The organism is Xylophilus rhododendri (assembly GCF_009906855.1).
In the GTDB taxonomy this organism is placed as follows: Bacteria; Pseudomonadota; Gammaproteobacteria; order Burkholderiales; family Burkholderiaceae_C; genus Xylophilus; species Xylophilus rhododendri.
Map to the genome: position 1 here is coordinate 5337917 of NZ_CP047650.1, position 111165 is coordinate 5449081.

Consider the following 111165-nt stretch of genomic DNA (forward strand, 5'->3'; position numbering starts at 1 on the left):
ACGAGACGGTGAAGGTGACCGGGCCGCTGTCCGCCAACAACGGCGAGATGGTGGTGCAGTGGGCGGTGGACGGGCGCGGCATCGCCCTGCGTTCGCTGTGGGACGTGGGGCCGCTGCTGCAGTCCGGCGCGCTGGTGCAGATCCTGCCGGAGTGGCGGCAGGAGGCCAATGTATGGGCCGTCTATCCCTCGCGCCTGCATGCCTCGGCCAAGGTGCGGGTGTGCGTGGATTTCCTGCAGGAGCACTTCGCGCAGCATCAGCTGAAGGACATCGCGCGGCCCCTGGGCGGCTAGTTTTTCGAGGGGTCTTCGGGTAAGTCCCGTAGCTGTTTTGGAGGTGGTTAGCGCTCATACTGCGGCCGCTTCGAACGACTACACAGAGACAAGACCATGAAACCCACCCCGATCGCCCGGTTCGCCCTGGGCCTGTGCGCCGGCCTGCTTTCCCTGGCCGCGCTGGCGCAGAACGGCGCGCCGCTGCGCATCATCGTGCCCTTCAATCCGGGCGGCGGCTCCGACCTGTTCGCGCGGCTGATCCAGCCAGGGCTGCAGCAGAACCTCAAGCGCACCGTCATCGTCGAGAACCGCCCGGGCGCGGGCGGCATCATCGGCGCGGACTACGTGGCCAAGGCGCCGGCCGACGGCAACGTGCTGCTGCTGGCGGATTCCGCCGCCTACACCATCAGCCCGGCGCTCTATCCCGCGCTGCCCTATGCCGCCAAGGACCTGGCGCCGGTGGTGGAGGCCGGCCGTTTCGCCAATGTGCTGCTGGTGCCGGCGCAGTCGCCATACCGCACGCTGCAGGACGTGATCGCGGCGGCGCGCAAGGATCCGGGCAAGGTGACGATCGCGTCTTCCGGCAACGGTGCCAGCCCGCACCTGACGGCCGAGAAGCTGATGCGCGAGGCGCGCATCCAGCTCACCCATGTGCCCTACAAGGGCAGCGGCCCGGCGCTGTCGGATGTGCTGGCCGGCCATGTGGACATGCTCTTCAGCGGCCTGCCCAGCGTCTCCGAATACCTCAAGGGCGGCAAGCTGCGGGCGATCGCCATCGCCTCGGCCGAGCGTTCGAGTTTCGTGCCGGAAGTGCCAACCATGGCCGAGTCCGGCCTGCCGGGCTTCGAGTCGCTGATCTCGCAAGGCCTGTTCGCGCCGGCCGGCACGCCGGAGGCGCTCGTCTCGCAGGTGAATGCCGCCGTGAACCAGTTCCTCAACAGCGCCGAGATGGCGCCGCGCCTGCAGCAGCTGAAGGTGGAGCCGCACCACGACAGCGCCGCCCAGTACAAGGCCTGGCTGGACAAGGATGCCCAGGGCTGGGCCAGGCTGATCAAGGACGCCGCGATCAAGGTCGACTGAGCGCCGCAGCCACCTGCACGAACACGGCCGAGAACTCCTGCGCCAGCAGGCTGGCCGGCGCGCCGGGCTGGTGCACCAGGTAGGTCGGGAACAGGATCTCCGGCTCGAAGGCCCGCTGCACGATGGGCAGGTGGCCGAAGCTGCGCGCCACCGAGGGGTTGGCGATGCTGATGCCCATGCCGAGCGCCACCATCTGGCAGATGGCCGCCGAGAAATGCGACTGGTGCACCAGCCTTCGCTTGTCGCCGCCGGCGGCGAAGACGGCGTCGATCTTCTGGGTGATCGACTCCTGCGGCGAGAGGGACACGAAGGGCTCGCCCGCCAGGTCGTCCGGCCGCAGCGGCTTGCGGCCGCGGGCCAGGCGGTGGCCGGCGGGCACGATGCAGACGGCGCGCGCCAGGTCCGCCACCTGGTAGCCGATACCCGGGCTGCTCACCACGTCCGAAGCCACGCCCAGATCGGTCTGCCCAGCCGCGACCGACTGGCAGACCGACACCGAATCGGTTACGTGCAGCGAGATCGTCACGTCGGGAAACTTCAGCGAGAAGGCCTGCATCGCCTCCGGCACCAGGGCCAGCGAGAAGGAGGGCACGGCCGACAGCCGCAGATGGCCCGCGCCGCGCCGGCCCAGGGTGGCGGCCGACTGCTCCAGGCCGCGCAGGCCGGTGAAGGCCCGCTCCACGTCGCGAAAGAAGATTTCGCCCTCGCGCGTCGGCGCCAGCTTGCCGGCGGCCCGTTCGAAGAGCCGCAGGCCGACACGTTTTTCCAGTTGGGCGATGACCCGGCTGATGCTGGGCTGGGTGGTGTGCAGCTCGCGGGCGGCCTGGGTCATGGAACCGGAAAGCATCACGGCACGGAAGGCTTCGATCTGGCGGAAGTTCAGCATTGGCGCGGCAAGCCCATATCAAAGATGCATGGGGTCTGGTTATAAAACAATTGGTCACCTCCTCGTCATATTCCTAGGATCGAGCGCAACAGATAGCCCCTTATCGAATTGCGCTGCATGAACCACCAGTTCCTCGAAATCGACACCACGCCCGGCTCGCCGCCCGCCGAGGTGGACGTGGCCATCGTGGGTGGCGGCGCCGCCGGCATCGCGACGGCGCTGGCGCTGTCGCGGCACGGTGTGTCGGTGGCGGTGTTCGAGAAGGGCCGGGTCGCGGCCGAGCAGAGCAGCCGCAACTGGGGCTGGTGCCGCACCCTGGGCCGCGACGCGCGCGAGCTGCCGCTGGCCCGGCTCAGCGTGGACCTGTGGCGCAATCTGCAGGCATCGACCGGGGTGGACGTGGGTTTCCGCCAGACCGGCGTGGTCTTCGTGACCGACCAGCCGCGGGAGATGCAGACCTGGCAGGCCTGGCTGGACTCGACGGCGCACCTGGGCCTGTCGGCCCGCATGCTCTCGGCCAGCGAGGCCAATGCCAGCCACGCCTGGCAGGGCCGGCCCTGGATCGGCGGCATCCGCGCCGATACCGACGGTTATGCCGAACCGGCCCGGGCCATCCCCTCCCTGGCCCGCTACCTGCTGACCCAGGGCGTGAAGATCTACCAGGACTGCGCCGTCAACGAACTGCTGCTCGAAGGCCGCACGGTGGCCGGCGTGCGCACCGAAAAAGGCGAGGTGCGGGCCCGGCAGGTGGTGCTGGCCGGCGGCGCCTGGTCCTCGATCTTCTGCCGCAAGCATGGGATCGTGCTGCCGATCCTGCGGGTGCATTCCTCGGCCTCGGCCCGCTCGGGCATGGCGATCGGCGGCGCCGCCCCGGTGCGTGCGCCGGACTTCTCGATGCGGCCGCGCGGCGACGGCCAGGTGGTGCTGGCCAAGAGCGGCCGGGGCACCATGCACATCGTGCCGGACACGCTGCGCTACGGCCTGAAGTTCCGCAGCCTCTACCGGGCGCGCAAGGCCAAGGTCGGACTCCAGCTGGGGCGAGAGTTCTTCGCGCAGGCCTGGTCAGAATTCCGCTATTTCCACCTGGGCGATGCGCCCTTCGCACGCCAGCGCATCCTGGATCCGGCGCCCGACATGGGCCTGGTGCAATCCGCCTGGCAAACCGCCAGCCAGGCCCTGGCCCCCGGCGCGGCCGGCACCGGCCCGGCCGCCTCGGCCTGGGGCGGGGTGATCGACAACACGCCCGACGGCGTGCCCGTGATTTCCGGCGTGCAAGGCACACCGGGCCTTTTCCTGTGCACCGGTTTCAGCGGGCACGGATTCAGCTCATCGATGGGCGCCGGCCACAGCCTGGCGCAGCAGATGGTGGAGGGGACATCCAGCCTGGACCTGAGGCCGTTCGCCTACGAGCGCCTGGTCGCAAAAGACGGGCTCAAGCCCAGCATTCTGTATTGATCAACCACACCGCAGGAAAGCCCACCATGTTCCCTCGTTCGGCCTTGAAGATTCTCGGTTCATTGCTTGCCGGCCTGGCTTTGGCCGCCCACGCGGAGGATTATCCGAAGCGCCAGATCGAATTCGTCGTGCCGTATGCGCCCGGCGGTTCCACCGATGCCTTTGTGCGGGTGCTGGCGCCCAAACTCGCCGAGCAGCTGAAAACCCCGGTGGTCATCGTCAACCGCCCGGGCGCCGCCGCCGTCATCGGCAGCAGTTATGCGCTGGCCACCACCGACGGCTACCGCATATTCGCCGCCGGTCCGTCCAATATGGGCACGGCGCTGATCGTGGGGCCCAAGCCGCCTTATAGCGTGGAAGACGTGGCGCCGATCGCCCAGGTGCTGATGAACCAGATGGTGCTGGTCAGCAAAAATGGCCGTTTCGCCAGTTTCGATGCCTTTTTGAAAGAGGCCCGGGAAAAGCCGGACACCGTCACCATCGGCAGCTGGGGTTTGCGTTCGCTGAGCCATTTCTATGTGGAGCAGCTGCAGCAGGCGCTCAACATCAAGGTCCGGCATATTCCCTACGACAGCGGTTCCAAGGAAATGGTCGCGGCCATGGGCGGGGAAGTCGATGCCGCGGTGGTGACGGCGGCCGCGGCCCGCACCAATATCAATGGCGGCACCGTGTCCGGCCTGTTCGTGAGCACCGAGCAGAAGCTGGCCGACCTGCCCGGCGTCGAGTCGATCAAGACCCTGGGTTACCCGGGCGCCGTGGCCTTTTCCTTCGAGGGCATCGCCACCAGCGCCAAGGTGCCGGCCGAACGCATCGCCATCCTGCGCCAGGCTTTCGACAAAATCCTGAGCGATCCGCAGACGGTCGCGGCGATTCGCGCCACCGGGTCCGAGCCGGCTTATCTGCCGGGTCCGCAATATGGGCAGCAGATTCGCAGCAACCTGGCCACGCTTCAGCAGATCGCCAGCCGCGTCAAAATGGACGATTGAGGCATGAGTTTTCTCTACAAGGCCGATCCGGTGCGTGGTGCGCGCTGGGCGGAGCGGTTTGCCGAACAGGCGCCGGATATCGATTTCCGCATCTGGCCCGATATCGGCGATGCCTCCCGTGTCGAATATCTCGCCACCTGGGTGCCGCCACAAGACATGGCGCGGCAGTTCCCGAATCTCAAGGCCGTGTTTTCGACCGGCGCGGGTGTGGATCAGATCGATTTTTCGCAAGTCCCGGCGCATGTTCCCATCGTGCGTATGCTGGAGCCGGCGATTGCCGACCACATGGTCGAATATGTGGTGCATGCGGTTCTGACGGTGCACCGCGAATTTGGAGAATACGGTGTCGATCAGCGCGAAGGCCGATGGCAGGTCCGGCCCAACCGATTGGCGCGGGATATCCGGGTGGGCGTGCTGGGATTGGGGCAATTGGCCCGGGCGGTCTTATCGCGGCTGCGCCTCTTCGATTATTCCTGTGCGGGCTGGAGCCGTTCCGCGCATCACATCGAGGGCGTGGCGTGTTTTTCCGGCGAGGCCGGTCTGGAGGCACTGCTCGCGCGCAGCGACATCCTCGTCTGCCTGCTGCCGCTGACACCGCAGACCCGCGGCATCCTCGGCGCCGAATTGCTCGGCAGGCTGCCGGCGGGCGCCTCCCTGGTGCAGACGGGCCGCGGCGCGCATCTGGACCAGCAGGCCTTGCTGGATCTGCTCGATACCGGGCACCTGCGATGGGCCTTCCTGGATGTGACCGAGCCGGAACCGCTGCCGCCGGATCACCCGCTGTGGCGCCATCCCCGGGTGCGTATCACGCCCCACATCGCCAGCTCGACGAATCCCGACACGGCGGTGACGGCGGTGCTGGAAAACCTGGCCCGGCTGCGGCGAGGCGAGCGGCTGGATGGCGAAGTCGATCGCGAGCGGGGATATTGAATTCTGGAAGACTGGTATTCCGTCGGAAGATTATTGTGCGTATTTGTTTTTAATTGTTAATTTCTCGGGTTTTAATCGTTTGATGCTAGCTACTTCTGCTTATTGCTACAGAATTTCGTGAATGTATTCTTCGGCCTCCATTGGAGGTTGTATGTGTAAATTTCTTGAGATTCCCCTGGTTCTGGCCGCGCTTCTTTCTATGCCTTCGGGTGTGGCGCTGGCCGCTGTTTCAGATCGCGCTTCCACCGTGTGTCCCAACGGGCAACTCGATTCCCATTGCTCATCCATCGATTATCAAGATTTATCGCCCCTGAATCTGAGATTGTCCGAATATCACGCTTCGGTGACTCCTGCTGTTTTCTCGGGTTCCTCGATTCCGTTGGGGATGGCAATGGCGGGGTGTTGGAAGGCATAGGCCCGACCGGCACGGTGACCACCATCGTGGTGGGCGCGGTTCCGGAGCCGGAAACCGGCGCCATGCTGCTCGCGGGCCTGGGCGCGATGGCCATGGTGATGCGCCGGCGGCGCCGTCGTTGAGGAATCTCCTTACAGCGCCGGCCCCGGATTGCGGCGAGCATCGAGGGGTGTGCCGCCCGAGCCTTGCCGGAGATTCGAGATGGAGCTGGACGATTTCAATTCCAGGCTGTTCGCAGCCCGGGCCGACGCCCAGGAAGCCATGCAGCGTGCCGCCTTCCAGCGCGCCCAGTGCAACCTGACACGGCTGAAGCTGGAACGGGCTCGCCGGGCCCTGCGGGACTCGGTGCCGGGGCTGGCGTCGGACCTGCCAAGCTTCGAGCCGAGAACCGTGTTTTCTTTACCCAAAACGGGTTGAGGTTCACATTGTTGCCAACTGTATGTAGACTTTGCCGGTCTACACCCCATTCCGGCTAGCCGGGCATCCCATGAGTCTCGTCAGCTCGGTCATCGGTCAGAACTCCCAGGCGGTCTGGAACACGGTGCGCGATACCGTGCGCGGCGCCGCCAATGGCGATGTGGGCGATATCGCCAAGGTGGCGGTGGGCGTGGCGATCGCCACCGGCGCGGTGCCGGTCAGCAACGGCGTGGCCGCGCTGGCCGGTGGCGCGGTGGCGGGCCGGCTGCTCGACGTCTTCGTCTGAGGGGGCTTTCGGCGGCCTCGGCGAAAATCGCCGTCGCATGACCCACGCTTCCGACGCTTCCGACGCTTTCCCGCTTCCTTATCTCACCGGCTATGCGCCCGACCTGCTGGCCCAGGTGCGCGGCCTGATCGCCGACGGCCGCCTGAGCGGCATCCTGGCACAGCGTTATCCCGACACCCATGAGGTGCGCACCGAGCGCGCCCTCTACGACTATGTGAGCGATCTCAAGGCGCGCCACATGAAGAGCGCGCCGCCGCTGGCCAAAGTTGCCTACGACCCGCGGCTGCAGACGGTGCGCAACGCGCTGGGCACCCACAGCAGCGTCTCGCGGGTGCAGGGCGGCAAGCTGAAGGCCAAACGCGAGATCCGCATCGCCGCGCTGTTCAAGGAGGCGCCGGCCGACTTCCTGCGCATGATCGTCGTGCACGAGCTGGCCCACCTGAAGGAGCGCGAGCACGACAAGGCCTTCTACGCCTTGTGCCGCCACATGGCGCCGGACTACCACCAGCTCGAATTCGACCTGCGCCTGTGGCTGACCGCGCGCGAGCTGCCGGCCTCCTGATCAACAGCCCGGCGCGGTTCAGGCGGTGGTGGCGATCAGCGTGTCGATATGCGCGTCGTTGGTCGCCTCCGGCCGGATGCGGGTGCGGCTGCGCTGGCCGTCGATGGACACGGCCGAGTCGCCATGCACCGTCACCCGGCGCACCACCCGAGGCTGGTTGCCGTAGTCGTTGATCGCGAAATGCTGGGTGGCGCGGTTGTCCCAGATCACCACGTCGTTCTGCCGCCAGGACCAGCGCACCGTGTTTTCCAGCCGCACCACGCGGTTCTGCAGCAGCTCGAAGATGCGGGCGGATTCGTTGCTCGACAGGCCGGCGATCTTCTTGACGAAATGGCCCAGCAGCAGGGCGCGTTCGCCGCTGACGGGGTGTACGTGCACCACCGGATGCTCGGCCTCGAACAGGGCCGAGACGAAGACCTTGGCGTGGTGCTCCAGGCGCTTGTCTTCCAGCTGCACCCGGTCGGCGCCGTAGTCGTAGTCGTTGCTGTGCACTGCCCACAGGCTGTCGGCCAGCGCTTTCAGGTGCGCCGGCAGGCGTTCGTAGGCGGCGGCGGTGTTCGCCCAGACGGTGTCGCCGCCGAAGGCCGGGATGGTCACGCCGCGCAGGATGGAGATCTTGGGAAAGGCATCGACGAAGGTCACGTCGGTATGCCAGGAGTCTGCCCGGCCGCCGCCCTTGGAGGCATCGAGTTCGAAGAGCTTGGTGCCGTCGGGCGCCGGCACGGTGGGGTGCGCCACGGTGCGGCCGAAGAGGGCGCCGAAGGCCTGGTGGGCGGCGTCGTCGAGATGGTCCTGGCCGCGGAAGAACAGCACCTTGTGTTGGACCAGCGCGGTGTTCAGGTCGGCGATGGCTTGGGCGGGCAGGTCGGCGCCGAGACGGTAATCGAGCACCTCGCCGCCGAGGCTGCCGGCGACGCGGCGGATGCGCAGGTCGGCGATGCTGGTGTCGATCGCGTCGGGGTGGGGGGCGGCGGTGCTCATCTCTGGTTCTCCTGATCCGAAAGGCGACCAGTGTCGATTTGCCTGCGCAGCCGCGCTGGAACGATTCCGCATAAGGTCCTGCGGGATCGGTCTAAACGGAGGACCCGCGCGCGGGGATGCTCGCCGCCATGCTTTTCGAACCCGATCTCTCCACTCCCTATCTGCGCGAGGCCGCCCGGCTGCGCGATGCCTTCGCCGTCGATGCCGTCGCGCACGACCAAGCCGGCGGCCGGCCGCTGGACCAGTTGCGCCTGCTGAAGGACAGCGGCCTGCTGCGCCTGACCCTGCCGCGCGCCTTCGGCGGCGAGGGCCAGCCCTGGTCCACCGCCCTGCGGGTGGGCCGCGAATTCGCCAAGGCCGATGGCTCGCTCGGCCATCTCTTCGGCTACCACTGCTCGTCCCAGCATGCGGCCCATGTGCGGGGCAGCCCACGGCAGGCCGAGGCGCTCTACCGGGCGTCGGCCGAAGGCAACTGGTTCTGGGCCAACAACGCCAACTCGGCCGCGCGCAGCCTGCTGGGCAAATGGCAGGGGGACCACTGGCTGCTCAACGGCAGCAAACCCTTCACCTCGGGCAGCCATATCGCCGACCGGGTACACATCACCTGGATCGACGAGGACTCGGGCCGCACCCTGGACGCCACCATCCCGGCCGACCGCGCCGGCTGGCGGGCACTCGATGACTGGGATGCCTTCGGCCAGCGCCAGACCGGCAGCGGCGCCTGCCGCTACGAAAACGTCCGCGTGGAGGCCGAAGAGGTCTTCGAGCGTACCGGCCCTGCGGATGCGGCCTATCGCACGCTTACCCCTTTCATCCAGCAGAGCGTGCTGCTCAACGTCTTCCTCGGCACGGCCCAGGGCGCACTGCTGGCGGCGCGCGACTACACCGTGAACGAAAGCCGGCCCTGGGTGCATTCGGGCGTGGAGCGGCATGTGGACGACCCTTGGGTCAAGCGTGTTTACGGCGACCTCTACACCCGCACCCTGGCCGCGACCGCGCTGGCCGATCAGGCGCTGGAGGTGCTGGACCGCGTCTGGGAGAAGGGCGATGCCCTGACCGCCGCCGAACGCGGCGAAGCCTCGATCACGCTGGCGGCCGCCAATGCCTTCGCCGGCAACACGGCGCTGGATGTGACCAGCAAGATCTTCGAAGTGACCGGCGCCCGCTCCACTGCCCGCGGCCTGGGCCTGGACCGCTTCTGGCGCAATGTGCGCACGCATACCCTGCACAACCCGGAGGAGTACAAGACCCGCAACGTGGGCTACTGGTTCCTGACCGGCGAGCCGCCGGTGCCCAGCGGCATCCAGTGATCAGGCGGCCCGCGCCAGTGCGGGCACGGCGGCGATCAGCTGCCGGGTGTAGGGGTCGCGCGGACGGCCCAGCACCTCGGCCGCATCGCCGTATTCGCGCAGCTCGCCGTGGCGCAGCACCGCCACCTGGTGGCTCACCTGGCGGATCACACCCAGGTCGTGGGAGATGAAGAGACAGGCCACGCCGGTCTCGCGCTGCAGTGCGGCGATCAGGGCCAGGATCTGCTTTTGCACCGAGACGTCGAGGGCGGAGACGGGTTCGTCCAGAACCACCACCTGCGGTTCCACCGCCAGGGCGCGGGCGATGGCCACACGCTGGCGTTGGCCGCCGGACAGGGTCAGCGGGCGGCGGGCGGCCAGGGCCGGGTCCAGCCCGACCTTGCCCAGCCACACGGCGATGCGTTCTTCATGGCGCGCAGCCGGCTCGCGGCCGAAACGCAGCCACAGCGCCTCGCCGATGACCCGACCCACGGTGTAGCGCGGATCGAAGGCCGAGAGCGGATCCTGGTGCACGAACTGGATGGTCCGCGCCCGGCTGGGCGCCGGCGCCAGGGCCTCGGTGCGGATGCGGCCCTCGCTGGCCGTCTCCAGCCCGGCGACGATGCGGGCCAGCGTGGTCTTGCCCGAGCCCGATTCGCCGACCAGGCCGAGGGTGCGGCCGCGCCGCAGTTCGATGCTCACCCCGCGCAGGGCCTCGCGCCCGGCGAAGCGTTTGGAGATGTCGTCGGCATGCAGGATCACCGGCGCGCTGCCGGCATCGGCCGCCAGCCCAGGGCCATCGAAATGCGGGATCGCATCGATCAGGCTGCGGGTGTACTCGTGCGTGGGATGGTGCAGCACCCGCGCCATGTCGCCGCTCTCCACCACCTGGCCCTGGCGCAGCACCAGCACCCGGTCGGCCAGGCGCGATACCACGCCCAGGTCGTGGCTGATGAGGATCAGGGCGATGCCCTGGCGCTTCAACTCGGCGAAGAGGGCGAGGATCTCCTGCTGTACCGATACGTCGAGGGCGGTGGTGGGCTCGTCGGCGATCAGCACCGGCGGCCGGCCGGCGATGGCGGTGGCGATCAGCGCGCGCTGGCGCAGGCCGCCCGAGAGCTGGGCGGGGTATTCGCCGTAGCGGGTGGCCGGCTCTGGCATCTGCGCCTGGGCCAGCAGCTCCAGTCCACGGGCGCGCAGGGCGCCGCGCGGGGCGGAGCCGGTGGCGCGAATGGCTTCCTCCAGCTCCTGGCCGATGGTGCGCAGCGGGTCCAGCGAGACCAGCGCGTCCTGCAGGATGTAGCCGACGCCCTGGCCGCGGATGCCGCGCCAGGCGCGTTCGCCCAGGCCGAGCAGGTTCTGTCCGTCCAGCTCCAGCGCATCGGCCTCGATGCGGGCATTGGGGCTGTTCAGGCCGATCAGGCACCGCGCGCTGACACTCTTGCCCGAGCCCGATTCGCCGACCAGGGCCACGCATTCGCCGGGCCGCACGTCGAAGCTCACACCGGATACGGCACGGCGCAGCTGGCCATGGGCCTCGAAGCTCACCCGCAGGTTGCGTACATGGACCAGGGGCGCATTCACAGCCGGCCCTCCGAGCGCTGCTGCAGCCAGCGGCCGAGCAGGGTGGTGCTCATCACGAACAGGGTGATCGCCACGCCGGGAAACACCGCGGCCCACCAGCCCATCACCAGGAAGTTGCGGGCATTGGTCAGCATGGCGCCCCATTCCGGCGAGGGCGGCGGGTTGCCCAGGCCCAGGAAACTCAGGGCCGCGCCCGCCAGCGTGGCGCTGCCCAGGCCCATGGTGGCCACCACCACCAGCGGCCGCAGCGCGTTGGGCACGATGTGGCGCAGGATCACTTCCGGGCCGCTCAGGCCCAGGGCCCGCGACGCCTCCACATAGCTGGCCGAACGCACCCGCAGGGTCTCGGCCCGCACGATGCGGGTGTAGTAGGGAATGCCGGCGATGCCGATGGCGATGGCCGCGTTGAACACGCCGCTGCCGAACAGCGAGACGATGAAGACGGCCAGCAGCAGCTCCGGAAAGGCCGCGCCGATGTCGGTGATACGCAGCACCACGGTCGGCACCACACGCCTTGTCAGTCCGGCCAGCAGGCCGAGCACCGTGCCCACCGCCAGCGAGATCGCCACCGCCCCGATGCCCAGCAGGATCGACGGCCGCGCGCCGTGCACCACCCGGGTGTAGACATCGCGCCCGATCTGGTCCGTGCCCAGCAGGTGCTGTGTCGAGGGCGCTTCCAGGATGTGCCGGCGGTCGGCGCCCAGCGGGTCGCTCGGCGCCAGCAGGTCCGGCCACAGCGCGGCGCAGAGCAGCAGCAAAAAGACCGCCAGGCTCAGGCCCGCGGCCACGGTGGAGGCGCGCGGCAGGCGCCAGCGGCGCACCGCCGGGCCGTGCCAAGGCGGTGTCGTCAGGAGGGTGGTGTTCATGGGGCGGGCGCCGTCTTCAGGCGGTGGTCGATGAGGATGTAGGCGAAGTCGATCAGGGTGTTGACCAGCACGAAGGCGATGGTGCTCACGCTGACCAGCCCGAGCACCAGCGGCATGTCCTGCCGCGTCACGGCATTGACCAGCAGGCGGCCCAGGCCGGGCCGGCCGAACAGGGTCTCGGTGATGGCCGCGCCGCCCAGCAGCGCGCCGAAACCGAAGCCCAGCATGGTGAGGTAAGGGATGAGCGCATAGCGCAGCGCATGGCGCAGCTTCACGCCCAGCACCGAGAGGCCGCGGGCGCGGGCGGTGGTGATGAAGGGCTGCTCCAGCACGTCCTCCATCGCCCGCCGCAGCACCTGCGCCAGCGGCGCGGCGGTGGGCAGGGCGATGGTCAGCGCCGGCAGGATCAGGGTGCGCAGGTCGCCCGCGTCCAGCATCGGGAACACCCGCCACCAGACCGAGAACAGCAGCATCAGGAGGAAGCCGATCCAGAACACCGGCGTGGAGGCCAGCACCAGTTCGACCGCACCGGCGATCGCGCTGGCGCGGCGGCGGCCGGCGCTCAGCACCCCGGCCGCCAGCGACAGCAGCACCGCGAAGCCGCTGGCCAGCCCCGCCAGCGCCAGGGTGGGCCGGGCCTGCTCGGCGATCAGCGCGGCCACCGGCTGCTCCTGCACATAGGACATGCCCAGGTCGCCGTGCAGCAGGCGGCCGAGATAGAACAGGTACTGCAGCGGCAGCGGCTGGTCGAGGTGGTATTCGCGGCGGATCGCGGCCAGCACCTCGGCGGTGATCGCCACCGCGTCGCCGCCCGCGCCGGCGATCACGAAGGCCGGGTCCACCGGAACCAGGCGCAGCGCGAAGAAGGCCGCGGTGAGGGCGCCCAGCACGGTGAGCGCGGCCAGGCCCAGTCGCCGGGCGATGCGGAACAACCGGGAATCCGCCATGGCGCTTACTTGCCGATCCAGGCGTCGAAGAGATAGGGCTGCGGCCAGGCCTTGTCCCAGGCCACGCCGTGCACGTTCTTCTGGATGGCGACCAGCCGGGCGCGCGAGTACAGCGGCACCGAGGGCGCGAAGTCGGGCAGGATCTCCTGCGCCTCGGCGTAGTAGCGCGCACGGTCGGGCGACTTGCCGGAGGAGCGTGCCTGGGCCAGCACCGCGTCGAGTGCCGGGATGCGCAGGAAGGACGCGTTCGATCCCACCGTGCTGCCGTCGCTGATGTTGTCGCTGCCGTAGAGCCGCCACAGCTGCATGCCGGTGGCCTCCGACTGGAAGGTGCCGAGCAGGCCGTAGTTGCCGTTGTAGAGGCGCTCGGGCAGGTCGGTCACCGGCTGCAGCTGGATGTCGAAGCCGAGTTTCCTGGCGTCGATCTGCACCTGCTCCAGCGTGCGCTGGGCCAGCTGGTCGTTGTCGGCATAGGGGATGAAGGAGGCCAGGCGCTTGCCGTCCTTGCTGCGGAAGCCCTGGGCGTCGCGCTGCTTCCAGCCGGCCTCGTCGAGCAGGCGGGCGGCCTGTTCGGGGTCGTACTGGATCCGGTTCTTCAGGTCCTTGGCGAAGTCGGGGGTGGTGCTGGCCAGGTACTCCTGCACGGGATAGGCGCCGAAGGTGGCGCTGGCGACGATCTCCTCGCGGTTCAGGCCATGCAGCAGGGCCTTGCGCACTTCGACCTGGTCGAAGGGCGGGCGGCGGGTGTTGAGGTGCAGGCTGTAGCCGACGCCGGGCAGCAGGAACTCCTGGGTCTGGAAGTCGGCATTGGCCTTGACCTGCTTGGCGTACTCGGGCGCGATGAAGTCGACCACATGGGCTTCCTTGGTGGCCAGGGCGTTGAAGCGGGTCTGGTCCTCGGGCAGGAAGACGTACTTGATGCTGTCCAGGTAGGCCGCGCCCTGGTGGAAGGGGGCGGGAGCCCAGTGGTAGTCGTCGTTGCGCACATAGGTCAGGCTCTGGCCCTTGACCCAGTTGTCGAACTTGAAGGGGCCGGTGCCTATGAGTTTGGTGGCCAGCGACTTGGGGTCCTGCTCGATCTGCTGCCTGGACAGGATGCCGAAGTAGGGCGCCGCGATCAGCGTGAGGAAGCTCGATTCCGGCGTGCCCAGCTTCACCGAGACGGTGTACTCATCGACGACGGTGGCCACCGGCTTGAGTTTGGCCGTGGAGCCGGTGGACTTGTTGGCCGGGTTGTTCACGTAATCGAAATTGGCCTTGACCGCCTCGGCGTTGAAGGGCGTGCCGTCGTGGAACTTCACGTCCTTCCTCAGGTGGAAGACATAGGTGCTGGCGTCGTCCGACACCTCCCAGCTGCTGGCCAGCCAGGGCTCGTAGCTGCCGTCGCCCTTGTCCCAGACCAGCGAGTCCAGGGCGGGACGCACCGAATGCGCGCCCGAGCCCTGGTCCACCAGCGGATTGAGCTGCGCCGGCTCGGCGCGGATGGCCACCACCAACTGGCCGCCGCGCACCGGTTCGGTCTGCGCGGTGGGGGTCGTGTCCGGCGCGGCTTCGGGCGCAGCCTCCTTCTTGGAGCAGGCCGCCAGCGCCAGTCCGACCAGGCTGACGCCCACGGTCAAGGCCAGTCTGCGGGTGAAAAAAGAGCCGAGGCGCTTAGACGGAATCTGCCGGGTCATAGAAGAAATTCATTCGTTTGGGTGCTTAAGAGTCAAAAGTATGATCCATAAGAAATGTGTTTGTTATTAGGTTTGTGTATATGAATTCACGTTTCCGGATGGACGGCCTGTCCCTTGGTTTCGAAGGCGCGCAGGCCCAGGCGCTGGATGCGGTGTTGACGACGCTGGCGGACAAAGCGGCCGAGCGCGACCGGCTGGGCGGCTCGCTGGCGGCCGAGCTGCGGCAGCTGGCCGAGGCCGGCGCCACATCGGCCCGGCTGCCGGTGGCCCAGGGGGGGCGCGGTTTCTCGTATTCGCAGAACGTCGATCTGCTCATCGCCCTGGCCCGCGCGGACTCCAGCGCGGCGCAGAGCCTGCGTTCGCACTTCCTCTACGTGGAGCACCTGGTCAGCGCGCCCGAACTCCCGGGCAGCGACTTCGGCGCGGCCGAGGTGGCGCGCGGCCGGCTCTTCGCCAGCGCCACGACGGAAATCGGCAACGTGGCCGTGGGGGCCGTCGGCACCACCGTGCTGCCGGACCTGCAGGGCCGGTTGCGGCTGGACGGCTCCAAGTTCTATACGACCGGGGCGGGCTACGCGGACTGGGTCAATGTCTTCGCGGGCGATGCCGAAGGGCAGCATGTGATCGCCACCGTGGAGCGCGAAACCCCCGGCGTGACCGTGGTGGACGACTGGGACGGCGTGGGCCAGCGACTCACCATGAGCGGCACCATGCAGTTCGACCAGGTGGCCGTCGATCCGGCCCGGGTGCGGCGGCGTTCGCAGTCGGAGGACCGGCCCTCCGGCCGCCACGACGCCATGGCCCAGCTCACCCACCTGGCCACACTCACCGGCATCGCCATCCGCGCCTTCGAAGATGCGGCTGGCTGGCTGCAGGGCCGCAAGCGCCATTTCAGCCATGCGGCGGCGCCGGTGCCTGCGTTGGATCCGCTGGTGCAGGAATTGATCGGCCGCCTTTCGGCTGTGGCCGGCACTGCGCTGCTGGCCGTGCGCTCGGCCGCGCGCCAGCTTGAAACCCCGCGTGCCGATGCCTCGGGCGACCCCTTCGCCGATGCCCACCGCAGCGTGACCCAGCTGCAGGTGGTGCTGCCGGCGCTGGTGCTCGATGCCACGCAGGCCCTGTTCGACATCGGCGGCGGCTCCATGGTGGTGGCCGGCCGGGGCTTCGACCGCCACTGGCGCAACGCCCGCACGCTGGCATCGCACAACCCTTCGCCGCAGAAGGCGCGGGTGCTGGGCAACGAGGCCCTGAACGGCGTGGCGCTGCCGGACATCTGGTATGCCGGCACGGCGGCGCCGGCGGCCTCGCCGGGCGTGGTCCGCAGCGGAGTGGCGGGATGAGCGGTTTCATCCTCAACGCCAATGTCTACGACTTCGGCGCCGACGCCGGTGCCTGGCGCGCGCCGGGCACCCAGGCGCTGGACAACCTGGACGAAGCCTTCTGGCGCCGGATCGCCCGCACGGCGGAAGACGGCGGGCTCGACGGCATCTTCCTGGCCGACGGCCCGGGCCTGTCGTCCAACCCCGCGATCCGGCCCAACCGCATGGTGGAGCCGCTGGCCACGCTGGCGGTGGTGCTGTCGGAGACCACACGCCTGGGCGTGATCGCCACCGTCTCGACCGGCGCCAACGATCCGCTGGAGCTGGCCGGCCGTCTGCTGGACTACAACCTGCTGTCCCAAGGCCGCTTCGGCTGGAACGTGGTGACCGGCTTGCCGGTGCTGTCCGCGCAGGATTTCCAGGTGCCGCAGGCGCCGGAGCGCGAGGACCGGTATGCCCGGGCGACCGAGTTCCTGGCGGTGTACCGGGGCTATCTGGCGGCAGTGCAGCAGGGCTCGGGCTTCGAGCATGCGGGCGAGCGTTTCCGTTATTCCGTGAGCGCTGAAGAGTTGCCCACGCAAGGCCCGGCCGCGCGTTTCGCTGCCGCGGTCAGCCCGCTGATCGTGCAGGCCGGCGGCTCCGAGCAGGGCCGGCGCCTGGCCGCCGGCAGCGCCGATGCGGTGTTCTCGGCCGAGACCGTCTTCGAGGTCGCGCGCCGCAATCGGCAGGAGCTGCACACCATGGCACGTGAACTCGGCCGCCGTCCGCCGGTGGTGCTGCCGGGTGTGCATCTGGTGATCGGCTCGACCGAGGCGGAAGCCGAGGCGCGTTTCCAATTGGTGCACCAGCGCGGCCCCGAGGGCTATGTGCTGAAGCGCTTCGCCAGCCTGCTGGATGTGGATGCGGCGCTGCTCGATTTGGAAGCCCCCGCCTCCGCGCTGGACCAACTGGCCGGCTCCACCGAACGCGGCTCGGCGGGTTTCCGCAAGGCGATCACCGCCTACGGCAAGGCCAATGGCCTGAGCATCGCCCAACTGGTGCGCCACTTCTCCGGCTTCGGCCACCAGTTCTTCGTCGGCACGCCCGAGCAGTTCGCTGATGTGGCCGAACGCTGGTGGCGCGGCGATGCGGCCGACGGCTTCAATCTGCTGTTCGACGCCAATCCGCTGGGCATGCAGGAATTCGTGGACCAGGTGGTGCCGGTGCTGCGCCAACGCGGCCTGGTGGCGCCGGAGCCGCCGTCGCGCCATGTGCCCTTCGCGCAAAGACTCAAGGAGCTGTCGGCATGAGTGTCATCCTCGATATCTCAGGTTTGGCGCTGGCCGAACTCACCGCCGCGCTGGCCGTGGGCGGACCGCAGGCCGCATCGCTCGGCAAGGCGCTGGACCGGCTACCCGTGGCCGCCTTCTCGCTGGGCTTGAACGAGGCCGGCGGACGGCCACGCGATGCCTTGGTGCTGGCCTCCTTCCTGCTGGCCCATACCCGCAGCAGCCGTTTCGTGGCCGGGGCCGATCCGGCCCGCCAGCATCCGATCAACCTGGCGCGCAATCTCTCCACGCTGAGTGCGCTGCACGGCCAGCGCATCGCCGTGGGGCTGTGGGCCGATGCGCCGACCGTGGCCTGGTTCCGGCCCGACGCGGCTTCGCCCGCCACGCCCGCGGATTACCTGCGCCTGCTGTCCTCGCTGTGGGACAGCTGGCCGCTGCAGGCCATGGTGGGCGACAGCGAGGCCGGCGTCTTCGTGGATGCGGGCCAGCTGGTGCGGATCGCCGATCCGGCCTATGCCTCGATCGGCGGGCCGCTGACCCTGCCGACGGACCAGTCCGCCAAGCCGCCGCTGGTGTTGCTAGGCGCTGGTGCGGCCGACCCGGCCATCGACCTGCACCTGCTGCCTTCGGGCGCGGCCCGCTTCGAAGGCCGGGGCGCCGTGTTGCTGACCGGCCTGCAGACACTGGATGCACTGCTGGCCTGGAGCCCGCCCGAAGGCATCGAGGCGAAGACAGTCCCCGGCCCGATCCGCCAGGCCCTGGGCCTGGGCCCCAGCCGCAAGACCGCCACCGCCGGGGAAGCCGTGTTCCGCGACCCGCTCAAGGCCGCGCAGGTCTGAAGCAAAAGGCGCGGCTCCAGCCTACTCCGGCTGGATGCCCGCCTCCTTCACCACCTTGCCCCACTTCACCAGATCGGACTTGATCAGCGCCGCGTACTCCTCCGGCGTGCCGCCCTGGATCTCGATGCCGGCGGCTTCGAGCTTGGTGCGCACGTCGGGCATCTTCAGGGCCGCGTTGATCTCGGCATTGAGCTTCTGCACGATGGCCTTGGGCGTGCCGGCCGGCGCCAGGAAGCCGCCATTGGTGTTGGCGTCGTAGCCCTTCAGGCCTTGCTCCTCGGCGGTCGGCACGTCCGGCAGGCTGGCCGCGCGTTTGCGGGTGGACACGGCCACCGCCCGCACATTGCCGCCCTTGACCTGCGACTGGATGGCGCTGACGGTGTCGATATAGAGCGAGGTGCGGCCGGCCAGCAGGTCGGGCGCGGCGGCGGACGATCCCTTGTAGGGCACCAGCAGCATCGGCACGCCGCTGGCCATGCGGAACATCTCGGCCGCCATCTCCTGCGCGCTGCCGCGGCCCGAGGTGGCGACCTTGGCGGCGTCCGGATGGGCCTTCATCCAGGCGATGAACTCCGGCAGTGTCTTGGCGGGGATCTGCGGATAGATCGCGAACACCAGCGGCACCTCATGGGTGTAGACGATGGGCTCGAAGCTCTTCTCCGGATCCCAGCCCAGGTTCTTGAACAGGAACTTGTTGATGTTGTGGCTGCCGCCCACGATGCCGATGGTGTAGCCGTCCGGCGGCGACTTGGCCAGCACGTCGGTGCCCAGGTTGTTGGAGGCGCCGGGGCGGTTCTCCACGATCACGGCCTGGCCGAGCGAGGTGGTGAGTTTGTCGCCGACCACCCGGGCGATGATGTCGATCGCGCCGCCGGGCGGGGCCGGCACGATGATCTTGATGGGCCGCGTAGGATAGGCGGCGTCGGCCGCCCAGGTGGGCAGGCTGGCCAGGCAGGCCGTGGCGGCCAGCAGGCGGATGAGGGTCTTGCGTTGCATGTCTTTGTCTCCTTGGATTTGCTTTTCTTCAGCCGCGCCCGACGAAGGGCATGGCGCTGGCCATCACCGTCAGGTTGAGGATGTTGGCGCTCAGCGGCAGGCCAGCGATATGGCGCACCGCGTCTGCCACGTGCCTGGCGTCCATCATGGGTTCGGGCGCCGTCGTGCCGTTGGCCTGCAGCACGCCGCGGGTCATGCGTTCGGAGAGTTCCGTCAGCGCATTGCCGATGTCCACTTGGCTGGCCACGATGTTGTAGGCCCGGCCGTCCAGCGCCAGCGCCTTGGTGATGCCAGTCACCGCGTGTTTGCTGGCGGTGTACGGCGCGGTGAAGGGCCGCGGCGTGTGCGCCGAGATCGAGCCGTTGTTGATGATGCGGCCGCCCTGCGGCGACTGCCGCCGCATCAGCCCGAAGGCGGCGCGGGCGCAGAGGTAGACGCCGGTCACGTTGGTGTTGATGACGTTGAACCACTTCTCCAGCGGCAGCTCGTCCATGGGCAGCGCGGGGGCGTTCACGCCGGCGTTGTTGAAGAGCACGTCGAGGCGGCCGAAGCGGCTTTCGATGGCGGCGAAGAGTGCTTCGACGCTGAGCGGATCGGTCACGTCGGTGGGCACGGCCAGGGCGGTCTGGCCGCGCGCGGCGGCTTCGTCGGCGATGGCCTGCAGGGGCTCGGCGCGGCGGCCGGCGAGCACGACGGTCCAGCCGTCTTCGAGCATGCCGAGCGCCACGCAGCGGCCGATGCCGCTGCCGGCGCCGGTCACCAGGGCGATCTTGGGGGTGGGGGTGGTGGTCAAAGATGTGTCTCCTGTCATCGGATCTGCATGGAAATTTCGGCGATGCCTTCGATGCCGGCGCGCAGCGTGTCGCCGCGCAGCAGCGGGCCGACGCCGGCCGGCGTGCCGGTGAAGACCAGGTCGCCGGGCAGCAGGCGCACCGAGCGCGAGAGCATGGCGACCAGTTCGGGCACGCTCCAGAGCAGCTCGGCGAGGTCGGAGCGCTGGCGGTCCGTGTCGTTCACCGACAGCCAGATCGCGCCCGCTTCGGGGTGGCCGATGTCGGCGGCCGCCCGCAGCGGCGAGCAGGGCGCGGAATGGTCGAAGGCCTTGGCGGGCTCCCAGGAGCCGCCCTCGCGTTTGGCCTGCTGCTGCAGGTCGCGGCGGGTCATGTCCAGTCCGAGCGCGTAGCCCCAGATGTGGTGCTGCCCATCGGCGGGCGCGATGTCCTGGCCGGCCCGGCCTATTGCCGCGACCAGTTCCACTTCATGGCAGAAATCCGCGGTCTGCGGCGGGTAGGGCAGGGCGCCCTCGGCGGGCACCACGGCGGTGGCGGGTTTCATGAACCAGCCCGGCATCTGCCGGGGCCGGGGCTCGCCGGCGGTCCAGGGATAGTTGCGGCCGATGCAGAACACCCGGTGGATGGGAAAACGCGCGGCCTGGCCGTGCACCGCCAGGCTGGCCTGCGCGGGCGGGGGGATGACGTAGTCCGTCATGGCGCCGTCCCTCAGGTGGTCAGGCTCATGGCCGGGCGCTGGCCGGCCAGGGCCTGGGCCACGCTGTCGAGCACCATGCGGGCCATGGCGGCGCGGGTCTCCCAGGTGGCGCTGGCGCGGTGGGCCTGCAGGGTGACGCGGTCGGACCGGCGCAGGGCGTCGGGCACGCGGGGTTCGTCCACGAACACGTCGAGCCCGGCGCCGGCGATGCGGCCGGCGACGATGGCGGCGGCGAGGTCGTCCTCGTTGACCAGCCGGCCGCGCGCCACGTTCACCAGGAAGCCGCGGGGGCCCAGGGCATCAAGCACGGCGGCATCGACGATGCCCTCGGCCTTGTCGGCGGCGGCGCAGAGCACCAGGGCGTCCGAATCGCGGGCCAGTTCGACCAGATCGGGCACGAAGCGGTGGGGCACGTCGTCCATCGCACGCAGGTCGGTATAGGCGATGGGACAGCCGAAGGCGGCGGCGCGCTGGGCGACGGCCCGGCCGACACGGCCCAGGCCGACGATGCCGACCCGCATGCCGCTGAAGCGCCGCGCCAGCGGAACGGCGCTGGGCTGGGGATGCTGCTCCCATTGGCCGTCGCGCACGAAGCGGTCCACCGCGCAGAGGTTGCGGCAGGCGGCGATCAGCAGGCCGATGGCCAGGTCGGCCACGTCCTCGGTCAGCGCGCCCAGGGTGGCGGTCACCGGCAGGCCGCGTGCCCGGCAATAGGCCAGGTCGACCGCATCGGTGCCCACGCCGTTCACGGCCACCACCTTCAGCGCCGGCAGCCGCTCCAGCATGGGCACGGCGATGCCGGTGTGGCCGCCGGTGATCACGGCCTGGATGCTCGCGCCGTGCTCTTGCAGCCAGGCTTCGGGATCGGCCATCTCGAAATGGCGGTGCATCTGGTAGAGCGAGGCCAGCTCGTCGTTGACCTCGGGAATCAGGATGGGGTTGAGCTGCAGGACCTGGGGTTTCGTCATCGTTTGTCTCCGTGCCGGCATCCTAGTGAGGCATTGATCGAAAAGGCAATGTTGACGGGTAAGATCAACATATTGCTTTCCCTGATGTACCAAAGACATGGCTACCTGGATCACGATGGACGAGGTGTGCACCCAGCTCGGCGTGCAGCCGCAGACGGTGTATGCCTACGTCAGCCGTCACAAGCTGGAGGCCACGCCCGACCCTGCCGACCCGCGCCGCAGCCTCTACCGGGCCGAGGACGTCGCCGTGCTGGCACAGCGCAAGCAGGCCGGCCGCAAGCCGGAGACGCTGGCGGCCAACACGCTGTTCGGCTCGCAGCCGAGCATTCCGACGGCGCTGTCCACCTTCCATCGCGGCCGGCTGTACTACCGCGGCCGGGATGCCGTCGAACTCGCCCGCGGCGCCACGCTGGAAGAGGTGGCGCGCCTGCTGTGGGGCGCGCAGCAGCCGGTGGTGTTCGCCTGCCCGGCGGCGGCGCGGGTGGCGCGGCCGGGCCGGGTGGCGGCCTTCACCGGCCTGGCCGGCCTGGCGGCGACCGGCCATTCCACCCAGGGCCGGCTGACGGCGGTGCTGCACGAGGAGGCCCAGTCGCTCGTCGGCCCCCTGGCCGCGGCCTTCGGTGCCGGCACCGGCAAGGCGCCGCTGCACCTGCGTTTCGCCCAGGGCTGGCGGCAGCCGGCCGATGCGGCCGAGCTGCTGCGTTCGGCCATGGTGCTGCTGGTGGACCATGAGCTGACCAGCTCGGCCTTCACCGCCCGCATCGCCGCCTCCGCCGGCGCCAGCCTGCCGGCCTGCCTGCTGGCGGGCATGACGACCCTGTCCGGCCCGCTGCATGGCGATGCCTCCGGCCGGGTGCAGGCCTTGTTCGGCGAGGTGGAGCGTTCGGGCGAGGAGCAGGTGCTGACGCATTACCTCTCCACCGGCCTGCCGCTGGCCGGCTTCGGCCACCATCTCTATCCCGACGGCGATCCGCGTGCGGCGGCCTTGCTGGCGCTGTTCGAGCCGCCGCCGGTGATCGCGCGTTTCATCGCCAAGGTGCAGAAGCTGACCGGGCTGCGGCCCAATATCGATGCGGCGCTGGCCGCGCTGGTGGCCCATTGCCGGCTGCCGGCGGATGCGGCCTTCGGCCTCTTCACCACCGCGCGCAGCATCGGCCTGCTGGCGCACAGCCTGGAGCAGCTGTCGGTGGCGCAGGTGATCCGCCCGCGCGGCCGCTACGTCGGGCCGCCGCCGGGCTAGGAGCCTGGGCCGGCTTACTGGAGCACCAGTTCCACCCGCCGGTTCTTCGCACGGCCTTCTTCGGCGGCATTGCTGGCCAGCGGCGCCAGGCTGGCGACGCCGCGGCCGACCATGCGCGCAGCCTCGATCTTGTAGCTGGCGGCCAGCGCGCCGGCCACCGCCTGCGCGCGCTGCTGGGACAGCGCCATGTTGGATTCCAGCGAGCCCTGGTTGTCGGTATGCCCGACGATGTAAACCCGCAGCGCCGGCTGCGCCTTCAGCAGCTTGGCCATCTCGGCGAGCTGGGCCGTCGATTCGGGCTTGATCTGGGCCTTGCCGGTATCGAAGAACAGGCCGTAGAGGGCGATCCTGCCCTCGGCCTTCAGGCCCTTGTCCAGCGCCTCGGTATCCACCGTGACCTGCCCGGTCGGCATGGCCTTGGGTTCGGCCACCTGCACGAAGGTGGCGGCCTGGTTGGTGCTGATATCGCTGGCCACCGAGCTGTAGATGAGCACATGCACCAGCTGCCCGTTGCGTGGCAGGGTGCCGTACCAGAAGCGGCCCTGCTCGGTGGTCGCCGTGCCGGCGTTCAGGCTGTAGCGGCTTCCGGTGGGGGTGATCACGCTGCCCGCGGCCCAGGTCATGCCCGAGGTATAGGCATCGTTGCGGCGCATGGCGCGGTAGAGCGGCGCGCACTGGCTCTCGCAGGAAAAGCGGCGCTGGAAGCCGGCGCCGGTCAGCGCCTGCTCGTAATTGCGGAAGACTTCCAGCGGCGACTTGCCGGGCGGGGAGACATAGATCGCCTTGGTCACACGGCCTTCGACCGTGACCGGATCGACCCAGCTCTCGTCCTTGACGGCCATGCCGCTCGGAAAGCTCGCCTGCTCCCATTCGTTGAACTTGTAGCCCGCCATCCAGGAGCCGCTGAAGCGCTGGATCAGCGGATGGTCGCGCCCGCCCTTGACATCGGCCTGAACCGCGTCGGCGGCGGCCATGCCGGCGGAGCCTGCCAGCAGCAGAGCGCCTGCCAGGAACCAGTTGCGTATCCGTCCCCTGTCGATCATGTGTCGTTCCTTTGTAAAGGAACGCATGATAGGGGGCGGTGGACGCCGCTACATCATCCAGCCGGCCGTCTGTCGGATGTCGAGGGCGCCGATGATTTCGCGGAAGGCCCGACTGCGCGCCAGGCAGTAATCCGGATCGCGCGGGTCTTCCACCCGGGTATGGGTGGGCGGGTTGCGGCTGAGATCCATGGCCGCTCCGCGCAGTGTTTCACGCTGCTCCATGGTCAGGCGGCTGATGGCCGAGCCCAGGCGGCGATGCACCGCGTAGAGTGCGGATTCCCAGTCCTGCGGGCTCTTGTCGTGCAGGTCGAGTTCGCCGAAGCGGGGCTGGCCCGGCGCCACCAGGTCGAGCACCGCGTGGAAGGCCTCGATGCGGCCGACGTAATATCCACGGGGATTGGGCCGCGTCACGGCCTCTCGTCGGCTTGTCGCGGCATGGGTGCTGTGCATGGTCCGGCCTTCCGTCTCGTCGGTGCAACTGAACGCCTGCTATTTACACAGGCAACAGCTTCATCGCGGCGGAAATCAGCTTTTCGGATGCGATGAACGCGAGTCCATTATGCCCATTTGCCGGGGCTTATGGTCATGAATGCCCTACGGGGAGAACGGAGTAACGATCTTGCCTGGTGCGCACCCCGCCGATTCCTTCAACCGCCAGCGACGCAACCTGCTGACCGCGAGCACCGCGCTGGCCTTGATCGGCGGCGCCGAGCTGCGCATAGAGCAGTTGCCGATCTGGGACAACGCATTCAATGCGGACAAGGTGTGGGTGCTGTACCTGGTGATCTGGGCAGTGTGTTTCTACTGCCTCTTGGGCTTCGTGGTGCACCTGCTGTCGGAGCGCTCCACGCGGCTGGGCGGCATCCTGGAGGACGCCAAACGCTCAGGTGTGCGGCAGTACCTGCACCGGCTCGGCCAGAAGCGGGGCGGGCGCGCCGAGCACACCGAGACGCCGGATCCGGTCTCGGTCTGGCCGATGGATATCGAGGTGGAGATCCACAAGCATTTCGAGGCCGAACGCCTGCGCGGCACACAGGGCGAAGGCGGGCCGGCCGTCCTGGTGGAGCGCGACATCGTCCAGATCAACCGTCCGCTGTGGGCCGCGCTGGTGCTGCGTGGCGTGCTGCTGCGCCTGGGTTCGGGCACGGTGTTCCTGGAATACGTGCTGCCGCTGCTGTGGTTCCTGCTGGCGCTCTGCATCGCCAACGGCACCGACTGGCCGGGCGCGTTCCATCAGATCTGGCAGCAGGCCTTCAGCGATTCCGAGGTGGTGCGGCAAGCCGATGCGCTGTCGGGCCTGTCGCAGACCTTATGTGTCTGGCCGCGCCGCAACCTGCTGCACTAGGAGCCTGGGGGTCGTTTTCCGACAGCGGGCATCCGGGTTCGACCGACACGGACCGCCGCGCGGCGATCGCAATCTGACTCACATCGAGACAGGCCTGCACGGCCCAGGAGACCTCCATGCCCCAAGGCGACAAATCCAGCTACACGGACAAGCAGAAGCGCGAAGCCCGCCACATCGAGCAAGGCTACGAGCAGCGCGGCGTCGGCAAGAACGAGGCCGAACGCCGGGCCTGGGCCACCGTCAACAAGGAAAGCGGCGGCGGCCGCAAGAGCGGCTCCGGGCGCAAAGCGGCCGGGCGGTCTTCCTGAGGCCTGTCAGGCGGCTGTGGTCGTGTTGGGCAAAGGCGTGGTCTGACCGTCGATCCCGACGATGGCGCCCGGGCTGCCGTCGTCGATCTCCAGCGCCACGCCCAGGAAGCTGTCCTTCTCCGGCGGGGGGACGTCGCCGAGGGCGGTGCGGCCGGTCTGCCGCAGTTCCATCAGCTCGCGGTACTGCGTGCTGCCGATGATCAGCTTCCGGGGATTCTGGTTGCCATGCGCCGTCCAGTGGGCGCGCAGGGCGCCGACGAGGCTTTCGTAGATATTGCTGCTCATGCCGCCATTGTCCCAGCGTGGCGGCACGGGCCGACCTAGCTTCAGTCGATCAGCTTGTTCTTCAGCGCGTAGTAGGTCAGGTCGCTGTTGGAGGCGAGGTTCATCTTCTCCATCAGCCGGGTGCGGTAGGTGCTGACCGTCTTCACGCTCAGCGACAGCGACTTGGCGATATCGCCGGCCGTCTCGCCCTTGGCCAGCTTCAGGAAGACCTGGAACTCGCGCTCCGACAGCAGCTCGTGCGCCGGCACGTCGTCCTTGCGGTTGAGTTGCTGGGCCAGCAGTTCCGCCACGCTGGGCGTGATGTAGCGCCGGCCCAGGGAGATGGTGCGCACCGCGTTGACGATCTCCATCGGATCGCAGTCCTTATTGAGATAACCGCTGGCACCCTGGCGGATGAGATTCATCGCGTAGTGCTCTTCGGGGTATCCGCTGAGGATCAGGATGCCCAGGTCGGGTGCCTTGGCGCGGATCATGCCCAGCGCGTCGATGCCGGTCTGGCCGGGCATGGAGAGGTCCATCACCAGCACATCGAGCTCGGTGTTGCGCACCAGGTCGATGGCTTCGCGACCATTGGAGGCTTCGCCGGCGACTCGCAGATCCACATGGTCCGCGAAGAATTGCTTGAGTCCCGAACGTACGACGGAGTGGTCGTCGACGATGCCGATCTTGATCATGTGTTTTTATTTGCCGAAAGACTGATGGTTTGACCCGTCGAGGGTAACCGGCCCGACGGTGCGATATGCATCACGGCGTTTCAAACTTCTATGTCTTTCCACATGATCGGCGCAAAAAACCGATCAGTTGATGGGCCGCAGGTGCACATGCGCGCCCGGCGTGCCATGGGAATGGCGATGGGCATGGCCGCTGGCGTTGAGCGGCACGAAATGCGCATGGCCATGGCGCACGCCACGCAATGCCACCAGCTGGTCGGCGAAGGCGCGCACCGAGTCGGTGGGGCCGCGCAGCACCACGGTCTCCAGGCAGTTGTCGTGGTCGAGGTAGGTATGCACGCTGGTCACGACGAGGTCGTGGTGGTCGTGCTGCAGGTCGAGCACCCGGGTGGTGATGGTGGGCTCGCGGTGGTCGTACACGAAGCTCACATTGGCCACGCACCATTCGGCATGGTGGCCATCCTGCGGGGCGTCGAGGGAGACGCTGCCGATGCGCGAACGGATCAGGTCGCGGACGGCTTCGGAGCGGTTGACATAGCCCTTGGCGGCGATGAATTCATCGAACTGCCGGGCCAGGCTGTCGTCGAGCGAGAAGGTGAGGCGCTGCATGAACGGATGCTGGGCTGAGGGAGCCGGCCATCATAGGTGTCCTATGTGACCGGCCCGCCTCAGCCTCAGATCCGGCCCATCAGCAGCAGCACGATGACGATGACCAGGACCAGGCCGATGCCGCCGCTCGGGCCATAACCCCAGGAGCGGCTGTGGCCCCAGGTGGGCAGCACGCCGAGCAGCAGCAGGACCAGGACGATAAGCAGGACGGTGGAAATCATGATGAGGCTCCTCGGGGTGTTGTCGTTGACGGGCGGCTTCTGCTGCCCTGGACGCATTCTTCGGGCCGCGCATCACCCGGAGCGCAGGCGCTGCGCCCCAGGGCTCGTCAGCCTGGACCGATGGCGCGTGAAGTCCTGCGGCGGGTCGGCCGCCCGCGGGCTCAGCCGGGCAGGGCGCCCAGGTCGCGCTGCAGCGCGGGCCGGTCGGCCTCGCTGGCGGCATCGAGCAGCAGCTGCACGAAGCGCGCCCTATCCCCGACGCTCTGTTCGGCCGCACGCCGGACCACCACCTTGGCGATGGGGCCCAGGCTCTTGACCATGACCTGCAGCGCACGCGTCTTGAAGTCTTCGCTGAGCGGCGTCGCGGGGCTGGCGGCAGGTGCCGCGAGCGCCGTCCCGCCCAGGGCCGTGGCCTGGCTGGGCGCCGCCGCCACGCCGCTGGCCGCGGGCTGCGCCTGGCTGCTGGCGGTGGCCGCGCCGATGAACTGCTGGCGCCTGGTTGGCTCGGCGATATGCGCCGAGACGGCGGTGGCCAGGCTGAACACATCGCTGCACTGGGCGGCGGCCTGGCGCACCATCAGCCGGGCCATGGGGCCGACATGGCTGGCCAGGGCCTTCTCGATGCGGCTCAGGGCCTGCTGGTCCCAGCCGGCGAGGGCGGCCATGGCGGTGCCGCTCATGGAAGGCCGGGCGCTCGACGTGGCCTGGCTGGGCGCGGCGACACGCGCGGGTGCGGCGGCCTCCACTGCCTTGGCCCAGTAGCCGGGCGGCACGATCACGGTGCTGTCGTTGCCAGCCGCCTCGACGACCGGCTTGGCGGCGCCGCTGGCCACGTCCATCAGCGCCTGGCGCATCTGCGCCGCGCTGGCGAAGCGATGGGCCGGGTCCTTGGCCAGGGCGCGCGCCACCACGGCGTCGTAGGCCGGGTTGCGCCGGCCTTCGGTCAGCAGGCTGGGGGCGGGCGGCTGTTCGTTGAGGATCTTGTACATGACGACCTCAGCGCCGCCGCTGAAGGCCGGCTTGCCGGTCAGCATGCGGTAGAGCAGCACGCCGCAGGCGAATAGATCCGCCCGGTGGTCCACACCTTCACCCATGTACTGCTCGGGCGCCATGTAGCCGGGCGTGCCGATCATGGAAGACACTTGCGTCAGCCCCGCATGCTCGATGCGGGCGATGCCGAAATCAGTCAGCTTGACCTGGCCCGATGCCGTCAGCAGCAGATTGGCCGGCTTGATGTCGCGGTGCCACACGCCCTGCTCGTGGGCGGCGGCCAGCGCCGTGAGCAGCTGGTCCATGATGCGTAGCAGCTGGGCCTCTTCCAGCAGCGGCGTGCCGGCCAGCACCTGGTCGAGGTTGCGGCCCTGCACGAACTCCATGGCGATGTAGGCGGTGTTGTCGTCCTCGCCGAATTCATAGATGGCCACCACGCCCGGATGGGCGATGCGGCCCACCGCCTGGGCCTCGTTGCGGAAACGCGCGGCGATCGAATCCACCGCATCGGCGTCGCCCAGCAGCTCCTTGTGGATCACCTTGATCGCCACCGGCCGGTGGATGTGCGGATCGAAGCCCTTGTAGACCACGCCCATGGCCCCCTGGCCGAGGACTTCGGAGATCTGGTACTTGCCGATGCGCTCGGGAACTGCAGCCATGGAGGTCTTTTATTCCTCGAGCATCTTCATGGCGTGGGCCAGGCTCTTTCGCATGCGGCCGAAGGATTCCGACAGCACGCCGATCTCGTCCTTTGACTTGACCTCGAACTCCGGCGCTTCCTCGCCCATGGACACCTTGTCGGCGATGCTGGACAGGCGCGACACCGGCTGGATCACCAGCTTCCACAGCATGAAGTTGAGCGCCGCGCCGATCAGCAGGAACACCGCCGCCAGCACGCCGACGACGACCAGCAGGGCCTGGTCGGCACGCTGCATCGGCACCGTCATCGGCACCGAGACCACCTGCGCGCCCATCACCTCGTTGAGCTTCCAGCCGAAGCCGTTGGACGGGCCGTAGCGGTCCACCAAAGTCTTGGGCGCCATCTCGGGCGTGGTGTGGCAGCTCATGCAGACCGGGTTGGTGATGCGGATCGGCCGGGCGATGTAGAGCGAGGTGCCGGTGGGTGTCTCGCGCTGGCCGATGAATTCCTTCATGCCGGGTGTCTTGATGAACTGGTTGACCACGTCCTCTTCCCAGGCGACGGCCTTGTCGCGCGGGTTGGTGGGGTTGAGCATGGCCGACTTGAAGCCGTATTCCGGATAGGTCTTCTGCAGCGTGGCCAACACCTCGGCGGCCGAGTAGGCCGGCACCGACTGGGGCAGGAAGGTGTACTTCATCTGCGTTTCCAGCAGCGGCTTGATCTGGTCCGCGGTATAGGTGCTGACCGCATTGGCCTTCTCGATCAGCAGGCGCGCGCGGTCGGCCACTTCCTCGGTGGCGGCCTTCTGCAGCAGGCCGCGGGCGACCAGGCTGGAGCCGGCCAGGCCGACCAGGAAGACCAGCAGGAATATCAGGTTGAACTTGAGGAGCAGCTTCATGGCGAGTTCGTCGGTTCGTGGGTGTTCTTATCGGTACGCCGGCTTGGGCGGCGGCGGGTTCAGGATCGGATCCCATTCCGGATGCGCCTTCAGGCCGGCGGCCAGGCCGCGGCGGAATTCGGCGTCGCGCAGCAGGGGCCGCCAGCGCGGCAGGTTGGCGCGGCGCAGGGCGACCGATTCGGCGTCCAGCCAGGGCTGGGCATCGGCATAACTCAGCGGACCGATCTTCTGCGGCTCGACTTCCTTGCCCTGGAACCTGGCGGCGCGCGGGGGCAGGGCGTCCATGAAGGCGCGCGGCAGGGTGGAGACGAAGGCCTGGGTCGGCCGGTTGGCCAGTTCCGGCTGGGCGCCGGCCGTGGCGGCCAGGCCGAGCAGTTCGCCGGTCTTCACGACCTGGACGGCGCCCGCGTTGCCCGGGCGGCGCACGGCGGCCTCGCCGTTCTCGGCGAAGACCTGCGCCGCCTCGGGCCGCACTGCCAGCACGATGGTGCCGCCGGTGGTGGCGACGTCCAGTGCCGGCGACAGCACGCTGGCCGCCACGCCCTTGGGCGCACTCAGCTTGACCCAGCCGGCCAGCAGATAGGTGCGCGCACCGCCGCGGTCGCCCTTGAGCCGAGGCGCCAGCAAGGCCCGGCTGCCCGGGCCCAGCGCCAGGCTCAGTCCGTCGGCGTATTCCAGCCGCGCCAGCTTGCCCTGCGCCGGCACTTCCAGGATGTCGTCCGGCCGCAGTGCCACGCCTTCGGCCAGGGCCAGCCGGGCGTCGTCGCGCAGCAGGAAGGCATCGCGATCCAGGATGGTCAGCAGCGGGCCGGCCGGCGCCGCGTGGGCGATGGTGCAGACCATGCCCAGCGCGCTCAGGGTGAAGATACGTCGGCTTACAAACATGGCCGCATTATCGCCGTCGGATATGGCTGCTTCGTTGAGGAAAACATCCACTTTGCGCAGGCGTGAAGCGGCCGGCGGGTGTTCAGCCCAGCGACGCCAGCAGGGCCTTGAGATCGGCGTCCATCTCGTCTTCCGCAGCGGCGGGTTCGGCCTCGGCATCCGCGGCGGCCGGTTCCGGGTCGGCCAGGCTGGCGAGCAGGGCGGCGAGTTCGTCGTCCTCGGCGGCGGGCTGCTCGCCGGACGCGGGTACCTCGGCTGCCGGGGTGTCCAGCAGGGCGGCGAGTTCGTCGTCCACCGAGCTTTCGGTGGCGGCGTCCTCCTGCGTTTCGGCCTCGGCTTCTTCGGCCGCCAGCTTCTGCGCCGGCGCACTCATGCCCACGGTGCCGGCGCTGCGTGCGGCCGGGGTCCATTCGGTCTTGACCCGTTCGCTGGCGGCGCTGCCGATGCTGGCGCGGCTGTCGGCGGGCTTCTTGCGCGGCGCGCCGACGGCGCTGGCCAGGCCGTCGCCGTTGAGGGCTTCCAGGCCGGCCAGGCGCACCATGGCTTCGCCCTTGCGCGCCATCACGGCATTGATGCCGAAGTCGCGCAGCAGGGTGGCGGCCTCGGTGCCGATCAGGCGTTCGGTGCAGGGCAGAGCGATGGTGTCGCCGTCGCCATCGACGAAGTAGTGGAAGGCCAGGTCGCCGATATTGAGCTCGGCGCCGCGGGTGGCCAGCACACTCACCGCCAGCAGCGCCGGGTGGCCCCAGAGCATGCCGCGCAGGCCTTCGGCGCGCGTGAACTCCTCGAAGCTGAAGCTGCTGATCGGATCGCTCTTCTTGCCGTAGGGGTGGCGCAGCAGGAAACGCGGCGCCATCAGCGCGAGGTAGGAGGCGTCCGGCAGGTCCTTGAGCGCCTCGAAGGCCTCGCGCACCAGGCGGTGCGGCGGCTCGCGGCGGTCGGTGAAGGCATCGGGGGCGATGGCGGTGATGAAGGGCGCGCCGGCATGGGCGGCCACCCGGGCGGCGCGGCCCAGCAGTTCGGCATGCGGCGGCGTGGCCTCGAAACGGAAGCAGCCGGCGATGTAGGCGTAGCCGCCGTCGGCGTCTTCGGCGGGCTTGCTCACCAGCAGCTGGTAGAGGCCGCTGTCGGCCAGGTCGTCCACGCTGCTGAGGTCGGCGGCGAGTTCCTCGGCGCTGATGTCGATCAGCTGCACCTGCAGCTGGTGGCTGGTTTCCAGGCGGCGCAGCAGGAAGTCGACGCCGCGCCAGAGCGATTCGATGTTCTGGAAATCGGGCTGGTGCAGCACGGCGCGCATCGCATCGCTCAGGGCCTTGTCGAGGCTGGCGACCAGTGCGTCCTTGTTGGGGGCGGCCGCCGGCACCACGAAGGGGCTGACCAGCTTGCGCAGCAGGGCGTTGACCGAGACTTCCGCGCCCTGGGCAGCCGGCGCGCGGCCGGTGAGGCGTGCGAAGTCGTCCAGGGTGGAGCCGCCCGAGGGCGCCGCGCCCTTGGCCCGGCTGCGCAGGGCGACCTGGGAGGCGGCGGGGTCGGTGTCCAGGCCCCAGTCCTTCATCTCGGCCGCGGCGGCGGCGAAGGTGGCGGTGTTGTTCAGGCGCTTGCGCAGCGAGGCCAGGGCGGTGAAGACCTCCAGGTTGCGATACAGCTCATCGGGGTGGAAGGACTCCAGCTCCGACACGGCGACCTGCACCGGCGCGCCGCCGGCGCCCAGGGGCAAGGTCATCTCCAGCTGCAGGCGGCCGAGGGCGTCTTCCAGCGTGTCGAATTCGACCTTCAGCGGCTTGCGTTTGGCCAGGGCCGCGCCGGTCTCCAGCCGGCCGGCGAGGGCGCCGCCGCCGAAGTCGCCCAGGATGGCGATGCGCATCGGGCGCTTGGTGTTCCAGCTGGGCGGGTTCTGGCCGATGCCGCCGAAATTGGGTGTCCAGTCAGTGCTCATGGCGATTCGCTCGTGTCGATGGAGAGGGGGAGGGGCTGCAGGGCGGATCCGCTCAGCAGGGTCTGGAAGATGTGGGCGCGGGGCAGGCCGTCCAGCACCTGCATGTGCTGGCCGCCCTGGGCGCCGATGGCGAACCACAGGCTGTGGCCGGCGGGCTGTGTTTGCAGGTCGAGGTCCGAGGAGGCGTCGGTGCCCGCGTCGTCGAGACCGCCGCCGCAGGGCGCGGGGCCGGCCTGTTCGAGCGCGGATTCGAGCTGCTCGATGCTCCAGTCCTCGTGCAGTGCATCGACGGCGATGTCGTCGAGCTGCCGCAGCCAGCGCAGCAAGGCCTCGGTGGCCGCGCCCGGCTCCGGCAGGCGTGCGAGCGGCAAGGCCAGGGTCAGCGGGAAATAGCGGCCGACGCGGTCCACCGAGGGCATCAGCACCCCGGCCCAGGCGGTGCGCGCACCGGCCATGGCGATGACGCCGGGCGTGAGGATGAAACGCCAGCTCGGCCCGGCCAGGTAGTCGTGCAGCCACTGCTCGGGCGCCTGCGCGCGCCAGTCGGCCAGGCCTTGCGCCAGCCAGTCGTCCCAGGCCTCGATGAATCCGGCATCCAGCCGCCGCGAGGCGAAGTCGCCCAGCGTGGGCAGCTTGCCGTACCAGCCCGCGGGCCCGGCAGCCGTCGCGGCGAATGAATCAGGGGTTGACATGGCCGACTTTGTAACTGAAGGTTGTGAACTTTAGCAGGGCTCCTCTGTGCGCCGGTGTGTAATCCGGCCGCAACCGATACGGAAAACCACCATGAGCTGTTTCTGCCCTGCGCCGCTGGCTTCCCTCACTTCCTCGCTGGGATCGCTGCCTTCGCTGAGCGGCCTGGTGCCGGGGATGTCGATGAGCCTGGTGGCGCAGATCAACGCCGGGCTCGGGCTGAACCCGGCCCTCGGCCTGGCCGCCAGTGCGCAGGCGAACGCGCAGGCGGCGGCGGTGGCCAATCTCTCGGCCATGGCCAGCGCCTCGGCCGCCATGCAGGCGGCGCTCGGGATGAACCTGGCCACGGCCGTGTCCGCTTCGGCGCAGGCCAGCGCGCAGGCCGGCATGGCCGCGGCGATCAATGGCTACAACGCCAACAGCGGCGCGCTGACGCCGCACCTGGACCTGCTGGCGCGCCTGCTGGCCGAGCTGTCGGGGCTGGTGAACCTGTCCGGGATCCTGCTGGCGATCAAGGCCGCCTTCGGCATCGACATGCGTGCCGGCGGTGCCATCGCCGCCCTGCAGGCGCGGCTGGCCGCGAGCGCCAGTGCAAGCGCCACCGCCTCGGCCAGCGCCCACGCATCGGCGGTCGCCTCCCTGATGGCCGCGCTGGGCCTGAAGGCCGATGCCCAGGGCGCGTTGACGGCCAGCGCGCAGGCGCAGGCGCTGGCCAGGATGACGGCGGGGCTGCCGGCCATCGGCTCCTTCCATCCGCTTGCGCTGTTGCAGGCCGTGCTGGCCATGCTGGCTTCGGTGCGTGCGGGGCTGGGCGTCCATCTCACGGCGCCGACGGCCATGGCCGATCTGCGGGCCAGCCTGTCCGGGCTGCCGCTGAGTGCGCTGGCGCAGTTGTCGGCCTCGGCTTCCGCCTCCGCTTCCGCCAGCGCTTCGGCGTCCGCTTCCGCCAGCGCGGCGGCCAATGCGGCGGCGGCGCTGGATCTTTCCGGCGTGGCCAGCGCGAACCTGTCGGCTGTGGGTCAGGTGTCGGCGCTGATGAACGTGATGGCCCAGGGCGGCATCGGCCTGCCGGCGGGCAGCTGCGGCATGCCTTGCCCGCTGGCGCTGGTCAGGAGCGGGCCGGCCTTGACGTCCGCCTCGGCATCCGGGGCTGCGTCGGCCTTCGCGCGCTGAGCAGGCCGCGCCCCCGGCTCAGGCGGTGGCAGCCAACTGCGCCAGGTGCGCATGGATCTGCGCCACCGCGGCCGCGCCTTCGCCGATGGCGCCGCCCACCCGCTTGACCGAGCCGGAGCGCACATCGCCCACGGCGAACACGCCCGGCACATTGGTCTCCAGCCCGCCCGGGGCCGGCTTGTCGCCGCCCGGGTCGACGCCGGTGCGCACGAAGCCGTGGTGGTCCACCGCCACGCCGCAGTCCTTCAGCCAGTCGGCCTCGGGTTCGGCGCCGACGAACAGGAAGAGGTTGCGCGCCGGGCAGTCGTGCTGCTGGCCGCTGCGCGAATCGCGCCAGGTGGCGCCGTCCAGGCCGGTGGCCGGCTCGCCGTGCAGGCCGACCAGCTCGGTATGGGGATGCAGCACGATGTTGGGCGAGGCCTCGATGCGGTCTATCAAATAGCGCGACATGCTGGCCGCCAGCGAAGGCCCGCGCACCAGCACATTGACCCGCGCCGCATGCTGCGACAGGAACACGGCGGCCTGCCCGGCCGAGTTGCCGCCGCCGACCAGCGCCACTTCCTGCTTGGCGCACATGCGTGCCTCGATGGCCGAGGCCCAGTACCACACGCCGCGGCCCTCGAACTCCGCCAGCCGCGGCACCCGGGGCCGGCGGTAGCGCGCGCCGCTGGCCACCACCACGGTGCGCGCGCGCAGCTGCCGGCCGTCGGACAGGCCCACCCGCAGCCCCTCGCCGGCCTCGATGCCGCTGCAGTCCAGCGATACCGCCTTGGCCGGGATCATCATCTCGGCGCCGAACTTCTGCGCCTGCACGAAGGCCCGCCCGGCCAGCGCGCCGCCGGAGATGCCGGTGGGGAAACCCAGGTAGTTCTCGATGCGTGCACTGGCTCCCGCCTGGCCGCCATAGCTGCGGCAGTCCAGCACCATCACCCGCAGCCCCTCGGATGCCGCATAGACGGCGGTGGCCAGCCCGGCCGGCCCGGCGCCCACCACGACGACATCGAACAGGCCGGCATGTTCGGAGCCGTCGATCATGCCGATGCAGCGCGCCAGCGCCTCCTCGCTCGGGTTGACCAGCACCGCCCCGTTGGGGCAGGCCACCAGCAGGCTGGCCTCGCCGTACTGCTGCAGCAGGGTGGCGGCATCCCGGTCGGTGGAGGAGTCCACCACGTGATAGGGATGGCCGTTGCGGCCCAGGAAATTCTGCAGCCGCAGCACGTCGGCCGAATCTGGCGGCCCCATCAGCACCGGGCCGCTGGCGCCGGCATCGATCAGCGCCACGCGGCGCAGGATCAGCGCCCGCACGATGCGTTCGCCCAGGTCGGCCTCGGCCACGATCAGGGCGCGCAGCTGATCGGGCGGCACCAGCAGGGCTTCGACGTCCTCGTTGGCATGGCCGTCCACCAGGGCCGGCTGACCCGACAGCGTTCCGACCTCCGCCAGGAACTGCCCGGGCCCCTGCACCGCCACCGGCGTGATGCGGCCCAGGCCGTCGCGCTGGGTGATGGCCACCGTGCCGGCCAGCACCAGGTACAGGCCGGCGCCGGGTTCGCCGGCGGTGAACAGGCAGTCGCCGCGCCGGTAGTGGCGCAGTTCGCCGAAGCGCCGGACCCGCGCGGCGTCGGCGGCGTCCAGCGCCGGGAACATCTGGTGGTTTCGGGTTTCGACTTCGATCGGGTCAGGGGTGGCCATGGGTTCTCGGCCGCCGGGGCGACAGCTCAGGAGGATGGAGGGTCGCCGCATTCTGCTTGCGCGGGGGCGGACTGTGCTGCGCAATGCACCGTCAGGCCGTAAATCGCGAGCAGCCCGACCACATGGGCGATGGTCACGCCGGGCTCGCCCGATTCGATGCGGCCTATGGTCTGCACATGCACGCCGAGCCGCGCCGCGGCCTGCGCCTGGCCTTGTCCGGCGGCCAGCCGGGCCTGGCGGGCGGCGGCGCCCAGCGCCTGGATCGCGCGCAGCGCGTCCTCACCGATATCCGTGGAAATTCGTTTGCCTTGGGCCATCGCCGGATTTTGCCTGCACCCTCAATCGAGCCAGGCCTCGATCAGCATCGGGCCCGATGTGGCATAGGAGCGTTCCAGGGCGGTGCACAGGCCTTCGGCATCGTCCACCCGCAGGGCCGGCACGCCGTGGCCCCTGGCGATCGCCACCCAGTCGGGGTCCGGCCGGTCCAGCCGCAGCAGGTCGCGGGCGCTGCGGCCGGCTTCGCCCGCACCCATGTTCTTCCACTCGCCCTGCAGGATGGCGTAGCTGCGGTTGGCGTAGATGACCACCGTCACGTCGCAGCCCTCGCGTGCCATGGTCCACAGCGCCTGGCTGGTGTAGAAGGCGCTGCCGTCGCCGACCAGGGCCAGCACCCGCCGTTCGGGGCAGGCGATGGAGGCGCCGAGTGCCACCGGCAGGCCGTAGCCGATCGAGCCGCCCATGTTGTTGATCCAGTCGTGCGGGCCGACGGCCACGCAGGCCTCGTAGGTCTGCAGCCGGCCGGTGGTGACCGCCTCGTCGACCACGATCGCATGGTCGGGCAGGGTGCTGGCGATGGCCTCCGCCACGGTCTGGTGGGCGAGGGCGCCTTGCGGTCGCTCAGGGCGTTGCCGGGGCTGGTCCGGTGCATCGGATTCGTCCACATCCAGGAAGGCGGCCAGCGCCTTCAGCGCCGCGAGCGGGTGCGTGCCTTCGGGCACCGGGTCCAGCACCTCGCAGCCGTCCTCGACCAGCATGCTGGGTTTGCCGGGATAGGCGAAGAAGGCCACCGGTGTAGGCGCGCCGATGCGCACCAGCGCCCGCACGCCCTGCATGAAGGCCAGGGCCTGGTCGATCGGATAGGGCACACGCGCCACCCGCGGTATGCCGGGGCCGCGCTGCATGCGGCTGTTGGAACTCTGGCCGGCCATGCGGCATTGCAGCGATCGGGCGATGGCGGCGGCCAGGCGGATGCCTTCGGCGTTCAGCGTGGCGCCGCCCAGCATCAGCATGCCGGCCGCGCCGTGCCGGCGCAGCAGGGCGGCAGCCGCGCGGATGCGGTCTTCATCCACCGGCTGTTCCGCCGCGACGCGCGGCGCCGGCGCGGCCACGGCGCCCGGGCTGGGCGCGGACCATGCGGCATCGGCCGGCATCACCAGGGTGGCGATGCGGCCCGGGCCGCCGCGGGTGGCCGCCACCGCCTCGGCCGTCCTGGCCGCCACTTCGTCGGCGCTCAGGGCCCGGCCCAGCCAGTGCGACACGGTGCGTGCCAGGCCGTCGAGGTCGGAGGTCAATGGCGCGTCGTACTCCAGGTGGTGCGTGGCATGGTCGCCCACGATGTTGAGCACCGGCGTCGCGGCCTTGCGCGCGTTGTGCAGGTTGGCGATGCCGTTGGCCAGGCCCGGTCCCAGGTGCAGCAGGGTGGCCGCGGGCTTGCCGCTCATGCGGGCATAGCCGTCGGCGGCGCCGGTGGCCACGCCTTCGAACAGGGCCAGGATGGAGCGCACGCCGGGGTGGCGGTCCAGCGCCGCCACCATGTGCATCTCGGAGGTTCCGGGGTTGGCGAAGCAGGTGTCCACGCCCTGCGAGAGGAGGGACTGCACCAGCAGGTCGGCGCCGGTCTGCGCGAATGTGGGCTCGGTCATGGAAGGCCTTGTTTAGTTTCGATGCGTGCGCGGGCCGCTCACGGCGGCCAGCTTGCGGGAGATCTGGCGGGCGCACTGCAGCAGCGGCGGCAGCAGTTCCTGGCGCACCCGCTCCACCGTCCAGCGCGGAAAGGGCACGGCGATGTTGATGGCGCTGCGCACCTCGCCGTCATGGTCGGTCAGCGGCACGGCCAGCGAGATGTCGCCGATGAAGGCTTCCTGGTCGTTGATGACGAAGCCCTCGCGCCGGGCTGTCTCCAGCAGGGCCAGCAGGCCGGCCATGTCGGTCACCGTGTGTTCGGTCATGGCCTTGCGGCGGCCGGCCAGCACCGCGTGCACATCGTCCTTCGACATATTGGCCAGGATCGCCCGGCCAGCCGCGGTGCAGAAGGCGGGCAGGCGCGAGCCCACATGCAGGTCCACGCTGACCGGATGCGAGCTGGGGTAGCGCAGCACGTAGACGATGTCGCGGCCCTCCAGCTCCATCAGGTTGACGGTCTCCCGGCAGGCCTGGTTGAGTTCCTGCAGGAAGGGCTCGGCGATCTCGCGCACGATGTCCACCTGCAGCACGCTGTGGCCGAACTCCAGCAGACGGGGCGAGAGCTGGTAGGCGCGTGTCTGCGCATGCTGGCGCAGGTAGCCCAGCTTGCAGAGCGTGTGGGTGAGGCGCTGCGCGGCGCTCTTGTCCAGCCCGGAGAGCTGGGCCAGTTCGCCCAGGCTCAAGGCCCGCTGGGCCGCGCTCATGCATTCGAGCAGGTGGAAGCATTTGCCGACCGAGAGGATGAACAGCCGGTCGCCGGCGAATTCGGCCAGCAGGTCCTGCGGTGCCTCGGCCTGCGGTTCTGCCGTTTCGGGTGCCGTCCCGGTTGCTGCAGCCTTGCCGGATCCTCGGCTCATGCCCAGGCCTGGCCGAAGGCGCGCAGGAAGTTGCCGCCGGCCACGCCATCGACCTCGCTTGCCGAGAAGCCGGCCTGCTCCAGCGCCTGCAGGATCAGCGGGAAATCGCGCGGCGTGGGCGTTTCCTGCGGATAGCGGCCGACCAGCTTGTTGCCGAAGGCATTGATGAACACGCCGGCCGGGCCGGGATAGTTGCGGCTCAGCTCCAGGATGCGGTCGACCTCGCCGACATCCTGCACGCAGGCGAAATCGGTGCCTATGCCCACATGCTCGATGCCCACCAGATCGGCGATGTAGCGCACATGCTTGATGAAGTTGGCCAGCGTCGGCGGCGACTGCGGATCGCCGTTCCAGTTGAGGAAGCCGTGGATGCTGGTGCCGATGACACCGCCGGTGCGCGCCACCGCGCGGATGGCCTCGTCGCTCTTGTTGCGCACCCGCGCATCGACCGCCTTGGCGTTGGCATGCGTGAGGAACACCGGCCGGCTGCTGAGTTCGCAGGTCTCCAGCACGGTGCGTTCGGAGCAATGGCTCAGGTCGATGGCGATGCCCAGGCGGTTGAACTCCTGCACCACCTTGCGGCCGAAGCCGGTGAGGCCGCCGTTGCGTTCCTCGCTGCAGCCGTCGGCCACGAAATTGGCCTCGTTGTAGGTGAGCTGCGCCACCCGCAGGCCCAGGGCGTGGAAGCCGGTGATGCGGTCCAGCGAGCCCTCCAGCGGCCAGGTGTTCTGCCAACCCATGATCAGGCCGGTCTTGCCCTCGGCTTGGGCGGCGGCGATGTCTTCGGCCTTCTCCACCAGCTTCCAGCCGGAGGCCGGATCGTGCGCGATGCGGCGCCAGCGGCTCATCGCATCGAAGGCCGACTGCGCGCCCTCCAGATAGGGCGCGACGGTGATGTTGGCCGCCGTCACCCCGCCGCTGCGCAGCGGCTCCGGGTTGCCGTCGGCGTGGAAGACCAGGCCATCGATCACGATTCTGGAGGATGGGTTCTGCGGCATGCGGGGCTCCTGAAAATAGACAATCTATATTGCAATGCAATATGGCACATTGCAGAACAATATTATGTTGGCTATTCTCGATCGCACACAACGATTCTTTTCAGGGAGTAGTCATGTTCAAGCGTTTCACGGGATTGCTGGCCGCGGCCAGTCTGGTTCTGCTCAGCGGCGCGGCGCTGGCGGCGGATGTCTTTCCTTCCAGGACGGTGAATATCGTGGTCGCCTATCCGCCCGGCGGCAGCACCGACGTGGCGGCGCGGCTGCTGGCCCAGACCCTGGCCGCCAAGCTCGGCCAGCCCTTCGTGGTGGACAACCGCGCCGGTGCCGGCGGCATGATCGGCGCGGCCTACGTGGCGCATGCGGCGCCGGACGGCTACAGCCTGCTGTTCGGCTCCTCCGCCGAGCTCTCCCTCGCGCCGGTGGTCAAGAAGAACCTGCCGATCTCGGTGGAGCAAGACCTGCGCCCGGTCGCCATGGTGGCCAGCGTGCCCTTCGTGCTGGTGGCCAACAACAGCTTTCCGCCCAACAACGTGACCGAGCTGATCGCCTATGCCAAGGCCCATCCCAACGAAGTGAATTTCTCCTCCTTCGGCAACGGCACTTCCAGCCATCTGGCCGGCGAGCTGCTGAACCTGCAGGCCGGCATGCACATGATGCATGTGCCCTACAAGGGCAGTTCGCCGTCGCTCACCGACCTGATGGGCGGCCAGATCCAGGTGAGTTTCGACACCATCACCGCGGTGATGCCGCTGATCCAGGCCGGCAAGATCAAGCCCCTGGGCATCGCCACGCTGGCGCGCTCGCCGCTGCTGCCCCATGTGCCGACGGTCTCCGAAAGCGGCATGCCCGGCTTCGTCGGCGGCACCTGGTTCGGCCTGATGGCGCCCAAGGCCACGCCCGATGCGGTGGTCGCCACCATGACCCGCGAAGTCACCGCCGCCCTGAAGACCGGCAAGCTCGCCAACGAACTGATCGCCCGCGGGCTGGATCCGGCGCCGCGACCGGCCGGCGAACTCAACGACTTCATGAAGTCCGAGACCGCAAAATGGAAGCGTGTGGTGGATGCCATCGGCCTGCAGCCCGAGTGAGCCCCGAGCGGCGAAAGATAGAACCAGAAAGATGAGACAAACTGAAATGCGCACTGCCCTGGTGGTAGGCGCCGGCATCGTGGGCCTGACCGTGGCCAAGGCCCTGATGGATGGCGGACATGCGGTGCGCCTGGTGGATCCGTCCGCACCCGGCAGCGGGTGTTCCTCGGGCAATTCGGGCGCGCTGTCGTCCGGCTCGGTGGCGCCGCTGGCCATGCCCGGCCTGCTGCGCAGCACGCTGCCGATGCTGCTCGACCCGGCCGGCCCCCTGTATGTGCCGCTGCGCTACTGGCCTCGCGCCGCATCCTGGCTGTGGCAGTTCGGCCGCGCCGCGCAACCCCGGCGGGTGGCGGCGATCGCCGATGCCCTGCATGCCCTGCTCAGGGGTTCGGTCGATCACCATGCGGCGCTGGCACGCGAGGTCGGCTGCGCGGAACTGGTGCGGCGCACCGGGCAACTGCATCTTTATCCCGATGCACAAGCCGTGGGCAAGGACGCTGCCGGCTGGGCACTCAAGCAATCCCACGGCCTGCGGCTGGAGGCGCTCGATGCCGGCGCCATCGCCGAGCTGGAGCCCGCGGTGGACAACCGGGCCTACACCGCCGGCTATTACCTGCCCGACGAGGGCAGCGTGAGCGATCCGCTGCGCTACTGCCAGGCGATCGCCGCCTGGCTGCGCCAGCAGGGCGCCGTTTTCGAAACCGCCCGCATCGACCGGTTGCAGCGCCTGCCCCGGGGCTGGCAAGCCTCGGCCGGCGAGCGCGGCTGGTCGGCCGACCATGTGGTGATCTGCGCTGGCGCATGGTCCGCCGAGCTGCTGCGGACACTGCAGATCAAGGCCCCCCTTCAGACCCAGCGCGGCTACCACCTGCAGTACCCGGAGATCGACGGGCTGCTGTCGCGTGTCGTGGTGCTGGCCGACCGCAAGGTCTTCATCAATCCGATGCTGGGCGGGCTGCGCGTCGGCGGCACGGTGGAGATCGATGCGCTGGACGAGCCGCCCCATCTCGAAAGAGCCCGGCGCCTGGAGCAGCATCTGCAGGCCGGCCTGCGGGTGCCGCTGAAGCTGGGCCAGCCCAGCAGCTGGATGGGCCACCGGCCCTGCATGCCCGATTCGATGCCGGTGATCGGCGAGGTGCCCGGCCGGGCGGGGCTGTGGTGCGCCTTCGGCCATGGCCACCTGGGGCTGACGGGATCGGTCAATACCGCGAGATGGATCGCCGACGCCGTGGCCGGCAAGCCGCTGGATGCGGCGGCGCGGCATTTCTCGGTCGCGCGCTTCGCCTGAGGCGCGCGGCCGCCTTCGGCGCTTTCAGAGGCCTTCGATGATGCGGATCTCGCGGTCCGCGCCGTCGCCCAGGGCGCGCAGCGCTTCCTGATAGGCCGGGCTGTCGTGGGCCGCGACGGCCTGCTCGACGCTGTCGAATTCCAGCAGCACGGTGCGCTGCACCAGGCCCAGCTCGAACACCTTGGCGGGTTCGCCGCGGGCGAGGAAACGTCCGCCGTTGCTCGTCAGGGCCGGACCGGCCAGCTTGGCGTAGGCGGCCATCTTCTCCGGGTCCTTGACTGCTCGGTATGCGCTGATCCAGTAGGCTTTCGACATGGTTTCAATCGTCTCGCTGTGAGGGTTTGAGAGGCTCTGTGAGGTGAGCCGACATTATGGGTGGGGTGTCCGGCGCATCGAACGGACTTGTTCGGGTCATGGCCCTTACACAAGGTATCGGCAGACTGTGGTGTGTAACTGAACCGATACCGAAGTCCTCCGCATATACCCTCGACCATGACCCCGAACGTCCAGCATCCATCCGCCACTTCGTTTCGTCCCACCACCACCGCACTGCTGTGCAACCTGCTCTTCGGCAGCCTGCTGCTGGCCGGCTGCGGCGGCAGCAACGATCCCATCGTCGTCAGCGACGCCAAGCCCGTGACGCCGGTCGTTCCGGTGGTCGTGCCGCCGACCGTCGTGCCCCCGGTCGTGGTCTCGAACGAACGCTGGACCGTCGGCGACCTGCATGTGCACACCTTCCAGTCCGACGACACCCAGCAGACCACCACGCTGGACCAGGTTCTGGCCAAGGCCTTCACCACCTACGGACTGGATTGGGCGGCCATCTCCGACCACCTGCGCGTATCGAACTACGACAACAACGGCAACCGCCTGCCCGCCGCCATTCCCTTCTCGAAGGGCATGGCCGACTACCAGGTGCCGCGCATCAAGGCGCTGCAGGCCGCAGGCACCTATGCCGACAAGACCATCTTCGCCGCCTTCGAATGGGACATGCCCACGCATGACCACGCCAACATCGGCATCCTGACCGACACCCCCATGTCGGCGGCCGCCCTCAAGGCCGCCAACCAGTTCGAATACCTGTTCACCAACCGCGCGGCCAGCGACTTCCTGCCCGCCGACGTGGCCGCCTGGAACGCCGCCGACACGAAGGCCTTCAGCACGCATGCGGACGCGATGGCCGCCATTGCCTGGCTCAAGAAGAACTATCCCGAGACCAGCTACATGCAGATCAACCATCCCTCGCGCAACCTGGGCAGCTACACCATCGCCCAGCTGCGCGAGATGAACGATCTGGCCCCGCGCATCATGTTCAGCATCGAAGGCATGGTGGGCAACCAGATGGAGCCCGACCGCGGCGGCTACACCCAGGCCTCGGCCACCACGCCCAACCCGGTGGCGCTGACCTACGGCGGCGTGGATTACCTGGTCGCCACCCTGGGCGGCACCTGGGACGCGCTGCTCTCGGAAGGCCGCCACATCTGGAACGTGGCCGACTCCGACTACCACTTCAAGACCAACGGCGCCAACAGCAGCGGCTACTCGCCCGGCGAATACGCCAAGAACCACCTCTGGGGCGAGATCAAGGACCCGAAATCCCTGCTGGCCGCCATGCGCGGCGGCAAGGTGTACGGCACCTACGGCGACCTGATCAGCGCGCTCGACTTCCGCGTGACCAGCAGCGCCGGCACCGGCGAGATGGGCTCGGACATGACCGCCAAGCTCAACGAAACGCTGACCGTGACCGTGCGCTTCAAGTCGCCCGACCGCAACAACTACGAGTTCCAGGTCGGCAGCGGCGTGCCCGCCAACCTCAAGCCGCAGGTCGACCACATCGACATCATCGCGGGCAACATCACCGGGCTGGAAGTGGCGGGCACCGCCGGCTACTCGCGCGCCACCAATCCCTCGACCCGTGTGGTCAAGCGCCTCACCGCATCGGACTGGAAGCTCGACGCCGACGGCTACTACGCCGCCAGCTACACCATGCCGGCCACCACCAGCACCTACTTCCGCCTGCGCGGCACCAACCAGGGCGTGAACGTGGCCGGCGAGACCTCCAACGGCGAACCGCTGGCTGACGTGAGCATCAAGGCCAGCGTGGTGACGGATGCCGCCACCCGTTTCAATGCGATCAACGCACGCAACTACAGCGATCTCTGGTTCTATTCGAACCCGGTGTTCGTGAAGGTCGGCGGGGCCTGAGCGCGCTGGCGGCCGGCGAGCAGGGCGCCAGCCTAAGACTCCGGCCGGCGGGCCTCGTCGGCGTCGAAATCCTTGACGGAGCTGATCTGGCTGCGGTCGCGGATGCTGAGCATCAGCGGCCCGGAGTAGGGCTCCGCGAATGTGTAGGTGAGGTAGTCGCGGCCGCCTTGCAGTTCCTCCCGTCCCTCGGTCGTCACCAGCAGGAGATGGGCGCCCCGATTGAGGTGCCGGTACTTGAAGGAGCGCAGGTTCCTGAAGATGCAGCGCGCCTTGCCTCCGTCCGTGTGATGCGGAAAGAAGATTCCGCCGTCCAGGAAGAAGGCGCCGTCTGAAAGAAGGAATGTTTCCAGATCGATCATGGGCCGATTCTGGGATCCGGCCGCACCGGCTGGAAGCCCCCGGTCTAGTCGATTGAGATATTGGCGGCCTTCACCACCGAGCCCCAGCGCTGCTGCTCGGCCAGCACGAACTTCGCCAGGTGTTCCGGCCCCTGCACATCGGGCACGGCGGCCTGCAGGCGGTAGGTGTCCTGCACGGCAGGGTCCTTCATGGCATCGGCCACCAGCCGGGCCAGGTTGCGGGTGATCTCGGCCGGCGTGCCGGCCGGCGCGTGGAAGGCGAACCAGTTGCCGACCGACTGGTCCACGCCCAACTCGCGCAAGGTGGGAACCGCCGGCATCAGTTCCAGCCGTTTGTCCGCGGCCACGCCCAGCAGCTTGACCCGGCCGGCCTTGGCCGCGGCATCGGCGCCGCCGGCCGTCAGCAGCATGGTGTCCACATGGCCGCCTTCCACCGCCAGCAGGCCGGGCGACTGGCCCTGGAAAGCGACATGGTTCAGCTCGATGCCCAGCGCGCGCGAGAGCAGCTCCATGCCGATGTGCGAGGTGCTGCCCTGGCCCCAGGAGGCATAACTCAGCCCGCCGGGCTTGGCCTTGGCCGCGGCGATGAAGGCGTTCAGGTTGACGATGTCCGGCCGCGAAGGCCCGGCGATCAGGGCGAAGGGCACGCGGGCGAAGAGGGTGATCGGCACGAAGCTCCTGGTCGCTTCGTAGGTCAGGGTCTTGTAGATGAACGGTGCCAGGGCGTGCGTGTCGGCGTTGGACATCAGCAGCGTCAGGCCGTCCGGCGCCGCGTTCGCCACCGCCTGCGAGCCGATGCGGCCGCCGGCACCGGGCCGGTTGTCCACCACGAAGGACTGTCCGCTGGCCCTGGACATGGTGTTGCAGATCGCGCGTGTCAGCACGTCTGCCGCTGCGCCGGCGTTCCAGGGCACGACGACTCTCACAGTCCTGGCCTGCGCGCGGGACAGGGTGGGGGCACCGGCCGCCAGGGCGGCGAGGGCGGTCAGGGTGCTGCGGCGGGAGAGAGGCATGGCTGGGCTTTCGGAGGGTTGGATGGGGTCGTCCGCTGTCGGTCACTTCGAGTGACAACGGATGACCGTCATACAATCCTACATATTCGCCCTGCGAAACCCGCTAGGGAAATCCCGTCAGTGAAGCGCGGGGCGGTGGAGCACCTGGAAGCGCTCGGCCAGGGCCGCAAGACGCCGGTCCAGGGTCCACAGGCTGGCACCTGCGGTCATCAGCGTGGAGCTCAGCAGCATCAGATCGATCAAGCCGCAGCCGCGGCCGAACAGTTCTTCGCGCTCCGTGAAGGCAATCACCTCGGCCAGGGTCGCCTGATGCGGCGACTGCAGTGAGCCCAGGTCCTGCAAGGTTCTTCTGCGGTCTGGCGGGGTCCCGCAAGCAATTTCTCCCAGCACCATCGGGTGCACCAGCACCTGGTCCGTGGCCAGGAGGTCAATCAACCCGTCCTGAGGTGCGCGGAAATGCGCGACCCATACGGATGTATCCACCAAGACCGTCATGGCACAGAGTCGTCACGGCGGCGCGGCGGCTCCGCCATGTCCGGAGCTTTCCCCCCGAGCGCGGCAAGGCGTTTGCCAGCCTGAACACGGACGAAGGTCTTGACGGCCTCTCTGAAGAGATCCGCCTTGTCCATCGCGGGATCCGCCACCTCCATCGCTTTCTCGTAGAGAGCGTCGTCGATCGTCACGGTGGTTCGCATCTCGGTCCTCCATCAAAACGAGCATCATTTTGCATCAGGCGGAGATCGCCATGCGGGTCTCGTTGGCGTTGAAGGTGGCCAGGGCTTCGACAGGGCGCCGCTTCAGGACGTGGATGACGATATGGGTGTCGAGCAGATAACGCAGCATCAGAGCGGCTCCCGCTCCGATTGGTGCTGGCTGGCGCGCTCCTGCAGAAAGTCGTCGCTGACAACGGGGCCTTCCATCAAGCGCACCACCTGCCCGACTCCGGATCCAGCCAGTGGTTTTTCTGCTGAGCCCCGGCACGCCCTGTGGTTTCTCCCTCGTTCGATTCACCCGGGCACGTATGCTTTTCCGCGCCATATCCGGCGTATTGCCTGCCCCACGAGCCTTACCGAACCCACATAACCATAAGCATGAAATTTTCCGATCTGGATCTCAGCACCAAATTGCCGGTCGTCGTATTTCTGGTCGTCAGCGTGGTATTCGCCGGCTTTGTGATCGGCATCAGCCATTCGGTTTCCGAAATGGTCAACCACCGGGCCAATGTGGAAGTCGGCGAAAAGACCAAACTGGTGGTGGACCTGCTGGACGCACTCGACAAGGACCGGCGCGAGAGAACCGGCGAACTGGCCAGATCCTTGCAGGGGAAACTGGCCGGCAGCTTCGAATTGGAGAATCCGCCTGCGCAAGCCGACGGTACTGCGCTGCCTTCTTTGAAACTCGACGGCCGGCCCATCGATACCGACCTCGAACTGGTGGACCGCTTCACCGCCGACACCGGCGCCGTGGCGACGGTATTCGCCCGGCGCGGCGATGATTTCGTGCGTGTGGTGACCTCGCTCAAGAACGACAAGGGCCAGCGCTCCGTCGGTTCGCTGCTGGCGCGCGATCACCCGGCCTACAAGGCCATATTGGATGGCAAGGCCTTCATCGGGTTCGCGACGCTGTTCAATCGCCAATACATCACCCAATACGACCCTATCCGCGATGCGCGCGGCGCGCTCATCGGAATCTCCTTCGTCGGGCTGGATATCTCCGGCTATATCAAGCAGCTGAAATCCACCGTCACCAGCCTGAAAGTCGGCAAGACCGGCTATTTCTACATCCTGGACGCCAGGCCCGGCGCGACCCTGGGCACCGTGGTTGCCCACCCGGATGCCGAGGGCAAGAATCTCCTGGAAGCTAAGGACGCCGACGGCCGTGCCTACGTGCAGGAGATCTTCGAGCGCCGCAACGGCACGCTGCGCTACCGCGCGCTGGATCCGGCGGGCGGTGCGCGCGAGCGCGTCGTGTCCTTCAGCTCTTTCGGCAGTTGGCAATGGGTGATCGCCGGCGGCGCCTATGCGGACGAGTTCACCGAGGAAGTGCGCCAGCTGCGCAACCTCTATGCCCTGCTCGGCGTCGCCCTGGTGCTGCTGATGACGGGGCTGGTGTACTGGCTGATCCGCCGCCTGGTCATCCGCCCGCTCGGGCAGGCCAGCCAGGCGGCGCAGGCGTTGGCGCAAGGCGACCTGAGCATCGATGTGCGCATCGAGCGCCAGGACGAGATCGGCCGCCTGCTCGCCTCCATCAACCAGATCGGGCGCGGCCTGACGGATGTCGTCAGCACCGTGCGCCAGGGCTCCGAAGGCGTGGCTACGGCCAGCGCCCAGATCGCCCAGGGCAACCAGGACTTGTCCGCCCGCACCGAGTCGCAGGCCGGCACGCTGCAGCAGACGGCGGCCAGCATGGAAGAGCTCGGCACCACCGTCAAACAAAATGCCGACAACGCCCGCCAGGCCAACCAGCTCGCCCTCAGCGCCAGCACCGTGGCCGTGCAGGGCGGCGAAGCGGTGGCGCAAGTCGTGCAGACCATGCAGGGCATCCAGGATGCGTCGCGCAAGATCACCGACATCATCAGCGTGATCGACGGCATCGCCTTCCAGACCAATATCCTGGCCCTCAACGCCGCCGTGGAAGCGGCCCGCGCGGGCGAGCAGGGCCGAGGTTTCGCGGTGGTGGCGGCCGAGGTGCGTGGCCTGGCGGCACGTTCGGCGACCGCGGCCAAGGAGATCAAGACCCTGATCGACGACAGCGTGGCGCGTGTGGAACAAGGCAGCACGCTGGTGGACCGGGCCGGCGCCACCATGCAGGAGGTGGTGAGCGCGATCCGCCGCGTCACCGACATCATGGGCGAGATCAGCAACGCCAGCAGCGAGCAGAGCCTGGGTGTCAGCCAGGTCGGCAGCGCGGTCACGCAGATGGATCAGGCCACGCAGCAGAACGCTGCGCTGGTCGAGGAGATGGCCGCAGCGGCGGACAGCCTGAAGACCCAGGCGCAGGCGCTGGTGAGTACGGTGGCGGTGTTCAAGCTGAGCCGGCAGCACGCCACGGCCTGAGCCGCGGCCGAGGATGTCCGGCGGCGGTTCGCAGCCGCCTCAGCCGTCCTGGTTGATCTGCTTCGTCAGCTCCGCCAGCACCTGCGAGGCCCGGTCGTTCTCCACCTGGCAGGTGCCCGCGTTTTCATGCCCGCCGCCGCCGTACTGCAGCATCAGCGCGCCGATATTGGTTTTGGAACTGCGGTTGAGGATGGACTTGCCCGTGGCGAATACCGTGTTCTGCTGCTTCAGGCCCCAGAGCACATGGATGGAGATATTCGTCTCGGGATACAGGGCGTAGATCATGAAGCGGTTGCCCGCGTAGATCGTTTCTTCCTGGCGCAGGTCCAGCACCACCAGATTGCCGGTCACGGTGGAACAGCGGCGCAGCTGTTCGTTGAATTTCTCGCGGTGTTCGAAATACATGGTCGAGCGTTCGACCACGTCCGGCAGCTGCATGATCTCGTCGATTCCCAGCCGGGCGCAGGCATCGATCAAATCCATCATCAGCTGGTAATTCGAGATGCGGAAATCCCGGAAACGGCCCAGGCCGGTGCGTGAATCCATCAGGTAATTCAGCAAGACCCAGCCCTGCGGATCGAGTATTTCCTCGCGCGTGAAACGGGCCGCGTCGGCCTTGTCCACCGCGGCCATCATGCCTTCCCAGGCTGGTGGGAAAACCTGCTCGCCGCCGAAATGCCGGTAAACCACCCGCGCCGCGGACGGCGCGCTGGCATCGATCACGTAATTGGCCGTGCCGTCGCCATTGCGGGCGAGTTCGGAGGAATGGTGGTCGAACACCATGTGGGCGCCGGGCACATAAGGCAGGTTGGTGGTGATGTCCCTCGGGCCGATCTCGATTTTCCCGTCCTGCATGTCCTTGGGGTGCACGAACTTGATGTCGTCGATCATGTCCAGGTGCTTGAGCAGGACGGCGCAGACCAGGCCGTCGAAATCGCTGCGGGTGACCAGTCGGTATTTGGGGGGTGCCATACGCTTTCTTTCTCGCCAGGGTGATTGCCGGCATGTCGGCGGGTCATACATGGACTCGCGTGCATCCAAGCATACCTTTGAAGATCGAAGTGGTGATCCAATGCTTGGAGCACCGGCCTCGGTTCGTCGTCCGCAGATGGTGAACACCGCTTTAAGCTTCTTCTTGGCGAAGCAAAAAATCCTAAAATGCTGCCCTATTGGCTATCATTCGCCTCGACATAAATAGCCTATAGGCCAGCAAATGTCTCCCGAACTCAAGCAACTCCGCCTGGATCAGCTGCAAGCCAGCGTGTCCCCCTACGCCCCGCTGGTCGCCCGCAAACCGCCTGCTCGCGGCTGGCTCAAGCTGGTGCGGGAATCACTCGGCCTGACCGAACGTCAGCAAGCGCAGCGCCTGGGCATCACCGGCCCGACACTGCACAAGTCCGAGCAGGCCGAATCGGAAGACCGCATCTCGCTCGGCCAGTTGCGCAAGCTCGCCGATGGCCTGGACTGCGAACTCGTCTATGCCCTGGTGCCCAGGCGTCCGTTGACCGAGGTGGTCCACGAGCGCGCGCGCGCCATCGCGCTGGAAGAAGTCGGCGGCGTGGCGCACACCATGGGCCTGGAGGACCAGCGGCCCACCGATGCGCGCATCGCGCGGCAGGTGGAGCGCCGGGCGGAGGAGTTGCTGCGTGGCCGGTGGTCGGTGTTGTGGCGCTAGACCTGGATTCGCGGCTGATGGCCGACGTGATTCTGCGGGGCATGGGCCAGCCGGCGTTTTCCTGGGGCGGGGGAGGGGGCCGGCTGGCCAGTGCCAACGACCAGGCCCGCAAACGCTATCTGGCGGGCCTGCGGGCGGCCGATCAGGGCGACTACGGCCTGCTGCTGGCCTTTGTGCGGAGTTGAAGCGCCAGCCGGAGCAGAATGCCCCGACACAGCAACTCATGGGAAATGGCGATGGCATACGCGGTGGAAGCTGTCCAGTGGGCGCCGGATCGAACAGTGAAGTCGGTGCGGTGGCACAGCTTCGAATACGTGGACGGAGAGCTGGAGAAAGGCGATTCGGTGGTCAGCAGCATCGCCGCCGTGGCGGTCGCGGCATCGCGGGGCCATGACCTGTACCTGTGCTATCACGGCGCCGTGGGCCGCAAGATCGAAGTGGTCGATCTTCCCGACGGGCGCAAGACCCTGGTGGATCTGCCCGTCGGCGACCAGGCCCAGGCCCTGGCGGATCTGCCGCAGTTCTGATCGAGCCGCCGCGCGCGGTTCGGAGCATCACCCTGCCGGGGACTGCGGCGGTGCGCTGGCGTCAGGTGTCTTCAGGATCTGATCCAGCACATCCTTCGCGCTGCTCGGTATGCTGGTTCCAGGACCGTAGATGCCCCGCACGCCAGCCTCGAACAGAAACGCATGGTCTTCCGGCGGAACGATGCCGCCGACGAATACGACGATGTGATGCGCCCCCAGGTCCTTCAGTGCCTGGATGAGCGCTGGAACCAGCGTGCGATGGCCCGCCGCCAGGCTGCTGATGCCGACGGCATGGACCTCGTGCTCGATGGCCTGCCGGGCGCATTCGTCGGCGGTCTGGAAGAGCGGTGCCGTCACCACCTCGAAGCCCAGGTCCGAGAACGCGCTGGCCACCACCCTGGCGCCCCGGTCGTGTCCGTCCTGTCCGAGCTTGGCGATCATCAATCGGGGGAGGCGGCTTCTTGCTGTTTCGAAGGCCAGGACTTCACCCCGGAGCTTCTCCCAGTCCTCGGCCGACTCGAAGGCCTCGGCGTAGACACCGCTGACCTGCGGGCTGTCGGCATGGTGGCGACCGTAGACCAGCTCCAGCGCGTCGGACACCTCGCCCACCGTCGCCCGGGCGCGCATGGCGTCGATGGTCAGCGCCAGGAGGTTGCCCTCTCCGGAACGGGCGGCATCGCTCAGGGCGTCCAGCGTGGCAGCCACCGCAGCGCCGTCGCGCCGCGAACGGACCTGCCGCAGCGACACGATCTGATCCGCCAGCACCGCCTGGTTGTCGATCGACCGGTGATCGATGCGGGTCTCGCCCGGCGACCGGTACTTGTTGACCCCCACCACCACATCCCGGCCGGAGTCGATACGAGCCTGCTTGCCCAATGCCGCGGCCTCGATCTGCATCTTGGCCCAGCCGCTTTCCGCCACCGCCGCCATGCCGCCGCGCCGGTCGATCTCCTCGATGGTCTTCCACGCGGCCTCGGCCATGTCGTGGGTGAGTTTCTCCATCGCGTGGCTGCCGGCCCAGGGGTCGATGACGCCGGGGATGCCGGTCTCTTCCTGCAGGATCAGCTGGGTGGCCCGTGCGATCCGGGCGCTGGCCTCGGTCGGCAGCGCGATGGCCTCGTCCAGCGCGTTGGTGTGCAGGCTCTGGGTGCCGCCAAAGGCCGCGGCCATGGCCTCGATGGTGGTGCGCACCACGTTGTTGTGCGGATCCTGCGCGGTCAGCGAGCAGCCCGAGGTCTGGCAGTGCATGCGCAGCATCAGGCTGCGTTCGTTGCTCGCGCCCAAGCCCCGCATGATCCGGCACCAGAGCAGGCGGGCCGCGCGCAGCTTGGCGATCTCCAGGTAGAAATCCATGCCCACGCCGAAGAAGAAGGACAGCCGGCCCGCGAAGCCATCCACGTCCAGGCCGCGCGCCATGGCGGTCTGCACGTACTGGCGCCCGTTGGCCAGGGTGAAGGCCAGCTCCAGCGCGGGGCCGGCCCCGGCCTCCTGCAGGTGGTAGCCGCAGACGCTGATCGAGTTGAAGCTCGGCATGTGCGCCGCCGCGTGGGCCATGACGTCGCCCACGATGCGCATCGACGGCCCGGGCGGGTAGATGTAGGTGTTGCGGACCATGAACTCCTTGAGGATGTCGTTCTGGATGGTCCCCCTCAGCCGCGCCTGCGGCACGCCCTGTTCCTCCGCCGCCACCACGTAGGCGGCCAGCACCGGCAGCACGGCGCCGTTCATGGTCATGGAGACACTGGTGCCGCCGAGCGCAATGCCGTCGAACAGGGCCTTCATGTCCTCCACGCTGTCGATGGCCACGCCCGCCTTGCCGACCTCGCCGGCCACCCGCGCATGGTCGCTGTCGTAGCCGCGCTGGGTCGCCAGGTCGAAGGCCACACTCACGCCCTGGGCGCCGCTGTGCAGGGCTTCGCGGTAGAAGGCGTTGGACTCACGGGCGGTCGAGAAACCGGCGTACTGGCGGATGGTCCAGGGCCGGGTGGTGTACATGGTGGGCTGGGGTCCACGCACGAAGGGAGCAAAGCCGGGCAGGGTGTCTTTGGCGGGCAGCGCGGCGGTGTCGGCCGCGGTGTAGAGCGGCTGGACCACGATGCCTTCGGGTGTGATGCGGTTCAGGGCTGACAGATCGCCGCCCGGTGCCGCGGCAGTGGCGGCGCGGCGCCAGGCATCGAGGTCGGCAGGCGCGGCCTCTGCGACACCACTGGCCGCGCGAGCCGACACGGTGGTGCGCACCCGCGCGAGCGTGCGGCCGTGGCGGGGGCAGCGGATCTCCACTTCCAGGCAGGTCCCGGCCTCGGCCGCGCTGCTGCCGCGCCAGACGATTTCCACCTCGTGGCCCACGTCGAGGTTGCCCAGGTACAGGCATTCACGTTCGACCACGCGGTCCTGCGCGCCCAGCAGTTGCCACGAGAAAAGCGCCCGATCGGCCCAGGCCGTGAAGGTCGCGAAATAGACGAGGCCGGCGCCGTTGAAATCCCCACGCGGGCAGGACATCAGCCGCAGCGACTGCGCTCCCGCCGCAGGCGCGGCCTGCGCGGCGACGGCAGTGCGCCACTCGCGTGCCCGGTCGGCCAGCGCCCGGGCCGCGGCGGGCTCGGCATGTGTGCCCGCATCGCGCATCGGCACCCGGCGCACCGAACGGTTGGAGCCGTCCTCGCCGCGTCCCACGAACACCGACAGCATTTCCAGCTGCCCGATCTCGCCCTCGCCGGTGCTCAGCCGGTGCCGGCTCCAGGCCTGCGAACGGCCCAGCGGACTCAGCTGACTCCTCAGGCCGAGCCGCTGGCCTTCCCGCACCTCGCCCAGCCGTGCCGACCGCAGCCGCACGATGCCGAAGGCCGCGTACACCCGCTGCCCGGCCGGGTCGGTCCACAACTCGGCCGGCCGGCCCAGGCTGGCCGCCAGGCCGCGCCAGTGCAGCTCGCCGCAGGTCTTCTGCAGCCAGGTTTCGGAGAGCCCGCAGCCGTCGAGCTGCGGCATGCCCAGGGTGACGGAACTACGCGCCGTCCAGGGGCGAGGCCGGGGCGGGGCGGCCGGCTCATCCGCCAGCGCGGGCTCCACCCAGGACGAGGTCAGCGTTCGGTCATCCATGGCGGCGGTGGTCCTCAGGCCGGCGAGGCTTCGGCTTCCCGCACCGAGGCCAGCTCCCGCTGCAGGGCCATCCGGTGCTGCGCGATCTGGCTGGCGATGAAGGCCGCGTCGTCGGCCACGCCGGAGAAGCGTCCCGAACCCCAGGTGTGCAGCCAGGGCAGGCCGATGAAGAACAGCCCCGGCACCTGGGTCACGCCGCGCCGGTGCACCGGATGGCCCTGGCCGTTGAAGACCGGTGCGTCCAGCCAGCGGAAATCCGGCGCGAAGCCTATGCACCAGATCACCGACGTGATGCCGGAATCGGCCAGCGACAGCGTCTCCCGCTCGCCCTCGGGCGACCACACCGGCTGGTAGACGGAGGCCTCGCCGGCCTGGATGCCCTGCTCGGCGATGTACTTGTCGATGGCCGCGTTGATGCCGTTGTAGGTGCGGTCGGCGCTGTCCAGCGCGGCGGCCAGCGAGGGCCGGAAACGCAGGGTGTCGCCCTCCAGCGCTTCGAGCTGGCCGTAGAGCTGCATGCCTTCGAGGGCGAAGCGGCGCAGGTCGATGTCGCGTCCGCCGTCGCGGCCGGTGACGTAGTGGTTGGTGTTGTCGCGCACGCCTTCGCGCAGCGGATGCTGGTCCACCGGCATGCGGTAGTAGCCCATGTCGGCCAGCCAGTCGACCACGTCCCGGCCGCGGTAGAAGCGGGCGCAGCGCGGCGCGTCGCCCACGGCCAGCACCACCTCGCGGCCGGCCAGGTGCAGGTCCTCGGCGATCTGCGAGCCGCTCTGGCCCGAGCCCACCACCAGCACCTTGCCCGGCGGCAGCTGCGCGGCATTGCGGTAGTCGGCCGAGTGGATCTGCGCCACCGACGCGGGCAGGCGCTCGGCCAGGCGCGGGACGATGGGCAGGTGGTAGCCGCCGGAGGCCACCACCACCTGCTCGGCCAGGCATTCGCCCTCGCTGCTGCGGATGCGGAACAGCCCGCCTTCCTGGCGGATGCCCTGCACCGCCACGCCTTCGTGCAGGGGCGGCGCGACCCGGGCGCGGAAGCCGTCGAGGTAGTCGGCGATCTGCTCCTTCTTCATGAAGCCGTGCGGATCGTCGCCGGCATAGGGATGGCCGGGCAGGGCGCATTGCCAGTTGGGGGTGACCAGGCAGAAGTTGTCCCAGCGCTGGCTGCGCCAGCTGTGCATGGCGCTGTGTTTCTCGAAGACCGCATGGTCCAGGCCCTGCTGGCGCAGGAAATGGCTGACCGACAGGCCGGCCTGGCCGCCGCCGACGATGACGACGCTGTATTGAGGGATGCTGGATGGGCTCATGGGAAAACTCCTTGGATGGAATGCCGGGCTCAGGCGGTGCCGGTGTCGAAGGCGACGACATGCACCTGCGCGCCGGGCGTTTCGCTGAAATCCCGTGCGCGGGTTTCGATCTCGACCAGCTGGTCGGCCGCCATCGAGCAGGCGAAGCCGAACTTGGCGCGTACCCGGTCGCTCGCGATGGCGGTGGCCTCGCGCACGCGGCGCAGGAAGTCGTCCAGGGGATAGTCCTGGCCCGGCTGGAAGAAGTCCTGGATCACCAGCGAGGGCGAATAGCAGGTGCTCTGCGTGGCGTCGGGCCAGCGGACGGTGTAGTGCATGGCGGGCATGGGTTCTCTCTCTCAATCTTCGGGATCAGTGTTCGGCCAGCGGGCGCGCGGCCCGCACTAGCGCCGACCGGTACCAGCTCTCGTGCCGCTCGGCGCTGGCGTCCCAGCCATGCGCCAGGCAGACGGCCGGCGTGGTCTTGCCGCGCGGCAGCAGCGCGGCGGCCTGCAGGCCGGCGGCGATGGAGGCGATGTCTTCCGGATCGCACCAGGCGACCAGCGGCTCGCCCGCCAGGTGTTCGGTGAAGGGCGCCCGGCGCGACACCAGCGCCGGTGTGCCGCAGGCCAGGGCCTCCAGCGCCACCAGGCCGAAACCCTCCACCAGCGAAGGCATGGCCAGCACACGGGCGCGGCGCATCAGGGCGGGCAGCAGGGCATCGGGCAGGGGACCGGTGCGCCAGACCGGCTGGTCGGGGCCTTCGGTCCAGCCCAGGCCCTGCAGGGTGTCGGCCCAGCCGCGCTGCGATGCGCTGTGGTCCAGCAGGCTGGCGCCGCCGGCCATCACCAATTGGGCTGCGGCCCAGGCGCGATCGGTGGCGCGCAGCCGGGCGAAGGCCTGCAGCAGGCGCAGGCTGTTCTTGCGATGCTCCACGCCGCCGACGGCCAGGCAGACGAAGCCGGGGCGCAGGCCCAAAGCGCGCAGCGCCGCCGCATCGCCCGGCACGCCGGCTGTGTGGAAACGCCTCAGATCGACACCGTTGTAGAGGCGCTGCGGCGTGCGGCCATGCGCCTCGCGCAGCTGGCCGCACCAGGTGTCGCTGACGCAGCCGATGGCGTCCGCGGACTGCCAGGCGCGCGCCTGCCAGATATCGAGCTGCGGCTCGCTGAACTGGTCCAGGTGGTGGATGGTGCGCACCCAGGGCGGCAGCGCATGGCCCTCGTCGGCCAGGTCGGCCAGGGCATTGCCGCCCAGGCTGTCGTGCACATGCAGCAGATCGAAATCCGCGCTGGCCAGCACCTCTGGCAGGCCGAGGCGGATGGCGGCGATGCGCTGGCGCACCTGCTCCACCAGCGGGCCCTGGATGGCGCCGGTCGGCAGCAGGGCCACCCGCACCGGTGCGCCCGGGCCGCCGGGCTGGCGGAACAGGGACTGGCCCGGGTCGGCCGGCGCCACTACCGTCACTGCATGGCCGCGCCGCGCCAGCGCGCCGGCCAGTTCCAGCGTGTGCACCACGCCGCCGCGCGGCAACACCGAATGCGTCAGCAGGCCGATGGTCAGGCGGTCACGCATGGCAGGCTCCGGCGGTGATGAAGGGTTCTTCGGCGTGGTCCCACAGCGTGGCCTGCGCTGCGCCATCGCGCAGCACCAGGCGGCTGCCCTCGGTGATTTCGCCGATGGCGGCACAGGCGATGCCGGCATCGAGGAAACGCGCGGCGACCTCCCCGGCATGGGCCGGCCGCACGCTCAGCAGATAGCCGAAGCTCGGGAAGGCGGCCAGCCAGCGCAGCAGGGCGGCATCGCCTTCGGGCAGATCCTGCGGGCGCGGAATGCGGTCCAGCTCGACCACCGCGCCCACCCGCGAGCACTCGATCAGCATCAGCAGCGTGCCCGGCAGGCCGGCCATGCTGATGTCCTTGCCCGCGTCCACCAGGCCGTCCTCGGCCAGCCGGGGCAGCAGCTCCATGTCGGCGCGCAGGCGTTCGGCCGGGGCGGAGGTGGAGGCGTCCCAGAAGGGATAGGGGTCGTGCCAGGCGCCGCGCAGGTCCACCGCCATCAGCAGCACATCGCCCGGCCGCGCGGTGAAGCTCTGGATGAGTTTGGTGGCCCGGCCCAGCACCGACACCGCCAGCTGCGCGGAATCCGCCCGCAGATTGGAATGCCCGCCCACCAGCGGCACGCCGTAGCGCTCGGCGGCGGCGCGCATGCCGGCCAGCAGCTCCACCGCCATGGCTTCGCCATCGCTCCACAGCGCATCGACCACCGCGACCGCACGGCCGCCCATGGCCGCGATGTCGCTCAGGTTGACCATCACCGCGCTGTAGCCGGCGAACCAGGGCATGGCCTCGACGAAATCGCGCACCAGCCCTTCGATGGCGAACAGCAGGTGGCCCGCGCCCGAAGGGTCCGGCAGCACCGCGCAGTCGTCGCCGTTGGCGGTGCCGCCGTGTGCGGCGGGCGTGCCGGCCAGATGGCCCATCACCGCGGCTATGTCGCGTTTGTGGGCGAAGCCGCGGCTGGCGCGCAGCCCGGCGACGATGCGGTCCAGCTCAGCCATGGGGGCCTTTCTGCGCCAGCACGAAACCCTCGTAAGGCGTCTCGCAGGGCGGGTAGCTGGCCAGGTCGGCGCGCATCAGGGCATGCATGCGGTCGTGGATGACCTTCTCGTCCAGCACCGACCAGCGCAGGCGCCGGAACAGCACCACGTTTTGCGCCTGCACATGGGCCAGGAACTCGCGACAGCCCAGGGCATGTGCGCTGCTGACGGCCAGCCGGATCAGCGCGCTGCCCAGCTGGCCATGGCGTCGCCAGTCGCGCCGCACCGCCAGCCGCGAGCCCCACCACAGGCCCGGCTCGGGCTCGTGGATACGCACGGTGCCTATCACCTCGTCCGGCTGCCCACCCCAGGACGACAGCGCCACCAGCAGGCGGCAGCTCGGGTCCCCTGCATCGATCGCATCGAAGTCGTCATGCCCGAACAGGCCCTGCTCCAGGCAGAAGACCTGGCGGCGCAGGGCCAGCGCCTGCTGGCGCATCCAGGCGCCGCTGGCCCACTGGATGCGGAACTCGGGCGAGCTGAAGCCTTGCGGCAGCTCGCAGAAGACCGGCGATGCGGCCGGCGCCTGTAGCGTGGGAGTGCCGATGGACATGCGTGCTCCCGCCTAGGCCGCCAGCGGCGTCTCGTAGCGCGACAACGTGGAGCAGGCGGCGCACTTGCCGCAGCCCGCCTTGATGTCGGTGGCGCGGATGCCGGCCGCCGCCGACATGCGGCCCAGCGGCTCCAGCACGCCGCGCATGAAGTCGGCACTGGGGGCCGGCTGGTCCTCCAGCGGCGTCCCGCTGATCGGCACGAAGGGCACGACGAAGGGGTAGACACCCATGTCCAGCAGGCGCTGGCTGGTCGACAGGATCAGCTCCGGCGCATCGCCCAGCCCGGCCAGCAGATAGGTGCTGACCTGGCCGCGGCCGAAGACCTCCACCGCAGCGCCGAAGGCATCCCAGTAGCGGCTCATCGGCACCTCGGCCTTGCCGGGCAGGATGCGCTGGCGCAGCGCCTCGCCGATCACTTCCAGGTGCATGCCCAGCGTGTCCACGCCCGCGTCCTTCATGCGCCGGAACCAGGCATCGGTGTCCGGCGGCTCGCACTGGGCCTGCAGCGGCAGGTCCACCGCGGCGCGTATGGCCTGGGCGCTCTCGGCCAGGATGGCGGCGCCGCGGTCGCGGGTGGGCGGCGTGCCGGTGGTCATCACCATGTGCTTCACGCCGTCGAGTTCGACCGCCGCCCTGGCCACCTCGGCCAGCTGCTGCGGTGTCTTGCGTTCGATGGTGCGGCCGGCCGCCAGCGACTGGCCGATCGCGCAGAACTTGCAGGCCTTGCGCCGGCTCTCGTAGCGGATGCAGGTCTGCAGCACCGTGGTGGCCAGCACGTCCGAGCCGTGCAGGGTGGCGATGTGTGAATAGGGCACGCCCTCGGCCGTGCTCAGGCCATAGAAACGCGGCTGCCGCGGAAAGGCGATGCTGGCGATGGGAATGCTGCCCCGGCGCAGCACGCTGCGGCCGTCCGCGCCCGGCGCATCCGCCACGAAGGGCGAGCGAAAGGCCGGCTGGGTGTGGATGGGCACCATCAGCGTGATGCCGTCCACCGTCACCGCCTTGTGGTCCGAAGGGCCCGCGCCGCCGCGCCGACTGGCGGCCCCGGCATCGGGGTCCACCATCCGCAGCCCGTGCGACTGCAGCTCCGTCATCAGCTGGCGCGCGGCCTGGCCATGCACCTCGGGGGAGAGTTCGATGGATGCGTTCATGTCGGCTCCTGGGCGGCGGGGGAATCGATGGCCGGCGCCGCGCCCGGCAGCGGCACGGTCGTGCGGTTGGGTTCGCGGCGGATCGCCAGGCTGAGCAGCTCCGGCCGGGCGTAATGGCCGACCGAATCCATCATCCGTTTGCGTTTGGCGATCAGCCTCATCTCCAGGTCGGCCACCACCAGGCCTTCGCCCTCGGTCAGCGGGCCGGCCAGGTATTTGCCCTCGGGCGAAACGATGGCCGAATGGCAGCCGCCGCGCAGGGCGCCCTGCAGCTTCTCGTCGGGCGTGATGCCCTTGATCTGCTCGTCGTGCAGCCAGCCGGTGGCGTTGACCACGAAACAACCGGATTCCAGCGCGTGATGGCGGATGGTCACGCCCATCTGGTCCGCGAAGATCTGGCCCACCAGCGAGCCGGGGAACTGGGCGCAGTGGATCTCCTCGTGGTCGGCCATCAGCGCGTAGCGGGCCAGCGGGTTGTAGTGCTCCCAGCAGGCCAGCGCGCCGACGCGGCCGGCCCGGGTGTCCACCGCCTGCAGGCCGGAGCCGTCGCCCTGGCCCCAGACCATGCGCTCGTGGTAGGTGGGCGTGATCTTGCGGCGCTTGTGCACCAGCCGGCCGTCCGCATCGAACACGATCTGGGTGTTGTAGAGGCTGCCGTGGTCGCGCTCGTTCACGCCCAGCACCACCACCATGCCGTGTTCGCGGGCGGCCGAGGCCACCGCGTCGGTGACCGGGCCGGGCACGGTGGGGGCGCGCTCCATCAGCAGGAGGTGGTCCTGGCCCTGGAGCGCCGGTGGCTGAACGAAGGAGAAGTACGGGTAGTACGGCAGGAAGGTCTCGGGAAAGACGATCAGCTCGACGCCCTGGCGGGCGGCGTCGCGCAGGGTCTCCAGCACCTTGGCCAGGGTGCCGTCCGCGCTGTCCAGGTCGGGGGCGATCTGCGCCGCGGCGGCGCGTACGGTCCTGTTCGTGTCAGCCATTTTTTCGTCCGCGCCTTACAGGGTCCAGGTGTCCAGGATGAAGGCGTTCGATTTCCGGTGCAGCAGCACGATGTCCAGCACGTCCTGCGGTGCGATCGGCTTGATGCCCGGGATCAGGCTGCCCTCGCCATGGCCGTACAGCGCCTGCAGCGCGAAGCGGCAGGCGTAGACCTTGCCGCCCTCGGCCATGAACTTGGTGATCTGGTTGTTGAAGTTCTGGTGGCCGGGAAAGGCCTCGTCGCCCAGCTTGGGGAAACCGCGCTGCACGCCCAGCGTCACGCCCGGGCCGTAGAGCAGCACCGAGGTCTCGAAGCCCTTGCGTTGCAGGCGGGTGGCCTGCAGCAGGTTGACCAGTCCGATCGAGCCTTCGAAGGCCACGGTGTGGAAGGTCACCAGGGCTTTCTCGCCGGGATCGGCCTGCACGTCCTCGAAGACCTTCTCTTCGTAGTCGACCAGGAAATCGCCTTTCTGGTGGGCGGGTTGGGTGACCTTGGGCATAACGTTCCTCGTTGGGTTGAAAAGGGTGGGCCGGCGCCGGTGCCGGACCGCATCTCCATTGCGAGGGACATGCCACCGGCCTGCGCGGCCCTGCGATCAATGCCCGATCAAAGAATGAAGCGGCCGGGTATGCCGGCCACTTGATCGCCAGCAGCGTCCCGGCCCATGCACCAAAGCGGCCGAAAGCCCGATCCAATCAATGCACTCCATCAAGTGCGCCGGCGCACTGCTATGGACCGCCGCCCGGCCCTGCACAGGGATGCAATGCGGCCATGCAACAGGCACACTGAACACATGCCCTTCAACCACTGGACTGCGCGTCTCAAGAGCAGCTCGCTGCCGGCGTACCAACTGATCCCGGACCTCATCGCGGAGGACCTGCGGCAGGGCCGCCTGGCGCCGCGCGAACGGCTGCCGCCGCTGCGCGACCTGGCCGTCACCCTGCAGCTCAACTACACGACGGTGGTGCGCGGTTTCTCCGAGGCGCGCGAGCGGGGGCTGATCGCCTCGCGGCCCGGCATGGGCTCCTATGTGCGCGGCTCCTTCATCGGCCTGCCGCTGCGCGCCGGCACCGGCGCGGAGATGACCATGAACATGCCGCCGGAGATCGACGGCCATCCGGCCATGCAGAAGATGAAGGACTCGGTGGCCGAGGTCGTCGCCAAGGCCGCCATGCACGACCTGATGCGCTACCAGGACTTCGGCGGCACCCCGCGCGACCGCGAGCTGGGCGCCCAGTGGCTCGCCCAGTGGGTGCCGCATGCGGCGGCCGAGCGCATGCTGGTGGCGCCGGGCATCCACAGCGTGCTGCTCGGCCTGGTCTCCATGCTGGTCAAGCCGGGGCAGAGCCTGTGCGTGGAGTCGATGGTGTATCCCGGCCTGAAGGCCATTGCCGCGCAGCTGGGCATCCAGCTCCATCCCCTGGGCATGGACGAGGACGGCCTCATCCCCGACGAGTTCGAAGCCGCCTGCAAGAGCACCCCCGTGGCGGCCCTCTACCTGTGCCCCAACCTGCACAACCCGACCACCGCCACCCTGCCCATCGCGCGGCGCGAACAGATCGCCGACATCGCCCTGCGCTACAGCATGCCCATCATCGAGGATGACGCCTACGGCATGCTGCCGGCCGCCGTCCCGCCCACGCTGGCCGATTTCGCGCCCGAGCTGACCTACTACGTCAGCGGCATGTCGAAATGGCTGGGCGCCGGCGTGCGCACCGCCCATGTGCTGGCGCCCAGCGTGCAGGCCTGCCAGCGGGTGGCCGGCGCCATGCGGGCCACCACCGTCATGGCCTCGCCGCTGATCAACCTGCTGGTATCGCAATGGCTGGAGGACGGGCTGGCCGCGGAAGTGCTCGACGCCATCCGCGACGAATGCCGCTGGCGCAGCACCCTGCTGACGAAGAGGCTGGCCGGCCACGGCGTGCGCACCCAGCCCAACGGCTTCCACGCCTGGCTGCCCCTGCAGGAGCGCGATGATGGCGTGAGCACCGCCAGCGATGTCGCCGCCCGGCTGCGCGACCTGGGCGTGGCCGCCGTGGCCGGCAACGCCTTCTGCACCGACCGGCAGCCCCCGGAAGGCCTGCGCATCTGCCTGGGCGGCAGCCTGACGCGGGAGGACTGCAGCCGGGCGATCACGGCGGTGATCGATGCCTGTTAGCGGCGTGGAGACTGGCCGGTCGGTCGATGCCGTCGAACTCCACGCTGACCACGATGGGCGACCAGCGGCCCCGCGTCAGCGGCACACCCAGGTCGAAGGCGCAGCCGATTGCCGCCGGCGGCCGCGTGGAGCAGGTCGGCGCCGCGACAGGCCGACGCTGGGCTTGATGATGGTGCCGGTCAACGGGTGTCGCCGAATGCGGACGGCTGCTGAATGGGCGTGTGAAAACGCTCAGCCGTGCTTGATGGCGATGGTCTTGATGGTGGTGAAACCGCGCAGCCCCTCGAAGGCCTTCTCGCGGCCGTAGCCGGAATGCTTCATGCCGCCGAAAGGCAGCTCGATGCCGCCGCCCGCGCCGTAGTTGTTGATGAACACCTGGCCGGCCTCGATCGCATGGGCCATGCGGAACTGCCGGGCGCCGTCGCGGGTCCAGACGCCGGCGGTCAGGCCGTAGTCGGTGCCGTTGGCGATGTCGGCGGCCTCTTCCTCGGTGTCGAAGGGGATGGCCACCAGCACCGGGCCGAAGATCTCGTCGCGGGCGATGGCGTGCGCCGGGTCCACGTCGGCCAACAGGGTGGGCAGCACGAAGCAGCCCTCGGCCGGCGCGTCGTCGGCCAGCCGGCCCTGGCCGGCGATCCGGATGCCGTCGGCCACCGCCGCATCGACCATGCCGCGCACCTTCTGCTGCTGCCGGCGGTTGATCACCGGGCCGAGGTCGCGGTTGTCGTGCCCGCGGCCGACCACCAGGGCCTGGAAGCGCTCGGACAGCTGCTGGACCACCGCGTCGTAGGCCGGGCGTTCGATCAGCACCCGGCTGCCGGCGGTGCAGGTCTGGCCGGCACTCTGGATGATGGCGTTGACGATGGTGGGCAGGGCCTGCTCCATGTCCGCATCGGCGAACACGATCTGCGGCGACTTGCCGCCCAGCTCCAGCGTCACCGGCACATGGCGGCGCGCGGCGGCCTCGGCGACCGAGGCGCCGGTCTGGGTCGAGCCGGTGAAGGAGATGTGGGCGATGCCCGGATGGGCCGACAGCGCCGCGCCGGCCTCGCTGCCCAGGCCGCACACCACGTTGATCGCGCCGGCCGGCATGCCCACTTCCAGCGCCAGGGCCGAGATGCGCAGCGGGGTCAGGCAGGCATCCTCGGCCGGCTTGACCACGCAGCAGTTGCCGGCGCCGAGCGCCGCGGCCACCGAGCGGCCGTAGATCTGCGCCGGATAGTTCCAGGGAATGATGTGGCCGGTGACGCCGTGCGGCACCCGGATGGCCATCACGGTGGTGCCGGCGGCATAGGGGATGGTCTCGCCGTGCAGCTTGTCCGCCGCGCCGCCGTAGTACTCGAAGTAGCGCGCACAGGCGGCGATGTCGGCCCGGGCCTGCACCATGGGTTTGCCGGTGTCGCGGCATTCCAGTTCGGACAGCTCGTCCTGGTGGGCCAGGATGGCGGACGACAGCCGGCTCAGCAGCCGGCCGCGCTCGGTGGCGGTGAGTTTGCCGAAGGGGCCTTTCAAGGCGCGGTGCGCTGCCTTCACCGCATCGTCGATGTCGGCCGCGTCGCTGCGCGGGATGCGGGTGATGGCCTGGCCGGTGGACGGGTCGATCACCTCGACGGTGGCGCCGCCCCGGGCGGGCACCAGTTGGCCGTCGATGACGTTGTGGAATTCGGCCGGCATGCCCAAGGGCGCTGCGGCATCGATGGCGGAAGGGTGGCGGTCCATGCGTTGGAAGTTCCGGTGAGGTATTTTTTGGGGGGAGGTATCGGGAAGGCGATGCGCGCGGCTTCAGCGGATGAAACCCGGCACATGCGGCAGCCAGGTGCTCAGAGTGTCAGGTTGTAGATGACGATCATGGCGAAGTGCACCGGGGCCACCCCCAGTTGCGCGGCCACCGGCGGCAGGATAATAGATCGTACAAATACATCGCACAACGCGGAAGTTTCTCCGATGCGTACCGCCAGCCCCCGGTGATAGCCTCGTCGCCAATAACACCAGGAGACCCGGCGCATGAGCAGTCAGAAAAGCAGGTACGACATCGTCAGCATCGACGGCGACGGCATAGGCCCGGAGGTATGCCGCTCGGCGGTGCAAGTGCTGCAGGCCGCCTGCGGCGAAAGCCTGCTGGCCTTCGCCCACCACGAGGGCGGCGCCGGCCACTACGCCCGCACCGGCCATGTGCTGCCGGAGGACACCTTCGCCGCCTGCCGGCAGGCCGACGCCATCCTGCACGGCGCGGCCGGGCTGCCGGGCATCACCTATCCGGACGGCACCGAGGTCGGCAACGACCTGCACCTGCAGCTGCGCTTCAAGCTCGACCTGTTCGCCAACGTGCGGCCCATTCGCCTCTATGCCGGCGCCGAGTCCCCGCTGCGCCACTGGAAGGCCGGCCAGATCGATTACGTGATCGTGCGCGAGAACACCGAGGGCCTCTACGCCAGCCGCGGCGGCGGCATCGTGCTGCGCGACGAAATGGCGACCGACACCATCGTGGTCACCCGCAAGGGCGTGGAGCGGGTGGCGAAGTTCTCCTTCGAGCTATCGAGAAAACGCCAGGGCGCCCCACGCGACGGCAAACGCCGGGTGACCTGCTGCGACAAGGCCAACATCCTGCGCAGCTACGCCTTTTTCCGCCAGGTCTGCACCGAGGTGGCCGCCGGCTATCCGGACGTGGAGATCGACTACGCCTATGCCGACGCGATCACCGTGCACATGGTCAAGCGGCCCGACTTCTACGACGTGATCGTGGCCGAGAACATGTTCGGCGACATCATCTCGGACCTGGGCGCCGCCACCATCGGCGGCATGGGCCTGTCGGCCTCGGCCGAACTGGGCGAACACCACGGCCTGTTCCAGGGCGCGCACGGCTCGGCGCCCGACATCGCCGGCCAGAACGTGGCCAGCCCCATGGCCACCATCCTCTCCGGCGCCCTGATGCTGCGCTGGCTGGGCGACCGCCACGGCGATGCCCGCCTGAGCAGTGCCGCCGACCGGGTGGAGCAGGCGGTGGAGACCGTGCTGCGCGAGGGCCTGGCCATCCCGCGCGACCTGGGCGGCACGGCCAGCTGCACCGACATCACCGCGGCGGTGTGCCGGCAGCTGGGCTGAGCCTGGTGCGGCCTACTTGCCGACGGCGATGCCGCCCAGGTTGTTGAAGCCGCCGATGCTGTGCAGCGGCCGCTGGTCGCCGGTGGCGTCCCCGGCGAACTGCAGCACCGCGCCGCTGCCGCCGGACAGGCCGTAGTTGAAGACATAGAGCCTGCCCTTGCTGTCCACCGCGATGGTGCCGGGCGAATCGATGCCGGTGCTCGGGCCCTGGATCGAGGTGAGGACCTGGTCCTGCCCCACCGAGTAGGTTTCCAGCGCCGCTGCCTTCTGGTACTTGGCATAGGAACTCACGATCAGCGCGCCGTTGGGCATGAACTTCAGGTCGGAGGCGTCCAGCCGGCAGCATTGCCAGGTGAAGTTGGCCGAGCCGTTGAAGATCTGGATGTTGGGATAGTCCGTCGACAGGCCGCCCAGGCCGGTGGCCCAGGAGATCGGCTGGGTGAAACAGCGCACCCGGCTCTGGTTGGGATCGGCCGTGTCGTTAGAAGTCGCGCAGACATAGCCGTTGGTGCCGTTGGAGTAAGACGCCACCGCCCTCGTCGAGCCCACCTTGAAGGGCGGGATGCCGCCCGGCGGCAGGTTGGGGTCGGTGGCGAACTGCACACCCGCCGGGTAGTTGATGCTGACCGTGTAGGAGCCCTGCGTGGAGCCGGAACTGTCCGCCACGAAATTCACGATCATCCCGGCCTTGTCGGAGATGTACACCGGATAGTTGCTGTCCCCTCCGGTGCTGGTCTGCAGCGGCGTGGCGTTGCCGCCCGCGCCCGGCGCGAAGATGGCCAGGCTGCGCCGGTTGGCGACATACAGCTGCCCCAGCGAATCCACCGCGATCGAGGCCGGATAGTCCAGCCCGGTGCTGGCGCCGACGATGCTGCGCGAAGGCCCGGTGAGGCTGCCGTCGTCCTGGATGTCGAACACATCGATGCGGTTGGCCGAACGCTGCGACACATAGAGGTGCTCCACATTGCCCGCCAGGGTGAGGTAGACGGTCTGCGAGAAACCGCTCTTCACATCGAAGCCATAGCTGGCCGCCGTGCCCGCGCCGTCGTAGGTGAAGCTCAGTGTGTCGGTGGCCGGCGAGGCGAAGGTGGCGGGCAGCGAGGGGCTGGCGGTGATGTGGCCGGTGAGGATGTCCTTGTCGGTCACCACGATGGCGTCGTGGTACGGCGTGGCGCCGGTGATGATGTCGCCCGCCGAATCCTTGGCCCGGATGCGCGCGGTGAACACACCGGCGGTGGCGATGGGCTGCACGCCCGGCCCGGGGCTGATGTCGACCGCGAAGGTGTTGACCCGCGGCAGCAGCGTGACATCGAGCGAGGCCTTGGTATTGACGGCGACGGTGGCCGTGCCGGTGCCCGACGAGATCGGCATATTGCCGGTGGCGCCGGTGCTGGGCCAGGTGTTGACGTCGAATTCGTCGTTGCCCACCGGCGCCGCCAGCGTGACGGTGCAGTCCAGGTTGGCGCCGTTGAGCACGCAGGCGCTGCCGGCCTTGACATCCACCGTCACCCCCACCGGCGTGGCCGGAGCGACGCCGTTCACCCGGGTCAGCACGATGCTGACCGACTGGGTCTTGGCCGAGATGTAGGAGGGCGGCGGCGCGCTGGCCTGCGCCACCAGCTGGATCGCGCTTTGCGCGGTGGGCGCGGTGCCCACCGGAAAGCTCAGGACGATGCTCACATCGCCGGTGACGGTGTCCGCGGTCAGGCCCGGCGCGGTGACCTGCGTGGAGTTGCCGGAGCCGCCGCATGCGCTTACTGCCGCCACCGTGAGACTTGCCAGGATCAAACGTATGTTCATGGAATAGGCCCGGAGGTTGATGTCTTGGCCGCACTCAGCGGCAGGGCATGTTCACAGAGCGGCGCCGGTGACGGAATACCGCGAGTGCGGTACTGAAACCGTGGTTCAGCCGGGCAGGGCAGCAGGCGCGAACAAGGCCACCACGCTGCCCGGCGCATCGGGCCCGAAGAAGCGCCGATGGTTCTGCGCCGACTGCTCCGCGAAACCCGCGCTGCGCGCAAACAGCGCCCGCTCGTACACGGCCAGCGCCGCCTCGACATCCCCCGGATGCTCCCGCAGCGCATGGGCCAGCTCGGCACCGTCGAGCAGCGCCAGGTTGGCGCCTTCACCCGCGAAGGGCGACATCAGGTGCGCGGCATCCCCCACCAGCGTGACACCCGGCGTGCGCTCCCACCGATGGGCGATCGGCAAGGCATGGATGGGCCGAACCACCGGCGGCGTATCGCTGGCGCTGACCAGCGCACGCAGCGGCGCCGCCCAGCCTTCGAAGGCCTCGGCCAGCCGGGCCAGGGCCGCGTCCGGCTGGCGGAAATCCAGCGTCTCGATCCAGGCCTCGGGCTTGTTGAGCGCGATATACGTGTGCAGCGTTCCATCGGCATGGTGATGCGCCAGGATGGCCCGCCCGGGCTCCACCGCCATCAGCGTGCCGGTGCCGATGGCCTGGGTGCTGGCCGGGTACCGGCCGGGGCCGTCGAAGAGCCGGGTCTCGATGAAGCAGGTGCCGGCATAGCGGGGCACGGCGGTGGAGACCAGCGGCCGCACGCGGGACCAGGCACCGTCCGCGCCCACCAGCAGATCCGCCGTGTCGGTGGAGCCGTCGGCGAAGCGCAGCACCTGCCGCCCCACGCCATCGCGGCGCACCTCCACCAGCTTGCGGCCCCAGCGGATGGCCTGCGTGGGCAGGGAGCCGATCAGCAGCTGCCGCAACGCACCCCGATCCACCTCGGGCCGGGCCATGCCGCCGGTGCCGGGCTTGTCCAGCAGCACGGTGCCGTGCCGGTCCACCACTCGCTTGGCGTCCTCCCCGGGCAGCGCCAGGGCCAGGAAGGCATCGTGCAGCCCCGCGGCCTTCAGGGCCGGCTGGCCGTTGTATTCGTGGATGTCCAGCAGGCCGCCCTGCGCCCGGGCGGTGGGCGATGCCTCGCCCTCGTACACGGTGGCGGCGATGCCGTGGAGGTGCAGCACACGGGCCAGGGTCAGGCCGCCCAGGCCGGCGCCCACGATGGCGATGCGGGGGCAGGGCGAGCAGGGGAGGAGGGCGAGGATTCGGGATGGCGGTACATGGCGTGTTCCGGTACTACGGGTGGGGCCTGCATGCAGGCACCCGTAGAGGTCCGACGGATGTCGGGGGAAACGCTGGCCGACCTGCCGGATGACGGGAGGTGGCGTGTACGCGGCGGGCCGATGCTGCCCCGGTGCAGACCGGGCGACAGGGACCACCGTTTTTCGCGGTGAGGAAGCGGCGATTCTGGCATGGGCGAGTCATCCGGCGTTTGCCGGTGGCCCGCCCGCTGTCTACTGCGGCGGCGGCAGCTTGATCTGCCGCGCGATCCTGGCCCACTCCACGGTTTCGGTACGGAAGGCCCTGTCGGTTTCCTCGGGCGTGGATGTCGCCGCGTTGAGGCCCAGGTCGGCGAGCTGCCTTCTGATGGCCGGATCGCCCAGCACCTCCACCGTGTCCTGATGGATCTTCTTCAGGATGGCCGCAGGCGTGCCCTTGGGCGCGATGAAGGCCAGGTAAGGCGTGATGTCCACACCCGGATAGGTCTCGTTGACCGCGGGTATCTGCTCGAAGCCGGCGATGCGTTTCGGCCCGAAGGAGGCCAACATCTTCATCCGGTGCGACTTCACGAACTGCACGCTGGAATCGTGCGGATCGATGACCAGGTCCAGCCGCCCGCCCATCAGCTCCGACAGCGCCTGCGACCAGCCCGGAAAGTTCACATGGACCATGTCGATCCCCGCCGCATACATGAACTGCCGAAAGCCCACATAGGTGGCGCCCAGCCCGCCCGTGCCCCAGTTCAGCACGCCCGGGTTGGCCTTGGCATAGGCCACCAGCTCGGGCACCGTGTTGAAGGGCGCATCGTTGCGCGCGACCAATGCCATCTCCAGGTTCACCACCTTGGTGATGCCGCTGAAATCGTCGTAGGTGTAGGGGATGGTCTTGTAGAACAGCGGATTGTTCGCCACCGTCGCGCCGGTGACGCCGATGGTGTAGCCATCGGGCCGGGACTTGACGATGTAGTCGGTCGCCACGATGTTGCTGGCGCCCGGCTTGTAGTCGATCACCACCGGCTGCTTCCACCTGTCCTGCAGCCGGGGCGCGATGATGCGGAACACCTGGTCGCCGCCGCCCGGCGTGAAGGGCAGCACGATGCGCACCGGAGCCTTGGGCCAATCCTGTGCCGCTGCCGTGCCGGGCAGCAGCCCGGCGGCCAGCAGGCCCAGGCCCGCGCAGAACGAGAGCACGGTCTTCGACATCTTCATTTCAGGAACTCCGCGAGTTGGTCTTCGGTGAGCTGGGCTTTCTCCCAGGCCAGCTGCGACGGGCAGCGGCTGGGGTCGTCGTCGCGGTCTTCGTAATAGCCCTGGTAGCTGGCGAAGGCCTGATAGACGCGCTGCAGCTCCTGCACCGCCGTCGGATGCAGGTCGACCCGCAGGTCCCAGGCGGCCTGTGCCTTCTGCCCGGTGACCACCACGCAGGCCGAACGCTCCGGCATGTGGGCGGTGGCCGAGCCCTGGCCGCCGGCATCGCGGCCATGTTCCAGCGACTGGATCAGCCGCTCCACCAGCGGCCGTGCCGGGTCGGCCAGGAAGCCGGCCTCCATGGCATCGAGCACATGCTCGCCCACCAGCACATTGCCGAACACCACGTGGTCGGTTCCGGCCTTCTGCCCGGCCCATCCCGCCACACGGCTGCCGGTGTGCGTGGCCACCCGGCCGTCGCGGGTCATCACGGCGATCTGGCGAAAGCTTTCGTGCACATCGTCCTGCACCAGGGCCTGCACCACGGCGCGGCTGGAACAGCCCATCGCCAGCAGCCGGTTGGCCAGCAAGGCATTGCCCTTGCGCACATTGGCCTGGGTCATGGCGACACCGGCGCCGCCATGGGCGCCCTGCGCGAAGGAGCCGCAGGCAAGCGAGTAGGTCGCGATCGCGAGGCCGATTTCGTGGGTTCTGGCACAGCGGCCGATGACGGAGTAGGTCATGTCTCGGGGAAGGAATGGACGAGCCCCATTCTTCCGAGCGCCCTCGGCGCCGAACAGCAGGAAATTCGTCGCCTGGCTTCGGAAAATCCGGTGGTCATCCACCGGTCATCCACCGGTCAGGCCCCGCTCAGACCGAACGCAGCCTGGCCTTCTGCCCCTGGTCCTGGCTCAACAGAAAGTCGAGCAGCGCCGCCGACTGCCTGGAAAGCTCCGCCCGCTTGCGAACGCAGAACTTCAGCGGCAGCTGGGCCCAGGAGTCTTCCAGTTCGGTGATGCGCAGCGGCACCTGCGCCTGCATGCGCTCGGCCGCCGATGCCGGCACGATGCCGATCCCCACCCCGTCGGCCACCAGCTGGCAGGTCATCGAGAAACTGCGAAGCTGCACGCTGTAGCGCAGCGGCTTGCCCGCCTCGGCGGCGTGCTGCTGCAGCATGGTGTGCATCCAGCTGCCCCGGCCCGGGCCGACGAACTCGGAATCGAGGAAATCGACGAAGCGCCGCCCCACCAGCGGCGCCACCCGCTTGCTGGAGATCATCACGTAGCGGTCCAGCACGAAGGGAATGGTTTCCAGCCCCTTGGTATCGACCGGGTCCGCCACCACGCCGATGTCCGCGCTGCCATCCAGCACCGCCTGCGGGATCTGGTGATTGACCAGCTCCTCGATGGTGAGCGCGGTGCCCGGGTTTTGCAGCAGGTAGGCGCTGACGGGCTTTTGCAGGTACTCGTAGAGCGAGACCGTGTTGCAGTGGAGCTTGATGAAACTCCTGGCGCGGTTTCCGTACTCGGCCAGGTCGTCGTTCATGCGCTGCACCTCGTTGAGCAGCCGAAAGCCATGCTCCAGCAGCTTGCGTCCGGCCTCGGTGGGCACCACCCCCGAGCGGGCCCGCATCAGCAGGGGAGCGCCCATCTCCAGCTCCATCTCCTTGATGCGCGCGCTGATGGAAGCCGCGGCCCGGTGCGAACGCTCCGCGCCCAGCGTGATGCTGCCGGCCTGCACCACGTTGACGAAGATACGGAGGTCGGAGATGTCGAATCGCACCATGCTGTGGCCCTGGATGATGGTTGCCCGGTGCAGGAAACAAGCGCCTGCGGACAGTGGCAGGTTCGCGGGCAATGTTTGTGCCTGCAAGAGGTCAAACACCGGTGGGCTTGCGGGGCAGGGCCGATGGGCGGATGGAAAATTGCGGCTTTGTCTATGGAAGGGTAGAGGTGAAGAAGAGCCCTTGCGCAGAGCCTCCCATGCGACCTTCGCTCATGCTTGATCTCAACAGAGCCGCCATCCGTGAGGCCACCGGCCGCTACCGCGCGACCAATCCGCGTGTGTTCGGTTCGGTACTGCATGGCACGGACGAGGAGGGGAGCGATCTGGATCTATTGGTCGATGCACTGCCCGGCGCGACGCTGTTCGATCTGGGAGGCTTGCAGGATGAGCTGGAGTCGCTCCTGGGCACTCGGGTTCATCTGCTGACGCCGATGGACCTGCCGCAGAACTTCAGGGCGAAGGTGCTGGCCGAAGCCCGGCCTGTGTGAGCGACAAGCGGCGCCGCGGCAGCATCTTTCCAGGCTGGGCGGTCGAGGTGTCATCCCTAGAATTCCCGGGTTGGGTCTCTGCAAGAGCATTGGGTGAGGACCAAGCCAGAATTCCGTTTTCACCTACCGGCAGCAACGACATCTGGCGTCGTTGCAAGTAGAGGCTGTGGCAACACAGGTGCTTCGAACCACCCGTTGAGGGTTGCTAAGGAGAGGCAGCTACCTACCTCGGACCCAACTTTTGAAAACAGCCTCCTTGCGAGGCTGTTTTCATTTGAGTCGGCCGATGCACGACGCAAAGGCTCAGGCGTCCATTACCCTGCAGAGCGCGGTCCCCGCTGGCCGAACCCGCGCGATGGCACGACGCATCAGATCGCCAAGCAATGCCTCCGCACTAGGCGCTACATCGGGACCGCCATCGATGGGAACAAGCCTGCAGTTCAGAAAGGCACAGACCTCGGCAATGGCGATGACCGGCGCGGTGCACAGTGCCTGCAGCGGCAACACCGCGCAGATGGAGCCTTCCAGTTCGGTGGAGGCCAGCACTACTTCCCCGCCAGGGCCCAGGTACTGCTGCGGAGCAGTCTCCTCAGTCACCCGCCTGAGCATCGAACCCAGCATTTCGTGGGCAATGGCGAGATCCATCGGGTCGATTCCGCCCAGGGGATGAAAGCGCCGGCAGTCGCGCGGATCGACAGGGTTGCGGCAGCAAAAGAACTCGTATGCGATTCGGTCGTTCATGGTGAAGGGCTCCAGATCGTGCCGTCCTACCCCGGGACGCTACGAACTTCGTAGTAGCCAGTGTGCCATGCCACTACGAGGATCGTAGTGTGACAAACGAATCAAATGACATCAGCGTCTGGTCCTCGCGGCTGAAGGCCGCCCGTGAAGCCACGGGCATGAGCCAGCGGGCGCTGGGCATTGCCGCCGGGCTGGATCCCTCTGTCGCTTCCACCCGGATGAACCGCTACGAGGTGGGCGTGCATGCGCCGGCCTATTCGATCTCCTGCCGGCTGGCCGAGGTGCTGGAGGTGCCGGTGGCTTATCTGTACTGCGACGACGACGAGCTGGCCGAATTCATCCTGAGCTTTCATCGGGCCGGCACCAAGGTCCGGCGAGAGGTGAAAAAGCTTCTGGGGTCTGCGGGCTGACCGGCGGCTGAAAGTCAGGCGCGCGTTCGTTGGATAGCCGACGTGCCATGGCACCCCGGCACGCGGACTTTTCCACCCCGGCCGGTTATGGTGGCGCCCATGACCCTGCACCTCCACGTCGACTCCCGCTTCACTTCCCCGTACGCGCTGTCCGTGTACGTCGCCTTGCGGGAGAAGGGCTTGCCCTTCACCCTGTCCACGGTCGATCTGGCCCGCGACGAGCAGCACGCACGCGCCTTCGCCGAATCGTCCCTGACGCAGCGCGTGCCCACCCTGACCGATGGCGACTTCACGCTGTCCGAGTCATCGGCCATCGTCGAATACCTGGAGGAAGCCTATCCCCAGACCCCCGTCTATCCCCGCGAGCTGCAGGCCCGCGCACGCGCACGGCAGGTGCAGGCCTGGCTGCGCAGCGACCTGATGTCGATACGGGAAGAGCGGTCCACGGAAGGGGTTTTCTACACGCCGGTGACGGCGCCGCTTTCGCCCGCCGGGCTGGCGGCCGTGGCCAAGCTCTACGCGGGCGCCAGTGCCTTGCTGGCGCATGGGGGGCCGCATCTGTTTGGGGAGTGGTGCATTGCCGACACGGATCTGGCGGTGATGCTCAATCGGTTGCTGCGGCACGGGGATGCGATGCCGGAGCGGCTGGCGGAGTATGTGCGGGGGCAGTGGCGGAAGGAGTCGGTACAGGCGTGGGTGGTATTAAGCCGGATGAAATGATCGTGGCCTCGTTTGCTTAAATGCAGTTGCGACCGACTTGGACTGCGTCCGAGCCTGATTATATAAGACTGCTCTACTCGACTTCAGACATGCATTGCCAGAACAAGAACAAACTCGCCCGACTAACCTTTGCCCATCGCTAAATATCATCTCTCGATTAGCCAGCCTTCTGTCGCAGCAAATGCCGAACCTCTTTCGCTGTGCTCAAATTTCAATGCAATTTCAGCTCCGGGAATCAATTTGTATCTATTGGTCCAGCTTCCCTGCTCAAAAATGTCAAGCCGCATGAAATAGTCTGTTCCACGGTCGTCGCGTACAAATACATAATTGGCATCAGGCCTCGATCCGCGCTTCACTCTTGCAATAGTAAAACCGTTTTCTATATAAGAATTGATTGACGCGTCTGCTTCCTCGTGTACTTGCAGCACTTGGCCATCATTTGCAAGTTCAAGCAAGTTCGGTATCTCTTGCGGTGGAAATCCACCATGCATTAATTTGGATTGATTTTCTTTTAATAATGCAAGAAGTGATTTTATATCAACAACATCTTCGGGCTTAAACGTTTGAAATGACGATCCTCTACTTCTGTAGAAATGAAATTCACTAACGAGTTTTCTCAGCTCTGGAATCATCCATCGCGCAAAGTTTTGCTCCTCCAGAACAGCTTTCATTGGGCGAGACGATTTGGCTAAAAGATTACCCAGGCGCTCATTGCCGGATTTTCTCTGTCTGTATTCTAGTTCGGCAAGACGACGATAGGTGGCCGCTCGACTTAGTGCGAAACTTGGTAACTCGGTTAAATGTTTCTGCCAATCAACCGTGCACTCGAAGACCTCCGGGAAAAGTTCCTTTATGTTTGCTGCGAGTAAATACATGGACCATATTCTGTTTGCATAAAAGCTGCCGGCTTGAGCAGGATTTCCCCAGCTGTTCTCTATCAAGGTCTTTGTCGGGGCATACATATCAGCCCGAGTTCCTTGTGTTTGTATCGATTGCGCCAATCCAAAAAGTGGAGCTGGATCTAGGGGATCAGTTGCAATAGCCTTATGGAAATACGTTATTGCCGTTCCTGGGTCGTCAAGCTCCAACAAACACCATGCATACAAGCGAAATAAGAATGAGGACGTTGAGTCAGCCCCAATTTGTTGCCTCAGCTCTCCTTCAACTTCTACAAGGACATTTCTACTGTCTCGTTTAGAGGCTGATTTAATTTTTTTGGAGTAGGCAATAAGTTGTGCGCTGGTTTCTGGCGGAATAAATTCAAGTGAGACCGGGGAAATATTTTGTTCAAGTTGAACACGAATCGCATTCTCTTTGGATGATTTTGTTTTTTCTAGCCAAGTGGCGATTTTTGATCGAATTGGTAAATTTCTTGGGTAAGCTCGAAGTAAATCACGAATCGAGCTTCCTAAAGTGTATCTTTCACCAAGTTCAGATTCAATCCTGCTCACGAGAGAAACTGCAGAAAGTTTGCCAATTGATCGAGCAATTTCATCTGCATCACAATCGAGTGCGCCACAAAGTTGGGCGCGACTCGGAGCATCTAGCACAAATAGTGTTTCAAGAACATCGTTTTCCAGAGTAGACAAAGTGTCTAATAAATTTTTGAAAGAATATGCGAGAACGTCCTGCTCAGTCTTGCGTAACGCATCATCTATCTGACCTCCGGAAAGATATGAGTCGACAGTGAGTCTGATTGCAAGTGGATTAAAATTGCAGTCAACGGCAATGCGCTCAAGAAATTCTGTCTTGACTGTTTGGGCTCCTTTGCTGTCCAGGTAAGCTCTAGCCAGCTGGATAGCGCCTTGCTTATCAAGAACATCTAGGGATATGTTTTTCGCGCCCTCCACCGGAATTCGACTGGTGACTATTACTTTCCAAGTCCCCGGCAGGTTGTCATAAAATTCAGTGAATTGTTCTGGATAGTCTCTAAGAATTGTTTCGAGATTATCTAAGCATAGCAATATGCGTCGGGCGTCAAGTGATCGCTTCATTTCTTCAAAATCGGCGAAAGATTTACCTAGCATCTCACCCCCTTCTGAGGAAAGCGCTAATTCGAGTTCGGCCATGCTAGACGGCGCGGAAAGTATTTCAACTCCGGTTGACGTTAATCTTTCTTGCTTTAATGTGGCCCAAAGCACTCCTTCAAAATATTTGCCAGATTCGGCGGTAAGGCAAAAATCAGATATGACTTGCAATACAAGACTGGTTTTGCCCACCCCGCCTCTAGCAACAATCGCCACGAGTGGTGCGCGGGGATTTATAATTTCTTTTTGAAGCCGAGTAGTTTCTCTTGAACGTCCATATAACCCAGTTATTGCGTGTTCAAAACTTGATGGCAAAGCCGCAGGAATTGACCACCGCATTTTGTGCATCCAGTCGGCTGGGGGTTCTTCGATTCTTCCATCTAGGGCATTTTGAAATGCAAGCGATATTTCAAAAAGACCAAGCGCGTCCATTGAAGGATCTGCCGCAATGGCAGCGCATCGATACCAGTAATATTCCGGGAAAGGGCGGTTTGGGTGACTGATTGCATTTCGAATTTCAAAAATTGCCAGAGTGTTCAGCAATTTTTCCAGCCTACTCAGCCAGTCTGAATTTGAGCTGCCTTTCGCTGCAAGTTGTGCAAGGGACAATACCTCACCCAAATAAGAGTTTTCAATCACTATTTGAGCGGATACGGCAAAGTCTGTTTCACTGGACGAGCCGGCTCGAATTAAAATGTCGCGCGCGATACCCGATCCCGTCAATGCCCCGCTACGCTCCCTGCAAAATCGGCCAAGTGCTCGTTCAAGCTCATACACGATCATTGCACATCGAATTCTTGTATTGGACGTCTCTTGCACTCTAGTTTTCCTATGCGGGTATGCTTGCTTAACTTGCCACAAAATTCAACGATTAGAACTACCGGCGAATTTTTTGGGCAACCTGATCGAGGAATTCCTCTGCTCCCTTGAAAATATCTTCACTCTTGTTGGTAGAGCAATATCGATCCATCCACGCAAAAACCAGTTTTGCATCGACCGAGGCAAGTAAGTCAGGGGAGTTTAATTTCGCATTTAGTCCATTAATCAAGCCAAGCAACCAGAACTCATTTCGAACGCTGGCTGAATAAAACTTCATCAATCCAATTTCGGAGTCGGTTTTTCTTCCGTCAACCCAATCGACACAAGAGATAGGTGCCAAGATTGTAATGGGCTTGCCTTTCTCGTTTGCGGCCAAAGCGCCGGGTGTGACTAAAGCTGCAAAAATTAATACAAAAATTCTACTCATAAAAGATTTTTCCACGCAAAGCAGTAATTTCTTGGATTATGAGGCCAAAGGTGAGTGCCATCATTACGATGTAGGCAACTGTCGCCACTGCAGTTGCCGGAATTGGTAACTCAAGCAGGTCGTGAAGTTGGATGGTTGAGTATCCAAGTCCAGCGACGAGTGGTGTAACAGTTATAGTTAGAAAAACGCCGCGAAGCGTTGTCGTGGCGATCTTTGACGCGAGAAGGTTAATGCGAGCGTCTTTGCGTTTTACAAGAATTCCCATACGTTGCTGCAAGCTTGAAAAATCAACAGCAACAAAATTTAGAATATGCGGGAAAGCTTGTTTGTAGTCTTTTAAGGCGCGAAGTGCAAGAAGCTCTCGCTGACGAGTGATATAAAAAGACCCTAGCCATACAAACGTCAACGGATAGAGCGCGATTAAAAGAGCAAAAGCAAGTGGTTGTGCTGACAGTCTAAAAGCAGCTGATCCATATTGGAGTGTATATAGGCGCGGAATCTCGATGCCAAGCACTGTGCCTCGATCTTGAATCTTGCTCTGACGCAGCTGGCGGAGATCCAATAATATTTGCTCGATAGGTTTCTCTGCGTTTATGGTATTTTCGTTAAGAGTATACCATTGAGGTGTGGATAGCAATATTTCGCGCAATCTCGCTTTGTATTTTTGTCCATCAAGAGTCTCTTGCAATTGGGATGCTGGAAGTCCTAGGCTTTCACGCATTGTCGCAACACGTTTGTCGCGGTCCGTTGTCGGTCGACGTATTCGCTGTCCTTCGTTATATAAAAGGCTAAGTTCGCTTTGTTTTTCTTCAATGGCTTGAATGAAAGAGTCTAATATTCGGGTGTCCGTCGCGTTGAAATGAACGGCCGCGGCGGTTAAATAAACTTGCAAAGCGCACATTAATAATAGAAAAAAAACCAAATACAAGAGCCTTTCTATTCTTAATCCAATGCTTGAAAGCATGCTGCGCCTTTTTGGGTTTGTGGCTTGGTCAAATATTTGCATGATTTAGAAAGGTGAATGGCGGGCTAATTTCATAACCCATCCGGACACCTAAAAGCCGCAACCTCCCGCATCCTCAACGGATTAATCGCACTACTGGAAATCACCTCCATCCGAGCCTTCTTCCCATCCAGATTCAGCACAACCACGAATCTCTCCGGCTGCGGCGAAGCCTGAACCTCAAACGCATTCAACATCCGGAACAGCGCCCAAGGCCCTTCGAACATCTGCGTAGCCCCGCCACCCGCACTCAGCTTGATCTGCGAAGCCACCCGGGTACTGGGCCAGTTGATCGTCTGCGCAGCCGTATTCCCCGCCGCGAACTTCAGCGCCTGCCCATCCACATCGATGGTGATGTCGCTCATGCCCGCAGGCATCTCCAGCACCCGCAGGTCCACCTTGAAGCCAGGCGCCTTGCCGCCGTTGCGGAAGAAAGCCTCCTTGATCTTTGCTGCCCGCTGAAAGTCCGCCAGCGCGGCGCCGCCGGGCGGCTTGCTGCCGTCGGCCAATGGTTTGTAGACCCAGGGGGTGGCGCCGATGTCCACGATGGTGGCCAGGCGGCGGGCGAAGAAGTCGTCCATCATTCCGCCCACGCCGAAGAACTGGCCGAAGTCGTCCGGCAGCACGTCCGACTTGCTGCCCTGCGCAAAGGGATAGCGGCCGGCGATGGTGCGGCTGCAGAAGTCGGTGACCGGCTTCAGGTCGCCGCTCAGGCCTTGCCGCTCTGCGTTCATGCTCTGGCTGGCGCCGGCATCGCCCAGGGCCATCAGCATCGACTTGATGGGCTCGGGCTGCAGGGCTGCTGCCGCCTTGGCCGCCGCTCCGCCGCCGGCGGCGGCCGGGGGCGGGGCGCTCTTGCTCTTCTGCGCGGCGTCCACGGCGTTGAGCTGCACGAAGACCTCGTTGAAGAGCTTGGTCACGTCGTCGATGGGCGCGGGGGTGCCGGCCACCATGCGGTGCAGGTAGGCGAAATGGGTGTCCACCAGGGCTTCCAGCGGGGCGCCGGCCACCTTGGCGTTCGGGTCCGTCTTGTTGCCGACCAGGGCGGCCATGTCGGCCTTGGCCTTGTTGGCTTTCTCGTCGATCTTGGCCAGGCCGGAGCCGGCCGCGGCTTCCTTCTGGGCCTGGTCGGCCAGCTGGGTTTCTCGGGCCACGGCGCGCAGGTAGGCGGGCAGGGGCGAGTCCGGCGCTGCCAGCACGCGGGCCACGGCCAGGCTGCGGTCCAGGCCGCCCAGGCGCACCAGGCGCACGTCGGCCAGGTAGTCGTCCCACACCTTGATGTATTCCTGCAGGTAGAGGCGGCGCACGCGTTCGCCCATCTCGCCGCCGTTGCTGGCGGCGATGGAGCCCAGCGCGGTGCCGGCCTGTGCCTTCAGGGAGGCGGCGGGGGCGTTCACGCCCAGCACCCAGTTCTGTTCGTCCTGCAGCTGGTTGGCCACCTTGGCGACGGCGCCCTTGAAGGCCTTGAAATACCCGTCGCGGGTGAACAGGCCCGGGATGCCCTTGGTGATGGGCTGGCCGCTGGCCCGCTCGAAGACCTGGGCGGCGTTGGGGCCGCCGGCCGATGCCACCGAGAACTCGGGGAAATCGGCGCCCACCTGGGCACGCTTCAGGCGGCTGAAGACGCGGTATTCCAGCGGGTAGGCCACCAGCATCTCGCGCACATTGGCCACCAGGGTCTTGTCCATGGGGGCGAGGGCGCGGGGGGCGCCTTCGGCCAGGGCGGCGTCGAGGTGGGTGGCCAGGGCGGCGCGTTGTTCGGGCGTCAGGGTACCGGCCAGGTTGGCGTCCCAGTCCAGGGTCACCCAGGCTTTCAGCGCCTCGGCGTCGAAGTGCTCGGGGGTGTAGAGCATCAGGTAGCCCTTGAGGGCTTCGTAGGCCAGCTCCAGGTTGTTGCGGTCCACCGCGCGCAGGCGCTCTTCCAGGCGCTTGGCCACGCGGGGCAGCAGGGCGCGGTCCAGCAGGTGGCGGTAGCCGATGTCGGCGCCGGCCTGCAGGTAGTCGCCCTGGTACAGGCCCAGGGTGTTGAGCAGGGGCGGGTGGTCGATGTCGTAGCCGGTGGGCTTGGGGGCGGCGGCCACCTTGTCCAGCACTTGCGGCAGGGCGCTCACGTCGGTGCTGCCGGCGGGCGGCAGGGCCTCCACGGCGGATTTGACTTCCGACAGGCGGGCCTGCACTTCATCGACGTAGGCCTTGTTGCGCATCCAGCTCATGGCCCAGCCGGCGATCAGCACCAGGCTCAGCACGGCGATGGTGGCCAGGCCCAGCACGCGGCGGCGCTTGCGGCTGGATTCGGCGCGGCGGTTCTCGCCGACCAGGCCTTGTTCGGTGAAGACGACTTCGCTCAGCAGCCGCGTCAGGAAGAAGCTCTTGCCGCGCGTGGAGGCGATGGAGGCCGCCTTCTGGTCCACGCCGAAGGTGCGGGCCAGGGTGCCCAGCACGCGGTCGATGGGTGTGCCCTCCTGGGTGCCGCTGGTGAAGTACACGCCGCGCAGCAGGGCGCGCTGTTCCAGCTGGCCGCCGCCGTCGAAGACGGATTCCAGGAAGCCGCCCATCAGGCCCTTCAGGCCCGCGAACTGCTGGGGGAAGGAGAAGATGGCGGCGCGTTTGAGCGGGTCCTGCTGGCTCTCCATGCGGTCCAGCACGCGGTCGCGCAGGCGTTTTTCCAGGGCGGCGAATTCGCTGGCGAATTCCTGCACGGGGGTGTCTTCGCCGCGTGGGTCGTAGGGGAAGCTGAAGCCCCAGACCTGGTCGCGTTCTTCCTTGCCGAAGTCGCCGAAGGTTTCGTTGAAGCCGGCGATCAGGTCGCTCTTGGTGACCAGCACATACACCGGCGGGCGCACGCCCAGGCGTTCGTGCAGCTCCTGCAGGCGGGCGCGCAGGCGCTGGGCGTGTTCCTTGCGGTCGGCGGGGCTTTGCTGCAGAAGATCCTGCACGTTGAGGGTGAGCAGCACGCCGTTGATGGGGCGGCGCGGGCGGCTCTTCTTGAGCAGGTCGAGGAATTTCTCCCAGGCCGAGGCGTCGGCCTTCTCGTCGGACTGCTGCAGGGTGTAGCGGCCGGCGGTGTCGATCAGCACGGCTTCGTCGGTGAACCACCAGTCGCAGTTGCGGGTGCCGCCCACGCCCTTGACCGGCGCCTGGCCCATCTTGCCGGCCAGGGGGAAGGTGAGGCCGGCGTTGAGCAGGGCGGTCGTCTTGCCGGAGCCGGGGGCACCGATGAAGATGTACCAGGGCAGGTCGTAGAGGTACTGGCCGCGCTTGAAGAAGCCGCGTTTGCCGGACTGTTTGGCGCTGTCTTCCAGCACGGTCAGCGCTTCCTTGAAGCGTTCGTCGAGCTGTTCGGCTTCACGGCCGGCCTTGTTGCCGCCGCCACTCAGGCCCTGCAGCAGTTCGGCGTTGGCGCGTTTGCGGCGCAGGGCGCGCAGGCCCACGATCAGCAGCCAGACCAGCACCATCAGGGCGATCACGCCCAGGCGGGTCCACATGCCGTCGAAGGGATGGTTCTCGCCGAAGGCGATCAGCGGGCTCACCCACCAGACCAGGGCGGACAGGGCCAGCAGGCCGTACAGCGCCAGGGCGATGGGGTGCAGGAGGATTTGCAGAAACTTCTTCATGCCGTGCTCGATATCTGGTGAACGGATGCGGCGGCTTCAGCGCGCGGCATCGGCTTGCTGCACGAACAGGGTGACTTCCACCCGGCGGTTCTTGGCGCGGCCCGCGGGGCTGCCGTTGTCCGATACCGATTCGCTGTCGGCCCGGCCCTCGGCGCGCAGGCGCTCGGGCTTGACCGTCTTGGCCAGCTCGGTTTTCACCGCATCGGCCCGGTCCTGCGAGAGGTGCCAGTTGGAGGGGTAGCGCAGGGTGCGGATCGGCTGGTTGTCGGTATGGCCGGTGATCAGCACCTGGCCGGGGGTGTCGCTCAGCGCCTGGGCGATGCGCGGCAGCAGGGTGCGCACGGCGGGCGCGATGACGGCGCTGCCGGGCTCGAAGAAGCCGTCGCCCTTGATGGTGACGACCGAGCGGTCGGCGAAGTCCTGCACCTGCACCAGGCCGGCGGCCACTTCGGGCTGCAGGAAGGTGGCCAAGCGCGGCGAGGGCGCGGGCGGCGGTGGCGGCGGCGGGGATGCGGCACTCACCACCGCGGCCTTGGCCTCCAGGCCGGCGAGCGTGGCGAACACCGGCTCGGCCCGGTCGCCCAGCGAGAAACGCAGCACCATCAGGATGCCGGCCAGCACCAGGGCGGCCAGGGTGGCCAGCACCCAGATGGGCAGGCCGGTGCCGAGTTGGGTGACTGCGGCGGGCTCGCCTTGCCAGCGGGGGGACAGGGCCTTGTCCGGCGCGGGCTTGCCCTTGCGCAGCAGCTGCATCAGGCGTTCGCGCACGCTGTCGAGCTGGGCGCGGCCGTTGTCGATGACGCGGTAGCGGCCTTCGAAGCCGAAGGCCAGCACCACGTAGAGCAGCTCCAGCAGGTTGCGGTTGGCCTCGACGTTCTCGGCCAGCTTGCTCATCAGCTGGAAGACTTTTTCCCCGCCCCAGGTCTCGTTGTGGAACTGCACCAAGAGGCTCTGCGCCGACCAGGCGCCGGAGCCGCCCCAGGGGGTGCTGGCGGCGGATTCGTCCAGCAGGGTGCAGAGGATGTAGCGGGCTGCTATCACCTGTTCGTTGGGCAGGCCTTGCGCGCGGGCCTGCGATTCGAACTTGCGTACGCCTTCGGCCAGGGCTTCCTTCAATCCTGCTGGATTTGGGTGGCGGGCCGTCGTGCGCACACGCGGCGCTGCGGCAAGCAGGGGCGCTGCGGCGGCGACCAGGGGGTTGAGGTTGGTCGCCATGAGGGCGTCCATCGGCAGGGGCGCGTCGCGGCTGGGCGGCATTTGCGGGGCGGCTGCACCGCCGCCACCGCCGCCGGCCGGGGCGTTGCCCGCAGGCGCGTCCGCTCGTGGTCGACCCGCGCTCGGTTTGATGATGGTGCGGTCCGAATTGAAGGCCGCAAACGGATCCTGCTTGTTGTCGTCGCTCATGCTCGCACCGCCCAGAATTCAAGTTCAAGCCCGGGGAAATCCCCGGCGATATGCATGGCCAGCCCGCCGGAACTCTCCAGCTGCTTCCAGTTGTCGCTGCCACGGGTCTCCAGCTCGAAGTAGTTGTAGCCCGCGTGGTAGGGGATCTGCCTGGGCGCCACCGGCAGCGGCCGCAGCGTGACGCCCGGCAGCTGCAGGTTGACCAGGTCGCGTATGCGTTCCACCGTGCCGATCTTGACCTGCGTGGGGAACCTCGCCCGCAGCGCGTCGCCCGGCAATTGCGAGGCCACGGCCAGCACGAACTGGGCGCTGCGCTGCAGTTCCACGTCCGGGATGATGGCCACCCGCACGCCGTACTTGCGGTCCTGCAGCTCGATCGGGATGGCGGTCTGTTCCATCACCATGGAGAGCGACTGGCGCAGGTCGTCCATCAGCGGCTTGAAGCAGCGGATGGGGTCGTCGTGCTGGTAGGCCGGCATCTGCACCGGGCGGCGGCGCTCGCGGAAGGTGCTCAGGTCGCCGGCCAGGGCCACGCAGTGGAAGTACAGCTCCTTGGGATGCAGCACCGAGGTCTGGCGCAGCTGGGCGAAGAGGGGCTCGGCGCGGTTGATGGTCTGCAGCAGCAGGAAGTCCGCGATCTCGCCCACGCCCGCGCGGCCGGGCTGGGCCAGGCGCGATGCCAGGGCCTCGCCGCGCTGGTGCAGCAGGCCGTGCACTTCACGCAGGTAGGAGGCGATGGTTTCGTTGCCGCCGCTGTGCAGGGTGGGGGGGATGAAGTTGGCGTCCAGCACCAGCTTGTTGTCGGCGCGGCGCTCCACGATGCGGGCCAGGGCCAGGGTGGCATAGCCCTCCTGCGCATCGCGGGCCAGCATCACCCGCAGGTTGACCCGGCCGACCTGGATGGGGGCCACCCGTTCGCCGGTGACGTTGGTGTCGCCCACGTCCACTTCGGCCACGCGGTAGCGCGGGGGCATGGCGCCGGTGTCGGATTCGGCATCGCTCTCGGCCACGCCGGGGCGCTGCAGCACGGCGGCCAGCACCACCAGTTCGTCGCGCACATCGGCGGCCACGTCGAAGGCGGCAGGGGCGGCGTCCTGGCCGGGCAGGTCGAAGACCAGGCCGTCCGGCAGCACGCCGGTGGCGCTGGCCACGGCGATCTTGCCGAGGTTGAGGGCGGCGCTGTCGAGGGCCAGGGTGGTGAAGCCCCAGCCGTAGCCCTGCGCCATGCCGGCGCGCAGATGCGCCTGCAGCGCCAGGAAACGGTCGTGCTGTTGGAAATGCTGGGGCTGGAGGAACATGCCCTCCGTCCAGATGACTTTGTTGTGCCAGGTCATAAACGGGGTGATCTCTCGCGATCAGGGAATCATGTGGGTGACTTGGCCGGGAACGGCGATGCTCACCATGCCGCCATAGGCGCAGGTGAGCTTGCAGTTGTTGTCCAGCGCGGGAATGGACTTGATGGTGACGGTGACGGCGCCCGGCACCCAGGGGCCCGGGAACACCGCCGCGCAGGGCATGGGCGTGAGCACGCCCAGCGCCGCCGAGGTGGCCGAGGCGACCGCCGGGTTGGCCAGGCTGTTGCACATGCCGAAGGGCGGGATGTTGGTGGGAAAGACGTTGTCCATCACGGTGCCGGCCACCAGGTTGGTCGAGTTCACCATGCGCGGGGTCGCGTTGAAGACCGACGGCGCCAGGCCGAAGGTGCACATCAGCTGGGCGGTGGTGACGACCTGGATGGGCATGGTGGGCTCCTGCTGGTGGAATCGGATGCGGACCGGCTCAGCCGATCCAGACGGAGATGCCGCTGAAGTTGTCGTGGCCGGGCTTGTTCATGGCCGCGGCATTGCGCAGCACGGACTGTTCCAGCTCGGCCAGCCAGGCCTGCGGGTGTTCGGCGGCCTGCAGGGTGCGGCACAGCTCGGCGTCGTCCACATATTCCCAGAGGCCGTCGGTGCACATCAGGAAGACGTCGCCGGGCAGCAGCGGGCAGGGCGCGGGGGCGGCGCTGAGGTGCAGGTGTTCCGGCGCGCTGCCGAGCGCCGACAGCAGCTCGGAGCGGCGCGCATGGGTGCGGGCCTGCTCGGGCTGCAGCACGCCGGCATCCACCATGGACTGCACCACGCTGTGGTCGCTGGTGCGCTGGAAGACACGGCCCTCGCGGAACAGGTAGAGGCGCGAATCGCCGGCATGGCCCCAGAGGGCCTCGGCGCGCTCCAGGTCGATGAACAGGCTGACCACGGTGCTGTGCATCTGCGCCTGGGCGGGGGCGTCGGCGCGGTGGCGGATGACGGTGGCGTTGGTGTCCAGCAGCAGGTGTTCGACCTCGGCGCTGTCCATGACGGGCGCGGCGGCGAACTGCTCGATGACATGGCGCACGGCGATGCGCGCGGCCACGTCGCCGCCGCCATGGCCGCCGGCGCCGTCGGCCACCACGCAGCACAGGTGGCGGTCGGAATGCCAGTGGCCGCAGGCGTCCTCGTTGTAGTTGCGGCCGCCGGGGCGCGACAGGATCGCCAGCTCGATGGCCGGGGCGCCGTGCGGCGGCGCGAGGTCCTCGGCCGGGAAGGCTTGCGTCATGGCGGGTCCTTGTGCTGCAGCTGGGCGATGTGTTCTTCGTAGGCCTTGAGGAAGGCCTTGCCGAAGAGGCTGTGGAAGTCGTCCTCGGCCTCGGTGCTGATCTGGGCGTAGTGCTCGGTGAAGACTTCCCACATGGCGGCCTTCTTGCTGCCCGGCAGCAGGGAGCGCAGGCCGGAGCGCTGGGTGAGCCGGCCTTCGAGTTCGGCCGGCTTGAAGCGGTCCAGCACGCCGGCAAGGGCCGCGCGCATGCCGGCGATGAAGCCGAACTGGTGGGCGCGCAGGTCGTTGTAGGCGTCGCGCATCGCCGGCGCCGGGTCCATGAAGCCGCGCATCGTCGGCGAGAGCAGGTGCTGCAGGGCGACTTCGGCGCTGGGGGAGAACTTCAGGGGGTTGTTCTTCTGGGCCACGATCATGGTGGCCTCGGCGCGCACCTCGCGTTTGAGGGCGGCGCGGGCCACCAGCAGGTCCACCGTGCCGCTGGCGGATTCGTGCAGCAGGCTGCCGACCAGGCGCATCAGCTCGGGGGTGAGGGCATCGAGCTTGAGGTTGGGCAGGTTCAGGCCTTCGCGGAAGGCGGCGAGCAGGGCGGCGGTGTCGGCGTTGCCGGCCGAGGGTGCGTAAGACGGGGCTGCGGCGGGGGCCGGTGCCGGCTGCGGGGCGGGTGCCCAGGCGGCAGGGGCCGGGGGCGCTGCCACGACGGGGGGCGGTGCCGGGGCTGCGACCGGTTCGGGGGCGAAGCTGGCCATGGCCGCTGCCACCGGTGCGGCCATGGGCGCGGCGGCACCGAAGCCGGCGAGCGGATCGAAATCGGCCGGGGCCGAGCCGAAGGCGGCCATCGGGTCCAGGCTGGCGGCCGACGCGGGCGGCTCGATGGCGGCCGGTGCCGGCGCGGCCTGCGCGGGGCGGGCCATGGGGCGGATGACGGTGCGGCCTTCGCTCTCCGGCTGGTCCCAGGAAAGCACGGCGCCCACCGGGATGGCGGCGGGCGGGCGGGCCGCGGGCTGGGCGGGCGCGGGGGCCGGGCGGTCCACGGCCGGCGGCGGCAGGAAGGGGCGGTGCAGGTCGGAGAGGTCGTCCTGCACCGTCTGCGAGCTGGCCAGGGGCACGGCGCCGAGCGACTTCATCGGGTCGGCGCTGGCGGCCATGTTGGGCGCGACCATGGGCGCGTCCAGCAGGGAGTTGGCCAGCGGGTCGCCGCCGCTGCTGGCGCCCAGGCCGAAGAGGGCGTCGAGCGAGTTGTCCTTGTTGGCATTGCCGCCGCTGCCATGCAGGTCGGGGATCAGCGGCGCGGGCGCGGCGGCGCCGCTGTCCAGGCCGAACTGGCCGGCGTCGCCACGGCCCAGGGACTGGGCGAAGTCCTGCGCGGGCGGCCGGGCCGATGGGGGCGGGGGCGCGAAGGGGTTCCAGTCGTCGGGAATGCCGCCGAGCGACGAGGGTGCGGGCGCGGGTGGCGGCGCGAAGGCCGGTGCGGGGGCCGGCGAAGATCCGCCGCCGAACGCGGCCAGCGGATCGAACAGGCCCGGGCTGCCGCCTGCGGCCGGCGCACGGGCACCGGCGGCGGGGCCCAGCAGGCCGGCGAACGGGTCGTCGCTGGCCGCACCCGCGGCGGCGGCGGCCTGCTGGCGCACTTCGAGCACGAAGCCGCCGATCTGCACCTTGTCCCCCGCCTTGATCGCCATCTCGCGGCCGCTGCCCAGCGCCTGGCCGTTGACCAGGATGGGGTTGCTGCCGCGGTCCACCACCGCATAGCCGCCGTTGCGGAACACGACCTGCGCATGGACCCGCGAGATGGCGCGGTCCGGGTCGGGCAGCACCAGCTGGTTGGTGTCGGCCCGGCCGATGGTGCCGCCCAGCTCGTCGAAGCTGGCGGACAGGGGGCTGGGCGATGGCCCGCCGTTGAGGGAGATGACGCTGAGGGTGATCACGGTGTCTTGTCCTTGGACAAAAGAGGAACGGGGCGGCGGTGGAGGTCAGCGCAGCACATACAGCTTGCCCTCCACGGCGGCCAGTCGGACGGGGAAAGAGCGGCTGGTGCCGGCTGCATCGGGCGCGGTGCGCAGGGCGGCTTCGCCGCTGGCGTCCAGGCATTCGAGCAGGCGGCCACCGGCCAGCTTGCGCAGGAAGAGGCTGCCGGCATCGAGCGGCAGGAAGGCTGGCGGCCCTCCGTCGGCCAGGCTCGCCAGATGGCGGCGCAGGCGTTCGGTGCTCTCGTCCACCGGCACCTGGTAGGCGGCGGCGAGTTCGTCGGTGCGCAGCCGGGCGGCGCCGACGAAGCTTTCGATATTGCCTTCGGCCAGGTCGCGCGCCAGGTTCTGCAGCAGGGCCAGGGCCTGGGCGGCCAGGGCGGGTGTGGGTTCGGCCAGGGGGGCGTCCAGCCAGCGCCAGCGCGGGAAACTCACAGGCAGGGCCACGTCCTGGGTGACGCTCACCGGCGCCTCGTAGGGCAGGCCGGCGACGGGCGCCCAGTCGAGCTGGGCCAGGCAACGCGAGGCGGATTCGTCGGCCGCATTGCCGGCGCGTGGCAGCAGGATGGCCAGCCGGGCGGATTGGAGGCCATCGGCCTTCAGCGCCAGCGGCGGCGGCAGGGCCTGGTCGGGCGGCGCGGCGGCCGGCCGGGGCCAGACCACCAGCTCCAGCCGGTTGGCGCCGGCGATGGTGTATTCGTGCACCGGCACGATGGCGCGCGGCCGGGCGGCATCGACCCGGGCCACGGCGATGCCGTTGATCCAGGCCTCGGCCTCGCAGCCGACGGCGTCGAGTTTGATGACAAGCAGGCGTTCCATCAGCCCAGGCTCCAGTCCAGCAAGGACATGGCCGGCAGCAGGGGCCGCAGGCTGGTTTGGCTGCCGAGCAGCGGGTCGTGCACCCGCAGGGCCACCGAGACCGGCTCGATGGCCAGCTGGCAGAACCACTGCAGGCCGCCGGCCGGCGCGGGCCGCAGGCCGCAGCTGCCCACCAGCGCGCCGGCCACCGGGCCGGTGGCATCGGCCAGGGCGGCGGTGTCGCCCTGGGCCAGGGATTCCAGTTCCAGCACGAAGGGCAGGCGCAGCGCCGTCTGTGCCGGGGCGATTGCCGCCGGCAGGTCGGTGCCGGGCAGGCGTTCGAAAGCCACTTTGAGCGGCGCGCGGCCGGCGCAGTGCAGCGACAGGCGGCTCTGCGAGCCGAAGAGGTTCAGCTCGCCCTGCAGGCGCAGGTCGAGCTGGCAGGCGACGAGGTCCAGCACGCCGGCCACCCGGAACACCGGCGGCTGGGCCAGCACGGCGCCGTTGGCGGCGCTTTCCGCCCAGCCCCAGGTGATGCCGGCGCTGCCGGCCAGCACTTGGGGCTGGGCCTCCATGCGGCCGCGCAGCACGCCGCTTTCGCGCTCCCAGGCGGTGGCCAGGCGGGCCAGGCCTTCGGCCAGCTGGCGGTCGAGGTCGGCCAGGCCCGCCTGCCAGCGGGAGGCGTCCAGCGCCAGGCCGTCGCGTTCTATGCGGTAGAGGGCGGGCGGCGATGGGGGCGGGGTGGCGGTCTCGGGCCAGGCCATGGGCGGGCCGGGCTCGCGGCGCCAGATCATCCAGTGCTGTTCGGACGGGTAGACCGACAGCAGCGTCTTCTGGTCGCCCAGGGGCACGCCGGTCTCGCGCAGGCCGCAGCTGCCCAGCTCCAGGGTGCTGAGCTGCGGCAGGCTCTCCACGGCGATGGCCGGCTGCGGGCCGTCGCCCACCGACGGCGGTGTCTCGGCATAGAGGTTGAGCACCACGTCGGCCGCATGCGCGCCGCGCCAGGAGGCCAGGCCCTGCGCGCCGTTGAGGGTGACCAGCGGATGCAGCTGCGGATCGCAGCAATGGCTGGCGCGGGTGCGCAGGCGCAGACGGCTGAAGTCGCGCTCGCTGGGCTGGCTCAGCAGGAAGAGGCGCGGCGGCAGGGCGGGTGGCGCCTCGCGCGCGGCGGCCGCGGCGCCTGCGGCCAGGGTGATGGCGGGGCGGGTGATGCCGGTGGGCAGGCGGCGCCACTGTTCCTGCTCGAAACGGTAGTGGTGCGGCTGGCGGGCCGGCGGCGGCTCCAGCAGGCGCAGGTCGATGGCGTCGATGTCGCAGGCCTCGCCGAGTGCGATCGGCCCGGCCGGCAGCAGGCAGCCCAGGAAGCCGCGCGGCATCAGCTGCGCATCGAGCTGGGCGATGGCCTGGTCGAAGGCGGCCGGGCTGGTGCCGCCGCCGCCCGCGCCGGCCTGCGCCGACAGCCGGGCCAGTTCCTCGCGGGTGCGCCGGCACAGCTGGAACACCTTGCCGCCCTGCGGCCGGCCGGGCGCGGCCAGCAGCTCCTGCGCCCAGGCGAATTCGGGTTTGCTTTCGAAGGCCGCGCCCAGCATGAACCAGCAGGCCAGGTAGCGGGCCAGGCAGAGCACATGGTCCAGGCCGTGGGCGGTGCCGCGCTGCACACCCATGGCGATCAGCTCGCCGTAGCGCTCGGCCAGGCGCGACGGCACCTCGGGGAAGGCGGCGGACAGCACGGCCGACAGCCCTGCGATGTCGCGTTCGCGCTTGATGGCCTGCAGGGCGGCGGCCTGCTCGGGATTGAGTCTCAGCATGGTGCTCACGCCGCTTTCGCCAGGGGAATGTCGCGCTGCGCCAGCCGGCCCAGCTGGGATTCGGCATGCCGCCAGGACGACACGCCGGGCACCACCAGCGCCCGCACCGGCCCGAAGAAGGCGCTGAGTTCGGCCGGCCCGAACAGCGGCAGCACCGCCTGCAGCACCACCGGGTCCATCCATTCGAGGGCGATGCGCTCGCCGCCCGGCAGCACCGCCGCCAGCAGCTCGCGCAGGTGGTTGCGCAGCGGCATCAGGCGCGCCGTGCTGCGCACCAGCACGCCCCATTCGGCCAGGCTGGCGGCGGCCTCGAACAGCAGCCAGTCGGTGAAGGCGGAATCGGGCCTGAGCTGCACCAGATAGGGCGCGTCCTGCTGCGCCTGGGGTTCCAGCGCACCGGGCAGCAGGCAGTCGTAGTCGGCGATTTCCGAGCCGGCCGCCGCCAGCCGCTGCGGCAGGCCGGCGATGCGCGAGCCCATGACCACCGCATACACCTGCAGCGATTCGTCCGCCCACAGCGCGGCCTTGTGCTGCGGCGCGGCAAGCGGCGCGGCGGCGGCGAGCTGGGTGGCGGGCGCGGTTTGCTGGTCCATCTGCCTAACGTCCCAACGGATGCTTCTGCTCCGTCTTCTTCGTCGGCTCCTTGGGCTTGGTCGGCTTGCTGGTTTGCGCGGGCTTGGCCGGACCGCCCGCGCCGCCCGGATTGATGTTGACCATCGTTCCCTGGATGGTGACGCCGTCCGGGCCGAGCTGGATGAAGGACGCGCCGGCCTTGAGGGTGATGGTGGTGGCCGACTCGATGGCGATCACATTGGCCTTGAGGTCCGCGCCCGCGCTGGCGGTCACCTTCAGGCCGGCGCCCACGCTGAGGTCCATGCTGCTGGCGACCGCGACTTCGGCGCTGGCGCCGACCGCGGTGACCAGGTTGCTGCTCACATTGAGCGCCAGCGCGCCCCCGGTCGAGGCGTAGATGTCGCCGCCGGCGTTCACCGAGAGATCGTTGGCCACGCTGATCGCGGCAGCCTCCCCCACCGACAGCGAGTAGCTCTTGCCGACGCTCTCGACGCGGTCCTTGTCGGTGGTGATGCGGGTGCTGCCCATGACCCAGGTCGAGTAGTCGTTCGTGACCTTGAAGGTCATGTCGTATTCGGCCCGCAGGTAGACCAGCTCCTTGCCCTTCTCGTCCGAGAAGTAGAGCTCGTTGCCGCCGGCACCGCCCTTGGGGGTGGAGCGGGTGGTCCAGCCGCTGATGTTGGCGTACTTGGGCAGCTCGTAGGGCGGCATGCTCTCGCCGTTGTAGACGCGGCCGGTGACCAGCGGGCGGTCCGGGTCGCCTTCGAGGAAGGAGACGACCACCTCCTCGCCGATGCGCGGCAGCGAGAGCCCGCCGAAGGCCTTGCCGGCGGAGGGATAACTCACCCGCACCCAGCAGGAACTCTTCTCGTCCTTCTTGCCCAGGCGGTCCCAGTGGAAGTGCAGCTTCACGCGGCCGTACTTGTCGGTGTGGATCTCGTCGCCCGCCGGGCCGACCACGGTGGCGGTCTGCGGGCCGTTGACCACCGGCCGGGCCACGGAGCGCTGGGGCAGGAAGTGCACCGTCTTGGGCACGGCGTTGAAGCGGCACATGTAGTCGCAGCCGGGCTTCTCGACATTGGTCTCGTTGCCGGCGTAGCGGATCTCGGTGACGGTGCCGGTGATCAGGTAGCCGTCGGCATCGTCGTGGAACTTGAAGGCGAAGGTGCGGCCGCAGGCCACGCCACGAAACGGCGTGAGGCCGGTGGCCACCGAATGCCGCGACTCGTAGCGGTTGATCTCGTGCTGGGCGCTGTCCTTGCCGGCCTGCACCTTGCTGCCGGTGTTGGTGCCCATGGCCAGGTCGTCGTGCTCGCCGGGATAGTCGTAGACCTCCAGGTCGTTGGGCTTGGCATAGGGCACGCTGCGCTCGGCGCTGGCCTTGAGGTCGGTGCTGGGCGCCTCGGCGGCGAAATCGGTGTGGGTGTATTTGAGCGGCTGCATCGAATGCTGGCGCGACCACTCGGTGACGATGTCCTCGCGCTCGATGTTCTCGCCCTGCTTGGCCGACCAGTCCAGCTTGTCGCCCGGGATGGGGTCGTGGCCCGAGGGGCTGTTGCACAGCACCAGGGTGTGCTGGCTTTCCTCGTGCTTGAAGTAGTAGTAGATGCCTTCTTCTTCCATCAGCCGGCTGACGAAGTCGAAATCGCTCTCGCGGTACTGCACCGTGTAGGGCCGGCTGGCGCAGCTGCCGGTCAGGCGCTTGTCCACCTTGGAGGAGTCGTATTCGGCGAAGACCGCGTCCAGGATCTGCACGGCGGTCTTGTCCTGGAAGATGCGGCAGTCCGCGCCCAGGGTGAGCTGCCACAGCCAGGGCCGCAGCGTCACCCGGTAGACATGGTTGCGGCCGGAGGTGCCGCCGCGCTCGAACTCGGCCACCACGCCGTGCAGGTGCCGCTCCTGTTTGTTGTCGAGCATCAGCGTCACGCTGGCGCCCTTGCCCAGCAGCTCCTGCGCCTTGAGGGCGCCGAGCTTCTCGGGGCGCAGCAGCTCCACCACGTATTCGGGCAGGCGGCCGAGTTCCTCCCAGCCGCTGAGGCTGCGGAACATCAGGTCGTCGGGCTTCAGCGAGCAGTTGAAGCGGACTTCTTCAGCCATGGTCGGCCTCTTTAACGATCAGTCGAAGGCGTAGGTGAATTCGCCGTCCTGCGCGCCCAGCGTGACGCCCTTGAGCTCATCGCCGCGCGACATCCGGCCCAGGTATTCGACCGAGATGCGCGGCAGCACGGTGTTGGTGAGGATGGAGTCGATGATGCGGCCGCCGGCCTCGGGGTTGTCGCAGCGCTGGACGATGAGGGAAACCGCGTCGTCGCCGTAGATGAAGGGGATGCGGTGGTTGGCCTCGACCCGCTTCTTGATGCGGTTCAGCTGCAGGCGCACGATCTTGCCCATCATCTCGGGCGAGAGCGGGTAGTAGGGAATGGTCACCAGCCGGCCGAGCAGGGCGGGCGGGAAGATCTTCATCAGCGGGGTCTGCAGGGCCTCGGCCAGGGCGTCCGGGTCGGGCAGCAGCTCCGGGTCCTTGCACATGTTCATCACCAGCTCGGAGCCGGCGTTGGAGGTCAGCAGGATGATGGTGTTCTTGAAGTCGATCATCCGGCCTTCGCCGTCCTCCATGCGGCCCTTGTCGAAGACCTGGAAGAAGAGTTCGTGCACGTCCGGATGGGCCTTCTCCACCTCGTCGAGCAGCACCACGCTGTAGGGGCGGCGGCGCACGGCTTCGGTCAGGATGCCGCCCTCGCCGTAGCCGATGTAGCCCGGGGGCGAGCCCTTGAGCGTGGAGACGGTGTGGGCCTCCTGGAACTCGCTCATGTTGATGGTGATGACGTTCTGCTCGCCGCCGTACAGCGCCTCGGCCAGGGCCAGGGCGGTCTCGGTCTTGCCGACGCCGGAGGTGCCGCAGAGCATGAACACGCCGATGGGCTTGTTGGGGTTGTCCAGGCGGGCGCGCGAGGTCTGGATGCGCTTGGCGATCATGTCCAGGCCGTGCTGCTGGCCGATGACCCGCTGGCCCAGGGTTTCGCCGAGCTTGAGGATGGATTCCAGCTCGTTCTTGACCATGCGGCCTACGGGAATGCCGGTCCAGTCCGCCACCACGCTGGCCACGGCCTGGGCATCGACCGAGGGCATGATCAGCGGCGAATCGCCTTGCAGGGCGGCGAGTTTTTCCTGCTCGATGTGCAGCTCGGCGAGCGTGGCTTCGCGGTCGGGTGCGACGGCGGCGTCCTTGTCAACCGGCTGGTCGCTGCCGCGCAGGGTGGCGCGCAGCTCCAGGATGCGATCGACGATGGTTTTCTCGTCCTTCCAGCGGGCTTCCAGGCCGGCCAGGCGCTCACGCTCCACGGCCAGCTTGGCTTCGACTTCCTTGCCGCGCTCGCCGATCAGCACACCCACGGTCTGCTCGCGGGCGATGATGCCCTGCTCGATCTCCAGCGCCTCGATGCGGCGCGTGCTGTCTTCCACCTCGGCCGGGGTGGCGTGCTGGCTGACGGCCACACGGGCGCAGGCGGTGTCCAGCAGGCTGACGGCCTTGTCGGGCAGCTGGCGCGCGGGGATGTAGCGGTGGCTCAGCTTGACGGCCGCCTCGATGGCCTCGTCGAGCAACTGGGCGCGGTGGTGCTTCTCCAGCACCGTGGCCACACCGCGCAGCATCAGGATGGCCTTGGCCTCGTCGGGCTCGGGCACCTGCACCACCTGGAAGCGGCGGGTGAGTGCCGGGTCCTTCTCGATGTACTTCTTGTACTCGGCCCAGGTGGTGGCGCCTATGGTGCGCAGGTTGCCGCGGGCGAGCGCCGGCTTCAACAGGTTGGCCGCGTCGCCGGTGCCGGCCGCGCCACCGGCGCCGACCAGGGTGTGCACCTCGTCGATGAACAGGATGATGGGTTTGGGCGAGGCCTGCACCTCGTCGATCACCTGGCGCAGGCGCTGTTCGAACTCGCCCTTCATGCTGGCGCCGGCCTGCAGCAGGCCCAGGTCCAGGCTGAGCAGGGAGACTTCCTTCAACTGCGGCGGCACGTCGCCGCGCGCCAGGCGCTGGGCGAAGCCTTCGACGACGGCCGTCTTGCCGACACCCGCCTCGCCGGTGAGGATGGGGTTGTTCTGGCGGCGGCGCATCAGGATGTCGACGATCTGGCGGATCTCCTCGTCGCGGCCGGTGACCGGGTCCATCTTGCCTTCGCGGGCACGCTCGGTCATGTCCACGCAGAACTTCTTGAGCGCTTCCTGCTTGCCCATGGCGGCGGGGGCGATGGCGCCCTCGGATTCGCCGGGCTGGCCGCCGACGCCGGAGCCGTCCTGCGCGCCGAGTTTGGATTCGGCGGTGCCGCCGCAGATCTTCTGGAAGTTCTCGGCCAGGTCGTCGGCCTTGATCTTCTCGAACTGCTTGCTCATGGCCAGCAGGGCGTTGCGCAGGCTCTGGGTGCGCAGCATGCCCAGCACCAGGTAGCCGGTGCGCACCTGCGCCTCGCCGAACTGCAGGGTGGCATAGACCCAGGCGCGTTCGATGGCGTTCTCGATGGTTTCGGAGAAGTCCGAGATGGCGGTGGAGCCGCGCGGCAGGCGGTCCAGCGAGGCGGTGAGGTCGCGCGCCAGGATGGAGGCATCCACCTGGTAGTGGCGCAGGATGGCGTCGAGGTCGGTCTCGTTGTTCTGCACCAGCTGCACGATCCAGTGCACCAGCTCCACATAGGGATTGCCCCGCATCTTGCAGAACACCGTGGCGCCTTCGATGGCCTTGTAGGCCAGCGGGTTGAGTTTGCCGAACAGGGCAACGCGGCTGATTTCACTCATGGATGGCTTCTCCTGAAGATTCTGCGAAAGACTCGGTGGGTGAGGGTGCGGCCCCCGCCTTGCGGCGGCGCCTGCGGGCTTCGGTGAGGGTGCGTTCGACGTCGATGACCAGGTCGTCGGCATCGCGCTCGCGGCGGAAATGTCCGAGCCAGGTGCTGCGGCCCAGCTCGCCGCTGCGGCCGAGGCTCAGGCGCGGCACGTCGGCGCGCGCCAGGATGATCTGCAGGTCCCATTCGAACTCCAGCCCCACCCACTGGCGCACCATGGCCTGCAGCCGGGCGAGGTCGCTGCCGCCGGGCAGAAAGGCGTGGTAGCGCGACTCGCGCAGCGGGCCGATGACGATGCGGAACTTGTGCTGCACGTCCCACACCGAGCCGCCGAGCACCGCGCCGCGGCCCAGGCTCTGGGCGATGTCGCCGTTGTGGCGCAGGCGCAGGCGGGTGCGTTCGTCGCGGCCCAGGGTCATCCAGTGGCCGCGCCATTGCTGGATATCGACCGGCACGTCGAATTCGCTGCGGCACCAGTTGAGCAGGCCGTCGGCATCGCGCACATGGCGGGCCAGCCGGCCGGTGAAATGCAGCTTGGCCGCATCGCCCACCGTGTCGCGCTGGCTCAGGCCCTCGATGCCGATGCCGAAGAGGCCGCCCAGGCGCGGTCCGAAGCCGCTGTCGTCGCCGCGGTCCAGGCCCAGCGCGGGCTGGGCCTGCGCCCAGGCGCGGTAGAAGAGCAGGGCGAAGCGGTGGGTGAGGAAGTCGAGGAAACGCTGCAGCGTCTGGTCGCCGTGGTGCAGCGCCCGCTCGCGGGTGAGTTCGGTGAGGTGGATCGGCAGCGGGCCGTTGGGGCCGACGAAGCCGAAGATGCGCTGCAGCAGGCGCGGATGCTCGCCGCGCAGCTCCAGCGCCTTGATCGGCGAGGGCGCGAAACCCAGGTCGGCCGGCTGGCCGATACGCAGCGGCTCCTCCGTCGGCCGCACAGCCTCGCCCAGACGCGGCAGCTCGGGATGCAGGGCCTCGAAGCGGCGCAGGGCTTGGTAGAAATCGAAGCGGCCGGGCTCGGCGGCGATGCGGTCGAGGAAGGCCTGCAGCCGCGGGTCGGCCTGCGCGGCCGGGGGCAGCGGGGCGGACGTCGGGGGCAGGGTGGCGGACATGCTCAGATCACCGGCCGGCTGCCGGAGCGCGGTTTCCAGCGCGCCACCTCGCCGCGCGAGAGCGACTCCAGCACCGTCTCCACGAAGCCGTTCATGCTGACATGCTGGGACAGGTAGTGGTGCAGGGCGGCGCCGAAGAGGAAGGCGCTGCCGCCGGCATGGCCGAGTTCGTCGACCTGCAGCCTGACCTGCACGCCGCGGCCGAAGGCGATCGGCCCGCGCCCCGGATGGCGGCGCACCACCGGCGCGGCGCTGACGTTCTGCAGCGCCTCGATCTGGCGGCGCACCGAGGTTTCGCTCGCCTGCGGCAGCCGGCCCAGCAGGTCGCGCAGGGCGGCGTTGGCGCTGCCCTGTTCGGTGTCCAGCAGCGAGAGGTAGTTGAGCGACAGCAGGTTGAGCAGGCGCCAGGCCACGCCGCCTTCGCGCAGCGCCGAGAAGGGCCGCGAGGGACCGGCCACGATGCGCACCGATTGCAGCGGCACGCCGGCATCCACGGTGAATTCGCCCAGGCCGCCGCCGGCCGGCAGGAACACCGGCAGGTCGCGGTTGGTGCAGCGGATCTGCACGGCCACCTGGCGCAGGCTGTCGGCGTAGGGGGCTTCCTGCGGATCTACAAGGGTGACGAAGATCTCGGAGCCCACGTAGCCCGAGCGTGGGCCGTCGCGCCGGGCGCTCTCGCTGGTCAGGCGCGGCTCGCGGCGCACGGTGTAGTGGGCGCTGCTGCGGCCGCCGCCCCGGTCGGGCGCGTAGAGGGGGGTGAAGCGGCGCTCGCCGGCATCGTCGTAGCCGGTGAGGGACAGCACGTCGTAGACCTCGTAGTCCAGCGGCGCGACACGGTCGGGCACCACATGGAATTCGTGCTCGCCCTCGTTGATGTGGATGCGGTCGGCGCGTTTGGGGAACAGGTTGATCGCCGGCACGCAGTTGAGGCTGAAGTTCTCGCCCGTGACCGCGCCCTCCAGGCCCTGGCCGCCCTGGGACAGCAGCAGCACCAGCTCCATCTGGTTGCCGGGCGTGGCGGCGAAGGCGCGGCGCAGGCCCTTGACGTCGATGAAGAGGAAACGCTCGGCGAAGGCGAAGTACTCCTGCAGCAGCCGGGTGCCGGCCATGGCGTTGGGCGTGGCGGGCAGCATGGCCTCGTCCTCGGCATAGCCCACCGGCAGGATCTCGGCCTCGGGCAGCCAGCGGCGCGCGCCGGGCACGCCGGGGGCGCCGGGGGCGCCGGCCATCACGCCGACCACGGCGCTCAGCGCCAGCTCGTGCACCTTCATGGCGACGTCGCTCTGGCCGGCCATGTAGAAACGCAGGCTGTCGAGTTCGAGCTGCTGGAAACTCATGCCGGCCGGCAACTGCAGCGTCACCCGCAGGGCGCTGCGCGGGCGCTGCGACAGGGCCAGGCCGGAGACACCCAGGTCGGCGATATTGAGCAGCAGGTCGGCCGCGCTGGTCTGCACCGGCGTCAGCACCGTGTCCTGACGGGTGCGGAATTCGCAGCGGGTCTGGCTGGCGCTGGTGGCCGGGCCCATCAGCACCGAGTCGCGCGGCAGCAGGTGGCCCTTGAGCAGGTTGGCGTCCGGCACCGGGTTCACCCGCGCCACCAGCATCGAGGGCTGGGGCGCCAGGAAGGCCGGGTAGACCATGTCCAGCAGGCGGTGCGACAGGCGCGGGAATTCGGCGTCGAGCTTGAGTTGCACCCGCGCGGCCAGGAAGGCGCTGCCTTCGAGCAGGCGCTCCACATAGGGGTCGGCCACCTCCAGGCCTTCCATGCCGAGGCGGGCGGCGATCTTGGGGAATTCGCGGGCGAACTCGCCCCCCAGTTCGCGCAGGTAGCGCAGTTCCTGGTTGTAGTAGCGCAGCAGTCGGGCGTCCATGGCGGCGGCTCCTGTCGGTCAGCCGCGCATTTCGCGCATGCGGGTGTGGCCGGTCTCGACGTCCATGTCGGCGGCCAGCAGCAGTTCCAGCGGCACCGGCTGGCTCCACATGCGGCCGCGGATCACGATCTCCATGGTGTTGTGGTGGAAGTCGCCCGAATTGAAATTGACGCTGACATCCAGGCTCGCCGGGTCGATACGCGGCTCGAAGGCGCGGATCGCCTCGGCCACGCCGCGCTCGATGCCGCGCGCGTCCATGGACGAGAGGGTGACGCCGGCAAACGCCGGCATGCCGTAGTTGACGACCGAGCGGGCGGCATCGGGCACCTCGCTCCAGAGCTGGACTTCGTCCTGCCGCTCGGACTGGGCTTCGGGCTCGGCGCGGATGGCGTTGAACAGCCAGGACAGGTCGCGCAACACGGCCGCGCGCAGCTGCTGGCGGTTGAGCACCCGGCCTTCGTTGCTCTCCTGGCGTTCGTTGGGGGCGTGGTCGATCAGGCGATCCAGCAGGGAAGGCTGCAGGCGGTCGCGGGAGTTGAGCTGCATCGGCGGTATCAGGCCGCGGGCTGGTTGAATTCGATCAGGTGCACGCCGAGCAGATCGTGCTCGCCGCTGTCGGTCACCAGCACCCGCTGGCCGAGGCCGGCGAAGCGCTCGGGGCCGATCTCGCGCCATTCGGTCCTGGCGGAGACCAGTACCTGGCCGTCCTCGCTGGCCTCGCTGCCGGGGTAGCGCACCGGCAGCATGGCGATGCTTTCGCCGCCGTTGGCGAAGGTGAGGGTGGCGGGGATCCAGACGCGGTCGCGCAGGTCCACCGCCGGCTCCAGCGCCACCCGCGACAGGCGGGCGAAGGGTACCCAGTAGTAGCGGCCGTTGACCATGGCTTCGAGCACCGGGCCCAGGCGCGAGTCGGCGTCGGCGATCCATTCGAAGGGCGCGCCGTCGAGTTTGCCGGAGCTGGCCGGGGCGGCGTCGAAGGCGCGCTCCGCCAGGCTCGCGGACTGGGCGGCGTCGCCCTGGCTGAGCAGGGATTCGATCAGCAGGGCCAGCCATTCGTCGGGCTGGCCGAAGACCATGGGCGAGCGTTTGCCGGCGAAGACCGAGGCGCGGATCTTCTCGCAGCGCAGGGCGTGGCCGACCATCTCGCGCATGGGGGCGGCATCGGGCTGCAGCTCGGCCACCACGTTGAGCTGGGTGTGGGCGCGTTCCCACTGGCCGAGCACGCAGAGCAGCTGGACCATGAAGATGCGCAGCGCCGGCTTGCTGGGCTGGGCCTTGACGGCGGCGGTCAGCAGGGCGAGCGCGGCCTTGGGATCGGCGGAGCGGACGGCGGCTTCGGCGGCGGCGAGGGAGTCGGTCATGTGGGTTCGCTGTCCTGGGGTTCTAGAAGCCGTGGCCGCATTCGTTGCAGAAGCGCGCCTGGCGCGGCAGCGTGGCGCTGCAGGTGGGGCAGCTCTTGTGGGTGCTGGCCATGTCGAAGCCGCATTCGGCGCAGAAGCGGCCGCCGGCATGCGGCTGGCTGCAGTTGGGGCAGCCGTTGGGGGCGTTGTTGGCCTGGCGCTGGGCGTCGCGCTGCGAGTTCTCGGCCTGCTTGCCCTGGCAGACCACGCAGGGCGGGTGCGACTCGTCGAGACAGTCGCCGCACATGTCCTTCTTGCAGCCGGGGCAGGTGGCGAACAGGCTCTCGGCGCGGGTGCGCGCCTCGGCGAAGGCCTTCTCGCGGGCGCCGCGCGAGCCGATGTCTGCGAAGTTGCCGGTGGTGCGGCCGGCCGTCTTCAGGTCGGTGAAGAGGAAGGTGAAGCGGGTCAGCAGGCCGGTGATCTGGCCCAGGCGGTAGGGCTTGAAGGGGCTCTTCCACTTGCGGTCGCAGTTGCTGCAGAAGAACTCGTACTGGAAGCCGGCGCCGACGTCGGAGCCGCCCACGCTGAGGTCACGGTAGTTGCTGAGGGGCATGGGAGGGGTCGTCGCTGTATGTGGGGAGAAAGAAGGGCGCGGCGGCTGCCATCAGCCCTTTTCGGTCCTGGCGTCGGCGTCAGCCTTGGCCTTGGCCTTGCGGGCTTCCATGGCCTTCTGCACATCCATGCTTTCGGCGCGCACCTGGGTCATCTGCGCCCAGACCCTGGCCAGGTCCTGCACCGACATGTCCTGGCTGAGTTCCTTGAACTTGCGTTCCGTGTCGTCGGGGCGCTCGGTGGAGGAGCCCGGCGGCCGGGTCAGCCGCACCTGCATGGCGCCGGACTTCAGGTCGGGCTGGTATTCCAGCAGCAGGGTGTCGTAGTCGAAGGTCCAGGTCTCGTCCACCGCCAGGCGCTTCTCGCTGATCTGGGTGGACATCTCGTAGCTGAGGATGCGCACCTTGTCCAGGCGCACCCGCAGGTCGAACAGGCGCAGCGAGGCGTCCTCCATCTGGATGGAGGCGCTCAGCTCGGTGCCGTTGCGCATGGCCGAGAGCATGGCGGTGGTGGACCGGTCCATGGTCTTGGTGAAGGACAGCACCGAGGGGCGAATCGCCTCGGGATCGTCCTTGTTGCTGGAGGGATCGAGCTTCCAGTTCCAGTCGTCGATCTCGATCCAGTCGCGCTTGCCGGCCACGAGCGACTCGCCCTTGATCGCGCCGGAGGGCGCGGTGAGCATCAGAAAGAGTCTTGCGTTCTCGGCCATGTCGATCCGGTCCTAGGCTTGCGTGCGCGACTTGGGGATGTCGTAGGTGGTGGGGCTCTCGCGGCCCTGGGCGGTGCGCATCAGCGGGAAGTAGCGCAGGGTGCCGGTCTCGAAGGACAGCACCAGTTCCTCGGCCACCCGCATGACCGAGCCCGAGTCGGCGGCGCGCGCCGACAGGCTGACGACGAAGCACTTGGCCAGCGACATCTCCAGCATCACCAGCGGCTTGTCGTCGTGCAGGGTGGAGTCGGCCAGGGTGATCACGGCGCTGCCGATCTCCTGCTGGTTCTTCATGTAGCCGTACAGCGCGGTGCTGGCCCGGTCGAACACCTTGCCGAGCTTGACGTGGCCGTGCGAGACGGTCGTGCGGGTGCCGGTGCCGGTGGGCACATGCTTGGCGCTGGTGCTCCAGCCGAAGGTGTCGAGCACGATCTGGCCCGCGAAACCCTGCGTGGTGGCGTCGCCCGCGAGCGCCCGGTTCCCGACCGCCAGCTTGAGGAAAAGGGTCGACATGGTGGTGTTCTCCGGGCGGGGAGGCAGGCGGCGCCGCCAGGGCGCGGCCTGCCGCCTCTGCCGCCTACTTCAGCTTGTCGGCGATGGCGCTGCCGATCTTGTTTTCCTTGACGCTCCACTCGAAGCCGAGCGTGGTGTCGAGCGAGCCGTCGTTCTTCTGCGGCTTGTAGCCGACGAAGATCTCCTTGAAGACGAATTCCACGTCCTGGTTGAGCGAGCCGTCCTCGGCGCCCTTGGTCGAGACCTTGGTGACGAAGGCTTCGGTGACCTTGACCTGGAAGTAGGTCTCCGGGCCCTTGTCGGCACCGGTGGCCTTCAGCATCTCGATGGTGATCACCGGGAAGTGCTTGCCCGCGACGATCTTCGACAGGATGGCCGAGGAGGACATGTCGAAGTAGTGGGTGATGTTGAGCACGCCCGGGGTGGCCTTGCCGACGGCCGCGCCGGTGCCCTTGGTGACGCTGTGCTCGGCCTCGATGTCCCAACCCCAGTCGGAGATCTCGATCCAGCCGTCGTCGCCGTGGTGGCCCTTTTGCATGGACTCGCCCTTGGGCACGTCCGCCTTGCCGAAATTGATGAAGCTATTGCCTGGCATGGTTCAACCTCACTTGATGGTCAGTTTGATATCAGGGGTTTCCTGAGTCATTTCCGCGATGTTCCAGCGGAAGAACAGGGCCGTGTCGAGCGTGCCGTTGTTCTTCTGGCGCTTGTAGCCGATGGACACCTGCTTGAAGACCATCTCCACGTCCTGCGAGACGGCGCCGTCCTCGCCGCCCTTGCTCGACACCTTGGTGATGAACACGTCCTTGGCGCTGAGCTGGAAGTACAGCTCGGGCTGGTCGCCACCGGTCTGCTTGAGCATGTCGATGGTGCAGGACTTGAAGTGGGTGCCGCGCACGATGAACTGCATCAGCACCGGCGAGGACTTGTCGTAGTAGTGGGTGAAGTTCAGCACGCCGGGGGTGGGCTTGCCGACGGCCGCGCCGGTGCCCTTGAGGTGGCTGGCCTCGGCCTCCACGTCCCAGCCCCAGTCGCTGATCTCGATCCAGCCGCCGGAGCCGAGATGGCCCGGCTGCAGCGATTCGCCCGGGGCGGTGCCGCCGTCGAGCTTCTCGAACTTGATGAATGCGTTTCCTGGCATGTTCTAACTCCAGTTCTTTGGTTGTCAGCGTTAGGCGTGCTGTGGCGCTCAGGATTTCTCGGAAGGCAGCTTGGACACGAGGCGCAGCGACACCGACAGGCCTTCGAGCTGGTAGTGCGGCTTGAGGAAGAACTTGGACTGGTAGTAGCCCGGAGCGCCTTCGACTTCCTCGATCACCACCTCGGCGGCGGCCAGCGGGCGCTCGGCCTTGGTCTGCTCGGTGGAGTTCTCCGGGTCCCCGTCGACGTACTGCTGGATCCAGCTGTTGAGCCAGCGCTCCATGGCGTCGCGTGTCTTGAAGGAGCCGACCTTGTCGCGCACCATGCACTTCAGGTAGTGCGCGAAGCGGTTGCAGGCGAACATGTACGGCAGGCGGGCGGCCAGGGCGGCGTTGGCGGTGGCGTCGGCGTCGTCGTACTCGGTGGGCTTTTGCAGGGACTGGGCGCCGATGAAGGCGGCGAAGTCGCTGTTCTTCCTGTGGATCATGGCCAGGAAGCCGTTCTTCGACAGCTCGGCTTCGCGGCGGTCGGAGATGGCGATCTCGGTCGGGCACTTCATGTCCACGCCGCCGTCGTCGGTGGGGAAGGTGTGCGAGGGCAGGTTCTCCACCGCGCCGCCGGACTCCACGCCGCGGATGCGCGAGCACCAGCCGTATTCCTTGAAGGAGCGGTTGATGTTGGTGGCCATGGCGTAGGCCGCGTTGCACCAGGCGTACTTGTCGTGGTCGTCGCCGGTGGTGTCTTCCTCGAAGTCGAAGGCATCGACCGGGCTGGTCTTGGCGCCGTAGGGCAGGCGGCCGAGGAAACGCGGCATGCACATCGCCAGGTAGCGGGCATCGTCGCTTTCGCGCAGCGACCGCCAGGCGGCGTATTCGGGCGTGGTGAAGATCTTGGTCAGGTCGCGCGGATTGGCCAGTTCCTGCCAGGAGTCCATCTGCATCACGGTGGGCGAGGCGCCGGTGATGAAGGGGGCGTGGGCGGAGGCGGCGATCTTGCTCATTTCGCCCAGCAGTTCCACGTCCGGCGGGGAATGGTCGAAGTGGTAGTCGCCGACGATGGCGCCGAAAGGCTCGCCGCCGAACTGGCCGTACTCTTCCTCGTAGAGCTTCTTGAACAGCGGCGACTGGTCCCAGGCCGTGCCCTTGTAGCGCTTGAGGGTCTTGCCGAGTTCCTGCTTGCTGATCGGCATGACGCGGATCTTGAGCTGCTCGTCGGTCTCGGTGTTGTTGACCATGTAGTGCAGGCCGCGCCAGGCCGATTCCAGCTTCTGGAAGTCGCCGTGGTGCAGGATCAGGTTGACCTGCTCGGAGAGCTTCTTGTCGAGCGCGGCGATCATCGATTCGATGCTGGCGACGGTGTCGCTGCTGATCAGCTTGACGTCGGCCAGGGCCTGCTGGGCCAGGGTCTGCACCGCCGATTCGACGGCCGAGCGGGCCTCGTCGGACTTGGGCTTGAATTCCTTGTTCAGCAGCGACGCGAAGTCGTTGCCCTCGAAGGTGACGCCCGTCAGAGCGCTGTCTGCTTGTACTGCTTGTTCAGCCATGGGGGTTGCTCCGGTCGGGGTGGATCAGTTGCCGTCGCCCGGCTTGGCCGTGGCGCTCAGGGATTGCAGCAGCGAGGGGTCGTTGAGGACCTTGTTGATCAGCTCTTCGGCGCCGCCCTTGCCGTCCATGTAGGTGACCAGGTTGGACAGCTGCTGGCGTGCCTGCAGCAGCTTGTTGAGGCCTTCGACCTTGGCGGCCACGGCGGCCGGGGAGAAGTCGTCCATGTTCTCGAAGGTCAGGTCCACCGAGAGGTTGCCTTCGCCGGTCAGGGTGTTGGGTACGGTGAAGGCCACACGCGGCTTCATGGCCTTCATGCGGGTGTCGAAGTTGTCGACGTCGAACTCCAGGAACTTGCGGTCGCCGACCGGCGGCAGCGGGTCTTCGGGCTTGCCGGCGAGGTCGGCCATCACACCCATCACGAAGGGCAGCTGGATCTTCTTTTCAGCGCCGTACAACTCGACGTCGTACTCGATCTGCACACGAGGCGCGCGGTTGCGCGCGATGAATTTCTGGCTGCTACCCATGGTGGATCTCCGCTTGCGTCTAGGACAGGAAAAACGAGGGCTGCGGGCCGCTCGCCGGTGGTCGTTTTCGAAAAAAAAGGGGCGCGGTTCGCGTCCCTCAATAGGAGTCGGAGCCCTCGTTGAGGGTCTCCGGGTCTACGCCCAGGATGCGGGCGATCTCGCCGACGGCATCGGGCGCCAGGTCCTTGATCAGGTGCAGGAAGCCCTTGTCGATCAGGCGTTCGGCACGGCGCAGCAGCAGCTGCGCCGGGTTGGTGGGTTCGTGGCGGTCGAGGTAGGCGCAGATCAGGCCGATGGCGCGGATCGCGTCCTGGCGGCTCTCCACGCTGTGCACGCCGCTGGTGCCGGCGCGGCGGGCGCCCGGCGCGGCCGATGCGGCGGCGGGCGTGGCGCTGTCGTCGCCGGATTCATCGCTGGCGGATTCGCCGTTGTCGCCGTCCTCGCCGCCTTCGGCCGAGGCCTCGCCCGAGGGCAGCAGCGACTGCACGGCGGTGAGCATGCCGCGCAGGGTCTTGACGTCGACCGCGCTGTCGATGCCGAAGCGGTCGTTCATCAGGCGCTGCAGGGCCTTGAGCGCCTCCAGGCCTTCGTCGGTGGCTTCGCGCACCTTCTGGGCCATCTCGGGCATGTCGGCGAGCATGCCGGTGATCTGGCCGGCGGTGGGGCCGAATTCGTCGGCGCGCGGCGCCAGGCGCTCCAGCGCGATCTCCACGTCGCGCACCCGGGTGCCGCCCATGTGGCGGTCCATCACCAGCTGGGCGGAGCGCACGTCGCCGAGCAGGCTGTCGAGCGAATCCAGGGCGCCGAGGGCGCTGAGGCGGGCGAAGGTGTCGCCGTCGTCCGGGTCGGGACGGGGATGCAGGGTGTCCCAGAAGTTGTCGAGCAGGCCGTGGATCAGCACCAGGCCGGGCGCCAGCGCGGGCAGGCCTTCGAGGTTGAGCACGGCGCGGGTCCAGAGCAGGGCCACACGCAGGTCGCGGGTGCGCTGGAACAGGCCTTCGGCCAGCTCGCGGGCCAGCGGCCAGGCGGGCGGTTCGGCGGGGCCGAACTGGGTCTCGGGCCGGCCGTTGGCGGCCTGGGTCAGCTCCATGAAGGCCGGGTCGTATTCCAGGTCCTCGCCGGTGGTGTCCTCGGCCAGGGGCTCCAGCCAGGGCATGACGGATGCCTTATCCATGTGGGCAGCCTCGCATTTTCAAAATGCAAGAAAAGTAAGCATCCAGCATGGACGGACAGGCGAGCATGGCGGTGGAGTTTCCTCGCCCGGAGGCGTTAATTTCGGGGCCGAATGTAACACTATGCAGCAGCGCGACGCAGGAAAAAATGCGCTTTCCCGCGGGTCATTTTTTCGTCATTTCAGAGGAGCATGGTCCCTAAGCCGCGGCTGTGCCAAGCGATTTTCGAGACGCTAGGGTTTAACCTCATATCTTGATCGTGTGCTTGACGTCAACGCGGTATTGACTGCCGAAATTTGCTTGCGCATGCCTATTTTGATGGCAAACGGCCATGGCTAACGGCACAATTGGTTTCATTACTTCTCGCTATGCAGACCCGGGCTTCGCGCCTCGTCCACACGCCACCATGCATCCAGATCCGCAGCCGTCGAATTCCCCTGGCGAGGCCCCGGCATGAGCGACAGGAGCAGCCTGCCGGACGATGACCGCACCCAGGTCCTGACCGACGCACCCACCGGCCTGCCGGGCCAGGCCTCCTTCGGCGGCGCGGCGGCCGACGATGCCACCGTGATCCGCACGCCCGGCGCACCGCCGCCGGCAGCATCCGAAGACAAACACGACGCCAGCCTGCTGGCCATCGGCGCCCGTGTCGCCGAGTTCGAGATCACCCGGGTGGTGGGGCAGGGCGGTTTCGGCGTGGTCTACGAGGCGCACGACCACACGCTGGAACGCCAGGTGGCCATCAAGGAGTACCTGCCGACATCCCTCTCCACCCGCCAGCCCGAGGGCGGCGTGGTGCCGCTGTCGGAACGCCACCGCGAGACCTTCGACCTGGGCATGCGCAGCTTCATCAACGAAGCCAAGCTGCTGGCCCAGTTCGACCATCCCTCGCTGCTCAAGGTCTACCGTTTCTGGCAGGAGCGCGGCACCACCTATATGGTGATGCCCTTCTACCAGGGCGACACCCTGCGCGACGCGCTGGCCGCCGCACACGCCAGCCACGAAGGCGTGGACGAGGGCTGGCTGCTGCAGGTGATGGACGGCGTGACCCAGGCCCTGGGCGTGATGCACGCGGCCAATTGCTTCCACCGCGACATCGCGCCGGACAACATCCTGCTGCTGGAGGGCTCCGGCCGCCCGGTGGTTCTGGACTTCGGCGCGGCGCGCCGTGTCATCACCGACAAGACGCAGGCGATGACGGTGATCCTCAAGCCCGGCTACGCGCCCATCGAGCAGTACGCCGAGATGCCGGACATGTCGCAGGGCCCGTGGACCGACGTCTATGCGCTGGCGGCGGTGATGCATGTGGCGGTGACGGGCAAGTCGCCGCCGCCTTCCATCGCACGGATGATGTCGGACAGCTACGAGCCGCTGGCGGCCCAGACAGCGCTGCTGCAGCGCTTCGGCGTGGAGGTGCTGGCCGCCATCGATGCCGGGCTGGCGGTGCGGCCGGACGGCCGTCCGCAGTCCATGGACGAATTCCGCATCGCGCTCGGACTGGGGCCTTCGCCGGCCCAGGAGGGCGCGACCGTGGCGATGCCGGGCAGCGGTCGGGGCGGCAGTTCCGGTCCGCGCACGACGACCCGCATGCCGACGCAGCCTGGAGCGAAGACGGCGCCCAAGGTGCAGGAGCAGAAGGGCAACAAGACTGCATTGATCGCCGCCGTGGTCGCGGTGGTGGTCGTCGGCGGTGCGGGCGCCTTCTGGTGGTCCGGCCGGTCCGCGCCGGTGCCGGTTGCCAGCACCGCACCTGCAGCGGCAGCACCGGCCGTGGCCGCAGCCCCGGCACCGACCGCGCCGCCCCAGGCCGCTCCCCGCACGCCGCTGCAGTCACTGCAGGCCCTGGCCGACGGCGCCGCGCCCGATTTCGCGGTGAGCGCCAAGGCGGTCAAGCCGGTGGTCGCCATCGGCAAGGACAAGCTGGGCTTCGAGATCCGCAGCGCGCGCGAGGGCTTCGCCTATGTCTACATGCTGTCCAGCGGCGGGGAGCTTTATCTGATGTTCCCTAACCTGCTGGACAAGTACAACAAGGTGACGGCCAACCAGACCCTGACGCTGCCGCGCGCCTCCTGGCCGATGAATTCCGGCGGACCCGCCGGCACCAACGAATTCGTGGTGGTGGTGAGCGAGCACGAGCGCGACTACAGCGCCGCCGGCACCCAGAGCGACGGCGTGTTCCCGCAGTTCCAGCTGCCGGTGCTGGCCGCGCTGGAGACCGCGCGCGGCACCGGGCCGACGCCCTTGCTGGGCAAGCCGGTGTGCCAGGGCGGGGCGCCCTGCAACGACGTCTATGGCGTCGCCCGTTTCAGCATCGTCGAGAAATAAACCATGGCGTGGCCGGGCCGCGCGGCGGCCGGCCCGCCCGCGCAGCAGAAGGACGCCATGAGCCATTCCACAGCCTCTCTCGCCCCGAAGACCGCCGCCGTGCTGGCCACGCTGGCCGCGCTGCTGGCCGGCTGCCAGAGCAATCCGCCGGCGCCGCCGCAGACCCTGCAGCCGGCGCCCGAAGGCGTGCCGCCGCCGACCAGCTCGGCCACGCCGGTGCCCGGCACCAGCTTCGTGATCGGCAACCCCGGCGCTGTCGTCGCCGCGGCCGCACCCACGGCCGCCGCGGCGCCGCGCGAGCAGGCCGCCGCTTCGCTGGGCGCCAGCGTGGCCGGGCAGGCGCGCACCTTCTCGACCCAGCTGGCCACCTACACGGCGGTCGGCTTCGGCACGGTGCCGGGCTGGTCGCGCGACGATTTCTCCGAGACCTGGCCGGCCTTTCTCGGCAGCTGCAAGGTGCTGACCGGGCGCGGCCCGCAGTGGAAGGATGTGTGCCAACGCGCCGCCCAGGTGGACGGCAAGAACACGGCCGCCATCCGCAACTTCTTCGAGAACGACTTCTCGGCCTACCAGATCCGCGACGACGACCGCCGGCCCGAAGGCGTGGTCACCGGCTACTTCGAGCCCGAGATCGCCGGCAGCCGCAACTATTCGCCGCCCTATATCTACCCGGTGTACGGCCCGCCGGAGGACATGCTCTTCCTGGACACCCGCAAGCTGCCGCGCGGCAATGGCACGGTGGCCGCCCGCATCGAGGGCCGCAACGTGGTGGTGCAGCAGGGCCTCTCCACCCGCGACATGGGCGCGCCCGGCCTCTACGCGCTGGACCTGGGCTCGGTCACCCGCGACACCCTGGACCGCAAGGTGCGCCTGCGCATCCAGGGCAAGCTGCTGCTGCCGTATTTCACCCGCGCCGAGATCGAGACCAAGGGCGCGCCCAACGCCAAGGTGCTGGCCTTCGTCAGCAACGCGGGTGCGCTCTACGAGATGCAGATCCAGGGCTCGGGCCGCATCAAGCTGAGCAACGGCGAGATCGTGCGGGTGGCCTATGCCGAGCAGAACGGCCAGCCCTTCAAGCCCACGCTGGCCAAGAAGGCCGACGGCACGCCGCGCAGCCCCGTCAAGACACGCGGCAGCAGCGTGGAGCTGGAACTCGACGACGACGGCGACGACGATGCGGGCGATACCGACACCTCGGTGATCCGCACCCGCGGCTTCACCCTGGCGCGGCCCGAGGCCAGCGGCGCGGTGATGGTGCCGGGCCAGCGGGTGAGCGGCGCGGTCACCGGCTCCGGTATCTCGGACCCGAGTTATGTCTTCTTCAAGGAGGCCGGCGGCAACGGCGCCGGCCCGGTGGGTGCCTTCGGCGTGGCGCTGCAGCCGGGCCGCTCGATCGCGGTGGATCCGCGCAGCACGCCGCTGGGTTATCCGGTCTTCGTCTCCACCCGCACGCCGGGCAGCGGCGCACCGATGCAGCGCCTGACCATCGCCCAGGACACCGGCGGCGCCATCCGCGGCGCGGTACGGGCCGACTATTTCTTCGGCAACGGCCAGCAGGCCGCCACCAGCGCGCGCCGCATGAAGGAGCCGGGCCAGCTGTGGATCCTGCTGCCGCGCGGCATGGCGGTGGCCGCGGCCTCGGCCACTTCGAACATCCGGACCCGCGGCGCCGCCGTGGGCTCCGACCTGCCGCAATGCCTGGTCCCCGACGACGAAAGCTGTGCCGATGATTAAGAAGCTGCTGATCGCCCTGGCCGCCGCGCTGGCCACCCTGCCGGCCGCGGCGCAGACGGCGGCGCCGGATGCCGAAGCCGCCGCCGGCCGCCAGGAGCAGGCCCGGCTGGCCGACTCCGACACCCTGCTGGCGCTCAGCAACGACGGCGCGCTGCTGTATGCGCAGGATCCGGTCAAGCTCTCCGGCTACCAGTACTGCAGCCAGGCCATCGCCCTGGCCGAGACGGGCG

General features: G+C 68.2%; 105 protein-coding genes and 2 pseudogenes (2 of these 107 only partly in view). 32 read left to right on the forward strand and 75 right to left on the reverse strand.

The window, feature by feature from the left end; all coding sequences use genetic code 11:
- Together GT347_RS24655 and GT347_RS24660 are read left to right on the forward strand one after the other, a co-directional pair.
- A protein-coding gene (locus GT347_RS24655; RefSeq protein WP_160554706.1) for a LysR substrate-binding domain-containing protein crosses the window boundary here: on the forward strand, positions 1-293 show its end. Its footprint begins 637 nt before the window's first position; only the last 293 of its 930 coding nucleotides appear in the window; its start codon lies beyond the left edge, outside the window; its stop codon occupies positions 291-293.
- A 96-nt stretch (positions 294-389) separates the two neighbouring features.
- Positions 390-1355, forward strand: coding sequence for a Bug family tripartite tricarboxylate transporter substrate binding protein (locus GT347_RS24660; protein WP_160554707.1), 966 nt, complete (start codon positions 390-392; stop codon positions 1353-1355).
- Here GT347_RS24660 and GT347_RS24665 read toward each other — a convergent pair.
- Positions 1342-2202: a LysR substrate-binding domain-containing protein gene (locus GT347_RS24665; protein ID WP_229722488.1), complete on the reverse strand. Its 861-nt coding sequence runs from the start codon at positions 2200-2202 to the stop codon at positions 1342-1344. The genes GT347_RS24660 and GT347_RS24665 overlap by 14 nt on opposite strands.
- Before the next feature lie 156 nt (positions 2203-2358).
- Here GT347_RS24665 and GT347_RS24670 point away from each other — a divergent pair, with 156 nt between their 5' ends.
- From GT347_RS24670 to GT347_RS24700, 7 genes and pseudogenes are all read left to right on the forward strand, one after another.
- Positions 2359-3696 carry an NAD(P)/FAD-dependent oxidoreductase gene (locus GT347_RS24670; RefSeq protein WP_160554709.1) on the forward strand — a complete coding sequence of 446 codons (1338 nt, stop codon included), beginning with the start codon at positions 2359-2361 and terminating at the stop codon, positions 3694-3696.
- A gap of 26 nt (positions 3697-3722) precedes the next feature.
- On the forward strand, positions 3723-4682 hold the full coding sequence (locus tag GT347_RS24675; RefSeq protein WP_160554710.1) for a tripartite tricarboxylate transporter substrate binding protein: 960 nt from the start codon (positions 3723-3725) through the stop codon (positions 4680-4682).
- Between the two features lie 3 nt (positions 4683-4685).
- Positions 4686-5612 carry a 2-hydroxyacid dehydrogenase gene (locus GT347_RS24680; RefSeq protein WP_160554711.1) on the forward strand — a complete coding sequence of 309 codons (927 nt, stop codon included), beginning with the start codon at positions 4686-4688 and terminating at the stop codon, positions 5610-5612.
- 414 nt (positions 5613-6026) lie between these two features.
- Positions 6027-6149 (forward strand): annotated as a pseudogene (locus GT347_RS27730) (PEP-CTERM sorting domain-containing protein); the annotation flags it as partial.
- Between the two features lie 79 nt (positions 6150-6228).
- Complete coding sequence (locus GT347_RS24690) at positions 6229-6444, forward strand: hypothetical protein (RefSeq protein ID WP_160554713.1); 216 nt, start codon at positions 6229-6231, stop codon at positions 6442-6444.
- A gap of 70 nt (positions 6445-6514) precedes the next feature.
- The gene (locus tag GT347_RS24695) at positions 6515-6730 is read left to right on the forward strand and encodes a hypothetical protein (RefSeq protein ID WP_160554714.1); all 216 of its coding nucleotides are present in this window, start codon (positions 6515-6517) and stop codon (positions 6728-6730) included.
- 37 nt (positions 6731-6767) lie between these two features.
- Positions 6768-7292, forward strand: coding sequence for a M48 family metallopeptidase (locus tag GT347_RS24700; protein ID WP_160554715.1), 525 nt, complete (start codon positions 6768-6770; stop codon positions 7290-7292).
- An 18-nt stretch (positions 7293-7310) separates the two neighbouring features.
- Here GT347_RS24700 and GT347_RS24705 read toward each other — a convergent pair whose 3' ends face one another.
- On the reverse strand, positions 7311-8273 hold the full coding sequence (locus GT347_RS24705) for a TauD/TfdA dioxygenase family protein (protein WP_160554716.1): 963 nt from the start codon (positions 8271-8273) through the stop codon (positions 7311-7313).
- Between the two features lie 128 nt (positions 8274-8401).
- On the opposite strand from GT347_RS24705, the gene GT347_RS24710 reads away from it, so the two are divergent.
- The gene (locus GT347_RS24710; protein ID WP_160554717.1) at positions 8402-9583 is read left to right on the forward strand and encodes an acyl-CoA dehydrogenase family protein; all 1182 of its coding nucleotides are present in this window, start codon (positions 8402-8404) and stop codon (positions 9581-9583) included.
- On the opposite strand, the gene GT347_RS24715 is transcribed toward GT347_RS24710, so the two are convergent.
- The 4 genes from GT347_RS24715 to GT347_RS24730 are packed head-to-tail and all read right to left on the reverse strand — an operon-like array spanning position 9584 to position 14572.
- Positions 9584-11146, reverse strand: a complete 1563-nt coding sequence (locus GT347_RS24715) for an ATP-binding cassette domain-containing protein (RefSeq protein ID WP_160554718.1) — start codon at positions 11144-11146, stop codon at positions 9584-9586.
- Positions 11143-12012: an ABC transporter permease gene (locus GT347_RS24720; RefSeq protein ID WP_160554719.1), complete on the reverse strand. Its 870-nt coding sequence runs from the start codon at positions 12010-12012 to the stop codon at positions 11143-11145. Before GT347_RS24720 ends, GT347_RS24715 begins: the two co-directional genes overlap by 4 nt.
- The gene (locus tag GT347_RS24725) at positions 12009-12959 is read right to left on the reverse strand and encodes an ABC transporter permease (RefSeq protein ID WP_160554720.1); all 951 of its coding nucleotides are present in this window, start codon (positions 12957-12959) and stop codon (positions 12009-12011) included. The genes GT347_RS24720 and GT347_RS24725 overlap by 4 nt, the downstream gene beginning before the upstream one ends.
- A 5-nt stretch (positions 12960-12964) precedes the next feature.
- A complete protein-coding gene (locus GT347_RS24730; RefSeq protein WP_229722950.1) occupies positions 12965-14572 on the reverse strand; it encodes an ABC transporter substrate-binding protein in 1608 nt (535 codons plus the stop codon).
- Between the two features lie 143 nt (positions 14573-14715).
- On the opposite strand from GT347_RS24730, the gene GT347_RS24735 reads away from it, so the two are divergent.
- The 3 genes from GT347_RS24735 to GT347_RS24745 are packed head-to-tail and all read left to right on the forward strand — an operon-like array spanning position 14716 to position 18061.
- Positions 14716-15975, forward strand: coding sequence for an acyl-CoA dehydrogenase family protein (locus tag GT347_RS24735; protein WP_160554722.1), 1260 nt, complete (start codon positions 14716-14718; stop codon positions 15973-15975).
- Entirely contained in the window at positions 15972-17243 is a 1272-nt protein-coding gene (locus GT347_RS24740) for an LLM class flavin-dependent oxidoreductase (RefSeq protein ID WP_160554723.1), read from the forward strand. The genes GT347_RS24735 and GT347_RS24740 overlap by 4 nt, the downstream gene beginning before the upstream one ends.
- Entirely contained in the window at positions 17240-18061 is an 822-nt protein-coding gene (locus tag GT347_RS24745; RefSeq protein ID WP_160554724.1) for an LLM class flavin-dependent oxidoreductase, read from the forward strand. Before GT347_RS24740 ends, GT347_RS24745 begins: the two co-directional genes overlap by 4 nt.
- Before the next feature lie 21 nt (positions 18062-18082).
- Here the strand turns inward: GT347_RS24745 and GT347_RS24750 are convergent, their stop codons facing one another.
- Genes GT347_RS24750 through GT347_RS24765 form a run of 4 tightly spaced genes read right to left on the reverse strand, consistent with a single transcriptional unit; the run spans position 18083 to position 21513 of the window.
- A complete protein-coding gene (locus tag GT347_RS24750; RefSeq protein ID WP_160554725.1) occupies positions 18083-19057 on the reverse strand; it encodes a Bug family tripartite tricarboxylate transporter substrate binding protein in 975 nt (324 codons plus the stop codon).
- Between the two features lie 28 nt (positions 19058-19085).
- Positions 19086-19868 (reverse strand): SDR family oxidoreductase, encoded by a 783-nt coding sequence (locus tag GT347_RS24755; protein ID WP_160554726.1) that lies wholly within the window; start codon positions 19866-19868, stop codon positions 19086-19088.
- The gene (locus GT347_RS24760) at positions 19865-20545 is read right to left on the reverse strand and encodes a fumarylacetoacetate hydrolase family protein (RefSeq protein WP_160554727.1); all 681 of its coding nucleotides are present in this window, start codon (positions 20543-20545) and stop codon (positions 19865-19867) included. Before GT347_RS24760 ends, GT347_RS24755 begins: the two co-directional genes overlap by 4 nt.
- Before the next feature lie 11 nt (positions 20546-20556).
- Entirely contained in the window at positions 20557-21513 is a 957-nt protein-coding gene (locus GT347_RS24765) for a 2-hydroxyacid dehydrogenase (protein ID WP_160554728.1), read from the reverse strand.
- 97 nt (positions 21514-21610) lie between these two features.
- Here GT347_RS24765 and GT347_RS24770 point away from each other — a divergent pair, with 97 nt between their 5' ends.
- The gene (locus tag GT347_RS24770; RefSeq protein WP_160554729.1) at positions 21611-22753 is read left to right on the forward strand and encodes a citrate/2-methylcitrate synthase; all 1143 of its coding nucleotides are present in this window, start codon (positions 21611-21613) and stop codon (positions 22751-22753) included.
- Positions 22754-22767: 14 nt separating this feature from the next.
- On the opposite strand, the gene GT347_RS24775 is transcribed toward GT347_RS24770, so the two are convergent.
- Positions 22768-23796, reverse strand: coding sequence for an OmpA family protein (locus GT347_RS24775; protein WP_160554730.1), 1029 nt, complete (start codon positions 23794-23796; stop codon positions 22768-22770).
- A 48-nt stretch (positions 23797-23844) separates the two neighbouring features.
- Positions 23845-24246, reverse strand: a complete 402-nt coding sequence (locus GT347_RS24780; protein WP_160554731.1) for a hypothetical protein — start codon at positions 24244-24246, stop codon at positions 23845-23847.
- Positions 24247-24415: 169 nt separating this feature from the next.
- Here GT347_RS24780 and GT347_RS24785 point away from each other — a divergent pair, with 169 nt between their 5' ends.
- Together GT347_RS24785 and GT347_RS24790 are read left to right on the forward strand one after the other, a co-directional pair.
- The gene (locus GT347_RS24785; protein ID WP_160554732.1) at positions 24416-25141 is read left to right on the forward strand and encodes a hypothetical protein; all 726 of its coding nucleotides are present in this window, start codon (positions 24416-24418) and stop codon (positions 25139-25141) included.
- A gap of 116 nt (positions 25142-25257) precedes the next feature.
- Positions 25258-25449 carry a hypothetical protein gene (locus tag GT347_RS24790; protein ID WP_229722491.1) on the forward strand — a complete coding sequence of 64 codons (192 nt, stop codon included), beginning with the start codon at positions 25258-25260 and terminating at the stop codon, positions 25447-25449.
- A gap of 6 nt (positions 25450-25455) precedes the next feature.
- Here GT347_RS24790 and GT347_RS24795 read toward each other — a convergent pair whose 3' ends face one another.
- From GT347_RS24795 to tagF, 9 genes are all read right to left on the reverse strand, one after another.
- The gene (locus tag GT347_RS24795) at positions 25456-25734 is read right to left on the reverse strand and encodes a hypothetical protein (RefSeq protein WP_160554733.1); all 279 of its coding nucleotides are present in this window, start codon (positions 25732-25734) and stop codon (positions 25456-25458) included.
- A 41-nt stretch (positions 25735-25775) separates the two neighbouring features.
- Positions 25776-26408, reverse strand: coding sequence for a response regulator (locus tag GT347_RS24800; protein WP_160554734.1), 633 nt, complete (start codon positions 26406-26408; stop codon positions 25776-25778).
- 123 nt (positions 26409-26531) lie between these two features.
- Entirely contained in the window at positions 26532-27014 is a 483-nt protein-coding gene (gene nikR / locus GT347_RS24805) for a nickel-responsive transcriptional regulator NikR (RefSeq protein WP_160554735.1), read from the reverse strand.
- 65 nt (positions 27015-27079) lie between these two features.
- The gene (locus tag GT347_RS24810; RefSeq protein ID WP_195812369.1) at positions 27080-27235 is read right to left on the reverse strand and encodes a DUF3309 family protein; all 156 of its coding nucleotides are present in this window, start codon (positions 27233-27235) and stop codon (positions 27080-27082) included.
- A gap of 161 nt (positions 27236-27396) precedes the next feature.
- Positions 27397-28884, reverse strand: a complete 1488-nt coding sequence (locus GT347_RS24815) for a serine/threonine-protein kinase (RefSeq protein ID WP_160554736.1) — start codon at positions 28882-28884, stop codon at positions 27397-27399.
- 9 nt (positions 28885-28893) lie between these two features.
- A complete protein-coding gene (locus tag GT347_RS24820; protein ID WP_160554737.1) occupies positions 28894-29763 on the reverse strand; it encodes a c-type heme family protein in 870 nt (289 codons plus the stop codon).
- A gap of 27 nt (positions 29764-29790) precedes the next feature.
- The gene (locus GT347_RS24825) at positions 29791-30648 is read right to left on the reverse strand and encodes a hypothetical protein (RefSeq protein WP_160554738.1); all 858 of its coding nucleotides are present in this window, start codon (positions 30646-30648) and stop codon (positions 29791-29793) included.
- A gap of 82 nt (positions 30649-30730) precedes the next feature.
- A complete protein-coding gene (locus tag GT347_RS24830; RefSeq protein WP_160554739.1) occupies positions 30731-32584 on the reverse strand; it encodes a type VI secretion system contractile sheath domain-containing protein in 1854 nt (617 codons plus the stop codon).
- A complete protein-coding gene (gene tagF, locus GT347_RS27310) occupies positions 32581-33276 on the reverse strand; it encodes a type VI secretion system-associated protein TagF (protein ID WP_195812370.1) in 696 nt (231 codons plus the stop codon). Before tagF ends, GT347_RS24830 begins: the two co-directional genes overlap by 4 nt.
- Before the next feature lie 91 nt (positions 33277-33367).
- On the opposite strand from tagF, the gene GT347_RS24840 reads away from it, so the two are divergent.
- Positions 33368-34447 carry a hypothetical protein gene (locus GT347_RS24840; protein WP_160554740.1) on the forward strand — a complete coding sequence of 360 codons (1080 nt, stop codon included), beginning with the start codon at positions 33368-33370 and terminating at the stop codon, positions 34445-34447.
- 18 nt (positions 34448-34465) lie between these two features.
- Here GT347_RS24840 and GT347_RS24845 read toward each other — a convergent pair whose 3' ends face one another.
- From GT347_RS24845 to GT347_RS24865, 5 genes are read right to left on the reverse strand one after another with little or no spacing between them, the layout of a single operon-like run.
- Positions 34466-36139, reverse strand: coding sequence for an FAD-dependent oxidoreductase (locus GT347_RS24845; RefSeq protein WP_160554741.1), 1674 nt, complete (start codon positions 36137-36139; stop codon positions 34466-34468).
- Positions 36140-36165: 26 nt separating this feature from the next.
- The gene (locus GT347_RS24850; protein WP_160554742.1) at positions 36166-36456 is read right to left on the reverse strand and encodes a helix-turn-helix domain-containing protein; all 291 of its coding nucleotides are present in this window, start codon (positions 36454-36456) and stop codon (positions 36166-36168) included.
- A 21-nt stretch (positions 36457-36477) separates the two neighbouring features.
- Positions 36478-38061, reverse strand: coding sequence for an acetolactate synthase large subunit (locus tag GT347_RS24855; RefSeq protein ID WP_160554743.1), 1584 nt, complete (start codon positions 38059-38061; stop codon positions 36478-36480).
- Positions 38062-38073: 12 nt separating this feature from the next.
- Positions 38074-38958, reverse strand: a complete 885-nt coding sequence (locus GT347_RS24860) for an IclR family transcriptional regulator (protein ID WP_160554744.1) — start codon at positions 38956-38958, stop codon at positions 38074-38076.
- Entirely contained in the window at positions 38955-39956 is a 1002-nt protein-coding gene (locus GT347_RS24865; RefSeq protein ID WP_160554745.1) for a dipeptidase, read from the reverse strand. The genes GT347_RS24860 and GT347_RS24865 overlap by 4 nt, the downstream gene beginning before the upstream one ends.
- A gap of 113 nt (positions 39957-40069) precedes the next feature.
- Between GT347_RS24865 and GT347_RS24870 the strand changes: the two genes are divergently transcribed.
- A complete protein-coding gene (locus GT347_RS24870; RefSeq protein WP_160554746.1) occupies positions 40070-41044 on the forward strand; it encodes a Bug family tripartite tricarboxylate transporter substrate binding protein in 975 nt (324 codons plus the stop codon).
- A gap of 46 nt (positions 41045-41090) precedes the next feature.
- Entirely contained in the window at positions 41091-42332 is a 1242-nt protein-coding gene (locus tag GT347_RS24875; RefSeq protein ID WP_229722492.1) for an NAD(P)/FAD-dependent oxidoreductase, read from the forward strand.
- Positions 42333-42356: 24 nt separating this feature from the next.
- On the opposite strand, the gene GT347_RS24880 is transcribed toward GT347_RS24875, so the two are convergent.
- A complete protein-coding gene (locus GT347_RS24880) occupies positions 42357-42647 on the reverse strand; it encodes a DUF1330 domain-containing protein (RefSeq protein ID WP_160554748.1) in 291 nt (96 codons plus the stop codon).
- 177 nt (positions 42648-42824) lie between these two features.
- On the opposite strand from GT347_RS24880, the gene GT347_RS24885 reads away from it, so the two are divergent.
- Positions 42825-44537: a CehA/McbA family metallohydrolase domain-containing protein gene (locus GT347_RS24885; protein WP_229722493.1), complete on the forward strand. Its 1713-nt coding sequence runs from the start codon at positions 42825-42827 to the stop codon at positions 44535-44537.
- A 32-nt stretch (positions 44538-44569) separates the two neighbouring features.
- Here GT347_RS24885 and GT347_RS24890 read toward each other — a convergent pair whose 3' ends face one another.
- The 4 genes from GT347_RS24890 to GT347_RS24905 all read right to left on the reverse strand — a co-directional run bounded on the left by GT347_RS24890 (position 44570) and on the right by GT347_RS24905 (position 46604).
- Positions 44570-44896, reverse strand: coding sequence for a hypothetical protein (locus GT347_RS24890; protein ID WP_160554749.1), 327 nt, complete (start codon positions 44894-44896; stop codon positions 44570-44572).
- Between the two features lie 44 nt (positions 44897-44940).
- The gene (locus GT347_RS24895) at positions 44941-45909 is read right to left on the reverse strand and encodes a Bug family tripartite tricarboxylate transporter substrate binding protein (protein WP_160554750.1); all 969 of its coding nucleotides are present in this window, start codon (positions 45907-45909) and stop codon (positions 44941-44943) included.
- A gap of 117 nt (positions 45910-46026) precedes the next feature.
- Positions 46027-46404: a type II toxin-antitoxin system VapC family toxin gene (locus GT347_RS24900; protein ID WP_160554751.1), complete on the reverse strand. Its 378-nt coding sequence runs from the start codon at positions 46402-46404 to the stop codon at positions 46027-46029.
- On the reverse strand, positions 46401-46604 hold the full coding sequence (locus GT347_RS24905; protein ID WP_160554752.1) for a type II toxin-antitoxin system VapB family antitoxin: 204 nt from the start codon (positions 46602-46604) through the stop codon (positions 46401-46403). The genes GT347_RS24900 and GT347_RS24905 overlap by 4 nt, the downstream gene beginning before the upstream one ends.
- 396 nt (positions 46605-47000) lie before the next feature.
- On the opposite strand from GT347_RS24905, the gene GT347_RS28000 reads away from it, so the two are divergent.
- Positions 47001-48965: a methyl-accepting chemotaxis protein gene (locus GT347_RS28000; protein WP_160554753.1), complete on the forward strand. Its 1965-nt coding sequence runs from the start codon at positions 47001-47003 to the stop codon at positions 48963-48965.
- A 39-nt stretch (positions 48966-49004) separates the two neighbouring features.
- Here the strand turns inward: GT347_RS28000 and GT347_RS24920 are convergent, their stop codons facing one another.
- Positions 49005-49937 (reverse strand): exopolyphosphatase, encoded by a 933-nt coding sequence (locus GT347_RS24920; protein ID WP_160554754.1) that lies wholly within the window; start codon positions 49935-49937, stop codon positions 49005-49007.
- Positions 49938-50178: 241 nt separating this feature from the next.
- Here GT347_RS24920 and GT347_RS24925 point away from each other — a divergent pair, with 241 nt between their 5' ends.
- The 3 genes from GT347_RS24925 to GT347_RS24935 are packed head-to-tail and all read left to right on the forward strand — an operon-like array spanning position 50179 to position 51167.
- Positions 50179-50640 (forward strand): mobile mystery protein A, encoded by a 462-nt coding sequence (locus tag GT347_RS24925; RefSeq protein WP_160554755.1) that lies wholly within the window; start codon positions 50179-50181, stop codon positions 50638-50640.
- Positions 50641-50657: 17 nt separating this feature from the next.
- Positions 50658-50825, forward strand: coding sequence for a hypothetical protein (locus GT347_RS24930; RefSeq protein ID WP_160554756.1), 168 nt, complete (start codon positions 50658-50660; stop codon positions 50823-50825).
- A gap of 45 nt (positions 50826-50870) precedes the next feature.
- Positions 50871-51167 (forward strand): hypothetical protein, encoded by a 297-nt coding sequence (locus GT347_RS24935; RefSeq protein WP_160554757.1) that lies wholly within the window; start codon positions 50871-50873, stop codon positions 51165-51167.
- A gap of 27 nt (positions 51168-51194) precedes the next feature.
- On the opposite strand, the gene scpA is transcribed toward GT347_RS24935, so the two are convergent.
- The 10 genes and pseudogenes from scpA to GT347_RS24980 form a co-directional block, all read right to left on the reverse strand.
- Complete coding sequence (gene scpA / locus GT347_RS24940) at positions 51195-53393, reverse strand: methylmalonyl-CoA mutase (RefSeq protein ID WP_229722951.1); 2199 nt, start codon at positions 53391-53393, stop codon at positions 51195-51197.
- 63 nt (positions 53394-53456) lie between these two features.
- A pseudogene (locus GT347_RS27745) lies at positions 53457-54263 on the reverse strand (Pnap_2097 family protein); the annotation flags it as partial.
- Between the two features lie 14 nt (positions 54264-54277).
- Positions 54278-55567 carry an MSMEG_0569 family flavin-dependent oxidoreductase gene (locus tag GT347_RS24945; RefSeq protein WP_160554759.1) on the reverse strand — a complete coding sequence of 430 codons (1290 nt, stop codon included), beginning with the start codon at positions 55565-55567 and terminating at the stop codon, positions 54278-54280.
- Positions 55568-55596: 29 nt separating this feature from the next.
- Positions 55597-55893, reverse strand: a complete 297-nt coding sequence (locus GT347_RS24950; RefSeq protein ID WP_160554760.1) for an MSMEG_0570 family nitrogen starvation response protein — start codon at positions 55891-55893, stop codon at positions 55597-55599.
- Between the two features lie 25 nt (positions 55894-55918).
- Entirely contained in the window at positions 55919-57121 is a 1203-nt protein-coding gene (locus GT347_RS24955; RefSeq protein WP_160554761.1) for an MSMEG_0565 family glycosyltransferase, read from the reverse strand.
- The gene (locus GT347_RS24960) at positions 57114-58106 is read right to left on the reverse strand and encodes a sll0787 family AIR synthase-like protein (protein WP_160554762.1); all 993 of its coding nucleotides are present in this window, start codon (positions 58104-58106) and stop codon (positions 57114-57116) included. The genes GT347_RS24955 and GT347_RS24960 overlap by 8 nt, the downstream gene beginning before the upstream one ends.
- Positions 58099-58698 carry an MSMEG_0567/Sll0786 family nitrogen starvation N-acetyltransferase gene (locus GT347_RS24965; protein ID WP_160554763.1) on the reverse strand — a complete coding sequence of 200 codons (600 nt, stop codon included), beginning with the start codon at positions 58696-58698 and terminating at the stop codon, positions 58099-58101. The genes GT347_RS24960 and GT347_RS24965 overlap by 8 nt, the downstream gene beginning before the upstream one ends.
- Before the next feature lie 12 nt (positions 58699-58710).
- Complete coding sequence (locus GT347_RS24970) at positions 58711-59850, reverse strand: MSMEG_0568 family radical SAM protein (protein WP_229722494.1); 1140 nt, start codon at positions 59848-59850, stop codon at positions 58711-58713.
- Entirely contained in the window at positions 59847-60830 is a 984-nt protein-coding gene (locus GT347_RS24975) for a Nit6803 family nitrilase (protein WP_160554764.1), read from the reverse strand. Before GT347_RS24975 ends, GT347_RS24970 begins: the two co-directional genes overlap by 4 nt.
- A 15-nt stretch (positions 60831-60845) precedes the next feature.
- Positions 60846-61328: an MSMEG_0572/Sll0783 family nitrogen starvation response protein gene (locus GT347_RS24980; RefSeq protein ID WP_160554765.1), complete on the reverse strand. Its 483-nt coding sequence runs from the start codon at positions 61326-61328 to the stop codon at positions 60846-60848.
- A 294-nt stretch (positions 61329-61622) separates the two neighbouring features.
- On the opposite strand from GT347_RS24980, the gene GT347_RS24985 reads away from it, so the two are divergent.
- A complete protein-coding gene (locus GT347_RS24985; RefSeq protein WP_160554766.1) occupies positions 61623-62987 on the forward strand; it encodes an aminotransferase-like domain-containing protein in 1365 nt (454 codons plus the stop codon).
- 231 nt (positions 62988-63218) lie between these two features.
- On the opposite strand, the gene GT347_RS24990 is transcribed toward GT347_RS24985, so the two are convergent.
- A complete protein-coding gene (locus GT347_RS24990) occupies positions 63219-64661 on the reverse strand; it encodes an aldehyde dehydrogenase family protein (RefSeq protein WP_160555511.1) in 1443 nt (480 codons plus the stop codon).
- A 330-nt stretch (positions 64662-64991) separates the two neighbouring features.
- On the opposite strand from GT347_RS24990, the gene GT347_RS24995 reads away from it, so the two are divergent.
- On the forward strand, positions 64992-66089 hold the full coding sequence (locus GT347_RS24995) for an isocitrate/isopropylmalate dehydrogenase family protein (protein WP_160554767.1): 1098 nt from the start codon (positions 64992-64994) through the stop codon (positions 66087-66089).
- Between the two features lie 12 nt (positions 66090-66101).
- Here GT347_RS24995 and GT347_RS25000 read toward each other — a convergent pair whose 3' ends face one another.
- The 5 genes from GT347_RS25000 to GT347_RS25020 all read right to left on the reverse strand — a co-directional run bounded on the left by GT347_RS25000 (position 66102) and on the right by GT347_RS25020 (position 72143).
- Positions 66102-67889, reverse strand: coding sequence for an NHL repeat-containing protein (locus GT347_RS25000; protein WP_160554768.1), 1788 nt, complete (start codon positions 67887-67889; stop codon positions 66102-66104).
- Positions 67890-67994: 105 nt separating this feature from the next.
- Positions 67995-69110, reverse strand: a complete 1116-nt coding sequence (locus GT347_RS25005) for an FAD-dependent oxidoreductase (protein WP_229722495.1) — start codon at positions 69108-69110, stop codon at positions 67995-67997.
- A 294-nt stretch (positions 69111-69404) separates the two neighbouring features.
- Positions 69405-70379 carry a Bug family tripartite tricarboxylate transporter substrate binding protein gene (locus GT347_RS25010; RefSeq protein ID WP_160554769.1) on the reverse strand — a complete coding sequence of 325 codons (975 nt, stop codon included), beginning with the start codon at positions 70377-70379 and terminating at the stop codon, positions 69405-69407.
- Positions 70376-71101: a DUF1028 domain-containing protein gene (locus tag GT347_RS25015; protein ID WP_160554770.1), complete on the reverse strand. Its 726-nt coding sequence runs from the start codon at positions 71099-71101 to the stop codon at positions 70376-70378. Before GT347_RS25015 ends, GT347_RS25010 begins: the two co-directional genes overlap by 4 nt.
- Positions 71102-71228: 127 nt before the next feature.
- A complete protein-coding gene (locus tag GT347_RS25020; protein ID WP_160554771.1) occupies positions 71229-72143 on the reverse strand; it encodes a LysR family transcriptional regulator in 915 nt (304 codons plus the stop codon).
- Between the two features lie 197 nt (positions 72144-72340).
- Between GT347_RS25020 and GT347_RS25025 the strand changes: the two genes are divergently transcribed.
- Positions 72341-72631: a nucleotidyltransferase family protein gene (locus tag GT347_RS25025; RefSeq protein ID WP_160554772.1), complete on the forward strand. Its 291-nt coding sequence runs from the start codon at positions 72341-72343 to the stop codon at positions 72629-72631.
- 303 nt (positions 72632-72934) lie between these two features.
- Here the strand turns inward: GT347_RS25025 and GT347_RS25030 are convergent, their stop codons facing one another.
- Positions 72935-73372, reverse strand: coding sequence for a hypothetical protein (locus GT347_RS25030; RefSeq protein ID WP_160554773.1), 438 nt, complete (start codon positions 73370-73372; stop codon positions 72935-72937).
- A gap of 89 nt (positions 73373-73461) precedes the next feature.
- On the opposite strand from GT347_RS25030, the gene GT347_RS25035 reads away from it, so the two are divergent.
- Together GT347_RS25035 and yfcF are read left to right on the forward strand one after the other, a co-directional pair.
- On the forward strand, positions 73462-73782 hold the full coding sequence (locus GT347_RS25035; RefSeq protein WP_229722496.1) for a helix-turn-helix domain-containing protein: 321 nt from the start codon (positions 73462-73464) through the stop codon (positions 73780-73782).
- A 99-nt stretch (positions 73783-73881) separates the two neighbouring features.
- The gene (gene yfcF, locus GT347_RS25040; protein WP_160554774.1) at positions 73882-74502 is read left to right on the forward strand and encodes a glutathione transferase; all 621 of its coding nucleotides are present in this window, start codon (positions 73882-73884) and stop codon (positions 74500-74502) included.
- Between the two features lie 146 nt (positions 74503-74648).
- On the opposite strand, the gene GT347_RS25045 is transcribed toward yfcF, so the two are convergent.
- From GT347_RS25045 to tssA, 26 genes are all read right to left on the reverse strand, one after another.
- On the reverse strand, positions 74649-77348 hold the full coding sequence (locus tag GT347_RS25045; RefSeq protein WP_160554775.1) for an NB-ARC domain-containing protein: 2700 nt from the start codon (positions 77346-77348) through the stop codon (positions 74649-74651).
- Positions 77349-77406: 58 nt separating this feature from the next.
- Positions 77407-77790 (reverse strand): hypothetical protein, encoded by a 384-nt coding sequence (locus tag GT347_RS25050; RefSeq protein WP_160554776.1) that lies wholly within the window; start codon positions 77788-77790, stop codon positions 77407-77409.
- Positions 77768-78781 (reverse strand): hypothetical protein, encoded by a 1014-nt coding sequence (locus tag GT347_RS25055; protein WP_160554777.1) that lies wholly within the window; start codon positions 78779-78781, stop codon positions 77768-77770. Before GT347_RS25055 ends, GT347_RS25050 begins: the two co-directional genes overlap by 23 nt.
- Before the next feature lie 29 nt (positions 78782-78810).
- Positions 78811-82392, reverse strand: a complete 3582-nt coding sequence (gene tssM / locus GT347_RS25060) for a type VI secretion system membrane subunit TssM (protein ID WP_160554778.1) — start codon at positions 82390-82392, stop codon at positions 78811-78813.
- A 36-nt stretch (positions 82393-82428) separates the two neighbouring features.
- On the reverse strand, positions 82429-83796 hold the full coding sequence (locus GT347_RS25065) for a DotU family type VI secretion system protein (RefSeq protein ID WP_160554779.1): 1368 nt from the start codon (positions 83794-83796) through the stop codon (positions 82429-82431).
- Positions 83793-85130 (reverse strand): type VI secretion system baseplate subunit TssK, encoded by a 1338-nt coding sequence (gene tssK, locus GT347_RS25070; RefSeq protein ID WP_160554780.1) that lies wholly within the window; start codon positions 85128-85130, stop codon positions 83793-83795. Before tssK ends, GT347_RS25065 begins: the two co-directional genes overlap by 4 nt.
- Positions 85131-85151: 21 nt before the next feature.
- On the reverse strand, positions 85152-85538 hold the full coding sequence (locus tag GT347_RS25075; RefSeq protein ID WP_160554781.1) for a DUF4280 domain-containing protein: 387 nt from the start codon (positions 85536-85538) through the stop codon (positions 85152-85154).
- A gap of 37 nt (positions 85539-85575) precedes the next feature.
- Complete coding sequence (locus tag GT347_RS25080) at positions 85576-86373, reverse strand: PP2C family protein-serine/threonine phosphatase (RefSeq protein WP_160554782.1); 798 nt, start codon at positions 86371-86373, stop codon at positions 85576-85578.
- Entirely contained in the window at positions 86370-88298 is a 1929-nt protein-coding gene (gene tagH / locus GT347_RS27890; RefSeq protein ID WP_160554783.1) for a type VI secretion system-associated FHA domain protein TagH, read from the reverse strand. The genes GT347_RS25080 and tagH overlap by 4 nt, the downstream gene beginning before the upstream one ends.
- Before the next feature lie 45 nt (positions 88299-88343).
- Positions 88344-89156 (reverse strand): hypothetical protein, encoded by an 813-nt coding sequence (locus GT347_RS25090; RefSeq protein ID WP_160554784.1) that lies wholly within the window; start codon positions 89154-89156, stop codon positions 88344-88346.
- Positions 89156-90943 carry a hypothetical protein gene (locus tag GT347_RS25095; protein WP_229722497.1) on the reverse strand — a complete coding sequence of 596 codons (1788 nt, stop codon included), beginning with the start codon at positions 90941-90943 and terminating at the stop codon, positions 89156-89158. The genes GT347_RS25090 and GT347_RS25095 overlap by 1 nt, the downstream gene beginning before the upstream one ends.
- A gap of 5 nt (positions 90944-90948) precedes the next feature.
- Positions 90949-91536, reverse strand: coding sequence for a DUF4123 domain-containing protein (locus GT347_RS25100; RefSeq protein WP_160554786.1), 588 nt, complete (start codon positions 91534-91536; stop codon positions 90949-90951).
- Between the two features lie 4 nt (positions 91537-91540).
- Positions 91541-93613: a type VI secretion system Vgr family protein gene (locus GT347_RS25105; protein WP_160554787.1), complete on the reverse strand. Its 2073-nt coding sequence runs from the start codon at positions 93611-93613 to the stop codon at positions 91541-91543.
- 18 nt (positions 93614-93631) lie between these two features.
- Positions 93632-96304: a type VI secretion system ATPase TssH gene (gene tssH / locus GT347_RS25110; protein WP_160554788.1), complete on the reverse strand. Its 2673-nt coding sequence runs from the start codon at positions 96302-96304 to the stop codon at positions 93632-93634.
- The gene (gene tssG, locus GT347_RS25115) at positions 96297-97451 is read right to left on the reverse strand and encodes a type VI secretion system baseplate subunit TssG (RefSeq protein ID WP_160554789.1); all 1155 of its coding nucleotides are present in this window, start codon (positions 97449-97451) and stop codon (positions 96297-96299) included. The genes tssH and tssG overlap by 8 nt, the downstream gene beginning before the upstream one ends.
- A gap of 2 nt (positions 97452-97453) precedes the next feature.
- A complete protein-coding gene (gene tssF, locus GT347_RS25120; protein ID WP_160554790.1) occupies positions 97454-99322 on the reverse strand; it encodes a type VI secretion system baseplate subunit TssF in 1869 nt (622 codons plus the stop codon).
- A gap of 18 nt (positions 99323-99340) precedes the next feature.
- A complete protein-coding gene (tssE, locus tag GT347_RS25125; RefSeq protein WP_160554791.1) occupies positions 99341-99868 on the reverse strand; it encodes a type VI secretion system baseplate subunit TssE in 528 nt (175 codons plus the stop codon).
- Between the two features lie 8 nt (positions 99869-99876).
- Positions 99877-100683: a type VI secretion system accessory protein TagJ gene (locus GT347_RS25130; RefSeq protein WP_160554792.1), complete on the reverse strand. Its 807-nt coding sequence runs from the start codon at positions 100681-100683 to the stop codon at positions 99877-99879.
- Positions 100684-100705: 22 nt separating this feature from the next.
- Positions 100706-101275: a double zinc ribbon domain-containing protein gene (locus GT347_RS25135; protein WP_160554793.1), complete on the reverse strand. Its 570-nt coding sequence runs from the start codon at positions 101273-101275 to the stop codon at positions 100706-100708.
- Between the two features lie 51 nt (positions 101276-101326).
- Positions 101327-101983 (reverse strand): type VI secretion system tube protein Hcp, encoded by a 657-nt coding sequence (locus GT347_RS25140; RefSeq protein WP_160554794.1) that lies wholly within the window; start codon positions 101981-101983, stop codon positions 101327-101329.
- 12 nt (positions 101984-101995) lie between these two features.
- Positions 101996-102496 carry a type VI secretion system tube protein Hcp gene (locus GT347_RS25145; RefSeq protein ID WP_160554795.1) on the reverse strand — a complete coding sequence of 167 codons (501 nt, stop codon included), beginning with the start codon at positions 102494-102496 and terminating at the stop codon, positions 101996-101998.
- Between the two features lie 64 nt (positions 102497-102560).
- Positions 102561-103091: an Hcp family type VI secretion system effector gene (locus tag GT347_RS25150; protein WP_160554796.1), complete on the reverse strand. Its 531-nt coding sequence runs from the start codon at positions 103089-103091 to the stop codon at positions 102561-102563.
- Between the two features lie 9 nt (positions 103092-103100).
- On the reverse strand, positions 103101-103637 hold the full coding sequence (locus GT347_RS25155) for an Hcp family type VI secretion system effector (protein ID WP_160554797.1): 537 nt from the start codon (positions 103635-103637) through the stop codon (positions 103101-103103).
- 48 nt (positions 103638-103685) lie between these two features.
- The gene (gene tssC, locus GT347_RS25160) at positions 103686-105179 is read right to left on the reverse strand and encodes a type VI secretion system contractile sheath large subunit (protein WP_160554798.1); all 1494 of its coding nucleotides are present in this window, start codon (positions 105177-105179) and stop codon (positions 103686-103688) included.
- 24 nt (positions 105180-105203) lie between these two features.
- On the reverse strand, positions 105204-105704 hold the full coding sequence (gene tssB / locus GT347_RS25165) for a type VI secretion system contractile sheath small subunit (RefSeq protein WP_160554799.1): 501 nt from the start codon (positions 105702-105704) through the stop codon (positions 105204-105206).
- Positions 105705-105801: 97 nt separating this feature from the next.
- On the reverse strand, positions 105802-106878 hold the full coding sequence (gene tssA / locus GT347_RS25170) for a type VI secretion system protein TssA (RefSeq protein ID WP_160554800.1): 1077 nt from the start codon (positions 106876-106878) through the stop codon (positions 105802-105804).
- 451 nt (positions 106879-107329) lie between these two features.
- Here tssA and GT347_RS25175 point away from each other — a divergent pair, with 451 nt between their 5' ends.
- The 3 genes in view from GT347_RS25175 to GT347_RS25185 are tightly spaced (at most 57 nt apart) and all read left to right on the forward strand, a layout consistent with a single transcriptional unit that may run on beyond the window.
- Positions 107330-109201, forward strand: coding sequence for a serine/threonine-protein kinase (locus GT347_RS25175; RefSeq protein ID WP_160554801.1), 1872 nt, complete (start codon positions 107330-107332; stop codon positions 109199-109201).
- A gap of 57 nt (positions 109202-109258) precedes the next feature.
- On the forward strand, positions 109259-110935 hold the full coding sequence (gene mltA / locus GT347_RS25180) for a murein transglycosylase A (protein ID WP_160554802.1): 1677 nt from the start codon (positions 109259-109261) through the stop codon (positions 110933-110935).
- On the forward strand, positions 110928-111165 hold the beginning of the coding sequence (locus tag GT347_RS25185; RefSeq protein ID WP_160554803.1) for a CHAT domain-containing protein. The gene runs 1859 nt beyond the window's last position; 238 of the gene's 2097 nt are visible here — the first part of the coding sequence; it begins with the start codon at positions 110928-110930; its stop codon lies off the right edge, out of view. The genes mltA and GT347_RS25185 overlap by 8 nt, the downstream gene beginning before the upstream one ends.

Excerpts from the sequence above, each read along its gene's own strand:
- GT347_RS24885 (WP_229722493.1), top strand. The coding sequence starts at position 42,825 with ATGACCCCGAACGTCCAGCATCCATCCGCCACTTCGTTTCGTCCCACC.
- GT347_RS24925 (WP_160554755.1), top strand. The coding sequence starts at position 50,179 with ATGTCTCCCGAACTCAAGCAACTCCGCCTGGATCAGCTGCAAGCCAGC.
- tssE (WP_160554791.1), bottom strand. The coding sequence starts at position 99,868 with ATGCAGCTCAACTCCCGCGACCGCCTGCAGCCTTCCCTGCTGGATCGC.
- GT347_RS24745 (WP_160554724.1), top strand. The coding sequence starts at position 17,240 with ATGAGTGTCATCCTCGATATCTCAGGTTTGGCGCTGGCCGAACTCACC.
- GT347_RS24860 (WP_160554744.1), bottom strand. The coding sequence starts at position 38,958 with ATGAGCCGAGGATCCGGCAAGGCTGCAGCAACCGGGACGGCACCCGAA.
- GT347_RS24895 (WP_160554750.1), bottom strand. The coding sequence starts at position 45,909 with ATGCCTCTCTCCCGCCGCAGCACCCTGACCGCCCTCGCCGCCCTGGCG.
- GT347_RS25075 (WP_160554781.1), bottom strand. The coding sequence starts at position 85,538 with ATGCCCATCCAGGTCGTCACCACCGCCCAGCTGATGTGCACCTTCGGC.
- GT347_RS24995 (WP_160554767.1), top strand. The coding sequence starts at position 64,992 with ATGAGCAGTCAGAAAAGCAGGTACGACATCGTCAGCATCGACGGCGAC.
- GT347_RS25000 (WP_160554768.1), bottom strand. The coding sequence starts at position 67,889 with ATGAACATACGTTTGATCCTGGCAAGTCTCACGGTGGCGGCAGTAAGC.
- tssM (WP_160554778.1), bottom strand. The coding sequence starts at position 82,392 with ATGAAGAAGTTTCTGCAAATCCTCCTGCACCCCATCGCCCTGGCGCTG.
- GT347_RS24880 (WP_160554748.1), bottom strand. The coding sequence starts at position 42,647 with ATGTCGAAAGCCTACTGGATCAGCGCATACCGAGCAGTCAAGGACCCG.
- GT347_RS24820 (WP_160554737.1), bottom strand. The coding sequence starts at position 29,763 with ATGAAGCTGCTCCTCAAGTTCAACCTGATATTCCTGCTGGTCTTCCTG.
- GT347_RS24790 (WP_229722491.1), top strand. The coding sequence starts at position 25,258 with ATGCCCCAAGGCGACAAATCCAGCTACACGGACAAGCAGAAGCGCGAA.
- GT347_RS24800 (WP_160554734.1), bottom strand. The coding sequence starts at position 26,408 with ATGATCAAGATCGGCATCGTCGACGACCACTCCGTCGTACGTTCGGGA.
- GT347_RS24775 (WP_160554730.1), bottom strand. The coding sequence starts at position 23,796 with ATGATCGACAGGGGACGGATACGCAACTGGTTCCTGGCAGGCGCTCTG.
- GT347_RS24960 (WP_160554762.1), bottom strand. The coding sequence starts at position 58,106 with ATGGCTGAGCTGGACCGCATCGTCGCCGGGCTGCGCGCCAGCCGCGGC.
- GT347_RS25145 (WP_160554795.1), bottom strand. The coding sequence starts at position 102,496 with ATGTCGACCCTTTTCCTCAAGCTGGCGGTCGGGAACCGGGCGCTCGCG.
- GT347_RS24780 (WP_160554731.1), bottom strand. The coding sequence starts at position 24,246 with ATGCACAGCACCCATGCCGCGACAAGCCGACGAGAGGCCGTGACGCGG.
- GT347_RS24675 (WP_160554710.1), top strand. The coding sequence starts at position 3,723 with ATGTTCCCTCGTTCGGCCTTGAAGATTCTCGGTTCATTGCTTGCCGGC.
- GT347_RS25155 (WP_160554797.1), bottom strand. The coding sequence starts at position 103,637 with ATGCCAGGAAACGCATTCATCAAGTTCGAGAAGCTCGACGGCGGCACC.
- GT347_RS25025 (WP_160554772.1), top strand. The coding sequence starts at position 72,341 with ATGCGACCTTCGCTCATGCTTGATCTCAACAGAGCCGCCATCCGTGAG.
- GT347_RS25105 (WP_160554787.1), bottom strand. The coding sequence starts at position 93,613 with ATGGCTGAAGAAGTCCGCTTCAACTGCTCGCTGAAGCCCGACGACCTG.
- GT347_RS24875 (WP_229722492.1), top strand. The coding sequence starts at position 41,091 with ATGCGCACTGCCCTGGTGGTAGGCGCCGGCATCGTGGGCCTGACCGTG.
- GT347_RS24935 (WP_160554757.1), top strand. The coding sequence starts at position 50,871 with ATGGCGATGGCATACGCGGTGGAAGCTGTCCAGTGGGCGCCGGATCGA.
- GT347_RS24795 (WP_160554733.1), bottom strand. The coding sequence starts at position 25,734 with ATGAGCAGCAATATCTACGAAAGCCTCGTCGGCGCCCTGCGCGCCCAC.
- GT347_RS24700 (WP_160554715.1), top strand. The coding sequence starts at position 6,768 with ATGACCCACGCTTCCGACGCTTCCGACGCTTTCCCGCTTCCTTATCTC.
- GT347_RS24755 (WP_160554726.1), bottom strand. The coding sequence starts at position 19,868 with ATGACAGGAGACACATCTTTGACCACCACCCCCACCCCCAAGATCGCC.
- GT347_RS24750 (WP_160554725.1), bottom strand. The coding sequence starts at position 19,057 with ATGCAACGCAAGACCCTCATCCGCCTGCTGGCCGCCACGGCCTGCCTG.
- GT347_RS24945 (WP_160554759.1), bottom strand. The coding sequence starts at position 55,567 with ATGAGCCCATCCAGCATCCCTCAATACAGCGTCGTCATCGTCGGCGGC.
- GT347_RS25065 (WP_160554779.1), bottom strand. The coding sequence starts at position 83,796 with ATGAGCGACGACAACAAGCAGGATCCGTTTGCGGCCTTCAATTCGGAC.
- GT347_RS24810 (WP_195812369.1), bottom strand. The coding sequence starts at position 27,235 with ATGATTTCCACCGTCCTGCTTATCGTCCTGGTCCTGCTGCTGCTCGGC.
- GT347_RS24840 (WP_160554740.1), top strand. The coding sequence starts at position 33,368 with ATGAGCTGTTTCTGCCCTGCGCCGCTGGCTTCCCTCACTTCCTCGCTG.
- GT347_RS24725 (WP_160554720.1), bottom strand. The coding sequence starts at position 12,959 with ATGGCGGATTCCCGGTTGTTCCGCATCGCCCGGCGACTGGGCCTGGCC.
- GT347_RS25150 (WP_160554796.1), bottom strand. The coding sequence starts at position 103,091 with ATGCCAGGCAATAGCTTCATCAATTTCGGCAAGGCGGACGTGCCCAAG.
- GT347_RS25175 (WP_160554801.1), top strand. The coding sequence starts at position 107,330 with ATGAGCGACAGGAGCAGCCTGCCGGACGATGACCGCACCCAGGTCCTG.
- GT347_RS24765 (WP_160554728.1), bottom strand. The coding sequence starts at position 21,513 with ATGACGAAACCCCAGGTCCTGCAGCTCAACCCCATCCTGATTCCCGAG.
- GT347_RS24850 (WP_160554742.1), bottom strand. The coding sequence starts at position 36,456 with ATGGCCCAAGGCAAACGAATTTCCACGGATATCGGTGAGGACGCGCTG.
- GT347_RS24890 (WP_160554749.1), bottom strand. The coding sequence starts at position 44,896 with ATGATCGATCTGGAAACATTCCTTCTTTCAGACGGCGCCTTCTTCCTG.
- GT347_RS24965 (WP_160554763.1), bottom strand. The coding sequence starts at position 58,698 with ATGTCCATCGGCACTCCCACGCTACAGGCGCCGGCCGCATCGCCGGTC.
- GT347_RS24845 (WP_160554741.1), bottom strand. The coding sequence starts at position 36,139 with ATGGCCACCCCTGACCCGATCGAAGTCGAAACCCGAAACCACCAGATG.
- GT347_RS24695 (WP_160554714.1), top strand. The coding sequence starts at position 6,515 with ATGAGTCTCGTCAGCTCGGTCATCGGTCAGAACTCCCAGGCGGTCTGG.
- GT347_RS24865 (WP_160554745.1), bottom strand. The coding sequence starts at position 39,956 with ATGCCGCAGAACCCATCCTCCAGAATCGTGATCGATGGCCTGGTCTTC.
- GT347_RS24770 (WP_160554729.1), top strand. The coding sequence starts at position 21,611 with ATGGCTACCTGGATCACGATGGACGAGGTGTGCACCCAGCTCGGCGTG.
- GT347_RS24985 (WP_160554766.1), top strand. The coding sequence starts at position 61,623 with ATGCCCTTCAACCACTGGACTGCGCGTCTCAAGAGCAGCTCGCTGCCG.
- GT347_RS24930 (WP_160554756.1), top strand. The coding sequence starts at position 50,658 with ATGGCCGACGTGATTCTGCGGGGCATGGGCCAGCCGGCGTTTTCCTGG.
- GT347_RS25090 (WP_160554784.1), bottom strand. The coding sequence starts at position 89,156 with ATGGAACGCCTGCTTGTCATCAAACTCGACGCCGTCGGCTGCGAGGCC.
- GT347_RS24870 (WP_160554746.1), top strand. The coding sequence starts at position 40,070 with ATGTTCAAGCGTTTCACGGGATTGCTGGCCGCGGCCAGTCTGGTTCTG.
- GT347_RS25080 (WP_160554782.1), bottom strand. The coding sequence starts at position 86,373 with ATGACGCAAGCCTTCCCGGCCGAGGACCTCGCGCCGCCGCACGGCGCC.
- GT347_RS25030 (WP_160554773.1), bottom strand. The coding sequence starts at position 73,372 with ATGAACGACCGAATCGCATACGAGTTCTTTTGCTGCCGCAACCCTGTC.
- GT347_RS24690 (WP_160554713.1), top strand. The coding sequence starts at position 6,229 with ATGGAGCTGGACGATTTCAATTCCAGGCTGTTCGCAGCCCGGGCCGAC.
- tssA (WP_160554800.1), bottom strand. The coding sequence starts at position 106,878 with ATGGATAAGGCATCCGTCATGCCCTGGCTGGAGCCCCTGGCCGAGGAC.
- yfcF (WP_160554774.1), top strand. The coding sequence starts at position 73,882 with ATGACCCTGCACCTCCACGTCGACTCCCGCTTCACTTCCCCGTACGCG.
- GT347_RS24815 (WP_160554736.1), bottom strand. The coding sequence starts at position 28,884 with ATGGCTGCAGTTCCCGAGCGCATCGGCAAGTACCAGATCTCCGAAGTC.
- GT347_RS24670 (WP_160554709.1), top strand. The coding sequence starts at position 2,359 with ATGAACCACCAGTTCCTCGAAATCGACACCACGCCCGGCTCGCCGCCC.
- GT347_RS24740 (WP_160554723.1), top strand. The coding sequence starts at position 15,972 with ATGAGCGGTTTCATCCTCAACGCCAATGTCTACGACTTCGGCGCCGAC.
- tssK (WP_160554780.1), bottom strand. The coding sequence starts at position 85,130 with ATGACCTGGCACAACAAAGTCATCTGGACGGAGGGCATGTTCCTCCAG.
- tssB (WP_160554799.1), bottom strand. The coding sequence starts at position 105,704 with ATGGGTAGCAGCCAGAAATTCATCGCGCGCAACCGCGCGCCTCGTGTG.
- GT347_RS24720 (WP_160554719.1), bottom strand. The coding sequence starts at position 12,012 with ATGAACACCACCCTCCTGACGACACCGCCTTGGCACGGCCCGGCGGTG.
- GT347_RS25020 (WP_160554771.1), bottom strand. The coding sequence starts at position 72,143 with ATGGTGCGATTCGACATCTCCGACCTCCGTATCTTCGTCAACGTGGTG.
- GT347_RS24665 (WP_229722488.1), bottom strand. The coding sequence starts at position 2,202 with ATGCTTTCCGGTTCCATGACCCAGGCCGCCCGCGAGCTGCACACCACC.
- tssF (WP_160554790.1), bottom strand. The coding sequence starts at position 99,322 with ATGGACGCCCGACTGCTGCGCTACTACAACCAGGAACTGCGCTACCTG.
- GT347_RS24825 (WP_160554738.1), bottom strand. The coding sequence starts at position 30,648 with ATGTTTGTAAGCCGACGTATCTTCACCCTGAGCGCGCTGGGCATGGTC.
- GT347_RS24710 (WP_160554717.1), top strand. The coding sequence starts at position 8,402 with ATGCTTTTCGAACCCGATCTCTCCACTCCCTATCTGCGCGAGGCCGCC.
- tssG (WP_160554789.1), bottom strand. The coding sequence starts at position 97,451 with ATGTCCGCCACCCTGCCCCCGACGTCCGCCCCGCTGCCCCCGGCCGCG.
- GT347_RS24660 (WP_160554707.1), top strand. The coding sequence starts at position 390 with ATGAAACCCACCCCGATCGCCCGGTTCGCCCTGGGCCTGTGCGCCGGC.
- GT347_RS25135 (WP_160554793.1), bottom strand. The coding sequence starts at position 101,275 with ATGCCCCTCAGCAACTACCGTGACCTCAGCGTGGGCGGCTCCGACGTC.
- GT347_RS24760 (WP_160554727.1), bottom strand. The coding sequence starts at position 20,545 with ATGACGGACTACGTCATCCCCCCGCCCGCGCAGGCCAGCCTGGCGGTG.
- GT347_RS24975 (WP_160554764.1), bottom strand. The coding sequence starts at position 60,830 with ATGGCTGACACGAACAGGACCGTACGCGCCGCCGCGGCGCAGATCGCC.
- GT347_RS24680 (WP_160554711.1), top strand. The coding sequence starts at position 4,686 with ATGAGTTTTCTCTACAAGGCCGATCCGGTGCGTGGTGCGCGCTGGGCG.
- GT347_RS24990 (WP_160555511.1), bottom strand. The coding sequence starts at position 64,661 with ATGCCGGCCGAATTCCACAACGTCATCGACGGCCAACTGGTGCCCGCC.
- GT347_RS25100 (WP_160554786.1), bottom strand. The coding sequence starts at position 91,536 with ATGGACCAGCAAACCGCGCCCGCCACCCAGCTCGCCGCCGCCGCGCCG.
- GT347_RS25095 (WP_229722497.1), bottom strand. The coding sequence starts at position 90,943 with ATGCTGAGACTCAATCCCGAGCAGGCCGCCGCCCTGCAGGCCATCAAG.
- GT347_RS24705 (WP_160554716.1), bottom strand. The coding sequence starts at position 8,273 with ATGAGCACCGCCGCCCCCCACCCCGACGCGATCGACACCAGCATCGCC.
- GT347_RS25010 (WP_160554769.1), bottom strand. The coding sequence starts at position 70,379 with ATGAAGATGTCGAAGACCGTGCTCTCGTTCTGCGCGGGCCTGGGCCTG.
- GT347_RS24830 (WP_160554739.1), bottom strand. The coding sequence starts at position 32,584 with ATGAGCACTGACTGGACACCCAATTTCGGCGGCATCGGCCAGAACCCG.
- GT347_RS28000 (WP_160554753.1), top strand. The coding sequence starts at position 47,001 with ATGAAATTTTCCGATCTGGATCTCAGCACCAAATTGCCGGTCGTCGTA.
- GT347_RS25140 (WP_160554794.1), bottom strand. The coding sequence starts at position 101,983 with ATGGCCGAGAACGCAAGACTCTTTCTGATGCTCACCGCGCCCTCCGGC.
- GT347_RS25015 (WP_160554770.1), bottom strand. The coding sequence starts at position 71,101 with ATGACCTACTCCGTCATCGGCCGCTGTGCCAGAACCCACGAAATCGGC.
- GT347_RS24950 (WP_160554760.1), bottom strand. The coding sequence starts at position 55,893 with ATGCCCGCCATGCACTACACCGTCCGCTGGCCCGACGCCACGCAGAGC.
- GT347_RS24955 (WP_160554761.1), bottom strand. The coding sequence starts at position 57,121 with ATGCGTGACCGCCTGACCATCGGCCTGCTGACGCATTCGGTGTTGCCG.
- tagF (WP_195812370.1), bottom strand. The coding sequence starts at position 33,276 with ATGTCAACCCCTGATTCATTCGCCGCGACGGCTGCCGGGCCCGCGGGC.
- nikR (WP_160554735.1), bottom strand. The coding sequence starts at position 27,014 with ATGCAGCGCCTCACCTTCTCGCTCGACGACAGCCTGGCCCGGCAGTTC.
- GT347_RS25055 (WP_160554777.1), bottom strand. The coding sequence starts at position 78,781 with ATGCAAATATTTGACCAAGCCACAAACCCAAAAAGGCGCAGCATGCTT.
- GT347_RS24980 (WP_160554765.1), bottom strand. The coding sequence starts at position 61,328 with ATGCCCAAGGTCACCCAACCCGCCCACCAGAAAGGCGATTTCCTGGTC.
- GT347_RS24970 (WP_229722494.1), bottom strand. The coding sequence starts at position 59,850 with ATGAACGCATCCATCGAACTCTCCCCCGAGGTGCATGGCCAGGCCGCG.
- tssH (WP_160554788.1), bottom strand. The coding sequence starts at position 96,304 with ATGAGTGAAATCAGCCGCGTTGCCCTGTTCGGCAAACTCAACCCGCTG.
- GT347_RS24905 (WP_160554752.1), bottom strand. The coding sequence starts at position 46,604 with ATGCGAACCACCGTGACGATCGACGACGCTCTCTACGAGAAAGCGATG.
- GT347_RS24735 (WP_160554722.1), top strand. The coding sequence starts at position 14,716 with ATGAATTCACGTTTCCGGATGGACGGCCTGTCCCTTGGTTTCGAAGGC.
- GT347_RS24855 (WP_160554743.1), bottom strand. The coding sequence starts at position 38,061 with ATGACCGAGCCCACATTCGCGCAGACCGGCGCCGACCTGCTGGTGCAG.
- GT347_RS24900 (WP_160554751.1), bottom strand. The coding sequence starts at position 46,404 with ATGACGGTCTTGGTGGATACATCCGTATGGGTCGCGCATTTCCGCGCA.
- mltA (WP_160554802.1), top strand. The coding sequence starts at position 109,259 with ATGAGCCATTCCACAGCCTCTCTCGCCCCGAAGACCGCCGCCGTGCTG.
- tssC (WP_160554798.1), bottom strand. The coding sequence starts at position 105,179 with ATGGCTGAACAAGCAGTACAAGCAGACAGCGCTCTGACGGGCGTCACC.
- GT347_RS25130 (WP_160554792.1), bottom strand. The coding sequence starts at position 100,683 with ATGACCGACTCCCTCGCCGCCGCCGAAGCCGCCGTCCGCTCCGCCGAT.
- GT347_RS24920 (WP_160554754.1), bottom strand. The coding sequence starts at position 49,937 with ATGGCACCCCCCAAATACCGACTGGTCACCCGCAGCGATTTCGACGGC.